General features: G+C 62.7%; 101 protein-coding genes, 1 tRNA gene and 1 riboswitch (1 of these 103 running past the window's edge). Of the genes, 64 read left to right on the plus strand and 38 right to left on the minus strand.

The genetic code is table 11. The features are described from left to right. The first annotated feature begins 199 nt into the window (after positions 1-199). The 3 genes from LBW87_RS18310 to LBW87_RS18320 all read left to right on the plus strand — a co-directional run bounded on the left by LBW87_RS18310 (position 200) and on the right by LBW87_RS18320 (position 3928). Positions 200-595 (plus strand): HEAT repeat domain-containing protein, encoded by a 396-nt coding sequence (locus tag LBW87_RS18310; RefSeq protein ID WP_225202902.1) that lies wholly within the window; start codon positions 200-202, stop codon positions 593-595. 430 nt (positions 596-1025) lie between these two features. After that, positions 1026-1583, plus strand: a complete 558-nt coding sequence (locus LBW87_RS18315) for a hypothetical protein (protein ID WP_225202903.1) — start codon at positions 1026-1028, stop codon at positions 1581-1583. A 176-nt stretch (positions 1584-1759) separates the two neighbouring features. Next, positions 1760-3928, plus strand: coding sequence for a TonB-dependent siderophore receptor (locus LBW87_RS18320; RefSeq protein WP_225202904.1), 2169 nt, complete (start codon positions 1760-1762; stop codon positions 3926-3928). Positions 3929-3998: 70 nt separating this feature from the next. Here the strand turns inward: LBW87_RS18320 and LBW87_RS18325 are convergent, their stop codons facing one another. After that, on the minus strand, positions 3999-5546 hold the full coding sequence (locus LBW87_RS18325; protein WP_225202905.1) for a methyl-accepting chemotaxis protein: 1548 nt from the start codon (positions 5544-5546) through the stop codon (positions 3999-4001). A gap of 200 nt (positions 5547-5746) precedes the next feature. Between LBW87_RS18325 and LBW87_RS18330 the strand changes: the two genes are divergently transcribed. Then, positions 5747-6196: a GNAT family N-acetyltransferase gene (locus LBW87_RS18330; protein WP_225202906.1), complete on the plus strand. Its 450-nt coding sequence runs from the start codon at positions 5747-5749 to the stop codon at positions 6194-6196. 122 nt (positions 6197-6318) lie between these two features. Here the strand turns inward: LBW87_RS18330 and LBW87_RS18335 are convergent, their stop codons facing one another. Beyond that, complete coding sequence (locus LBW87_RS18335; protein ID WP_225202907.1) at positions 6319-7800, minus strand: amidase; 1482 nt, start codon at positions 7798-7800, stop codon at positions 6319-6321. Between the two features lie 12 nt (positions 7801-7812). Beyond that, complete coding sequence (locus LBW87_RS18340) at positions 7813-9408, minus strand: ABC transporter substrate-binding protein (protein ID WP_413927661.1); 1596 nt, start codon at positions 9406-9408, stop codon at positions 7813-7815. Positions 9409-9632: 224 nt separating this feature from the next. Between LBW87_RS18340 and LBW87_RS18345 the strand changes: the two genes are divergently transcribed. The 21 genes from LBW87_RS18345 to LBW87_RS18445 all read left to right on the plus strand — a co-directional run bounded on the left by LBW87_RS18345 (position 9633) and on the right by LBW87_RS18445 (position 34585). Next, positions 9633-10610: an ABC transporter permease gene (locus LBW87_RS18345; RefSeq protein WP_225202908.1), complete on the plus strand. Its 978-nt coding sequence runs from the start codon at positions 9633-9635 to the stop codon at positions 10608-10610. A gap of 23 nt (positions 10611-10633) precedes the next feature. Continuing rightward, positions 10634-11533, plus strand: coding sequence for an ABC transporter permease (locus tag LBW87_RS18350; RefSeq protein WP_225202909.1), 900 nt, complete (start codon positions 10634-10636; stop codon positions 11531-11533). Beyond that, a complete protein-coding gene (locus tag LBW87_RS18355; RefSeq protein WP_225202910.1) occupies positions 11530-13245 on the plus strand; it encodes an ABC transporter ATP-binding protein in 1716 nt (571 codons plus the stop codon). The genes LBW87_RS18350 and LBW87_RS18355 overlap by 4 nt, the downstream gene beginning before the upstream one ends. Positions 13246-13378: 133 nt before the next feature. After that, positions 13379-14242, plus strand: a complete 864-nt coding sequence (locus LBW87_RS18360; protein ID WP_225202911.1) for a VOC family protein — start codon at positions 13379-13381, stop codon at positions 14240-14242. Next, positions 14239-15345 (plus strand): M14 family metallopeptidase, encoded by a 1107-nt coding sequence (locus LBW87_RS18365; protein ID WP_225202912.1) that lies wholly within the window; start codon positions 14239-14241, stop codon positions 15343-15345. The genes LBW87_RS18360 and LBW87_RS18365 overlap by 4 nt, the downstream gene beginning before the upstream one ends. A 36-nt stretch (positions 15346-15381) precedes the next feature. Then, positions 15382-16395 carry a zinc-binding dehydrogenase gene (locus LBW87_RS18370; protein WP_225202913.1) on the plus strand — a complete coding sequence of 338 codons (1014 nt, stop codon included), beginning with the start codon at positions 15382-15384 and terminating at the stop codon, positions 16393-16395. After that, the gene (locus LBW87_RS18375) at positions 16392-16829 is read left to right on the plus strand and encodes a PaaI family thioesterase (RefSeq protein ID WP_225202914.1); all 438 of its coding nucleotides are present in this window, start codon (positions 16392-16394) and stop codon (positions 16827-16829) included. Before LBW87_RS18370 ends, LBW87_RS18375 begins: the two co-directional genes overlap by 4 nt. 11 nt (positions 16830-16840) lie before the next feature. Next, positions 16841-18460 carry an ABC transporter substrate-binding protein gene (locus LBW87_RS18380; protein WP_225202915.1) on the plus strand — a complete coding sequence of 540 codons (1620 nt, stop codon included), beginning with the start codon at positions 16841-16843 and terminating at the stop codon, positions 18458-18460. A gap of 12 nt (positions 18461-18472) precedes the next feature. Next, positions 18473-19441 (plus strand): ABC transporter permease, encoded by a 969-nt coding sequence (locus LBW87_RS18385; protein WP_225202916.1) that lies wholly within the window; start codon positions 18473-18475, stop codon positions 19439-19441. Between the two features lies 1 nt (position 19442). Further along, on the plus strand, positions 19443-20327 hold the full coding sequence (locus LBW87_RS18390; protein ID WP_225202917.1) for an ABC transporter permease: 885 nt from the start codon (positions 19443-19445) through the stop codon (positions 20325-20327). 13 nt (positions 20328-20340) lie between these two features. Further along, complete coding sequence (locus LBW87_RS18395) at positions 20341-21891, plus strand: class I adenylate-forming enzyme family protein (RefSeq protein ID WP_225202918.1); 1551 nt, start codon at positions 20341-20343, stop codon at positions 21889-21891. After that, the gene (locus LBW87_RS18400) at positions 21878-22642 is read left to right on the plus strand and encodes a glucose 1-dehydrogenase (RefSeq protein ID WP_225202919.1); all 765 of its coding nucleotides are present in this window, start codon (positions 21878-21880) and stop codon (positions 22640-22642) included. Before LBW87_RS18395 ends, LBW87_RS18400 begins: the two co-directional genes overlap by 14 nt. A 21-nt stretch (positions 22643-22663) precedes the next feature. Beyond that, the gene (locus tag LBW87_RS18405; RefSeq protein WP_225202920.1) at positions 22664-24301 is read left to right on the plus strand and encodes an ABC transporter ATP-binding protein; all 1638 of its coding nucleotides are present in this window, start codon (positions 22664-22666) and stop codon (positions 24299-24301) included. 227 nt (positions 24302-24528) lie between these two features. Then, entirely contained in the window at positions 24529-25044 is a 516-nt protein-coding gene (locus LBW87_RS18410) for a sigma-70 family RNA polymerase sigma factor (RefSeq protein WP_225202921.1), read from the plus strand. After that, a complete protein-coding gene (locus tag LBW87_RS18415; RefSeq protein ID WP_225202922.1) occupies positions 25041-26018 on the plus strand; it encodes a FecR domain-containing protein in 978 nt (325 codons plus the stop codon). The genes LBW87_RS18410 and LBW87_RS18415 overlap by 4 nt, the downstream gene beginning before the upstream one ends. Before the next feature lie 95 nt (positions 26019-26113). After that, positions 26114-28621, plus strand: coding sequence for a TonB-dependent siderophore receptor (locus LBW87_RS18420; protein WP_225202923.1), 2508 nt, complete (start codon positions 26114-26116; stop codon positions 28619-28621). Between the two features lie 26 nt (positions 28622-28647). Then, positions 28648-30159, plus strand: coding sequence for a PepSY-associated TM helix domain-containing protein (locus LBW87_RS18425; protein WP_225202924.1), 1512 nt, complete (start codon positions 28648-28650; stop codon positions 30157-30159). Continuing rightward, positions 30156-30446 carry a hypothetical protein gene (locus LBW87_RS18430; protein ID WP_225202925.1) on the plus strand — a complete coding sequence of 97 codons (291 nt, stop codon included), beginning with the start codon at positions 30156-30158 and terminating at the stop codon, positions 30444-30446. Before LBW87_RS18425 ends, LBW87_RS18430 begins: the two co-directional genes overlap by 4 nt. A 191-nt stretch (positions 30447-30637) precedes the next feature. Continuing rightward, complete coding sequence (locus tag LBW87_RS18435; protein WP_225202926.1) at positions 30638-31123, plus strand: sigma-70 family RNA polymerase sigma factor; 486 nt, start codon at positions 30638-30640, stop codon at positions 31121-31123. An 11-nt stretch (positions 31124-31134) separates the two neighbouring features. Beyond that, complete coding sequence (locus tag LBW87_RS18440; protein WP_225202927.1) at positions 31135-32100, plus strand: FecR family protein; 966 nt, start codon at positions 31135-31137, stop codon at positions 32098-32100. A 76-nt stretch (positions 32101-32176) separates the two neighbouring features. Next, positions 32177-34585 carry a TonB-dependent siderophore receptor gene (locus tag LBW87_RS18445; protein WP_225202928.1) on the plus strand — a complete coding sequence of 803 codons (2409 nt, stop codon included), beginning with the start codon at positions 32177-32179 and terminating at the stop codon, positions 34583-34585. A 9-nt stretch (positions 34586-34594) separates the two neighbouring features. Here the strand turns inward: LBW87_RS18445 and LBW87_RS18450 are convergent, their stop codons facing one another. Further along, entirely contained in the window at positions 34595-35965 is a 1371-nt protein-coding gene (locus tag LBW87_RS18450; protein WP_225202929.1) for a diguanylate cyclase, read from the minus strand. Between the two features lie 343 nt (positions 35966-36308). On the opposite strand from LBW87_RS18450, the gene LBW87_RS18455 reads away from it, so the two are divergent. Continuing rightward, on the plus strand, positions 36309-38087 hold the full coding sequence (locus LBW87_RS18455; RefSeq protein WP_225202930.1) for a sensor domain-containing phosphodiesterase: 1779 nt from the start codon (positions 36309-36311) through the stop codon (positions 38085-38087). 48 nt (positions 38088-38135) lie between these two features. On the opposite strand, the gene LBW87_RS18460 is transcribed toward LBW87_RS18455, so the two are convergent. Next, positions 38136-38885 (minus strand): SDR family NAD(P)-dependent oxidoreductase, encoded by a 750-nt coding sequence (locus LBW87_RS18460; protein ID WP_225202931.1) that lies wholly within the window; start codon positions 38883-38885, stop codon positions 38136-38138. A gap of 181 nt (positions 38886-39066) precedes the next feature. Between LBW87_RS18460 and LBW87_RS18465 the strand changes: the two genes are divergently transcribed. Next, on the plus strand, positions 39067-39972 hold the full coding sequence (locus tag LBW87_RS18465; RefSeq protein WP_225202932.1) for a LysR family transcriptional regulator: 906 nt from the start codon (positions 39067-39069) through the stop codon (positions 39970-39972). Positions 39973-39995: 23 nt separating this feature from the next. On the opposite strand, the gene LBW87_RS18470 is transcribed toward LBW87_RS18465, so the two are convergent. Then, complete coding sequence (locus tag LBW87_RS18470) at positions 39996-41225, minus strand: multidrug effflux MFS transporter (RefSeq protein WP_225202933.1); 1230 nt, start codon at positions 41223-41225, stop codon at positions 39996-39998. A 240-nt stretch (positions 41226-41465) separates the two neighbouring features. Then, positions 41466-43742: a dermonecrotic toxin domain-containing protein gene (locus LBW87_RS18475; RefSeq protein WP_225202934.1), complete on the minus strand. Its 2277-nt coding sequence runs from the start codon at positions 43740-43742 to the stop codon at positions 41466-41468. 331 nt (positions 43743-44073) lie between these two features. On the opposite strand from LBW87_RS18475, the gene LBW87_RS18480 reads away from it, so the two are divergent. After that, positions 44074-44484, plus strand: a complete 411-nt coding sequence (locus LBW87_RS18480) for a response regulator (protein WP_225202935.1) — start codon at positions 44074-44076, stop codon at positions 44482-44484. Positions 44485-44506: 22 nt separating this feature from the next. Here LBW87_RS18480 and LBW87_RS18485 read toward each other — a convergent pair whose 3' ends face one another. From LBW87_RS18485 to LBW87_RS18495, 3 genes are all read right to left on the minus strand, one after another. Next, a complete protein-coding gene (locus LBW87_RS18485) occupies positions 44507-46147 on the minus strand; it encodes a hypothetical protein (RefSeq protein WP_225202936.1) in 1641 nt (546 codons plus the stop codon). Positions 46148-46350: 203 nt separating this feature from the next. Beyond that, entirely contained in the window at positions 46351-48753 is a 2403-nt protein-coding gene (locus tag LBW87_RS18490) for a dermonecrotic toxin domain-containing protein (protein ID WP_225202937.1), read from the minus strand. 131 nt (positions 48754-48884) lie between these two features. Then, positions 48885-49793 carry a cation diffusion facilitator family transporter gene (locus LBW87_RS18495; RefSeq protein WP_225202938.1) on the minus strand — a complete coding sequence of 303 codons (909 nt, stop codon included), beginning with the start codon at positions 49791-49793 and terminating at the stop codon, positions 48885-48887. Between the two features lie 171 nt (positions 49794-49964). Here LBW87_RS18495 and LBW87_RS18500 point away from each other — a divergent pair, with 171 nt between their 5' ends. Both LBW87_RS18500 and LBW87_RS18505 read left to right on the plus strand, forming a co-directional pair. After that, positions 49965-51602, plus strand: a complete 1638-nt coding sequence (locus LBW87_RS18500) for a DUF342 domain-containing protein (protein WP_225202939.1) — start codon at positions 49965-49967, stop codon at positions 51600-51602. Beyond that, the gene (locus tag LBW87_RS18505) at positions 51599-51994 is read left to right on the plus strand and encodes a hypothetical protein (protein ID WP_225202940.1); all 396 of its coding nucleotides are present in this window, start codon (positions 51599-51601) and stop codon (positions 51992-51994) included. The genes LBW87_RS18500 and LBW87_RS18505 overlap by 4 nt, the downstream gene beginning before the upstream one ends. 12 nt (positions 51995-52006) lie before the next feature. Here the strand turns inward: LBW87_RS18505 and LBW87_RS18510 are convergent, their stop codons facing one another. Continuing rightward, positions 52007-52855, minus strand: a complete 849-nt coding sequence (locus LBW87_RS18510) for a LysR family transcriptional regulator (RefSeq protein ID WP_225202941.1) — start codon at positions 52853-52855, stop codon at positions 52007-52009. Between the two features lie 110 nt (positions 52856-52965). Between LBW87_RS18510 and LBW87_RS18515 the strand changes: the two genes are divergently transcribed. The 3 genes from LBW87_RS18515 to LBW87_RS18525 all read left to right on the plus strand — a co-directional run bounded on the left by LBW87_RS18515 (position 52966) and on the right by LBW87_RS18525 (position 55112). After that, complete coding sequence (locus tag LBW87_RS18515) at positions 52966-53964, plus strand: bile acid:sodium symporter family protein (protein WP_225202942.1); 999 nt, start codon at positions 52966-52968, stop codon at positions 53962-53964. Positions 53965-54063: 99 nt separating this feature from the next. Beyond that, positions 54064-54501 carry a DUF2325 domain-containing protein gene (locus tag LBW87_RS18520; protein WP_225202943.1) on the plus strand — a complete coding sequence of 146 codons (438 nt, stop codon included), beginning with the start codon at positions 54064-54066 and terminating at the stop codon, positions 54499-54501. Positions 54502-54614: 113 nt separating this feature from the next. Then, the gene (locus tag LBW87_RS18525; RefSeq protein ID WP_225202944.1) at positions 54615-55112 is read left to right on the plus strand and encodes a hypothetical protein; all 498 of its coding nucleotides are present in this window, start codon (positions 54615-54617) and stop codon (positions 55110-55112) included. 44 nt (positions 55113-55156) lie between these two features. Here LBW87_RS18525 and metF read toward each other — a convergent pair whose 3' ends face one another. The 4 genes from metF to metK all read right to left on the minus strand — a co-directional run bounded on the left by metF (position 55157) and on the right by metK (position 59319). Further along, positions 55157-56002 carry a methylenetetrahydrofolate reductase [NAD(P)H] gene (gene metF, locus LBW87_RS18530; RefSeq protein WP_225203071.1) on the minus strand — a complete coding sequence of 282 codons (846 nt, stop codon included), beginning with the start codon at positions 56000-56002 and terminating at the stop codon, positions 55157-55159. Further along, complete coding sequence (locus LBW87_RS18535) at positions 56002-56352, minus strand: phage holin family protein (protein WP_225203072.1); 351 nt, start codon at positions 56350-56352, stop codon at positions 56002-56004. The genes metF and LBW87_RS18535 overlap by 1 nt, the downstream gene beginning before the upstream one ends. An 88-nt stretch (positions 56353-56440) precedes the next feature. After that, entirely contained in the window at positions 56441-57871 is a 1431-nt protein-coding gene (ahcY, locus tag LBW87_RS18540; protein WP_225202945.1) for an adenosylhomocysteinase, read from the minus strand. 28 nt (positions 57872-57899) lie between these two features. Further along, a riboswitch (S-adenosyl-L-homocysteine riboswitch) is annotated at positions 57900-57999 on the minus strand. A gap of 156 nt (positions 58000-58155) precedes the next feature. Beyond that, a complete protein-coding gene (gene metK, locus LBW87_RS18545) occupies positions 58156-59319 on the minus strand; it encodes a methionine adenosyltransferase (protein ID WP_225202946.1) in 1164 nt (387 codons plus the stop codon). Positions 59320-59466: 147 nt separating this feature from the next. On the opposite strand from metK, the gene LBW87_RS18550 reads away from it, so the two are divergent. From LBW87_RS18550 to dapF, 3 genes are read left to right on the plus strand one after another with little or no spacing between them, the layout of a single operon-like run. Then, positions 59467-60360 carry a lysophospholipid acyltransferase family protein gene (locus tag LBW87_RS18550; protein WP_320442741.1) on the plus strand — a complete coding sequence of 298 codons (894 nt, stop codon included), beginning with the start codon at positions 59467-59469 and terminating at the stop codon, positions 60358-60360. Next, on the plus strand, positions 60357-61244 hold the full coding sequence (locus LBW87_RS18555) for a lipid A biosynthesis acyltransferase (protein WP_225202948.1): 888 nt from the start codon (positions 60357-60359) through the stop codon (positions 61242-61244). The genes LBW87_RS18550 and LBW87_RS18555 overlap by 4 nt, the downstream gene beginning before the upstream one ends. Before the next feature lie 42 nt (positions 61245-61286). After that, on the plus strand, positions 61287-62144 hold the full coding sequence (gene dapF / locus LBW87_RS18560; protein WP_225202949.1) for a diaminopimelate epimerase: 858 nt from the start codon (positions 61287-61289) through the stop codon (positions 62142-62144). 73 nt (positions 62145-62217) lie between these two features. Here the strand turns inward: dapF and LBW87_RS18565 are convergent, their stop codons facing one another. Both LBW87_RS18565 and LBW87_RS18570 read right to left on the minus strand, forming a co-directional pair. Continuing rightward, the gene (locus tag LBW87_RS18565; protein WP_225202950.1) at positions 62218-63801 is read right to left on the minus strand and encodes a tetratricopeptide repeat protein; all 1584 of its coding nucleotides are present in this window, start codon (positions 63799-63801) and stop codon (positions 62218-62220) included. Continuing rightward, positions 63801-64166 (minus strand): hypothetical protein, encoded by a 366-nt coding sequence (locus tag LBW87_RS18570; protein ID WP_225202951.1) that lies wholly within the window; start codon positions 64164-64166, stop codon positions 63801-63803. Before LBW87_RS18570 ends, LBW87_RS18565 begins: the two co-directional genes overlap by 1 nt. Between LBW87_RS18570 and LBW87_RS18575 the strand changes: the two genes are divergently transcribed. From LBW87_RS18575 to LBW87_RS18590, 4 genes are all read left to right on the plus strand, one after another. After that, entirely contained in the window at positions 64167-65318 is a 1152-nt protein-coding gene (locus LBW87_RS18575; RefSeq protein WP_225202952.1) for a porin, read from the plus strand. A gap of 223 nt (positions 65319-65541) precedes the next feature. Further along, on the plus strand, positions 65542-66210 hold the full coding sequence (locus tag LBW87_RS18580; RefSeq protein ID WP_225202953.1) for a DUF484 family protein: 669 nt from the start codon (positions 65542-65544) through the stop codon (positions 66208-66210). A 17-nt stretch (positions 66211-66227) separates the two neighbouring features. Then, positions 66228-67208, plus strand: a complete 981-nt coding sequence (gene xerC, locus LBW87_RS18585; protein WP_225202954.1) for a tyrosine recombinase XerC — start codon at positions 66228-66230, stop codon at positions 67206-67208. An 89-nt stretch (positions 67209-67297) separates the two neighbouring features. Then, positions 67298-67873: a Fur family transcriptional regulator gene (locus LBW87_RS18590; RefSeq protein WP_225202955.1), complete on the plus strand. Its 576-nt coding sequence runs from the start codon at positions 67298-67300 to the stop codon at positions 67871-67873. Positions 67874-67885: 12 nt separating this feature from the next. Here LBW87_RS18590 and LBW87_RS18595 read toward each other — a convergent pair whose 3' ends face one another. Continuing rightward, positions 67886-68626: an HAD-IA family hydrolase gene (locus LBW87_RS18595; protein WP_225202956.1), complete on the minus strand. Its 741-nt coding sequence runs from the start codon at positions 68624-68626 to the stop codon at positions 67886-67888. Positions 68627-68712: 86 nt separating this feature from the next. Here LBW87_RS18595 and LBW87_RS18600 point away from each other — a divergent pair, with 86 nt between their 5' ends. Beyond that, positions 68713-69621: a TraB/GumN family protein gene (locus LBW87_RS18600; protein ID WP_225202957.1), complete on the plus strand. Its 909-nt coding sequence runs from the start codon at positions 68713-68715 to the stop codon at positions 69619-69621. Between the two features lie 89 nt (positions 69622-69710). Here the strand turns inward: LBW87_RS18600 and argB are convergent, their stop codons facing one another. From argB to LBW87_RS18620, 4 genes are all read right to left on the minus strand, one after another. Continuing rightward, positions 69711-70604: an acetylglutamate kinase gene (gene argB / locus LBW87_RS18605; RefSeq protein ID WP_008115425.1), complete on the minus strand. Its 894-nt coding sequence runs from the start codon at positions 70602-70604 to the stop codon at positions 69711-69713. Positions 70605-70724: 120 nt separating this feature from the next. Further along, the gene (locus LBW87_RS18610) at positions 70725-71507 is read right to left on the minus strand and encodes a hypothetical protein (RefSeq protein WP_225202958.1); all 783 of its coding nucleotides are present in this window, start codon (positions 71505-71507) and stop codon (positions 70725-70727) included. A 14-nt stretch (positions 71508-71521) separates the two neighbouring features. Beyond that, complete coding sequence (locus LBW87_RS18615; RefSeq protein ID WP_225202959.1) at positions 71522-72301, minus strand: type III pantothenate kinase; 780 nt, start codon at positions 72299-72301, stop codon at positions 71522-71524. Then, positions 72298-73152 carry a biotin--[acetyl-CoA-carboxylase] ligase gene (locus LBW87_RS18620; RefSeq protein ID WP_225202960.1) on the minus strand — a complete coding sequence of 285 codons (855 nt, stop codon included), beginning with the start codon at positions 73150-73152 and terminating at the stop codon, positions 72298-72300. The genes LBW87_RS18615 and LBW87_RS18620 overlap by 4 nt, the downstream gene beginning before the upstream one ends. 65 nt (positions 73153-73217) lie before the next feature. Between LBW87_RS18620 and LBW87_RS18625 the strand changes: the two genes are divergently transcribed. The 4 genes from LBW87_RS18625 (at position 73218) to LBW87_RS18640 (ending at position 76767) form a co-directional block, all read left to right on the plus strand. Beyond that, a complete protein-coding gene (locus LBW87_RS18625; protein WP_225202961.1) occupies positions 73218-74366 on the plus strand; it encodes a VanZ family protein in 1149 nt (382 codons plus the stop codon). Positions 74367-74431: 65 nt separating this feature from the next. Beyond that, entirely contained in the window at positions 74432-74752 is a 321-nt protein-coding gene (locus tag LBW87_RS18630) for a (2Fe-2S) ferredoxin domain-containing protein (protein WP_225202962.1), read from the plus strand. Between the two features lie 8 nt (positions 74753-74760). After that, entirely contained in the window at positions 74761-75423 is a 663-nt protein-coding gene (locus LBW87_RS18635; protein ID WP_225202963.1) for an alpha/beta hydrolase, read from the plus strand. Positions 75424-75612: 189 nt separating this feature from the next. Then, entirely contained in the window at positions 75613-76767 is a 1155-nt protein-coding gene (locus LBW87_RS18640) for a D-alanyl-D-alanine carboxypeptidase family protein (protein ID WP_225202964.1), read from the plus strand. Positions 76768-77073: 306 nt separating this feature from the next. Here LBW87_RS18640 and ahpF read toward each other — a convergent pair whose 3' ends face one another. From ahpF to LBW87_RS18655, 3 genes are all read right to left on the minus strand, one after another. After that, positions 77074-78672 carry an alkyl hydroperoxide reductase subunit F gene (ahpF, locus tag LBW87_RS18645; RefSeq protein WP_225202965.1) on the minus strand — a complete coding sequence of 533 codons (1599 nt, stop codon included), beginning with the start codon at positions 78670-78672 and terminating at the stop codon, positions 77074-77076. A gap of 125 nt (positions 78673-78797) precedes the next feature. Next, positions 78798-79361, minus strand: coding sequence for an alkyl hydroperoxide reductase subunit C (ahpC, locus tag LBW87_RS18650; protein WP_225202966.1), 564 nt, complete (start codon positions 79359-79361; stop codon positions 78798-78800). A gap of 326 nt (positions 79362-79687) precedes the next feature. Then, complete coding sequence (locus tag LBW87_RS18655) at positions 79688-81556, minus strand: phosphoenolpyruvate carboxykinase (GTP) (protein ID WP_225202967.1); 1869 nt, start codon at positions 81554-81556, stop codon at positions 79688-79690. Positions 81557-82146: 590 nt separating this feature from the next. Between LBW87_RS18655 and LBW87_RS18660 the strand changes: the two genes are divergently transcribed. After that, positions 82147-83151: a D-2-hydroxyacid dehydrogenase family protein gene (locus LBW87_RS18660; RefSeq protein WP_225202968.1), complete on the plus strand. Its 1005-nt coding sequence runs from the start codon at positions 82147-82149 to the stop codon at positions 83149-83151. On the opposite strand, the gene LBW87_RS18665 is transcribed toward LBW87_RS18660, so the two are convergent. Beyond that, positions 83135-83893, minus strand: coding sequence for an L-asparaginase (locus LBW87_RS18665; RefSeq protein WP_225202969.1), 759 nt, complete (start codon positions 83891-83893; stop codon positions 83135-83137). The two genes, LBW87_RS18660 and LBW87_RS18665, sit on opposite strands and share 17 nt — an antisense overlap. A 116-nt stretch (positions 83894-84009) precedes the next feature. On the opposite strand from LBW87_RS18665, the gene LBW87_RS18670 reads away from it, so the two are divergent. The 4 genes from LBW87_RS18670 to LBW87_RS18685 all read left to right on the plus strand — a co-directional run bounded on the left by LBW87_RS18670 (position 84010) and on the right by LBW87_RS18685 (position 88584). Further along, on the plus strand, positions 84010-84495 hold the full coding sequence (locus LBW87_RS18670; protein ID WP_225202970.1) for an asparaginase domain-containing protein: 486 nt from the start codon (positions 84010-84012) through the stop codon (positions 84493-84495). Between the two features lie 79 nt (positions 84496-84574). Continuing rightward, on the plus strand, positions 84575-85093 hold the full coding sequence (locus LBW87_RS18675) for a sigma-70 family RNA polymerase sigma factor (protein ID WP_225203073.1): 519 nt from the start codon (positions 84575-84577) through the stop codon (positions 85091-85093). Then, complete coding sequence (locus LBW87_RS18680) at positions 85090-86103, plus strand: FecR domain-containing protein (protein WP_225202971.1); 1014 nt, start codon at positions 85090-85092, stop codon at positions 86101-86103. Before LBW87_RS18675 ends, LBW87_RS18680 begins: the two co-directional genes overlap by 4 nt. An 81-nt stretch (positions 86104-86184) precedes the next feature. Next, positions 86185-88584, plus strand: coding sequence for a TonB-dependent siderophore receptor (locus LBW87_RS18685; RefSeq protein ID WP_225202972.1), 2400 nt, complete (start codon positions 86185-86187; stop codon positions 88582-88584). A gap of 10 nt (positions 88585-88594) precedes the next feature. On the opposite strand, the gene LBW87_RS18690 is transcribed toward LBW87_RS18685, so the two are convergent. Then, positions 88595-89497 carry a LysR family transcriptional regulator gene (locus LBW87_RS18690; protein WP_225202973.1) on the minus strand — a complete coding sequence of 301 codons (903 nt, stop codon included), beginning with the start codon at positions 89495-89497 and terminating at the stop codon, positions 88595-88597. 139 nt (positions 89498-89636) lie between these two features. Between LBW87_RS18690 and LBW87_RS18695 the strand changes: the two genes are divergently transcribed. Then, entirely contained in the window at positions 89637-90686 is a 1050-nt protein-coding gene (locus LBW87_RS18695) for a YeiH family protein (protein WP_225202974.1), read from the plus strand. Between the two features lie 192 nt (positions 90687-90878). On the opposite strand, the gene LBW87_RS18700 is transcribed toward LBW87_RS18695, so the two are convergent. Next, the gene (locus LBW87_RS18700; protein WP_225202975.1) at positions 90879-91349 is read right to left on the minus strand and encodes an SRPBCC family protein; all 471 of its coding nucleotides are present in this window, start codon (positions 91347-91349) and stop codon (positions 90879-90881) included. Between the two features lie 143 nt (positions 91350-91492). On the opposite strand from LBW87_RS18700, the gene LBW87_RS18705 reads away from it, so the two are divergent. From LBW87_RS18705 to LBW87_RS18735, 7 genes are all read left to right on the plus strand, one after another. Then, positions 91493-93565 carry a UvrD-helicase domain-containing protein gene (locus LBW87_RS18705; protein ID WP_225202976.1) on the plus strand — a complete coding sequence of 691 codons (2073 nt, stop codon included), beginning with the start codon at positions 91493-91495 and terminating at the stop codon, positions 93563-93565. A gap of 174 nt (positions 93566-93739) precedes the next feature. Beyond that, positions 93740-94546 (plus strand): basic amino acid ABC transporter substrate-binding protein, encoded by an 807-nt coding sequence (locus LBW87_RS18710; protein WP_225202977.1) that lies wholly within the window; start codon positions 93740-93742, stop codon positions 94544-94546. Between the two features lie 53 nt (positions 94547-94599). Continuing rightward, positions 94600-95343: an amino acid ABC transporter permease gene (locus tag LBW87_RS18715; RefSeq protein ID WP_225202978.1), complete on the plus strand. Its 744-nt coding sequence runs from the start codon at positions 94600-94602 to the stop codon at positions 95341-95343. A gap of 34 nt (positions 95344-95377) precedes the next feature. After that, positions 95378-96661 (plus strand): TIGR03862 family flavoprotein, encoded by a 1284-nt coding sequence (locus tag LBW87_RS18720; protein WP_225202979.1) that lies wholly within the window; start codon positions 95378-95380, stop codon positions 96659-96661. After that, complete coding sequence (locus LBW87_RS18725; protein WP_225202980.1) at positions 96658-96867, plus strand: SlyX family protein; 210 nt, start codon at positions 96658-96660, stop codon at positions 96865-96867. Before LBW87_RS18720 ends, LBW87_RS18725 begins: the two co-directional genes overlap by 4 nt. A gap of 6 nt (positions 96868-96873) precedes the next feature. Further along, positions 96874-98043 carry a DNA polymerase IV gene (dinB, locus tag LBW87_RS18730; protein WP_225202981.1) on the plus strand — a complete coding sequence of 390 codons (1170 nt, stop codon included), beginning with the start codon at positions 96874-96876 and terminating at the stop codon, positions 98041-98043. Between the two features lie 43 nt (positions 98044-98086). Beyond that, positions 98087-99013, plus strand: a complete 927-nt coding sequence (locus LBW87_RS18735; RefSeq protein WP_225202982.1) for a recombination-associated protein RdgC — start codon at positions 98087-98089, stop codon at positions 99011-99013. A 138-nt stretch (positions 99014-99151) separates the two neighbouring features. On the opposite strand, the gene LBW87_RS18740 is transcribed toward LBW87_RS18735, so the two are convergent. Next, on the minus strand, positions 99152-99784 hold the full coding sequence (locus LBW87_RS18740) for a TetR/AcrR family transcriptional regulator (RefSeq protein WP_225202983.1): 633 nt from the start codon (positions 99782-99784) through the stop codon (positions 99152-99154). 204 nt (positions 99785-99988) lie between these two features. Between LBW87_RS18740 and fusA the strand changes: the two genes are divergently transcribed. After that, on the plus strand, positions 99989-102091 hold the full coding sequence (gene fusA / locus LBW87_RS18745) for an elongation factor G (RefSeq protein ID WP_225202984.1): 2103 nt from the start codon (positions 99989-99991) through the stop codon (positions 102089-102091). Between the two features lie 150 nt (positions 102092-102241). On the opposite strand, the gene LBW87_RS18750 is transcribed toward fusA, so the two are convergent. The 7 genes from LBW87_RS18750 to rpmH form a co-directional block, all read right to left on the minus strand. After that, positions 102242-102318 (minus strand) — tRNA-Asp (locus LBW87_RS18750). A 98-nt stretch (positions 102319-102416) separates the two neighbouring features. Further along, complete coding sequence (locus LBW87_RS18755) at positions 102417-103010, minus strand: nitroreductase family protein (RefSeq protein WP_225202985.1); 594 nt, start codon at positions 103008-103010, stop codon at positions 102417-102419. Positions 103011-103485: 475 nt separating this feature from the next. Continuing rightward, positions 103486-104886, minus strand: a complete 1401-nt coding sequence (gene mnmE, locus LBW87_RS18760; protein ID WP_225202986.1) for a tRNA uridine-5-carboxymethylaminomethyl(34) synthesis GTPase MnmE — start codon at positions 104884-104886, stop codon at positions 103486-103488. 168 nt (positions 104887-105054) lie between these two features. Next, entirely contained in the window at positions 105055-106752 is a 1698-nt protein-coding gene (gene yidC / locus LBW87_RS18765; RefSeq protein ID WP_225202987.1) for a membrane protein insertase YidC, read from the minus strand. Positions 106753-106768: 16 nt separating this feature from the next. After that, on the minus strand, positions 106769-107104 hold the full coding sequence (gene yidD / locus LBW87_RS18770) for a membrane protein insertion efficiency factor YidD (protein ID WP_225202988.1): 336 nt from the start codon (positions 107102-107104) through the stop codon (positions 106769-106771). Between the two features lie 6 nt (positions 107105-107110). Further along, entirely contained in the window at positions 107111-107503 is a 393-nt protein-coding gene (gene rnpA, locus LBW87_RS18775) for a ribonuclease P protein component (RefSeq protein ID WP_225202989.1), read from the minus strand. Between the two features lie 26 nt (positions 107504-107529). Further along, entirely contained in the window at positions 107530-107667 is a 138-nt protein-coding gene (rpmH, locus tag LBW87_RS18780; RefSeq protein WP_081496388.1) for a 50S ribosomal protein L34, read from the minus strand. 334 nt (positions 107668-108001) lie between these two features. Here rpmH and LBW87_RS18785 point away from each other — a divergent pair, with 334 nt between their 5' ends. From LBW87_RS18785 to LBW87_RS18805, 5 genes are all read left to right on the plus strand, one after another. Further along, entirely contained in the window at positions 108002-108307 is a 306-nt protein-coding gene (locus tag LBW87_RS18785) for a hypothetical protein (protein WP_225202990.1), read from the plus strand. Positions 108308-108658: 351 nt separating this feature from the next. Beyond that, positions 108659-110581, plus strand: a complete 1923-nt coding sequence (locus tag LBW87_RS18790) for a PrkA family serine protein kinase (RefSeq protein WP_225202991.1) — start codon at positions 108659-108661, stop codon at positions 110579-110581. 136 nt (positions 110582-110717) lie between these two features. After that, positions 110718-111986: a YeaH/YhbH family protein gene (locus LBW87_RS18795; RefSeq protein WP_225202992.1), complete on the plus strand. Its 1269-nt coding sequence runs from the start codon at positions 110718-110720 to the stop codon at positions 111984-111986. Further along, a complete protein-coding gene (locus LBW87_RS18800; protein WP_225202993.1) occupies positions 111983-113512 on the plus strand; it encodes a SpoVR family protein in 1530 nt (509 codons plus the stop codon). The genes LBW87_RS18795 and LBW87_RS18800 overlap by 4 nt, the downstream gene beginning before the upstream one ends. A gap of 5 nt (positions 113513-113517) precedes the next feature. Continuing rightward, complete coding sequence (locus tag LBW87_RS18805) at positions 113518-114171, plus strand: LON peptidase substrate-binding domain-containing protein (protein ID WP_225202994.1); 654 nt, start codon at positions 113518-113520, stop codon at positions 114169-114171. Between the two features lie 12 nt (positions 114172-114183). On the opposite strand, the gene LBW87_RS18810 is transcribed toward LBW87_RS18805, so the two are convergent. Together LBW87_RS18810 and LBW87_RS18815 are read right to left on the minus strand one after the other, a co-directional pair. Continuing rightward, positions 114184-114876, minus strand: a complete 693-nt coding sequence (locus LBW87_RS18810) for a MarC family protein (RefSeq protein WP_225202995.1) — start codon at positions 114874-114876, stop codon at positions 114184-114186. A 128-nt stretch (positions 114877-115004) separates the two neighbouring features. Further along, on the minus strand, positions 115005-115343 hold the 3' portion of the coding sequence (locus LBW87_RS18815) for an MFS transporter (protein WP_225203074.1). It continues 843 nt past the right edge of the window; only the last 339 of its 1182 coding nucleotides appear in the window; its start codon lies off the right edge, out of view; its stop codon occupies positions 115005-115007.

The raw sequence follows: 115343 nt of genomic DNA on the forward strand, positions 1-115343 counted from the left end.
AAACGGATCATTTCCCGTTAGGAGAGACTCGCCAGCATTGGAATAGGCAGTCGCTCGAACGACTTCAACCAGAAATTCAGTTGGCAGAGGAGTGGGCACGAGGATTTGGTTCGCCGGCATGTTCCTCCTTGCTGAAGCGCTTCGGCGAATGACGATTCACGTCCGCAATCGGCCAGAAACAGACATGTGGGGATTTAGTATGAGCAACTCAGAACGTCTCGCTGCAACTTTCGCAGCGCTGGACTCTTTGCCTGAAAGTGATAAATCTCGGGTGCCCCTCTTGATCGAGCTAATGGCGATGGATGACCATGATCGTCATGAAGACATAGTTTTTGACCTTGGTCTTTTTGGTGACCCTACCGCCATTGCTACGCTGGCCAAAGCAGCTAAAGAGCCTCCTCAATATATTGTGGGTCAAGATGAATGGGGAAATCTTCACGAGTTTCAACGCAAGTGTGCATACGCCTTGGCCAGAATCTGCACAGTGGAATCTCGTCAGGTTCTTGAGCATCTATCCCAGCATGCAGATCCCTACTTGCGGAAATATGGCGAAGAAGGCTTAAACCATTGGCCGATGCCTTACGTTTGGCCTTGAGTGTGCAGATAGCAAGCCGAATTGAGCCATCAGGCTCTTGATACGATGTCTGTTTTCGGCCAGGAGCAGCCTAGTTTTTTAATTCAAATTGAGACTTGCGATGCAAAACACCTGCGGTATGTGCCAACGAAAGTTGAGTCAGAGCGATGAGCCGCTCTCAGCCGATTGTGGCGGTGACTGCTGGGGATGTATTGGCGAAATCGAGGCTGAAATGGGGGATGCCGTTGCGTTGGAGAAGGTAAGACGGGAATTTTTGCTTGGCCTCCGACCGGGATGGGAAGAATCGAAGATTCGAAAAGTCCGCTCTTGACGAGGTCCGCAATCGGCCATGACCGAATATTGAAGTCACCCACATTTCCACAGGGAAATTTCCGTTACACTTGCGATCAAATTCTCGGACGAACGTCAAATCTCCCTCCTTCGAATATCCATGATCAAGACCAAGACCAAGACCAGCATCGCACTACTGATCTCAACCCTTGCACTGCTTGCCGGCTGCTCGACGCTCGACAGAATGACCGAGCTACAACACAACTACACTGACGGCTCTTCCGGGCCAGGTGGCTTGAGCCGCAAGGCTGTCATGCTCGGTTACGGCGGACCGGTCAAGCCGTGGAACGAACTGGCGATCGTCACCACCGACAGCACATTGGTTGTCGAGGCCATTGATGGCGTGCCAGCTTCGTCATTCAGGCTGTGGAAAAACAAGAGTCTGGCAGCAACTGGGCGCTTTCAGCTGCATTTGCCACCTGGCGAGCACGTTCTGACAATGAGCTTTAGCGACAACCGCAGCTCACGCATCCGTAGCTGGTCTCAGTTCAACCAGGATTTCGCCGTCAATCTGGTCGCAGGTCAGGTTCTGCACCTGGAGAAACGAACCGATGGCAATACCTGGGGCGTCAGCCGATACGACGGTTCCCGCGCGAAAGCCGTTATCCAGATCGACTTCTACAATTTGGAACGCGCCAATCAGGCAGAAGCGTATTGACGTCAAGGGTAGCGTCGGATGCCCTAACGTCGGCCCCCTGCCAATTGCGGCCCACTTGGAGGCCAGCGTCGACCTGTAATAAAAAACCGGGAAAGAAAATTTCACGAAAGTGATCACTTTCGGATGCCTCGCGTTACCTCCTCTTCAGACATCACCAACTGAAGGGATTAAACGATATGCATCCGCGCCTGCTCACCCAACCCCGCGCACTTGTGACGGCCGTCGCGGCCGCCTGCGCGGTCCTGGCCGCTTTTCCGGCTACCGCCCAGACCACGTCGGCGCAGCCGGACAACTCGGCAGCCGACGCCCAGGCCAGCCTGCCGGTGGTGACCGTGACGGCCGGCCAGGGGCAGGCCGTCACCGAAGGATCGGATACCTATACCGTGCGCGAAAGCAGTAGCGCCACCCGCTTCGCGCTGTCGCCGCGCGAGACGCCGCAGGGTCTCACGGTGACCACCCGCGCCAAGATGGATGACTTCAAACTCAATACCGTCAATGATGTGCTGGCCAATACCGCAGGCCTGACGGTCGACAAGTCAGAGACCGATCGCACCTACTTCAGCGCGCGCGGCTTTGACGTGACCAACTTCATGTTCGATGGCGTGGGCGTCCCACTGACTTATAGCGCGCAGGCCGGCGACCTCGATACCGCCTTGTTCGACCGCGTCGAAGTGCTGTCCGGCGCCAATGGCTTGAGCGCATCCACCGGCAACCCGTCGGCCACGATCAATTTCGTGCGCAAGCGTCCGACCCCGGTATTCCAGGCATCCGCCGGCCTGACCTTGAGTTCCTGGAACACCAAGCGCCTGGATGCGGATATCTCGACGCCCATCAACGAAGCCGGCACCGTCTCGGCACGCCTGGTGGCAGCCCACCAGGAAGGCAACTCCTACCTCGACCGCTATCAGCCCACCAAGGACCTGATCTATGGCGTGGTGCAGGCCGACCTCAGCAGCTCGACTGTGGCCACCCTCGGCTACAGCTACCAGAAGGTGCACTCGAAGGGTGCGATGTGGGGCGCCCTGCCGCTGACCAATGCCGACGGCACCTGGGCGCAATACGGCGTGGGTGCCAGCACTTCGGCCGACTGGGCCTATTACGATACGAAAGAGCAGCGCACGTTTGCCGAGCTGAACCAGAAGCTCGGTGAAGGCTGGCAATGGAAGACTTCGCTGAACTACGACGTGATCGATAGCGACAGTTCGCTGTTCTATGTCGCCGGCGCCTACGATGCCGCGACCGGCACCGGCCTGATGGGTTTCCCCTCGACCACTACCAGCAGCAACAAGCGCACCTTCGTGGACAGCAACGTGGGCGGTAAATTCAGCCTGTTCGGGCGCGAGCATGACCTCAACGTCGGACTGAGCTGGTCGCGTTCGAAGCAGACACAGCTTAGCCGCAACACCGACTCCGGCGCCGGTGGCTATTACCTGGATATTCCCTTGTCGCAGGCCTTCGGCGGCGCTTTTCCGGTGCCGGTCTATAACGGCGACATGACCACCCAGGCCTATTCCGATACCCGCAAGACCCTCTACGCCGCTACCCGCCTGAACCTGCACGACCGCGTCAAGCTGCTGCTCGGCGCCAACTATACCCAGGCCGACTCCAGCGGTTATTCGGAGAGCGATGCGCACGTGCTGAGCCAGTCCGCAGTGTCGCCCTACGCAGGCCTGGTGGTCGACCTGAGCCGGAACATCTCGGCCTTCGGCAACTACTCGAAGATCTTCAATCCGCAATCCCAGGTCGACCTCAACCACGCCACGCTGGCCGCTGCCAAGGGCGACAGCTATGAGCTGGGCCTGAAGGGGGAATTCTTCGAGCGCCGACTCAATACCTCGGCCTCGATATTCCGCGTCAAGCAATCCGGACTGGCTGACTACGCAGGATCGTTCGCCGACCTTTCCTATTACTACAAGGGCATCAACGCCCGCTCGGAAGGCGCCGAATTCAACCTGAACGGTGAGCTGGCACGCAACTGGCAGGCCGGGCTGGGATTCGTGACCATGCGCATCACCGACGACGAGGGCGTCTCGGTGCGCAGCTTCGTGCCGCGCCGACAGCTGCGCATGTCGACCACCTACCGCTTGCCGCAGCTGGAACAGTTCAAGGTCGGCGCCAGCCTGCTCTACCAGGGCAAAACCAGTTCCGACGCTACCAACTCGGCCTATCAGGGCGGTTATTCGGTGCTGAACCTGATGTCCAGCTATGAGATCAACAAGAACCTGAGCGTGTCGTTCAACCTGAACAACGTGTTCAACAAGAAGTATTTCTATAGCGTGAAGCAGGGATCGGGTTATTACGCACCACCGATCAACGGCAGCCTGGCGATCAACTGGAAGTATTGAGGTAACAAAGGCGGCGGGATCAGGACCGGCAGGTCGACGATCCCGTCCGCCGTGGCAGGGCAGGAATTGGTTAATCCAGCTTGAAGCGGCCGACCACCAGCGCCAGGTTACTGGCCTGTCCCTTCAATGAATCGGCGGCTGCGGCAGCCTGCTCGACCAGGGCGGCATTTTGCTGGGTGGTCTCATCCATCTGGGTGATGGCCTGGTTGATTTCGTTAAGCCCACCGCTTTGCTCATTAGTGGCCGCCGTAATCTCTGCCACGATATCGGTCACGCGCTTGACGCTGGCCACCACCTCGGTCATGGTCGATCCGGCACGTTCGACCAGTTCGCTGCCGGCGCTGACCTTCTCCACCGAGTCGTCGATCAACTCCTTGATTTCCTTGGCGGCAGCGGCCGAACGCTGCGCCAGCGAGCGCACCTCCGACGCGACCACGGCAAAGCCGCGCCCCTGCTCGCCCGCGCGGGCGGCTTCGACGGCGGCATTGAGCGCCAGAATATTAGTCTGGAAGGCGATGCCGTCGATGACGCTGATGATGTCGGCGATCCTGCGTGAACTCTCGGTGATGCCTTCCATGGTCTGCACCACCCGGCTCACCACCTCGCCGCCCTGACTGGCAATCTCGGAGGCCGACACCGCCAGTTGATTGGCCTGGCGCGCATTGTCGGCGCTCTGCTTGACGGTCGATGTGAGTTGTTCCATCGCCGACGCGGTTTCTTCGAGCGAACCTGCCTGCCGCTCGGTACGCGACGACAGATCGAGATTGCCGCTGGCGATCTCGGTGGAGGCAGTGCCGATGGTGTCGGTGCCGTAGCGCACCTCGCTGACGATATTGCGCAGGCTCTCGTTCATCGCTCGCAGCGCTTCCATCAGGCGGCCGGTCTCGTCGCGGCTGGTGGCCCGGATATGCACCGTCAGATCGCCCTGGGCCACGCGTTGCGCAATTTCTACCGCATCCTTCAATGGCCGCGACACATTGCGCCCGACCACCAGCGCCAGCCCGAATGCGATCAGCACCGCCACCGCCAGCAAGGCGAAGATCCCGATTGCCGCCACGTGATACACCCGATAAGCGTCCTGGTCGGCCTGGGCGCTGCCGGCGCCGTTGATCTTTACGATAGCGTCAAGATTGGCGACCATGCTGCGAAAGAGCTTGCCGGAGTCGCCATTGAACAGGGCACGCGTCTCGTCGTATTGCTGGTTGGCGGCCATCTCGGCCAACTGCTTGTCCATCTCGATGTAGGCAGCCAGGCTTTTGCTGAATTGGGCGTATTGCTCTTTTTCTTCAGGTTGCGATAGTCGCTGTTCATACGTTGCGCGCTGCCTGGCAAGCAATGCCAGCCGTGCCGCAATGGCCTTGTTGGCCGCGTCGCGCTCGGTCGGCTGTACTGCCGTCACCAGTTCCAGTTCTGAAATGCGCAATAGCGGCAACGAGCCCTGTATCTCTCTTGCCGCCTCGATCGAAGGCATCCATTTGCTGACGATCTCGGTCGACGCCTTGTTGACTTCCCTGAGCTGGCTCACGGAGAACAGGCCGAGGATCACTGTCAATGCGATCAACACCGTAAAAGACAAGGCAAGCTTCCTTGCGATGTTCAGATGGTGAAACCAGTTCATGTCTACCTCAAGTTTCTCGTTATTTGTCTGCGCGCATGTCTGAACAGGTCCGGATAATAAATAGTCGAGCGATGTCTTTCCAATGAATTAAATCGCAGGCCCCATGCGCTAATTGATATCAGTTGGCATTGCGGCCACGACGTTTGCTGGCGCAAGGTTATGATTTGAGGCCATATCCCCGTCAATGAGAGGAACCCTGCGTGCATATTCGCCAGATCGCCAAAGATGATTTACCCGCCCTGCTTCTTCTCTATCGCTACCTGCACGAAGAAGAACACACGCCAGCTGACGACAGGACGGCAGAACTGGTCTGGGACGAGATCAACCGCAATCCGCGCTATCGCTATATCGGCGCCTATGTCGACGCTCAGTTAGTTGCCACGTGCACGATCGCGGTCATTCCTAACCTGACACGAGGCTGTCGACCTTACGGACTGATCGAGAACGTGGTCACGCACGGCGATCATCGTGGCAAGGGATATGGCAAGGCCGTTGTCAAAAACGCCATGGAACATGCCTGGGAACAGGACTGCTACAAGGTCATGTTGCTGACCGGAAGACTGGACGAGAAGATTTTCCGCTTTTATGAATCGGTCGGATTCGACCGCCATGGCAAGCAGGCCTTTGTTGCACGGGCGGAAGGCATGTAGTCTCGCAACGAAACCGTTACGGCAGGATGAAAGACGCTGGGCCCTGACTTTCGTCAGGGCGACGAAAATCGGTTTAGATGTCAGCCGTCGTACCGGCGCATGCCGGTACCCGGCGACGTCTACTAAGTAAAGCCGGAGGGCGCAATGAAGCCACCCTGGCCCGCCGTGAACAATTGGGCAAACCGGATCGGCGTCAGGTCTTCGAGATAGGGGCCGACGGCCTGTGCGCCTACCGGCAACCCGGCCTCATCCAGTCCGATCGGGAAACTGGTCGCAGGCAAACCAGGCAGCACCGGCAGCCCTGACCAGTCGAACAGGTCGGCAAACTTCAGTTCCTTTACCTCGCCGTCGAAGGCCACCGGAAAGATGCGCTCATCCTTGGGTTCCGTATGGTCATGCACGAATGGTCCGCTGACAAACACGGGGCTCAGCACCAGATCAATACGTTCGAACAACCGCTCCCATTGCGCACGCAGTTGAAAGCGTTGTTCATTGTTCTGCAGCCAGTCGCCATGCGAGATGCGTTCGGCACGTTTGCGCACGTCGGTACTGACCGGTTCTGCCGCTTCGGCCACTGCCGTGGCTCTCGCGCTGGACGGGATGGCCAGCGATGCGCCCAGCAAGGTGCGGTAGAGGACATGCGCAGCCTCGAGATCGGGCAGCAGGTCTGCCACGGCGTCGGGCGCCACCACCTGCACGCCGGCTGCCTGCAATCCCTGCTTCAGGCGCGACTCCACCAGTTTTTCAGAAGCGGACTGCTTGCGACCGGGCCATCTGGTGAGTAACAGGACGCGGAATTGATCAAGGCTGCCGTGGCGCGCCGGAGGCAGTTCCGCGCGCCATGCCTTGCTGGCAAGCGGGTCCCGGTTCAGCAGGATCTTCAATGCCAGTTCAAGGTCTTCGGCACTGCGCGCCAGCGGGCCCGCCACCGTCAGGTCGCGCAACGCCAGCTTGCCGGCAGGTGCGCCGGTGCCGCCGTTGTACACCAGGCCGAAGGTGGGCTTGTGTCCGTAGATGCCCGTGAAATGGGCCGGCACGCGAATCGATCCGCCGATATCGGTGCCCAGCTCCAGGGCGCTCAAGCCAGCAGCGATGGCCACTGCCGATCCGCCCGACGAACCGCCAGGCGTGCGGTCAAGGTCCCAGGGATTGCGGGTGACGCCATACACGTTGTTATAGGTCTGCAGGTCCGCCAGCGCCAGCGGCACATTGGTCTTGCCCACGATCACGGCGCCGGCCTCGCGCAGCGCTGTCACCGCCGGCGCGTCCTGGGGCGAGACGTTGCCAGCGAATTCGGTGTTGCCCACGCTGGTGACCAGGCCGGCGACGTGAAAGTTTTCCTTGACCGTCACCGGCACACCCAGCAACGGACGACGCTCGCCGCGCGCCAGCGCTTCGTCGGCCAGCGTGGCCGCCTTGCGCGCGGCGGCGTCGTCCCGGGCGATCACGGCGTTCAGTTCGGGATTGTGGCGATCGATGCGCGCCAGGATATGTTCCAGCAAATCGGTGGCACTGACTTCGCCAGCCGCCAATGCCCGCGCCTGCTCGTGCGCCGGTGCATAGACCAGCGCATCCAGTGTGGTCTTGTCCGCTTGATTGCTCATGTGCTTGGCCTCTTACTGTTCGATCCATGTGTCCGAGAAATCACCGGCGGTGAGATCGATGCTGTTATTCAAGTTGTGCACGCGCTTCTGATAGACCTGCAAGGCCGATGGCACCGTCACCAGCGGCAGCGTCGGCAGATCGCGGCCTACGATGCCCTGGATTTCCTTGAACCCGGTGGCACGCCTGGCGTCGTCGGTTTCGACCGCCGCCGCGCGGAACAGGTCGTCCACCCGGGGATTGTTATAGTGCGGCGCATTGACGAATGGCAGCGTGTTCTTGATGCCGTCGGACCAATAGAATCGCTGCACGCCTACCGTTGGATCGAACAGCCGGCCCAGGCCATTCACGCTGAGATCGAACCCGCGTTCCTTGTAGACGCGGTTGATGAAGGTCGGCAGGTCGCCGTCGATGATCTCGACCTTCACGCCGACCTTGTTGAGCGCCGCCCGCACATATTCGGCGGTGCGCTTGAAGTCCGCCGAAGGCATGAACGCCAGCTTCAGCGAGAAGCGGCCGTCACTGCCCTTGCGCGGATAACCGGCCTCGTCCAGCAGCGCATTGGCGCGTGCCACGTCAAACGGATAGTGGAAGGCGCTCGGATCGTAGTAGTTGCTCAATACCGCCGGGATCGGCGAATTGACCACCTGGGCTCGCTTGTAATAGACGGTGTTGGCGATGAAGTTGCGATCGACCGCCAGCGCCAGCGCATGCCGGACCTTCACGTTGGCCAGAATCTGGTTCTCGAGGTTGAATTCGAGGAACAGGACATTGCTCAGGAATTCGTCATAGGAGTCGTCCACGGCCAGCCTGGGGTTCTTCGACAGGCGGTCGAGGTCGGAGATGGCGACATTGATGGCGGCGTTGGCTTCGCCCGCTTCCAGCGCGGCCGAGATCGATGCCGGATTCTTGATGAAACGGTAGATCACCCGGTCCAGGTAGGGTTGGCCGTTTTTCCAGTAGCCGGGATTTTTTTCCAGCACGACGTAGCTGCCCTTGACCCATTCCTTGAACCTGAACGGACCGGTGCCGATCGGATGGCTGCTGTTTTCATTAGTCAATGGATCGCTGTCACCGTAGCGTCGCTGCGGCACGATCGGGGTCTCGGCCGATGACAATGCGCGCAGCAGATAAGGCGCAGGCTTCGACAGCACGATGACGGCGGTGTGGGCGTCCGGCGTTTGCACGTCCTTGACGTTGGCGAAGGTGATGCGGCCGCGTGGACCGATCTCGCGCTGGGTCAGGATCGAATACTTGACGTCGGCGGCGGTGAAGTCGCTGCCATCGTGGAACTTCACGCCGCGGCGCAACTTGAAGGTGTAGCGCAGGCCATCGTCGCTCACCTTCCATTCGGTGGCCAGCAGCGGCTGCGGCTTGAACGAACGGTCGTAGCGCAGCAGCCCTTCGGTGACCTTGGCGCTGACGTTGCGGTTTTCGACCTTGGGATTGAAGAGCGAGATCAGCGCGGTGGGTTCTTGCGCCATCAGGTAGGTAAGCGTTCCGCCAGACTGTGGTGTCGGCTGCGGCTGGGCCTGTGCGTGGGCCGCAGTGGCGGCGACCATCCATGCCACTGTTTGCGCCAGACGACGCAGAAGCTTGTTTGCTTGCATACCTACCCCTTCCGTGAAAAGGAGAGCGAGTCTAAACCGCGACCGGCGCACCGACAAAGATCGATAACGCATTTACTAACTCGACAATCTTCGTTGACCCGATCATCGGTTCCGACCAAGACTCTTGACCCTTCTTGTCGAAATGACGTGCTCATCTTCCCGCCTCGGTACAGGCTGGCCGGGCCGGGCCGCGACGCACAATGCGCAAACTCCATGGTGAATAATTGTCCAGACTGATTCCGATCCTCCGCAGAAACCTGCTGCAGGCCGTACCTACCGTGCTGGGCATCGTCATCCTTAACTTCCTGCTGCTGGAATGGGTGCCCGGCAATGCCGCCGATGTCGTCGCCGCCGAGTCCGGTGGCGCCACCGCCGAAAGCCTGGCGCACCTGCAGCGCCACTTCGGCCTCGACCTGCCCTTGATCGACCGCCTCGCCAGCTATCTGCTGCACATCGTGCAGTTCGATCTTGGCATCTCGCCACGCCATAACCTGCCGGTGCTCACGCTGATCTTCGATCGCCTGGGCAACTCGCTGCTGCTGATGGGATCGGCGCTGCTGGTGGCGACCGTGACAGGCGTGATCCTGGGCACACTGATGGCGACCCACGTGGGTCGCTGGCAAGACCGCGTCATCTCGGTCGTGGTGCTGTTGCTGTATTCGGTGCCGACCTTCTGGATCGGCCTGATGGCGATCGTGCTGTTTTCGGTCAAGCTGGGCTGGCTGCCCACCAGCGGCAGCCATACCATCGGTGCGTCGCTGACCGGCTGGGCGGCGCTGGCCGACCGCTTCTCGCACCTGTTGCTGCCAATGCTGACCACCGCCGCCTTCTACATCGCCATCTTTTCGCGGCTCACCCGCGCGGCGATGCTGGAGGTGAGCAAGCAGGATTTCGTGCGCACCGCCAATGCCAAGGGACTGACGCCATTTGCGGTCACCGTGCACCACGTATTGCGCAATGCGCTCATCCCGGTGACCACGCTGGTAGGCGTGCACTTCGGCGCCCTGCTGGGCGGCGCCACGGTAATCGAAACGGTCTTCAACTGGCCGGGCATGGGCAGCCTGGTGCTCGAATCGATCCTGGCGCGCGACTATCCGGTGCTGCTGGGGGTGCTGTTCTGCTCTTCGCTGCTGGTGATCCAGGTCAACCTGCTGGTGGATCTGCTGCACGCCGCGCTCGACCCACGCATTCGCCTGCGCTGACGTCCAATCCAGGGATCCATGACATGACAGACATCACCAATTCGCCGGCCGCAACGCTGGTTCAGGACAATGCCCCCCGCAGCCATCGCCACGGGCCGGTGCGCACCCTGCTGAAGAACCCGGCGGCCTTGCTGGGCCTGACGATACTGCTGCTGGTGACGCTGATGGCGCTGCTCGCTTCCACCGTCTACCCGGGCGATCCGCAGGATATCGTCGGACCTGCGCTGTTATGGCCGGGCGACGATGCGCAATTCTTGCTGGGCACCGATTCGCTGGGACGCGATGTGGCCGCCGGCGTCATGTACGGTGCGCGCGTGTCGCTCACCACCGGCGCGGTGGCGGCGGCCATCAGCCTGAGCATCGGCCTGTTGGTGGGCGCGCTGTCGGGTTACTTCGATGGCTGGATAGATGACGTGCTGGTACGCCTGACGGAACTGATACAGACCGTGCCGACCTTCCTGTTCGTGATCGTGGTGGTGACCATCGGCCGACCTTCGGCGCCGCTGATCATCTGCGCCATCGGCGCGGCCTGCTGGCCAGTCACCGCGCGCCTGGTGCGCGCCGAGTTTCGCACCTTGCGGGAAGCGGAATATGTGGTTGCGGCGCGCAGTCAGGGTTTTGGCAGCGCCTGGATCATCTTCCGCGAAATCCTGCCCAACGCCCTGCCCCCGGTCATCGTCAGCACCTCGGTGCTGGTGGCCAATGCGATCCTGATCGAATCGGGCCTGTCGTTCCTGGGCCTGGGCGACCCCAACGCGATGTCCTGGGGCAGCATGATCGGCGAAGGCCGGGAGATGCTGCGCACCGGCTGGTATCTCTCGGCGGTGCCGGGCGTCGCCATCGTGCTGACCATCCTCGCCTTGAACCTGGTGGGCGACGCCATCAACGATACCTATAACCCACGCCTGGCAGGTCGCGCATGAATGCATCCAGCTTGAACCATGGCACGACGCTGTTGCAGGTCGAGCATCTTGATATCCACTTTCGTCATGCCCGGCAGCACGCGGTAAAGGACCTGTCGTTCTCGCTGGTCCAGGGTGAGACGCTGGCCATCGTGGGCGAATCGGGCTGCGGCAAGTCGACCACGGCGCTGGCGCTGCTCGGCCTGCTGGGGCCGGAAGCCGATGTCAGCGGCCGCATCCTGCTGGCCGGACGCGACATCGTCAGCTTGCCGCCAGCGACCGTGCGCAGCCTCCGGGGTCGCGAGATATCAATGATCTTCCAGGAGCCGATGACTTCGCTCAACCCGGTCCACAGCATCGGCGCGCAGATCGCCGAAGTGCTGCGGCTGCATCAGGGACTGACAGCAGCACAGGCCCGCCAGCGCGTCATCGAACTGCTGGAGCTGGTACGGATTACGGAGCCGCAGCGACGAGTCGACGACTTCCCGCATCATCTCTCGGGCGGCCAGCGCCAGCGGGTCATGATTGCCATGGCGGTGGCCTGCCAGCCGCGCCTGCTCATCGCCGATGAACCCACCACCGCGCTCGATGTCACGGTGCAGGCGCATATCCTGGAACTGCTGCACCAGCTGCGGCGCGAGCTGTCGATGGGGCTGGTGCTGATCACCCATGACCTGGCGGTCGTGTCGCAGTGGGCCGACCGGGTGCTGGTGATGCTGGATGGTAGAAGCGTCGAACAAGGCCCGGTCAGGCAATTGTTCCGGCAGCCTTCCCATGCCTACACCGCCGGCCTGCTCGGCGCCTCGCTGCACAGTGACCAGGAACGCCACTACACGCATGCGCGCCTGGCGGAGATCCGTCACACGGTCGACCGCAGCGGCACGCACCGGGGCGTCGAACTGGTGACGCCGACGCTCCCCACGCCACGCGCCGACAGCGCAACACAAGCGGTCAGGGCGCCGCTGTTGTCGGTGCAAGCGCTGCGCACCTCTTACCAGAAGCGCGATGGCAGCATCTTCCATGCGGTCGACGATGTCTCGTTTTCGATCAACGCCGGCCAGACCATCGGCCTGGTGGGCGAATCGGGCTGCGGCAAGTCGTCCTTGTCGCGCACCCTGCTGCGGCTGGTGGCGCCTGCGGCCGGGCGGATCGAATTCGATGGTGTCGACCTCGCAGCGCTCAGCGAGAAACAGATGTCGCCCTGGCGCCGTCGCATGCAGATGGTCTTCCAGGACCCTTACGCGTCACTCAATCCACGTCGCAAGGTGGTCGATATTCTCGATGCGGTGCTGGCGCTGCACGGCGTCACCGACAAACGGGAGCGCGGCCAGCGCATCGCCACCATGATCGATCGGGTCGGACTGGCGCGCTCCGCCCTGCAACGCTACCCGCACGAGTTCTCGGGCGGCCAGCGCCAACGCATCGGCATCGCCCGCGCGCTGGTGCTGCGACCGTCGCTGCTGGTGCTGGACGAGCCGGTGTCGGCGCTGGACGTGTCGATCCAGGCGCAGATTCTCAATCTGCTTTCCGAATTGAAGGAGGAGTTCGGCCTGACCTACCTGTTCATCTCGCATGACCTGTCGGTGGTGCGCTATATCGCCGATCACATCCTGGTCATGAAGAATGGCAAGATCGTCGAAAGCGGCGATCACCGGCAAATCTGGCAGTCGCCCCGACACGCTTACACGCAAACCCTGCTGGCGGCATCACCGGCCCTGCACTTGCAGCAGTGAAGTCGCGATATCCAGACTCGCTTTCGGTGCGGGCCGCGCAGCCCTGAGCGCATATAAATATTCGAAATACTTCGTTCACCGATGCAAGTTTCACATGCAACCTTGCACCTCCCCAATGTGCAAGGAGCATGCGATGTCGCTGCCATCCGTGACCGGACTGGATCATTACATCATCCGCGTCAACGATCTGGAGTCTGCCACCAAGCAATACCAGAAACTCGGTTTTTCACTCGCGCCGCAAGGTCGCCATCACACCGGAACCCGCAACCAGACGCTGGTGCTCGATTCCAACTACCTCGAGTTACTGTACTTCCCGGCAGAGCTGCGGGCGACCTCGCGCTTCAAGCACTATCCCGAACAATACGAAGGGCCGGTGGCGGTCGCCCTGCAGACCACCGACAGTGCCGCCGTGCAGCGCGAACTGGCCAGCGTGGGCATCAAGACCGAAGCGCTGGTCAGCGGCGGACGCCCGGTCCATCTGGCGCACGGCGCCGAAGATGCCGCCTGGCTGAACCTGAACTTTCCGCAAGGCGTCTTCGGCGTGCCGGACTACTTCACTTGCGGCCACCAGACGCGTCACCTGGTGTTTCGTCCCGAATGGCAGGAGCACCAGAACACGGCGCGTCGCATCAAGACGCTGGTCGCCGTACACCCCGATCCGCGCAGCCTGCGCGAGAAGTACCAGCAGGCCTTCGGCGCTATCTCGATCGGCGCCGCCAACGAGCAGGGCTGGCTGCTGCGTCGCGATTCGCTGCGGGTGCAGTTCCTGACGCCGGCCGCTTTCGCGGCACGCTATCCGGGCATCAGGATCCCTGCCGGTCTGGACGACGCGTGGTTCGCCGGGTCGGTGATCGAAGTACGCGATCTGGCGACTGCACGCCAGGTCCTCGAGGCCAACGCGGTGCCGTTCCGGGAAGGACCGGACAATGAGATCGTGGTCGATCCTGCGCACACCGCCGGCGCCCTGCAGGTCTTCATCCAGGAAGACCAGTCATGAGCCGACACCTCGAAAACTGGCAGGTCTTCGCGCGTGACTATGCCGATGGCCGCGCCCGCTTCACGGCGCAGGCGCAAGCCGTCGGCGGCGCGGTGCAGCGCTATACCCATCCGCACCAGCAAGGTCCCGATGGCCAGACGTTGAGCGTGGATGTGGCGCGCCTCGGGCCAGAGAAAGCCTCGCGCACCCTGTTGCTGATCAGCGGCACCCATGGTCTTGAAGGCGCGGCCGGATCGGCTGCGCAAGTGGCGTGGCTGGCGACCGATGCCGCCACCGCCCTGCCCGCCGACACCAACGTGGTGCTGGTGCATGCCATCAATCCCTATGGCTGGGCGCACCAGACGCGCACCACCGAAAACAATGTCGACCTGAATCGCAACTTCATCGACTTCAGCCATGCGCCGCCGGCCAACGCGCCTTACGATGCGCTGCATCCGCACCTGCTGCCGCCCGAATGGACCGATGCCGGACAAGCCGCGGTCAGGCAGGCCATCGAAGACTTCCGCAGCATCCATGGCGACGATGCCACCTTCAACGCCACCGCCAGCGGGCAGTACAACCATCCGGACGGGCTGGTCTACGGCGGCCAGCAACGCGAGTGGTCCAACCTGACGCTGGAATCGATCCTGGGGGACTACCTGGGCCACAGCGAGAAAGTGGCGTTGATCGATTGGCATACCGGCATTGGCGAATATGGCGAGCCGTTCTTTTTGTGCTTCAACGAAGAAGGCAGCCAGGAGCAGCAGCAGGCTGCCGCCTGGTGGGGCAGCGAGCGGGTGCTGGACCAGCGCCCGCATGGCCTGGCGCGCCCGAACTACCAGGGCCTGGTGTTTCGCGGGGTAGAGCGCTTCCTGCCGGGACGCCGGATCGCCGGCGCGGTGGTCGAGTTCGGCACCCGCGGACGCCATATGCGCGAAGCGCTGCGGCTGGACCAGTGGCTGCGCTTTCATGCGGCGAAGCATCCGGATGCCACGCGCGACCACAACCTGCGGCTCGACCTGATCGATGCCTTCGTTCCCTATTCCGGCGTCTGGCGCCAATCCGTGACCCGTCACGGCGTACAGATCACTGACCAGGCCCTGCATGGCCTGGCCGCCTGGTAACCCGCAATAACTTTATTACCTAGACTTAGAGATTCCATGAAAGCTATCGTCCTGCATGAGCACGGCGGCAACGAGAAGTTGACGCTGGACACCGATTTCCCCGATCCCCAGGCCGGCCCCGACGACGTCGTGGTGCGCGTGAGGGCATCGTCGCTGAACTATCACGATGTCTTCACGCGCCGTGGCATGCCCGGCATTCGCCTCAACTTCCCCATCATCATCGGCCTGGACGTGGCCGGTGAAGTGGCCGAGGTCGGCGCCAACGTCAAGGACTGGAAGCCCGGCGACCGGGTTCTGGTCGATCCCATCGACCGCGTCAACGGCGGGCTGGTCGGCGAGACCATCCACGGCGGACTGGCCGAGCTGTGCCGGGTCGGCGCCCATCAATTGATCAGGCTGCCGGAGCAGGTCAGCTTCGCCGAAGCCGCTGCGCTGCCGGTAGCTTACGGCACGGCGCTGCGCATGATCGAGACCATCGGCCGCATCAAGGCCGGCGAGAAGGTCTTGATTCTCGGCGCCAGTGGCGGCGTCGGCGTCGGCGCGGTGCAACTGGCCAAGCTGGCGGGAGCGACCGTGATTGCCGCCGCCGGCTCCCAGGCCAAGGCCGACCGCCTGCGCGAGCTGGGTGCGGACGATGTCATCCTCTATAACGAAGAAGACTTCGTCAAGGCGATCTACAGTCGTTACGGCAAGCCAGGTCGTCGCCGCAACGGTCCGCCCGGTGGCGTCGATGTGGTGGTCAACTTCACCGGCGGCGATACCTGGGTCAAGTCGCTGCGCTGCCTGCGAGTCGGCGGCCGGGTGCTCACCTGCGGCGCGACCGCCGGTTTCGATCCGAAGGAAGACCTGCGCTTCATCTGGACCTTCGAGTTGCAGATCCTGGGTTCCAACGGTTGGGAACGCGACGACCTGCACCGCTTGCTGAGCCTGGTCCAGGAGCAGAAATTGAAGGTGCTGATCGATCGCCAGTGGCCGCTCGAAGAAGGTGCGCAGGCATTGGCCTCGATCGAAGCACGCAATGTCTTCGGCAAGGTATTGGTGGGCGCATGAGTACGTCAACGCAAACCCCGACGCGCCTCGACGCGACCGCCATCCAGGGCTATTTCGACCGCTCGCCGTTCATCGCTTCGCTGGCGCTGGAAGTACGCGAGGTGGATCACGAACGTGGCCAGCTGACCGTGGCCGCGCCGTTTCGCCCCGAGTTCGAACGCGGTGCGCAAACCCGGCAATGGCACGGTGGCCCGCTGGCCGCCATCATCGACACGGTCGGCGATTTCGCCGTCGGCATGCAGTTGGGCCGTGGCCTGCCGACCATCAATTTCCGGGTCGACTATCTACGTCCGGCGATCGACACCGACCTGCTGGCGGTGGCGGTAGTGCGCCGCGCCGGTAAATCGGTGGGCACGACGGACGTCGACCTGTTCAACGACCAAGGGGTGCTGGTGGCCATCGGCCGCGCTACCTACTCCACGCTTTCAGTCTGAAGGGACGCATCATGAGCAAGCAGGGCCTGTCACGCCGCAATTTCATCATTCGCACCGCTTCCGGCGTGGCCGTCGCGGCCAGCACCGGCTGGTCGCTGCCCGCCGCTGCGCAAGCTGCCGGACCCAGGCGCGGCGGCACGCTGGTGGCCAGCTGGGGCGGCCTGGAACCGCAGGCGCTGTTCGTGCCTGGCGGTGGTGGATCGAGTCCTTTCCAGACCTCCACCAAGATCCTCGAACGCCTGCTGAAACTGGATGAAAAACTCGAGTTCCAGCCGGTGCTGGCCGAGACCATCACACCATCGGCCGACTTCAAGCAATACACGATCAAGTTGCGCCAGGGCGTCAAATGGCATGATGGCGCCGACTTCGATGCGAAGGACGTGGTCTTCAACTTCATCCACCACTGGAAGCCGATCTCGGCCGGCATCGCCCTCAAGACCCTGAGCCGGGTCGAGGCCAGCGATGCCCATACGGTGGTGCTGAGCTTCGACCAGCCGACGCCCGAATTCTTCCTCAAGTCGATCCTGGCCGGGCAGTACCAACTGCTGGTGCCGCGTCATCTCTATGAGGGCCGCGACCTGATCACCAATCCGCTCAACAACACGCCGGTCGGCACCGGCCCCTGGAAGTATGGCCAGTGGGTGCGCGGCAGCCATGTGCAATATGTGCGCAACCAGAACTACTGGCGCGGCGGCCGTCCTTACCTGGACAAGCTGATCATCCGCTGGTGGGGCGATCCGGCCTCGCGCGCGGCCGCGCTGGAAACCGGCGAGCTGTCGGTGGCCTATTCGAGCCCGGTGCCGGCGCGCGATATCGATCGCCTGCTCAAGACCGGCCGTGTGGTGGTCGACACCCGTGGCTATGAAAACTCGGCCTGGACGTCCACGGTGGAATTCAACCAGCGTCGCGAGCACGTCAAGCGACGCGAGGTGCGCCAGGCGATCCTGTATGCGATCAATCGCCAGTTCATCGTCGACACGATTTACTACGGTCGTGGCAAGCCCGCGATTTCGCCGATCTTCAGCAGCAACACGCAGTTCTTCACCGAGGACGTGCCGCGCTATCCGTTCGATCCCAAGAAAGCCGCCGCGCTGCTGGATGCAGCTGGCCTGCCGGTCAAGGATGGCAAACGTTTTACGGTCAACCTGGTGGCGGCCGCCTGGTTCGAAGAGAATGCCAAGCTGGGCCAGTATCTCAAGCAGGCGCTGGAAGACGTCGGCATCGCCGTCAAGCTCGATTCGGTCGACCGGGCCACGGCCTTGAAACGGATCTATGGCGATTACGACTACGACATCGCGATCTCCAACTTCACCGCGCCGCTTGAGCCGGTGCCGATCGTGACCCAGTTTTTCACCACCGATGGCATCGTCAAGGGCGCGGCCTTCCGCAATGCGACCGGTTATTCCAGCAGCGAAATGGATGCCCTGGTGGCGCGCCTGATGGTCGAGACCAACCCGGCAGCGCGCAAGAAACTGGCAGCGGCCTTTGCCAAGCTGGCATCGACCGAGGTGCCGATCGTGCCGCTGGTGGAGATCCAGGCGTTCACGCTGGCCAACAAGAAAGTGCGCAACGCCACCACCGGCGCCAATGCCCAGGGCGAATCGCTGGACGATGCCTGGCTCGACAGCTGAGGACCAGCGACGATGTTCTCCCTTATCCTGCGGCGCCTGGTGCAGGCCATCCCGTTGTTGCTTGGCGTGGTGATCCTCAACTTCACCCTGATCCAGATGGTGCCCGGCACCTTCCTGGATGTGATGACGGCCGAGCAGCAGGTGACCGATCCGGCCATGATCGAGCGCCTGCGGGTGACCTATGGCATGGATCAGCCGCCATCGATCCAGCTGCTCAAGTACATCGGCTCGGTGGCGCGGCTGGACCTGGGCTATTCGTATCGTCACAACCTGCCGGTGATCGATGTGCTGCTGGCGCACCTGCCGGCGACCTTGCTGCTGATGCTGGCGGCGTTGCTCGTTGCGGTGCTGGTCGGCTCGGCGGCCGGCATCGTCTCGGCGCTCAAGGTCAATACCTGGTGGGATACCGCTGTGTCGGTATTCGCCGTGCTGTGCTTTGCCGCGCCCAGCTTCTGGCTGGGCATCATGCTGATCATCCTGTTCTGCGTGAAGCTGGGCTGGTTCCCGGTGGGCGGCATGCTCACCATCGGGTTGGACGATGGCTTCTGGATCCAGGCGCTCGACATCGCGCATCACCTGGTCTTGCCGGCGCTGACGCTGGGCCTCTTCTACAGCGCCAACTATGCGCGGGTGATGCGGGCCTCGATGCTGGAAGTCAGCCACATGGATCACGTGCGCACCGCGCATGCCAAGGGCTTGAAACGGCACACGGTGGTGCTGCATCACATGGCGCGCAATGCGTTGCTGCCGGTGGTGACGCTGTTCGGCCTGCAACTGGGCGCGGTGCTGGGCGGCAGCATCGTGGTCGAGGCGGTCTTCAGCTGGCCCGGCATCGGCGGCGTGCTGTTCGATAGCGTGATGAGCCGCAACTATCCGGTGGTACTGGGCATCCTGGTGCTGAGTTCGGTGGTGGTGATCCTGGCCAATATCGCCGTCGATCTACTCTATACGCGCCTCGATCCGCGCATCAAGGCCAACTGACATGACTTCATCCTCATCCACGATCGTGACCAGCATTGCCCGTCGGCCTCGCACCGACAGCTTCATTGCCCGCTTCGCGCGTCACCGGGGTGCACTGCTGGGGGCGGCGCTGCTGCTGGCGGTCATCCTGCTGGCGCTGGGCGCGGGGCTGCTGTATCCGGGCAACCCCTTGCGCATCGTCGCCACCCCTGAAATCTGGCCCTTCAGCGATACAGCTTATCCCTTGGGCACCGATGCGATGGGGCGCGATATCGCCGCGATGATTGCCCATGGCGCGCGCGCCACGTTGTTGATCGGCCTGGTGGCGGCGGCCGCCGCCACTGCCATCGGCGTGACCGTCGGCGCGTTGGCGGCCTGGATGGGCGGCTGGGTCGAGGAGGTGCTGATGCGCCTGACCGAATTGTTCCAGATCATTCCCAACGTGGTCTTCGTGCTGACCGTGGTGTCGGTGCTGGGACCGCATATCGAGAACATCACCCTGGCGGTGGGCCTGGTGTCGTGGCCACCCATTGCGCGCCTGACGCGGGCCGAGTTCCTGTCGCTCAAGGAACGCGAATTCGTCCAGGCCTGCCGCGCCGTGGCACTCAATCCGCTGCGCATCATCTTCGGCGAGATCCTGCCCAACGCCCTGCCGCCGGTGATCGTCATGGCGTCGCTGGTGGTGGCCGGCGCCATTCTGTATGAATCGGTGGTGTCCTTCCTCGGACTGGGCGACCCCAACATCGCCAGCTGGGGCCGCATGGTCGGCGAGGGGCGCAGCCTGATCCGCTCTTCGTGGTACCTGAGCGCCGTGCCGGGCGTAGCCATCATGCTGGTGGTGCTGGCGCTGAACCTGGTCGGCGATGGCCTCAACGATGCCCTGAACCCTAAATTGCGCAAACGCTGACGCTAACAAAATCATGACTGACTTCCTGCACAATCTTGGCGATCTGAACGATCCCGAACTTTCCCTTGATGCCCCGGCGATCGTCGACCTGTCCGACGCCGGCCATCCCCGGCACTTCAGCCATGCGGCGGTACGCTCGCTGGCCGGTGGCGTGGCGCAGTGGCTGCAGAATCGGGGCCTGCCGCGCGGCGCCCGCATCGCCATTGCCGCCAGCAACCGGGCCGAATATCTGATCAGTTACTTCGGCATCATGCGCGGCGGCTATATCGCCGTCCCCGTCAACATCAAGCAGCCCCGGGAAACCCTGGAGTACGTGCTGCAGGACGCCGAGATCGCGCTGGCCTTCACCGATGGCTTGCGGCGCGACCTGCTGGCGGCGCATGTGCCAGTGGTGGATTTCGACGATGCCGGTCCACAGGGCTTCGCGGCGCAGATCATCCCCGCGGATTTCGGCAGCGTGCGGCCCGGCCCGGATGAAGTGGGACAGATGCTCTATACCTCGGGCTCGACCGGCAAGCCCAAGGGCGTGCCCTTAAGCCATGCTGGCCAATTGTGGGCGCTGCGCACGACCGCCGCCCCACGCAACGCTGACGAACAGCAGCGCTACCTGCTGGCGCAACCGCTGTTTCACATGAACGGCCTGTTCATGGCCAAGCGAGCCTTTTCGATCCACGCCCAGCTGGTGATCCTGCCCGGCTTCGACGTCGACAGCTATCTCGATGCGCTGGAACGCTATCGCATCACCATCCTGACCGCCGTGCCGACCATGTTCGCCCGGCTGATCAAGGACCCTGCCCGTCTGCAGGGCCGTGATTTCTCCGCCCTCAAGCGCGTCATGCTGGGTTCGGCGCCCATGACGCTGGACCTGCTGCAACGGCTCAAGCAGGCCTTCCCGGCCACCCAATTCAGCCATGGCTATGGCACCACCGAAGCCGGTCCGGCCGTGTTTGGCCCGCATCCCGACGGCATTCCCACGCCAGGCCTGGGGCTGGGTTATCCGCTCGACCCGCAGCAGGTGCGCCTGGTCGACGGCGTTGACGACAATCAGGGGGTGCTGCTGATGCGCAATCCGGCGGTGCTGTCCGGCTACCACAAGCTGCCAGCCAAGAGCGCGCAGGTGATCCAGGATGGCTGGTACTACAGCGGCGACGTGATGCGCCGCGACGAGCAGGGATTCTTTTACTTTGTCGGGCGCGCCGACGACATGTTTGTCTGCGCCGGCGAGAACATCTATCCGGTGGAAGTCGAGAAATTGCTGGAGCGCCACCCCGCTGTGGCCCAGGTCAGCGTGGTACCGCTGCCCGACGAAGAACGCGCGCACGTTCCGGTGGCCTTCGTGGTGCGCCGTGCCGGCAGCGAGCTCGACGTCGACACCCTCAAGCGCTTTGCGCTGGAACATGGTCCCGCCTACCAGCATCCGCGCCGGATCCGCTTCGTGGCAGAGCTGCCGTGGGCCGGCACCAACAAGGTCGACCGCAACGCATTGATTCACCTGGCGCGCGATCTTGAAGCCGGCCAGGCGTGGAACATCAACCAGGAGGAGGTGCAGCATGAGCCGATTTGATCTCACCGGAAAAATCGCCCTGGTCACCGGCGCCAGCCGTGGCATCGGTCGCGCCATCGCCTGGTCGCTGGCCGAACAGGGCGCCAGCGTCATCGTGCATTACAAGCAGGCGCAGGACGCCGCCGACGCGCTGGTGGCCGAGATTCGTCAACGAGGCGGGCAGGCGTGGACGGCAGCGGCGGACCTGGCCGCACCGCACGGTTATGCCGGGTTGGTAACCGCGGTAAAGGGCATCGTGCAGGAATCGGGCGCGCAGCGACTCGATATCCTGGTCAACAACGCCGGCATCAGCCTGCGGGCGCGGATTGCCGACATCAAGCCGGACGACTTCGACCGGGTGCTGCAGGTGAACCTGAAGACGCCGTTCTTCCTGATCCAGCAGTTGCTGCCGCTGTTGCGCGATGGCGGTCGCATCATCAACGTGTCATCCATGGGCACCCGCGCGGCCTATCCGGAGATGAGCGTCTATGCGCCCGCCAAGGCCGGGCTCGAAGCGCTCACGCTGCTGCTGGCGGCCGAGCTCGGACCACGCAACATCACCGTCAATGCGGTGCTGCCCGGCGCCACCGCGACCGACCTCAATGAGCGCGCCCGCAATCCCGAGATCGCCCGTGTGATTGCGCAGACGATCGCCCTGGGACGGGTCGGCCAACCGGACGATATCGCCGGCATCGTCGCCTTCCTCGCCAGCGATGCGGCGCGCTGGGTGACCGGCCAGCGCATCGATGCCACCGGCGGCCAACGCATCTGAACAACTATTCCATTGCCTGCCATGACTGCCCTGCTTTCCCTCCACAATCTCACCATCGACCTGCCGGCCGGCGGCGACCGCGTTCATGCACTGGCCGGCGTCAATCTTGAGGTGCGTCCGGGGGAGGTGCTGTGCGTGGTGGGCGAAAGCGGTTCCGGCAAGTCGCTGACGGCCGCCGCCGTGCTGGGCCTGCTTCCGGATGGGGTCGGGGTGGCCGGCGGGCGCATCGACTGGAACGGCGAAGACCTGCTGGCAGCCAGCCCCGAGCGGCTGCGCAAGTTGCGCGGCAAGGAGATCGGCATGATCTTCCAGGAACCGATGACGGCATTGAACCCGCTGCACACCATCGGCGACCAGATTGGCGAGTTATTGCGCGCCCACACCCGGCTTGGCCGTCGCGACATCCAGGAAAAGACTATTGCGCTGCTGGCGTCGGTGCATATCGCCTCGCCGGCTGCAGCCGCGCGCGCCTATCCACACCAGCTTTCGGGTGGCCAGCGACAACGCGCCATGATCGCCATGGCGCTGGCCCTCGAACCACGGTTGTTGATTGCGGATGAACCGACCACTGCACTGGACGTGACCACCCAGGCCCAGATCCTGCAACTGATCCACGACCTGCAGCGGCGTCGCGGCACGGCGGTATTGTTCATCACCCATGATTTCGGGGTGGTGGCCGATATTGCCGACCGTGTGGCGGTGATGCAAAAGGGCGTGCTGGTCGAGACCGGACCGGCGGCGACCGTGCTCAATCATCCGCGTCACGCTTATACCCGGGCCCTGATTGCGGCGGTTCCGCCGCTGCAGCCGGCGTCGCGCAAGCGTACCGCAGACCAGCCGGCGGCGCTGACGATCACGGGCTTGTCCAAGACTTACGGCAAGCGCAGCTGGCTCAAGCCCGACGCCCGCGTGACGCATGCGGTCAACAATGTGTCACTAAGCCTGCCCGCTGGCAGCACCCTGGGTATCGTCGGCGAAAGCGGCTCGGGAAAATCGACGCTGGCGCGCAATGTGCTGGGCCTGCTGCTACCGGATGCAGGCGAGATCACGGTCTTTGGCGAGCCGGTCGACCTGAAGACGGCTGCCGGGCGACGACGGCATGCGGCCCAGGTACAGATGGTGTTTCAGGACCCATATGGATCGCTGAACCCGAGGCGGCGAGTTGGCGATATCGTCACCCAGGGGCCCATCGCGCATGGCCAGCCCCGCGCGGCAGCGTGGCAGAAAGCGCGCGAGCTGTTCGACCTGGTCGGCCTGGCGCCGGATGCGCTGGAGCGTTATCCGCACGAATTTTCTGGTGGCCAGCGGCAGCGGATCGGCCTGGCGCGAGCGCTGGCGATGGATCCGAAGATACTGGTGGCCGACGAACCGGTCTCGGCGCTGGATGTGTCGGTCCAGGCGCAGGTGCTTGCGTTGCTGGCGCGGCTGCAGGATCAGCTGCAACTGACCATCCTGTTCATCACCCACGACTTGCGGGTGGCGGCGCAGGTATGCGACCAGATTGCGGTGATGAAATCAGGCCAGGTGGTCGAGATGGGCGATAGCAGCGAGGTCTTCAATCACGCCGCACATCCCTATACCCAGGCGCTGCTGGCGGCGGTGCCGGGTCGGCACTGGACGCCCGAGGCGGTCGAGCGGGAGCTTGTGGTGAATTCCTGAGGCGGCCCGGCGGAGCGTTTCTAACTTGAACCCGTCGCCCTGACGAAAGTCAGGGTCCAGCGTCTTTGCCGGTCATCAACCTGCCCTGCCTCGGCGCACCGCGCCACACCTCAGTACGTTGCAAACCCGCCACCATGACGGCGCTGAAATTGCGTCGGGTTTATCTTAGAACATATAATGAGAACCATTCTCAATGTTGTCAGATAGCAAACCCGCCCCTCGTCGTCATGTCCACAGCCAACGCCCCTGGCGAGCCCATCGAAGTCCTCTATCGGGAACACAGCAGCTGGTTGCGCAATTGGTTGCGCGCCAAGTTAGGCAATGCCTGGGATGCTGCCGACCTGGCGCACGACACCTACCTGCGCCTGCTCAATAACGGCACCCAGCCGGCGGCGGCCGATTCGCGCCGCTACCTGACCCAGGTGGCTAACGGATTGGTGATCGACCTGTTCCGCCGACGCGGCATCGAGAGCGCCTATCTCGACGCGCTGGCGCTGTTGCCGCAAGCGCAGGTGCCTTCCGAAGAAGCGCGCGCCCAGGCCATCGAGGCGCTGATGGAACTGGACCGCATCCTGGGCGACCTGCCACCCAAGGTACGCCGCGCCTTCCTGATGTGCAAGATGGATGAAATGAGCTACCGCGATATCGCCCAGGCGCTCGCGGTGTCGGTGTCGTCGGTCGAAAAATACATCGCCACCGCACTCGGCGCCTGCTATCTGGCGCTGTACGACCAACCGCTATGAGCAATCGTGTCTCGGGGGCCGGCAGCGACCAGGATATCGTGCATCAGGCCGCCTGCTGGATGGCGCGCCTGTGGTCCGACAACGCCAGCGCCGCCGACCGGATCGCTTGCGACCATTGGCGCGGCCAGCGGCCCGAGCATGAACGGGCCTGGCAGCGGCTGCAGCTGATGGAGCAGAAATTCTCGGCCATGCCCGATCCGGCCGCCCGGCAGGCATTGCACACCACTGCGGGTAAATCACCGATCAATCGACGCAAGGCCTTGCAGGCACTAGGCCTGGTGGTGGCCGTGGGTGGCGCGGCCCAGTTGATCCGCCGCAGCGATACCTGGCGCTCGCTGTCGTCCGACTACGCCAGCGCGGTCGGCGAGATCCGTGAACTGACGCTGCCCGATGGCACCCAGGTCGTGCTCAATACCAACAGCGCCATCGATATCGACTACAGCGCCGACCAGCGTCGCATCCTGCTGCGGGCGGGCGAGATCCTGGTCACGACGGCGCCCGACAATGCACCACGACATCGCCCGCTGTCGGTCATCGGCCGCGACGGCGCAGTGCGTGCGCTAGGCACCCGTTTTACCGTGCGCCAGGACGATCGGCAGTCCAGCGTAGCGGTCATGCAGGGTGCAGTCGAGATTCATCCGCGCCATTCCGGCCATGTGGTCCACATCGATGCCGGCTACCGGTCGGCCTTCTCGGCTAGCCAGGTCGACGACATCGAGACGCTGCAGGAAAACGCCGCCAGTTGGTCGCGCGGGGTGCTGGTGGCCGAGCAACTGCCGATCCGCGATTTTCTGTCGGAACTGGGCCGCTACCGGCCGGGCGTGCTGCGCTGCGCCTCCGATGTGGGCGACTTGCGGGTCAGCGGCGTGTTCTCGCTGCGCGACACCGACCGCTCGCTGTCGAACCTGACGCTGGCCCTGCCGCTGCAGGTGAGTTACCGCACGCGCTACTGGGTTACCGTGTTTCCCCTTTGAAATAAAAATATTTTTTGTCCCGGCATTGAGGGTTTTGCGATCTCGTTCGGAAACAACGAATACGCAAACATCCGCAACCGAAAGGACAAGACAACATGGGGCAGGACAAAAAACAGGCGCGCCGCCAGCGGCCAGCCATCAGCACCAATCAACCACGCGCCATCGCCATTGCCGCCCGCACCCTGCTGTGCCTGGGCCTGGCCGCCGGCGTGGCAAGCACCCTGGCGGTGCAGGACGTCTATGCCCAGACTGCGGCCGCGGCCACCCGGCATGAACTGCAACTGCCGCCGGGCTCGCTGGACCAGACCCTGAACCGCTTCGCCGGCGCCACCGGCATCGAACTGTCGGTGGATGGCGCGCTGACTGCCGGCAAGACCAGCGCCGGGCTCAGGGGCAGCTTCAGCGTCGACGAAGGATTTGCCGAGATTCTCAAGGGACAAGGGCTGGCGGCGGTGCGCGGCAGCAATGGCGCTTATTCGCTGCGCCGCGCGCAAGCGGCCGCGCCGGAATCGGCCCAGGCGCTGCCGACGGTGAGCGTCACCGGCGAGACCGAACGCAGCGCCACCACCGACCAGAGCGGTTCCTATACCACCCGTGCGCTGAGCATGGGCAAGATGAACCAGTCGATCCGCGAAACGCCGCAGTCGGTCACGGTCGTCACGCGCCAGCAGATGGATGACCAGAACCTGGTGCAACTGGATCAGGTGCTGGCCCAGGCCACCGGCTTTACCCGTTCGCAGCGCAACTTCGGCTCGCACACCTTCGTGGTGCGCGGATTTGCCATGGACAACTACCTGGTCGACGGCGTGGCCGGCGCCGCCTACGATCCGACCGGCTGGTTTCCGATGGATATGGCGGTCTATGACCGGGTGGAAATCCTGCGTGGCGCGGCCGGCATGGTGGTGGGCGCGGCCGACCCCAGCGGCGCCGTCAACCTGGTGCGCAAGCGCCCCCGCGCCGAAGGCCATTTCGATGTGACGGCGAGCATTGGCTCATTCAATAACACCCGTACCGAAATCGATGCCGGCGGCGCCCTCAATAACGAAGGCACGGTGCGCGCGCGCCTGGTGGCGGCCTATCAGGATCGCCAGTACTTCTACGATGTGACGCAGTCGCGCGAACCGATGCTCTACGGCGTGGTGGAAGCCGACCTGAGTCGCGACACCAAGCTTGCCGTCGGTTTCCGGCACCAGGAAAACACCATCAACGGCCTGTGGCTGTTCGGCCTGCCACGCTACAGCAACGGCAGTGCGCTGGATGTGTCGCGCTCGACCTCGCTGGTGCAGAACTGGAACCTGCAGACCACCAACGTCAACGAGTTCTTCGCCGACGCCGAACACAAACTGGGCGGCGACTGGAAAGCCAAGCTGACCTTCAACCACTCCGAAGGCAGCCTGAACCAGCGACTGGCGATCCCGCGCGGCGCGGTCAACCCAGCCACGCTGGCCGGCTCGCGCTTCTATACGCTGTACTACAAGCAACTGACGCTGATCAACGATGGCGTCGACGCCAACCTCAGTGGCAGCTTCCAGGCGCTGGGCGGCACCCATCAGTTGATGATCGGCGCCAATGCCTCACGGATTCGCACCAACGGCAAGACCGCCTCGACCAGCAGCGGCAGCAGCAGCGCGATCAATGTCTTCAATAACAATCCGTATGCCATCGCAGAACCGGCCACCGCGCCGGCCTGGACCGATGACCAGGACACCCGGGATGAACGCACCGGCGTCTATGCCAGCACCCGACTGCAACTGGCCGAACCGTTGCACCTGCTGCTGGGCGGGCGCCTGAGCTGGACCAAGTACCAGGCCGTCAGCCGCCTCACCGGCAGGAAGACCAGCGACTACCAGCAGGACAGCGAATTCACGCCCTATGCCGGACTGGTGTTCGACCTGAACCGCCAATGGTCGCTGTATGCCAGCTATACCGATACGTTCCAGCCACAGAGTTCGTATCAGACCGCATCGGGCGCGGCACTCAAGCCGGCTGTCGGCACCAATTACGAAGCCGGCATCAAGGGTGAGCTCGACCAGGGCCGCCTGAACTTCTCGGCCGCCGTCTTCAGCGTGCGCAAGGACAATATCGCCGTGGTCGACAATGCCAACCTGGGCAACTGCCCCAGCTCGCTGGCATCCACCGATTGTTATATCAACGGCAGCACCTACCGCAGTCGCGGCTTCGAGACCGAGATCAGCGGCGAACTGGCACGCGGCTGGAACGTGGCCGCCGGCTATACCTTCGTCATCAGCCATAACGACCGCGGCCAGAGCATCAGCGCCGAGACGCCGCACCACCTGCTGCGCCTGTCGACCAACTACAAGCTGCAGGGTGAGCTCAGTGGCTGGTCGGTCGGCGGCGGCGTGACCGCTCAGACCGGTTACGCCTTCCCGGCCGACGACGATCCGACCGTGACCATGGGTGAAGGGGGGCGCGCGGTATGGGACCTCAATACGTCCTATCGCATCAACCGCCACTGGACCGCTGCACTGAACATCACCAACCTGTTCGACAAGCGTTATTACTCGATGGTGGGGACGCTGGCGCGCGGCAACTACTATGGCGAACCTCGGGCGGCCACGCTGATCTTGCGCGGTAACTTCTAAGCATGAAGGATGGCTTTCGGCAAAGCATGTCGTGGCTGCACACCTGGTGCGGCCTGACATGCGGCTGGCTGTTATGCGCCATCTTCGTGGCCGGCACGCTGAGCGTGTTTCGCGAGCCGATCACGCGCTGGATGGAGGCGCGACCTGCGCTCGACGCCACCGGCGCCGACGCGCCTGCGCTGGTGGCAACCGCCGTGCGCTACCTGGGCACGAACGCTGCCGATGCCCGTTCATGGATCATCACGCTGCCCGAACAATCGGGGGACGCCCTGCTGCTTTCATGGCGCACCAAGGTCGGCCCGCAACAGGCTGCGCTCGATCCGGCCGATGGCGCCGTATTGCCGACGCCGTGGGGCCGCGCCACCGAGGGCGGGCGTCATTTCATGGCCTTCCACTACATGCTGCATGCCGGCATCCCGGGCTTCTGGGTGGTCGGCTGGATCGCCATGTGCGCGCTGGTGGCGCTGATCTCGGGAGTGGTGGTGCACAAGCGCATCTTCAGCGACTTCTTCACCTTTCGCCCCGGCAAGGGGCAACGCTCATGGCTGGACGCGCATAACGTCAGCGCGGTGCTGGCGTTGCCGTTCCTGTTCATGATCGTCTATACCGGCCTGACTTATTTCTACAGCAGTTACCTGCCGCTGCCATTGCAGGTCGTCTACGGCCGCGACGCCAAGGCCTACCAGCGCTTCGAGGCCGACCTGGCACGGGCTGCAATGGCGCCCGACGCGACGCCCCGCATCAAGGATGCGGCAGCGCCCATCCCCGACCTGCTGCAGCAGGCGATCGCATTGACTGGCGCCGACGTCCAGCGCATCGTCGTCGAGCGCCCCTTGCAGGAAAACATGGTGGTACGCCTGCTGGGCGCCAAACAGGAGCATGACCCGGAGGCGATTCTGGCGCTGTCCGGCATGCTGGTCTATGACCACGCCGGCGGAAAATTCCGGCAGGTCACCCGGGCTGGCGCACCGGCGCATTTTGGCGCGGAGCACGTCCACGGCGTGCTGGAACGGTTGCATGTGGCCGGCTTTGGCGGCTGGGGCATCAAATGGCTGTACTTCATCTGCGGCTTGATGGGGTGCGTGATGATCGCCACCGGCACGCTGCTGTTCTCGGTCAAGCGACAGAAGAAAAGCATGATGGAATTCGGCCGTTGCACGGCAGTCGTCTATCGCTGCGTGGAGGTATTGAATGTGACCGCAGTGATGGGCATCTGCGTGGCGTGCATCGGCTTCCTCTACGCGAACCGACTGATTCCGGCCGACTTCGTGGGCCGCCAGTTGCTGGAGATACAAGCCTTTTTCGCGATCTGGATGGCCTGCCTGCTGCACGCCGCGTGGCGACCGGCGTCGCGTGCCTGGAACGAACAACTGGTGGCGGCAGGCCTGCTGTGCCTGGGATTGCCGCTGCTGAACTGGGCCAGCACCGGCCAGCATCTGCTGCATTACGCGCAACGTGGCGACTGGCAACGGGGTGGGGTCGAACTGACCTCGCTGCTGCTGGGCTGCCTGTTCATCCTGATCTGGCGCAAGCGATGATTAAACACAAGCCTGGCTGGCCGTACCGCCTCGAAGTCACCTGGCGCCTGCTGGCCGCCAGCGTCGGTGGCTATCAGGTGACATCGGCGGCATGCGCCCTGATGGCGCTGGCAATTGCTGCGGTCACGCCGCTGACGCAAGCCGAGGCGGTGCTGCTGGCCACGCTGCTCGGTTTCCTGTTCTACGCACTATTTGCGATCTGGATGTTCAGCAGCCGCAGCATGCTGCGGGTATGGTCGAGCCTGCTCCTGGCCCTGCTCATTTCTGCTTGGCAGCTACTTTATTAGTCCTGGCCAGAGGCGCGCATATCGGCTTGCCGGGCTTGCCGGGCTGGCCTGCGGCTACAGTATAATTAAATGAGAACCATTCCAAATTATAATTAATCTCGCCCAACCTGCCGCAGCATGCGTTCCAACAAGCATGTTTGCCATCAGGAAACCTCAATGGGCGCGATAGCCCCCCAAGGGAAGAGGCGAGCGTGATCCTGCATCACTACAACGAACTGGTTGGATTTTTCTCCCGCGCGGTGTCTGACCGTCACACGGCCTCCGACATCGTCCAGGAGTGTTATGCGCGGTTATTGGCCATGGAGGCCCGCACCGCCCTCAACGACCCGCGCGCCCTGCTCTATCGCACCGGCAAGAATATCGTCACCGACGGCGCTCGCCGCAAGCTGGCCGAAGCCCGCATGCTCGAAACGCTGGCGCTGATCATGCCTGACGAAGCCCCCTGCGTAGAACGCCAGGTCTGCGCGCGCCAGCAACTCGATCGCCTGTTGTCACGCCTGCAGGCAATGCCGCGCAAACGGCGCGAGGCATTCATCCTTGTGCGCCTGTACGGCTTGACGCATGCCCAGGCGGCCAAGCAGATGCAATGCAGCGAAGCGGCCATCGAGAAGCACATCGTGCGCGGCGTCATCGATTGCATCGATCTGGCGCGTCTGTTTGCCGATGCCCGTCCCTGAGTAGCGCCCCCATGTCCCCACGCCAGTCATTCGAACACGCCCTGCTGCTGATCGCTCGCCAACATGGCGGCAGCCCCGCCGCCGCACTCGCCGCCGACCAGGAACTGGCGCGCTGGCGCGAGCAGGGGGCCGACCACGACACCATCTATCGACTGGCGCTGGACGCCTGGCAGGCCTCCAATCCGGGTGGTTTGCAGGATAGGCTTGCGCGTCCGCCACCCAGCATCCGGCGGCGCAAGATCGTGGCGGCGCTGGCGGTGTTGGGCGTGTCTGGCCTCACCGGCGCAATGGCGCGCTGGTGGTGGTTGCAACCGCTCGAGATCGCTACCCTCGAGACCGGACGTGCGCAGTCGCAGACGCTGCGCATGGGCGATGGCAGCGAGCTGCATCTGGCGGCGCGCTCCAGCGCTGGCGTGGCCTATTTCCGCAATCGTCGCGAAGTGACGCTGGCGGCCGGTGAAATCCTGTTGCAAGTGGCCAGCGACCGCTCTCGCCCCTTTACCGTGCGCACCCGCTGGGGCAAGGTCGAGGTGCTCGGCACCACCTTTACCGTCGCCGTGCGCGACGACGCCATGGCGGTCGAGGTGGCGCAGGGTCGGGTCGCGGTGTGGCGCGCCGGCGACCAGGCCAGACCAGCGTCAGCCGCGCCCGACTTCGACCTGCATCCGGGCGACGCGGTGCGCATCGATCGCGATGGCAAGGCCGAGCAGAGTCGGCTTGCCGTCACCAATGTCGGCGCCTGGAAGGATGGCTGGATGGTGTTCGATCGCACCCCGCTGGCTGACGCCGTGCTGCGCTGGAACGATTACCTGGCGCGGCCACTGGTGCTGGGCGCCGACAAGTCACTGGATGGACTCAGGCTCACGGGCAGCTTCCGCCTGGCCGAACCGGAGCTGTTCCTGCAGGCGCTGCCGAAAGTGTTGCCGGTGAAGCTGGTGCAACGCCAGGAGGGGCCGATGATGATCCTGGCGCGCTAGGGCCTTGAAGATTTTTGTCCGGTAACGGGTGCGTTGTTCGTCTTCAACGGGAAAACCACCCCACAAGGACATCACCATGCATCGCTCCCGCAGCAAATCCCGCTCCCACCCTATCGGCGTCATGGCCGGCCCGCAAGCGGCCCTGTCTGCGGCACTGCTGGCCACGCTCGCCGTGCTTGCCGATCCGCCGGTGGCGCATGCTCAGGGCAGCCTGCCGGCAGCGACCGCCGCCGACAAGCAGTTTTCGCTGCCGGCCCAATCCCTTGGCCTGACCATCAATGCGCTGGCACGGCAGTCCGGCACCACCATCTCGGTCAATGCCGCCCTGGTCGAGGGCAGGATCGCTCCCGCCATCCAGGGCGCCATGAGCCTGCAGCAAGCGCTGGAGACGGCGCTGGCCGGCAGTGGCCTGGCCGCGATCAACAGCGGCGCGGCAATTGTCATCGTGCCCGGCAACCCGGGCGCCGGCCAGGCGCTGCCAGCCGTGACCATCCAGGGCGAACGCGAAACTGCCGATGGCGCGGTGCCCGGCTATGTGGCACGGCGTAGTCGCAGCGCGACCAAGACCGACACGCCGCTGCTTGAGATCCCGCAGTCGATCTCGGTGATCGGCCGGGCCGAGATGGAAGCGCGTGGCGCGCAGGACGTGATGGACATCGTGGCCCAGACCCCGGGCATCTCGGTCAATACCTATGGTCCCGACAACCGGGGCTGGGAATACATTTCGCTGCGCGGCTTCAGCGGCAACAGCGGCAATTTCCGCGATGGCCTGGCGCAGACGCCATTCAGCATCGTCTACGCCATCACCGAGCCCTACCTGCTTGAACGGGTCGAGGTATTGCGCGGCCCGGCCTCGGTCATGTTCGGCCAGGCCGATGCCGGCGGCATCATCAATCGGGTCAGCAAACAGGCCAACGGCGAACGGGTGCGCGAAATCGAGGCGCAGGTCGGCAGCTTCAACCGCCGCCAGGTCGGCATCGACCTGGGTGACCGCTTCAGTCCTGACAGCGATCTGAGCTACCGCCTGGTCGGCGTCGCGCTCGACAGCGACGATCAGGATCGCTATCCCAACGGCCAACGTATCAACCGCCAGCGCCAGACACTGGCGCCCTCGCTGCGCTGGGCGCCCAATGCCGTGACTTCATTGACGGTGTCGGCCGAACTGCTGCATAACGAATCGGGGGAAGACCCGTACTACGCCATCGCCGCCGATCGCAGCCTGACGCGGATCAAGATGGGCGACCCGTCGTTCAGCCGCATCAAGCAGGATCAGACGGCGATCGGCTATCGCTTCGAACATGCCTTCAACGACGAATGGAGCGTGCGCCAGAACCTGCGCTACAGCGACACCCAGCTGAAGCGCCGTGCAGTATGGGTCGATGAGCTCCAGCCCGACCAGCACACCTACTCGCGACTGGCACGCACCTGGGACGATACCCTCCAGCGCACCGTGGTCGACACCCAGCTGCTGGGGCAGCTGCGCGGCAACAACATCAGCCACACGCTGCTGTTCGGCCTCGACTGGAGCCGCTCGCACGGTGACGAGCGCCGCTTCATGGGCCCAGCGCCAGACCTGGACCTGCTCAACCCGATCTATAACCAGGCCATCGCCACGCCGACCACGCCCACGTCAAACTACCGCCAGAGCATCGAGCAGACCGGGTTGTATGGGCAAGACCAGATCAAGCTCTTCGAGCGCTGGGTGCTGACCCTCGGTGGCCGCCAGGACTTCGTGCGCAGCGTCACCGACAACCGGCTGCGCGCCACCAATGTGGGCCAGAGCGACAGCGTCTTCAGCGGTCGCGCCGGGCTGAATTACCTGTTCGGCGCTGGCTGGGCCGCCTATGCCGGCTATACCCAGTCGTTCCTGCCCAATAGCGGTGTCGATGCCAACAACGACCCGCTCAAACCCAGCCGTGGCAAGCAGGTCGAAACCGGCATCAAGTACCAGCCGGAGAATTCCCGGCTGTTCCTGTCGGCCGCGCTGTTCGACCTGAACAAGACCAATGTCGTGACCTACGATGATCTCAGCGGCGACACGCGCCAGATCGGTCGCGTGCGTTCGCGCGGCATCGAACTCGAAGCCAAGGCGGAACTGACGCGCGGGCTGAACCTGACGGCCTCGCTGACGAAGATGAAATTGAAAGTGCTGGAAAGCGCCGACCGCACCGAAGCCGGCAAGATCCCGGCCACCGTGCCGCAGCAGATGGCGTCGCTCTGGCTGGACTACAGCATGGCCAGCGGCTTCGGCATGGGGGCGGGCATCAATTACGTCGGCCCGCGCCAGAACGATGAAGCCAACACCACGGTGGAAGGCGGCTATTCGCTCTTCAGCGGCATGCTGAAATACGAAACCGGGCCGTGGCTGTTGCGGCTCAACGCCAGCAACCTGCTCAACAAACGCTATAACACCATCTGCTACCACGGCGAATGCTACCTGGGTGCCGAGCGGGCCGTGACGGCTACGCTGAAGTATCGGTTCTAGGGCCTGGCATCAATCGGCAGCGGTGACCCTGTCACGTCCGGCGCTCTTGGATCGGTACAGGGCTTCATCGGCGGCATTGATGACGTCTTCGATCCGCCGATGCCGGTCGCGCCGCAAACACGCCAGTCCGATGCTGGCGGTGACCACGCCCAGCGGACTGCGCTCATGCACAATGGCGCAAGCGTGAATCGCCGCACGAATGCGCTGCGCTACATGCAGCGCACCTTCCTGATCTGTATCGCCCAGCAGCACGATGAACTCCTCGCCGCCATAGCGCGCGGCGTGATCGCTGCTGCGCGCCAGGGCCCCGGCCGCACTTTGGGCCACTGCGCGCAATGCGGCATCGCCGGCCTTGTGGCCGTAGGTATCGTTGTATAGCTTGAAGTAATCGATGTCGATGAACAGGATGCAAAAACCACCCGCCGGGTGTTGCTGATGCCGTCCCCAGGCCGCACCCAACAGTTCATCGATCGCCCTGCGGTTGAGCAGGCCGGTCAACGTATCCGTACGTGCCAGCTGGGTCAGTTGTCGTTCGATGGCGGCGCGCGCGTGAAACTCTTGCCGCAGGCGCTTGTACAAGACCGCACATACGCAGCCAAAGGCGGCCAGCACGAACAATGTGCTATAGAAGCTCTCGTACCACTCCTTGTAGATGGCAGCGTCGGCGTTGCCGACGAAGACCATCAACTGGGTGTGGGGAACGCGGGTAAAGGTATAGAGACGCTGCACCCCGTCTTGCCGGGAGCGCGCAAGGAAACTGCCCTGATGCGCAGCAAAGTGCGCCCTGGTACGCTGAAAGTCAGAAGTTACGCCAAGGTCACTGCCGATGACCGCGTCCTTGTATGGCATGCGCATGTAGACCACGCCCTGGTCGGAATAGAGCGACATCACCCCTTCAGGCCCCAGCGCAAGATTGGCGAACAGGTCGCGAAAATAAGCCAGGTCCAATGCCATCAGCACCACGCCGTCGAAACTGCCATCTGCTTTTTGCAGCCGCTTGGACAAGACGATGATGGGCAATTCGTTACCCAGTGAGGCACGTATCGGCTGCGAGATGAAAAGCCCGAGATCGGGTGAATCGCGGTGTGCGGTGAAATACGGTCGGTCGGCGTAGGTTCGCGTGAACTGGTTGCTACGGGTCAAGGAACTGGCCCGGGGCTTGCCGTCGGCGCCCAGCACCGCCATTACCACGATGTGAGAAACCGATGGTGCGCTCTCGAACAGGAACACCCTGCGCTGGTCCTCGGACAGGCGGTGATTCAGGGGCTCGCGATAGCGGTAGGCCAGCGTGTCGAGCGACAGCGAAAGGATTTCCAGGTTGCGCGATATGGCCCGTTGCGCAATCACGGTCACGTTCTGCGCATTCTCCGTCGCCGCCACGCGGGTCTGTTCATGACTCTGATATAAAGCGCTGCCACAGACCGCAACGACCGCCAGCACCGAAGCACTTACTGTTAGTGCTATCTGCCTTTTCAACTTCTTGATTTTGTATCCCCGTAATCACCCACGGCGCTATTAACTCACGAATTAAAAATCAAGGCCATGTTGACAACCGGAAACGTAACTGACCAACAACGATGTCATGCCGGCGTCATGTCCGTTGATTAGCGGCGTCGCACAATTGCGACATTGCGCATGGCGCGCTAAGGTAAGCTTCGATATCGAGGAGAGACAGGCATCGTCCCGAATCCGTATTGATACCCGAAAGCCCGGCGAGAGATTTATGATTGAAGGTGATATTTTTTCCACCATGACCGAGGCGCGACGCCTCGAAACGCTAAATTCCTATTGTTTGCTGGATACGCCGCCCGATCCACTTTGCGATCTGGTCACCGGACTGGCGATCAACCTGTTTGCAGCCGATATCGCGTTGATATCGCTGGTCGACAAGGAGCGCCAGTGGTTCAAGTCGGCCAAAGGACTGGCCGCCAGACAGACTCCACGTTCGGATTCGTTTTGCGCCCACGCCATCGTGCAGGACAAGACGATGGTGGTGCTCGACGCGTGCGCCGACGAACGCTTTCGCCACAATGCGCTGGTCACCGGTGAACCTGGCATCCGCTTTTACGCCGGTGCGCCGCTCATCACGTCCGAGGGCGCCCGTCTCGGCACCTTGTGCGTCATCGGCAAGACAACCCGCGACGCATTCACGGCCGACCAGGCAAGCAAGCTCGAACAGTTGGCCAGCATCGTCATGGCGCGCCTGGAGTTGCTGCGCTCGTCCGACTACCTGGACAAGCTGACGGCCCTGCCGAATCGCAGCAGGTTGATCGAAGACCTCCGCTGCTCGCCCGCGATGGCCCACCGACACGACAATCCGGTCACGACGGTGGCGGTGGATGTCTGCGACCGGACTTACCTGTTCGACATGGTCAAGGCACTGGGGTGGGATTACGCCGAGGGCTTTCTGGTCGCCGCCATGCAGCGCTTGCGCGATTGCGCCCCGCCCGTGGTGCTGTACCGGATCGGCACCACCACATTTGCCTATGTGGCGCATGGCGAAGCCGCGCAGATTCAGGCTCAGGTCGACCATATCTCGCACTGCTTCAATGACGCCGTCGATCACCAGGGGATTCCGCACCGCCTTGAAATCGCCATCGGCATTGTGGCAACCAGCCAGTGTTCGGACACCGAAGACCTGGTTCGCGCGCTGATGACGGCCACCGACCTGGCGCGAGAAAATGGCACGACGCAGCGAGTTTTCGAGAAATCGCAGGGCGAGCGGCAGAAGTATTCGTTCGAGCTGCTGTCGGCCTTGCCCGGCGCGCTCGCCGCCGAGGGCGAACTGTCGCTGCATTACCAGCCGAAGATATCGCTGCTGACCGGTCGCTGCACCGGGGTCGAAGCACTTATCCGCTGGCGCCACCCGATTCACGGCGATGTGTCGCCGGCGCTCTTCATTCCCCTGACCGAAAAGACGGCCCTGATCCGCCACGTGACCTGCTGGGCCTTGCGCGAAGGCATCCGGCAGGCCGCAGCGTGGGTGCAGCGGGGTCGCCCGGTACGGGTCGCCATCAATGTCTCGGCGCGCGACTTCGAAAACGATGATCTTATAAATCACCTCAGGACCTTGCTGGCGCAGCACCGGATACCGGCCGGCCTGATCGAGATCGAATTTACGGAAAGCGCCATCAGCAAGGATCCTCAGAACCTGCGCGAAAAGATCCTCGAGATCAAGAAGCTCGGGGTAGAAGTCGCCATTGACGACTTCGGTTCCGGCTTTAGCAACCTGTCCTATCTGAAGCAGATACCGGCCGACTATATGAAGATCGACCAATCCTTCATCAGGAACCTCGAAACCGACCATGCCGACCAGATGATCGTGCCGTCCATCATCAACCTTGGTCAAAAACTCGGATTCACCATCATCGCAGAAGGTATCGAGACCGAGAGGACCTGCAAGCTCCTGAAGCACCTCGGATGCGACCAGGGCCAAGGGTACGCCATCGCCCGCCCGATGACAGCGCAGGACTTCGACACCTGGCTGGATCGCAACGGCTGAGCCGCAGCGCCGCCGGCACCGCGCCAGGGTTCGCCGCGGCCATTGGCGTTACACCTGGGCCATGCCGCCGTCGACGAACAGCTCGATGCCGTTGACGAAGCTGGCAGCGTCGGAGGCCAGGAACGCCACCGCACGACCGATCTCTTGCGGCTCGCCCAGACGACCCAGCGGCACCTGCGCGGCCAGGAAGTCATACAGGCCCTGGCGATGTTCGTCCGGCACCAGCCCCCCCAGGCCGGGCGTGCGCACCGGGCCGGGGCTGACCACGTTGACGCGAATGGCGCGCTCCTTCAGGTCGAGGGCCCATGAGCGGGCGAAGTTGCGCACGGCGGCCTTGCTGGCGCTGTAGACGCTGAAGTTGGCAGTGCCCTGGATCGACACGGTCGAGGCGGTCAGGATCACCGAGGCGCCATCCACCAACAGCGGCAGGGCCTTTTGCACGGTGAACAACACGCCGCGCACATTGGTGTCGAAGATGCGGTCGAAGTGCTCTTCGGTGATCGCGCCCAGCGGCATCATGTCGCCACCGCCGGCGTTGGCAAACAGGATGTCGAGACGACCGGCGCTCTTGGCGATCTGGCCGTACACGGCATCGAGCTCGGCCAGCACCGAGGCGTCGGCACGGATGCCGGTCGCGGCCGGGCCGATGGCGGCGACGGCGGCGTCCAGTTCGGCCTGGCGGCGGCCGGTGATGAAGACTTGTGCGCCCTGCGCCACCAGTTCCTGCGCGGTTGCCAGGCCAATGCCTGTAGTGCCGCCGGTTACCAGTGCGATCTTGCCGTTGAGTTGCTTGTTCATGATTGACTCCTTCAAATGAGATAAGGGGAATTTCCTGCCCGCCGTCTGCGCCGGTTTGCGCTGACTTGTGTGCCTGGCATGGAACGAACTTTATGCCTTGATCATTTTTCGAAAAAGTAGCTAAAATCGAAATTACTATCCATGTAGATGGATAATCGACTTATTCGATGGAGGCCATTGCATGGATCAGTTACAGGCAATCCGGGGTTTTGCGCGGGTGGTGGAGGCCGGCAATTTCACGCGGGCGGCGGATTCGCTGGAGATGCCCAACGCCACGCTGAGCAAACTGGTGCAGGACCTGGAGGCCCATCTCGGCGTGCGCCTGCTGCAGCGGACCACGCGTCGGGTGACGGTCACGCCGGAGGGGCGCGACTACTATGACAAGGCCATGCGCCTGCTGCGCGACCTGGAAGATATCGATAGCTCGTTCAATCTCGCCCATGGCAAGCCACGCGGCCATCTGCGCATCGACGTCGGTGGCTCGACCGCCAGCGCCGTGCTGATCCCGGCCTTGCCCGACTTCGTTGCGCGCTTCCCGGATATCCGGCTCGACCTGGGGGTGTCGGACCGTTCGGTCGACCTGATCGGCGACAACGTCGATTGCGTCGTCCGTGGCGGACCGCTGAACAATTCGTCGCTGGTGGCGCGCCATCTCGGGCAAGCCACGATGGTGACCTGCGCCACGCCGGGCTACTTGAAGGCGTTTGGCGTGCCGGCCTATCCCGAGGAGCTCAAGAACGGCCACCGTCTGGTCAGTTATGTGTCGGCACAGAACGGTCGGGCGGTGCCGTTCCGCTTCGAGCACAAGGGTGAAAAGAGCGAGATCAAGATCGAGCAACGCATGGGCGTCAATGAAAGCAATGCCCACCTGGCGGCGGCACTGGCAGGGCTGGGCATCATCCAGACCTTTCGCTATGCGGCCGGCCCGGCGCTGGCAGAGGGATCACTGGTGGAGATCCTCCAGAAATGGCGGCCAGCGCCCTACCCGTTCCATGTGGTGTACCCGCAGAACCGCCATGTCACGCATCGCCTGCGGGTATTCATCGACTGGCTGGTCGAGAGCTTTCCGGCACGCGTGGGCGCCTGATCCCGGCGCCGCCGGCGTCAGTGTTACTCAGCCACCTGCGGCTTGTTGAAGGCGACCACGGGAGCGGGGTGCTTCAGGTGAAACAGCAGCTTGCGGACCATGGCGATGACCACCAGGCCGACGATGACGTAGAACACGGCCAGCGGCGTGAGGCTGGTGATCGAGACGAAACCGGCCAGCCCCATCATGGCCGACGACACCATCACCAGGGCGAAACCGAGGATGGCGCTGGTCAGGCCTGCGATGTGCGGGAAGATGGAGTTGCCCTTGGCCATCAGCGTGGGGTACATGGCGCCGGCGCAGAAACCCATGAACAGCACCGGTGCAGTCAGCGTCCAGATCTGCAAGCCGACCGTCAGCGCCAGCAGCAGCATCACCACGGCGGCTGCGGTCATGGCATAGGCGCCGATGCGCAATCGCTGCTCGGGCGTGGGCAGGCGCGGATGGTGGATGCGGTTAGAAATACCGCCGAGGAAGTACATCAGGCCGATCGCCAGCGCCTGGTAGCCGAAATAGGTCGGCGGCTTGTGCAGCGTGCTCTGCACCATGAAAGGACCGACGATGTTGAACACCAGCAGGATCGCATAGCACAGGCCCTGCGCCAGGAAACAGCTCTGGAATACCGGACTGGCGAGCACCAGGCGCGCATTGCGCAACAGCGTGCGCGGGTTGAGGTGCACCGGCTGCTTGAGGGTCTCGCGATAGCGCCACAGCAGCGCCCACATCAGCAACGAATAGAGCAGCAGGAAGGTCAGGCACGAGCGCCAGCCGAATGCGGTCTGCAGGTGGGCGCCGATGACGGGGGCCAGGATCGGCCCCAGCCCCCAGGCGATCGACATGTAGGTAAAGGCATGCATCAGCGCCATGCCCGAGAACGAATCGGTGATGATGGCCTTGGCCAGCAAATTGGTGGTGGCGATGCCGAAGCCTTGCAGGCAGCGGGCCAGCACGAAGGTTTCAAGATCGGACGCGGTCAGCGTCAGCACGCAACCCAGCGTGAACATCAACATGCCGAGCGCCAGGATGGGCTTGCGACCATAGGCATCGGCCAGCGGACCAAATACCAGTTGCCCCACCGCGTAGGCGGCCATGTAGCCGGTCACGGTCCATTGGATCGCATGCGGGGTCGATGCGAAGTATTGCGCCATGGCTGGCAGGGCCGGCACGTAGATATCAATGGCCATCTGCCCGGCAGAGGCGAAAGCGCAGATGAGGAACAGCAGAAAACGGGGATGGTTGGCGGCGATGGTCATGACGGGTCGGATGCGGGGCGCAGCCCCGGTACAGCGCCAGGGAAATGGCGAAACCCCGTATTTTGACGGTTTGCGACGATGTTTGCCGAAGGCCGCCCGATTTGCCATCGACTGCGCCGAAACGTTCGTCCTTTCGCCAGCTAGGGTGACGGGTGCCGCAGCGCAGTGGCTGCAGCCGCCCGGGCATTCAGGCATCACCGTACACCGCGCCCGCACACTGGCGCCGGCAAGCCTGATCGGTCAGTGACGCGTGTCCTGCCTGCGAAGGAACCGGACACGCTCTCGATCCAGACACTCCGTGGATAGATGAACCTCTTGCTCGGCATCACGCTGCAACTGGTTGCGCACCGCCGCCCGCTGCTGCGGTTGCGTAATATGGTCAGCCGCCTGGGTCAATTGCAATCTCAGCGATTCGAACAGTGGATTGTTGAGCCGGTTATCCTGGAACGAGACCGCGCGCAGTCCATCGGCACGGATGTGATAGACCCGATAGTTCTGCAACCCGGCGCGCTGTGCTGCCTCTTGCGCGGCTTCGACGGTGTTGAAGGTGCGCAGCATGTCGCCTTCGATCATCTGCGCGACTCCACCCGAATTCCGGTTCAATTCAAGACCGGCCACCGTGCGCGACAAACGCATGCCGCCGAACGACTGGAAGCCATAGAGATCCCGGAAGTCGTAGCGCTCCCTGAAACCAAGCACATTGATCTGTGCCGACGTCACCGGATCCAGACGCTGCGCCGGATCCATTTCTGCAGATGCCTCCGCCCGAGACGGTTCTTCGGGCGACGGCCGGGCGGCAGGATTGCTGAGATCAAGCGGTTCATTCGCCGCCCCGTCGGCGCCCTCGCGCGGGGCAATATCGGCCCGCGGCGCGGCGAGCCCCCCCTGGGGTTCGCGATAACGATGCAGCGTACGGTCTCGACTCAGATCAAGTGGCTGGTCTTGCCATGGATGGTCGATGTGCAGTCCGTTCCTGCGATACGCCTCACCTGCCAGTGAGCGGGTCCGCTGGTCCGGCATACCCGGCCGGCCTGCACCTTCCGGCAGTCGGGGGGCATCAATCGGTCCAAGCGGATACCCCACCCGGCCATCCGGCAGGCGCGTTGGCGGCTTGAAGTACACATTGGGCTCAGGCAGCCCCACTTTGCCCAGGCGCCGCCCGGCGCCGTCCAGCAGGATCATGATCGCCGCCCCCAGGCCGGCGACCCAGGCCTTGGATGCCGCATCGCGACGGTCTTCCAGAAGCCCTTCAGTGCGCGCCGCATAGAGGCCGTAACCAGCTTCGACCAGCTGCGTGGCTGCACTCCCCATGATGTCATTGAAGGCGCGCAGGGCTTGCAGCATCTCTTGCTTGCCGATATCCGAATTGGACCGCACCAGGCGCGATACGTCGTCCAGCGAAGCATCCCTTGAACGCCTCGCCATGTCGGCGAAAAGCTTGCCCGTGACGGGCTTGGGCCGCATCGCTATGCGCTCGTCGTAGCCGCCGGTGGCGATATCGCCCAACCACTTATCAACCCCTTGATAGGTAACGCCATCCTGCTGGTTATAGATCGAGAAACCGCGCAGGATTTCGTCGCGCCCCGCATCGGTGCGCGCCAGGTCGGCAATGCCTTGGCGCATTTCAGCCACGCCGGCGTACTCGCGCACGGGCTTGGCGCCATGCGGGGTCAACAGCACCACCCGGCCATCGGCGGCCTGCAGCCAGGTCATATCCTTGGAGGGGTAGCTGTTGATGTCGAATGCATACGCACGCCAGGTCGGACTGGCGGCTTCGCTATATCCCGCCGCCTGCGCCAGCAGCGTACGGGCCTGGCTCGACAGGCCACTGTCTTGCGAATGTTCCAACGCCAGCGCTTCGTAATGCAACGCCACGGCGTTCTCGTTGCGCTGCCAGTATTGCACCAGCTTGCTGCGATAGGCCGACTGGAAATCGTTGCCTCGAATGGCTGCCTTCACATCGCTCGACAGCAGGCGCACTTCGTTGCTGCTATCGAAACACGCCGCTGCGGCGCCGTCGCGATACACCCCGCTATTGGCATTGAGCCCGTTCGGGTCTTCGCCGAAATCGGCCGGAAAGTTCTGTAGCTGGAGGTCGGTCAGGCTGATCGACAGCAGCGGCTTGCCGATGTGTTGCCAACCGTTGTAACTGCGCGAACTGCTGGCTGCGCCCGCGAAGCTGTTGAGCCAGGTGTGATCGGCATCGACCTCGACGCCATAGTCATTGCGCAAGCGCGCCTCGATGGCTTGCCGGGCCTCCTGCCGCAGATCGGGATAGTCGTCCTTCAAGCGCTGCCTGAGCTGCGACAGCATGTCTGGCGACGTGGCAGGCGTGGCGTCGGCGACTACGCCATCTGCGCCGTAGAGCGAGGGCATTCCGGCAGTCGAGCGCAGGGTGACGACGCTGGCCTCCTGTCCGATGCTGCGCGGGGAGCGCTGGTGGTTGGCTGGAATCATTTCCGGCGCAGAAATGCTATTGCCTGGTTGGCAATGCTCGAGTCGATTGAAGATTTTCATGCGCGTCCATTCCCTCAGATTCCGGTTCACATTTCCGATGCAATGCTTACGCCGTGGCGCCGAAAATGATCGGTCGGCTACGTCGATGCCCTGTCACCACGACAGGGCATCGATTCTGTTGTCACACGGGAGGTGAATGGATCTTCAGGGCATGGAATGCAGGCACTTATTCAAAAGCTTTGAGAAAGCACCGCCGCCTGCGGTGCTCACGCAGTCATACCAACGTATGATTTTTCTTGGTCGCAGTGGCTTGTATGCTTCTTCCCATTCCGACGGCAAGACTGCGGGCGCGTCCGTGGTTTAGCGCTCGATCAAGAAAGGATCCGACATCATGCCAGCCTCCGAAACCCACTTTCTCATCGTCGACGACTTCGCCCCCATGCGGCGCATCGTGGCAGGCCTGCTCAAGGAATTGGGCTACTCGCGCCAGACCGAAGCCGACGACGGCGCATCAGCGTGGAAGATCCTGGAGAGCGGCACGAGCAACGTGGAGTTCGTCGTCACCGACTGGAACATGCCCGTCATGGATGGCATCGAGCTGCTTCGGAAAATTCGGGCGAATCCGGCCATGCGGCACCTGCCGGTACTGATCGTCACCGCCGAGACCCGCAAGGAAAACATCATGCTGGCTGCCCAGTGCGGCGCCGATGGCTATATCGTCAAGCCCTTCAACACCGGCACCCTGGAACGCAAGATACGGCACATCATGGGACGCCGGACGCCCTTGCTGAGCGCGGCCTGATCGCGGTGACCAAGGCTGTGCGTCAGGCGCTCGCCAATTGCGCCTGGCGCGACGGTAACCGGGTCGGGTCCGACACCAGCAGCGCGAGCGACGAGAGGCGTTGCAAGCGCTCGCTCCATGCCGGCTGCAGCGGCTCGCTGCGAACATCATTGCGGGCGGCGTCAGCTTGCAATTGCGCGGTGAGGTCTTGCACGATGCTCGCCTGCAATGGGGTGTTGTCGTAGCGCACGCGCTGCCCCAGAACATACTTGCTCACGGTCGTGTTCTGGCTGGCAGATTGCTGCAACGTCGCCCGCGTAAGCAAGCCACCCTGATAGCCCAGATGCAAGGCGCTGGAAGCCTTGTCCTCGATCTGGTGATAGGTGTAGTTCTGCGATTCGCGGTCGGTGCCCAGCTTCAGTGGAAGATCGGGCTGCAACGCTTCGTGATAGGCGGCGCTGAGATGGCTTTCCTGTCGCTGGTCAATCGCACGATCGGCCTGGCGCCGTCCGCCGATGGTGGTGTGCTGCGACACCGTGTAGGAAAAACTGTCGGTTTCGTTCTTGTTGAGTGGATTGGGGCTGTCGATGGCCTGGGTCACCGATGCCGTGAAATCCTGCAATCCGCTCAGGATGCCGCGATCGGTGACGCTGGCAAACAAGGCCGGCGCGCGTCCAAGGGGTTGTGACGTCGCTGCCTGGCTGGCGACGCCATTGAGTTGCGCAAAACCCTGCTTGAACATGGCCATCAATCCGGCGTCGCCATGACCGCGCCGGGTGGCTTCATCGAATTGGCCAAGATAGCTGGCGACGGCGCCTTGACGCTGCTGTGCGCTACCAATCAGCCGACCATTGGACAAGTCGACCGACAGCTTGATGTTGCCGCTGTTGCCGGTGGTGCTGAGTTCGCGCTTGTCGGCATCGACATGCAGGTCGATTTTCTGGGCATCGCCACCGAGCGTGGCATGCAGATCGAAGGCGGCGAACAAGGATGACTGTTTCTGCCTTGCCTGCATCAGCGCGTCCAGGTCCAGTTGCGGTGGCTGCTGCGCCAGGCCATCGATGGCGCTTTGGAGCGCATCGCCCAGGTCGGCCAGTCCGGCGCGCTCTTCGTCGCTCAGCGCCCCCTGGCTGACCGAGAATGCCAGCGCCACGCCATTGGCATCGGACGACAGCTTCACCTCTACCTTGGCACCGCTGGCCGTAACGATCGACAGACTGATGGCATCGGCCGCAAAGTCGTGCAGTTGCAGACGCTGCACGGCCTGCACCTCCGCGCTCGACTGCATTGCCTGCGCTGACGACAGCAACGATTGCGAATAGCCGCCACCGCCCTGCCCGGCCTGTTTCAACAAGGCGCGTCCCAGGCCACTGAATCGCCCAGCCAGATCCGCGCCCGCTGCATTGCGGGCCAGGAGCGCATCGAGCTCGCCGCCGGGGGTACGCTCCCATGACGGCGTACCGCTGCCGTCGATGACGGTGGCTTGCCCGGCATTCGCGCTGATTCCGGAAGACGAATAAAGCGCACTTTCAAGGCCCCTCGTCTGCGACAGCGTCACCCGTGACGAGGCGCCGCTGCTGCTACCCGTTGATGCACTGCGTGCTGCATCGGTGACGGGCACGGCAGTGCTCGAGCTTGAGCGCAGGGTTGCGGAAGACACCGAAATCGATGCAATGGAGTTCATGTCGCCAATCCATACTGGTGATCTGCAACGACGACATGTCGCGGCAGAAAATGACCGGGGCGAAGCCACCGTTTGCAGCACTAACGGCATCGCCCTGAAAACCTTGAGCTTCGCGCAACCTGTTGGAACGCAACGTTCCGACACATACCGTCTTGCTTCAAACCATGGCGTCTTGCCATCGGCAACAATGCTCGTCCTCCCGCTCACATCACGCGGTGGATCTGGTTTGCGTGAACTGCACTGCCGTCGATGAAGACGTGGCCACGCTCATAGATCTCGATGTCGTCGGCACCGAGCGGCTCATAGCCCTCCGGCACCGCTCCCGGCGCCGGAGGATTCGCATGGACGTAGCTGGAGAGCCATGGCATATCCGGCGTCACCGGATGCCCCGCCTCGCGTGCGGCAGCTACCGGTCGCGCCGCACTCCACATGTCGTAGTTGATGTTGAGTCGATACGGCATGGCCGGCACGCCATCGGCATCGATCCGGAAAACGGCGAAATTTCCGGCACCGTAGGTAACGTTGCCGAAGTCGATGGCGCCCTCCTGCGTCTCCAGCGCCAACAGGTATCGATCTTCGATGACGGTGCCATCCTCCCCGGTCACCGTCATGTCTGGGACGAACCCCTCGATCTCGGGCGAATGTTCGGCCAGCACCTCGAACGGCACGGCACGGAAGACCTGCTGCATGTCGCGCCGTTCGATCCACCCCAGCGCATTGAAATAAGGCATGCCCTCATGATTGCCGATGGTCCCGAATCCGGGCAATGGCGTGATCGGCGATGAGGGTGGCGCCGGGACGCCAGGAGGCTCGCTCGATACCCGCTCCTGCCCTGGCGCCCATGACCCACGATGCGGCCCAAAAGAGGAAGCCGATGAGCGCCCCGATGCCGGCGAGGCGCGTCCACTTTCGGAGGCCGTCTCGGTCGAGGGCGAGTGCGATCGTGACGGCGTGGGAGAAAGCGTGAAGGATTCGTCATCCCAGTCGATGGTCATGTCATTGGCAGCGGTCGCCTCATTGGCCTGATCCAGCATGTCGTCGAAGATCGATGGCGGACGCGGCGCCTCCGATGGCCCCAGCAGATAACCGATGCGCCCGCCACCCACGCGGCCGGGTGGATTGAAGTAGGCGCTGCGTTCACCTGCGCCTGCCGCCGCCGTACCGGACCGGCGAATCGGCGTGGCCAGCGCCCCCAGCGCCGCCGCCACGGCCAGGTTGATGCCTGCATTGATGGCCTCGTGCGCCGCCCGCTGGCGATCTTCCGATGCGCCAGCGGCGACTGCCTGGTGCACCTCCAGCGCCAACTCGGTCGCCTTGGCCGGGAGGAAGAATTCGGGAAACAGCTGACCCAGCACGCGCACGAACTGGGTACTTTCTTCTTCGATGACCTCGCTGTTGCTCTTGACCAGCCGCTTGATGTCGTCCAGCTCGGCGGCCCTGGTGCGCGCGGCCTGGTCACGGAAGAGATTGCCGTCAATCCGTTGGGGCGCATAGGCGATGCGTGCCCGGTAACCACCGCCGGCGATGTCGCCCAGCCACTTCTCGACGCCCTGATAGGTCGCACCATCCTTGCGGTTGTACAGCGAGAAATGGCTCGCCAGTTCGGCCCTGCCCTGCTGCGTCTTCGTCATCTCCTCTATCGCTTTGCGCATGCCGTCGACGTTGCGGTATTCGCGCAGCGGTTGCGCATTGCCGGGCATGATCAGCACCACTCGGCCGCCGGGGTCCTTGAGCCAGGCCATGTCCTTGGAGGGATAACTATTGATGTCGAAGACCTGCGCCGTGACATTGCCTTTGACCGACTTGCCGTCGGCGGCCCGCAGCACTTCGCGCAGCATCGTGCAGGCCTCTTGCGAGAGCCCGCCGTGCCGTCGCCACTTGCGCACCTGCGCCTGGTAGAGCGTGGCCACGGCCTGTTCGTTGCGATTCCACCAGGTCTTGAGCTTCTCACGATAGGTGCCGCCGACATCATTGGCGCGCACCGCACGCTTGAGGTCGGTCGACAGCAGGCGGACTTCATTGCCGGTGCCGAACGATTTGCCGCTGCTGCCCTCGGTGTAGACCCCGCTGTTGGCGTTGAGGCCATTGGGGTCTTCGCCAAGATCGGCGGGAAAGTTTCGCATCTGCAGCTCGGTCAGCGACAAGGAAATGACGGGCGCCTCCTCGTGCGCCCAACCGTTGTAGGTCTCGCTGCTGCTATGTGCGCCGAGGAAGGTATTGAAATAGATATGGTCGGCATCGAGGTGAAGACCGTGGTCATGCAGCAGCCGCGCCTCGATCGCCAACCGTGATTCATCACGCAGGTCCGGATGCTCTTTCAGCAAGCGCCTCTGCAGGCTGAGGATATGACCGGGATTTCCGCTGGCTGGCGCTGCGCCAGTCGGGCCGGTGTTTTTCCGGATACTGCGTTGCGCCGGTTCGAGGTAGGCCTCATCCGCGCGGGAGATCGACTTGCGGCTGGCCTCGAGGCCATTCTGCGAGAGACTCACTCGCGCCGCCGGCTGCTGGACCGTAGCGGGTGAGCGCGAGTCGTTGGCGCCGGATCGCGCCGCTTGCCGATTGGGTGGAGTAGCGTTGCCGGGGGATACGTTGAAGGGAATGCGCATGGTCACCTGTCCTGTCGGTTAAAAGGTCAGGCAACAGATATAGAGATGATCCGCAGCACCAGCTATTCAAGGAATTCGATTTCCCCCGCCAACACTTTTTCAACGGCGCCTGGCGCCCAGACTGATGCCGGCTAAACCGGATCGACGTGCACCATCACGTCCAGCACATGATGCCGGGCCAGCACGCTGGCGCGGGCAGCCGCCGCGATGGCATGGCCTTCGGTGACGCTCAAGGTGCCATCGATCTCCAGGTGCACGTCGACCTGGGCAAAATCGCCCATGCGGCGAGTGCGCAAATCGTGGATGCCGAGCACGCCAGGGGTATCGCTCAAGGTACTGCGGATGGCCTGCATCTCTTCCATCGATACCGCCCGATCCATCAGGTCATTGAGCGCGGCCCAGAAAAAGCGCCACCCCATGCGCAACACCAGCAGGCCGACGACAGCGGCGGCAACCGGGTCGAGCAGCGTGTATCCAAACAGGCTGCCGACGATGCCTACCGCAACCACCAGCGACGAGGCAGCATCCGAACGGGCGTGCCACGCGTTGGCTATCAACATGCTCGAGCGTACCGTCTGGGCCACCCGCAGCATGTATCGAAACAGCAATTCCTTGGCCAGCAATGCCGATAGCGCCACCCAGAGCGCACCGATGTGTACCGGGGCCGGATGGTCGTGCACCTGTATCTTGTGGGCCGCCGATATCAACATGCCAACACCGACTGCCAGCAGCAAGCCGCCCAGCGCCAGCGAGGCGGCGTTTTCATAGCGCTGGTGCCCGTACTGGTGGTCGGCATCGGCTTTCTTGCGGCTTTGGCGCGCCGCCACCAGCACCACCAGATCGGCAATCAGGTCCGACAGCGAATGCACGCCGTCGGCCAGCAACGCCTGGGAACCGGTGATGAGGCCGGCGGCAACCTGTAACGAAGTCAGCCCGACATTGACTGCCACACTGACCCGGGTGCTGGACCGTCCTGCCTCGTAGCGCGCCATTTCGCGGGCCTGTTCGTCGTCTGGCTGGTTCAAATCAACGATTGACATTACGACAACTACCTCCCCCCGATTTAGAGACAGAACTTGTGCTGCAGGTCAAATTGCTGGATCATCTTGCCACAATACAATGGCAGTCGCCGGCGCGAGGGAGCGACGGCAGGTCCGTCGGTGTTACCGATACGCGACCCCCAATATCAGCAGCAACCTCCGAGGAACAGCATGGAACAGGCAACACCGCAACCACTGTCGTTCGCGTTCGACAGGGCCAGCGGAGAATTGAGCGCAACGTTTACTCCAACGCCCGGATTCCCGCCGTTGACGCTGGCTTTCCTGAAGCAGGCGATGGCCGATAACGGCCTCACCAAACTGTTCCATCAGGATTCGGTGCTGAACGCTTTCGTGCGCAAGCTGGAAGACAGCAAGGAGCCCGTGACCCAGGTGATCGCGCAGCGGCGCGATGGCGAATTCGTGCTCGAGGTCGAGGATGACCTGATGACGGCGTCGCTGACGCTGGTGGCGCCCTTCGGTGGTCGCGCCAAGAGCGTCGACGTGGTCAATGCGATCCGCGCCCAGGGCATCACCTACGGCATCCTGCATGAACAATTGCGCGGTGCGCTGTCGACCGGGCACTGCAACAAGCTGGTGATTGCACAAGGACTGATGGCGACGCCGGCCGAACCGGCGCGCTTCGAGAGCCTGCTGGAAGAAAAGCAGGAAGAGCTCTCCGAGATCGACGAAGACGCCGTGGTGTCGTATGCCGACATGGGCTACCTGCTGCTGGTGTCGGCGGGCGATCCGCTGATGCGACGCATCCCGCCGGTTCCCGGCCAGGACGGCATCGATATCAAGGGCGGCAAGGTGCCGGCGCGTCCGATTGCCGATATCCAGTTCGCCAAGGAATCGATCGGCGCCGAGCCCTCGGCCGATGATCCGGACCTGCTGGTGGCGATGGTGCCGGGCCAGCCGACGGTGATCAAGAATGGCGTCAAGATCAATCCCATCATCGACGTCGAGAACGTCGACCTGTCGACCGGCAACTTGACCTTCGAAGGCACCGTGCGGGTCAAGGGCGATGTGATGACCGGCATGAAGCTGCACGTCGGTGGCGATGTGATCGTCAACGGCACGGTCGAAGCGGCCGAAATCGTGGCCGGCGGCAATGTCGTCGTCAAGGGTGGCGTCATCGGCCATAGCGAAGGCGTCGCCGCCTCTGCGGGCACCACCGCGATTGCCTCGCGCATCAGCGCGCAGGGTTCGGTGCAGGTGATGTTTGCCGAGAGCGCCCACATCGAAGCGGCTGAAAATATCCTGGTATTGGGCAACGCCCGCCAGTGCGAACTGCTGGCGGGCAACGAGATCACGGTGGGCAAGGGCAATCCGCGCACCGGCCAGATCATCGGCGGCCGGATCGAAGCGACCAATATCATCCGCGCCAACACCATCGGCGCATCGACCGGCAACTTCACACGCGTTCAGGTCGGACTCGATCCCTACCTGGAAGAAAAGATCGCCATCAAGGAACAGGAATACTCGCGCAAGGTGGCCGAGCTCGACCGCACCATCAAGCAGCAGGGGTACTACAAGCTGAACCCGGACAAGGCCACGCCCGAGATCCTGTTCGAGACCAGCGACAAGCGCAAGACGCTGGCCTACGAAGTCAAGGTGCTGCTGGAAGACGTGGCGCAGATGAAGGGCGGCATGGTGGCCGCCGAAGACGCGCGCATCATCGTCGCCAAGGCCGTCTATGAAGGCGTGGAGCTGCGCATCGGGCATGAGGTATGGCCGGTGCACTCCAATCTGACCGGCGGCACTGCGCAACTGTTTGAAGGCGACATCCGCTACAACCCGAAGAAATGAGCGATCTCCCCAAGCTCGACGACGAGCAGTTGCGCCAGCTGGCGCAACAAAGTCGTGCCATCGGCGAGGACTGCAACTGCATCACCGCTGATGCGTCCGGCTGGATCAGCTTGCCGCTGTCGCTGCCCGAGCAGCAATTGCAGGATATCGGCACCCTGCTGCAAGACCCGTACGTCGAACCGACCTTCGCCGAATACCATCCCGCCGCCACCCGCTACGAATCGGCGCAGGCGCCGGTGGCGCCGCGTCACTTCCCCTATAACCGCTGCAACGCCGCGCGCTGCGCGCAATGCGGCCGACTCTATCTGCGCTATACCGAAGCCGGCGGCTATTTCGTCGACCGCCGCATTCGTGCCCTCAACGACCCCGAGCTGGTGCGCGACCCGACCTGAATCCCGGGCCGCTCAGTTGCGGCGCAACCTGCTGTCCATCAGGATCTGGAACAAGGTGTCGGCCGGTCGCGACAGGCGACGTGCGGTCAGGGCCACGTATTCGATATCGGGCAGCGCCGGCAGACTGGCATGATTGGTCGGCTCGCACAGATCGCGCGACGCCAGGTGCTGCGGCAACACCGATAATCCCAAGCCCCCCCTGGCAGCGGCCATGCACCCGGCATGGCTGCCGCTGGTGCACACGATGCGCCAGTGATGCCCGCTGCGTCCCAGCGTCTGCAAGGTGGCCGCGCGCGTGATGCTGGGTTCGGGCAACAGGATCAACGGCAACGGCTGGCTCAGGTCGACCTGCGTCTCGGGCCGGGTGAGCCACAGCATCGGGGTGGAGAACATGCTGTGCCCGCGCGCCTCGCCACTACGCCGCTTGCCCACCAGCAAATCCAGCTTACCCTGGTCCAGCAGCGCATACAGCTCGCTGGTGAGGCCGATGGTGATCTCGAGTTCGACCTCCGGATGCTGGCTGCGAAACGCGGCCAGCATGTCCGGCAGCGGCCCCATGGCGAGATCGTCGGAGGTGCCGAATCGCACCCGCCCGCGCAATCGCGTGCCGCTGAACTGGGCCTCGGCACGGGCGTGCGCCTCCAGTATCAGACGGGCATGCACCAGCAAGCCTTCGCCGTCCGGCGTCAGCGCCAGCGAGTGGGTGTCGCGCACGAACAGGCGACGCCCCACGGTTTGCTCCAGGCGCCGGATATGGTCGCTCACGCTCGATTGCGTCAGCCCGAGCTGGCGCCCCGCTTCGGTAAAACTGCTGGAAGCGGCGGCCATGGTGAAGGTCTGGAGCCAGACGGGATTGAGCATGCGCCATTATCATCGGCAATTCCGTTGACAGTCAACGCTATCAAAGGGGTTCCCGATTACCGTTTGATTTTTTATCATGTGAGCATCTCATCCTTCTGTCTGCCTTCGTCATGAAACGCTTCCTGCCCGACCGCTTTACGCAACTGCTGATCTGTACCGTGCTGTTGGCCACCTTCCTGCCCGCGACCGGCCGCTTCGAGAACTTCATGCACGTGGCCAGCAATGTGGCCATCTCGCTGCTGTTCTTTCTGCATGGCGCCAAGCTGTCGCGCGAGGCGGCCCTGGCCGGCGCCAAGCAACCCAGGCTGCACCTGCTGACGCTGAGCTCGACCTTCATCCTGTTTCCGCTGCTCGGACTGGCGCTCAAGGCCGCCGTGCCGGATCTGCTGACGCCACAGTTGTGGATGGGTGTGTTGTTCGTCTGCACCCTGTCGTCGACGGTGCAGTCATCGATCGGCTTCACCTCGATTGCGCGTGGCAACGTGCCGGCGGCGATCTGCGGCGCGACGGCCTCCAACCTGCTGGGGATCGTGGTCACACCGCTGCTGGTGACGCTGCTGCTGCATCGTCACCATGAAGGCAACGGCCTGCAGCAAGTCTTCAGCATCCTGCTGCAGTTGTTGCTGCCGTTCGTGGCGGGTAACCTGATGCGGCCGTGGATCGGTGGCTGGATCGGGCGGCACAAGGTGATCGTCAACGTGGTCGACCGCGGCGGCATCCTGCTGTCGGTCTATGCCGCTTTCAGTGCGGCGGTGGCACAGGGCGTCTGGCACCTGTTCCCGCCCGGCCAGCTGGCGCTGCTGGTGCTGGTCAATGCGGTGCTGCTGGGTTGCGTGCTGTTGATCACGACCTATGGCGCGCGCGCCCTGAAAATGCCACGCGGCGACGAGATCGTGCTGGTGTTCTGTGGCTCCAAGAAGTCGCTGGCGTCGGGCATTCCGATTGCCTCGGTGCTGTTCGCCGGCAGCGGCGCGGCCATCGTGCTGTTGCCGATCATGCTGTTCCACCAGATGCAGCTGATGCTGTGTGCGGTGTTGGCGCGTCGTTACGCCGAGCAGCAGGAGCGCGTCGAGGCCCAGCCAGAGCCGGCCCTGGCGTCGCAGCCATAGCGCGTCATCAAAAAGTGCATATCCAGATGATGATTCATTCGTTCGCGCCACGCGCCGCTGGGTTTAGGCTTGACTCGTCCAAGCCAACAGGCCATGCCCATGCACAAGCCATCCGCCCGTCCGACGGCAGTCGCCGTCCCTCCCGTCGCTGCTGCTGCAGCGTCGTCGTTCTCGCTGGATGACCGCTGCGTGCTCTGCGTGGGCGGCCTGACGGGCGCGCGCAACCATTATCGGGCCGAGATCGAAACCCGTTCCGGCCGCTTCATCCACCACGATGGCGGCCGCGAGGACAATCTGCACCGGCTGACCCCGATGCTGGCAGCAGCCGACATCGTGATCTGTGCCTCCGGCAACATCAGCCACAATGCCTACCACCTGGTCAAGACCACCTGCAAGAAGCTGGGCAAGCCCTGCGTCCTGGTCAAAGGCACCGGCATCGCCTCGTTCGTGGATGGCCTGGGCAGCCTGGCGCGACGGGCAACGCCGGCCGTCGGCCCCTCGCAGCGGGGTGACCGTATGCTCAGGAGCGGCCGCTAAGCGTTTATGGCGATTGGAAAAATCACCAAAGCGACCTACAATCGACTCCCATCAGCGCCGCTGCGGCGCAACACCGGCAAGCTGACTGGCCGGCATCAAATTTGGGAGTTCGTTTGCACATCGTAAGTCGTCTGGCCGGCAGTTTGCTGGCATCGGTCCTGATCCTGGCCACGCCCGTGGCGCAGGCCGCGCCGCAACCGACCTTCGGCTCGGAAGTGGGCAACGCTTTGTTGTGCCTGAACCAGCTCAACAGCAAGTATTTCTTCGATTACCTGTACGAAGCCTTCGGCCCGCCCTACAAGACCGAAGGCGGGGCCTACTGGTTCAAGGCCACCAATGTCAACCTGTGGGGCGTGCCGGTGACGGACGTGCTGGTCAACGATGGCAGCAGCCCGGCCGACTTCATCGGCGCCTTCTTCAATACCACGCCGGTCAAGGTGGTCGAAGCCATCAGCGGCGCGGTCGGCATCCGCTTTACCCCCGAGGACAACACGCAATACCCGATGCGCCAGTCGCAGGCCGGCAGCAAGATCGTCTACAACGATGTCAATGCCAAGATGTACTGTGCCAAGTCGAAGTATCTGGTGCCCGGCACGCCGCCAGCGCAATAAAAAACCGCGCCATGAGCGCGGTTTTTTGCAGGCCCGGTCAACAGTCAGGACTTGACCAGCCGACGCCAGATCGCCTCGGTCGGCCCCGCCTGATTGAGACTGTAGAAATGCAGGCCAGGCGCGCCGCCTTGCAACAGACGCTCGCCCAACTGGGTCACCACGTCCAGCCCGAAAGCGCGGATCGATTCGACGTCGTCGCCGTAGCTGGCCAGCTTGAGCCGGACCCAGCGCGGGATTTCGGTGCCGCACATGTCCGAAAACCGCATCAGCTGCGAATAATTGGTGATCGGCATGATGCCGGCGATCACCGGCACCTGCACACCCAGCCTGGCCGCATCGTCGATGAACCGGAAGTAGGCATCGGCGTTATAGAAATACTGGGTAATGGCCGAATTGGCGCCGGCCTTGACCTTGCGCACGAAGTTCTGCACGTCATCCTGGGGCGACTTGGCCTGCGGATGCATCTCGGGATAGGCAGCCACCTCGATATTGAACCAGTCGCCGGTCTCGGCGCGCACGAATTCAACCAGCTCGTTGGCATAGCGAAACTCGCTGGAGGCCTGGTCCATGGCGCCATATCCGCTGGGCAGATCGCCCCGCAAAGCGACCAGGCGCGACACGCCATTGGCCTTGTAATCCTGCAGAATAGCCTTGAGGCTCTCGCGCGAACTGCCGATGCATGACAAGTGCGGCGCGGCTTCAAAGCCCTCGCCGATGATTTCCAGCACCGTGTCGCGGGTGCCCTGCTGGGTCGACCCGCCGGCGCCGAAGGTGACCGAGAAATACTTGGGCTGCAGCTCGGCCAGCCTGGCGCGGGTCACGCGCAGCTTTTCGGTGCCTTCCGCCGTCTTGGGCGGGAAGAATTCGATACTGAAGTTATGCGGCTTCATCATTTACGTCCGGATTTCAGCAACAGCGTCGACAAGGCCCACGAGACGATGCTGTACAACAGCGCGCCACCGACTGCCGACCAGAAGCCGCCGACATGGAAACCGCCCACCAGTTGCGCCACCACCCAGAACATCAGGCCGTTGATGACCAGGATGAACAGGCCCAGCGTCAGCACCGTCACCGGCAGTGTCAGCACCACCAGCACGGGACGCACGATGGTATTGACGAAACCGAGGATCAGCGCGGCAATCAACGCCGCGCCGAAGGTGTCGACTTGCACCGAATGCAGAAGGTAAGGGACGGCCAGCAGGGCCACGGCGTTGATCAGCCAGGTCAGTAACAACATCAGCATGGCAATTCCTTTTTTCCTTTAGGCTTGTCGAGGGGATGACACACGATCATCCGGCAGCAGCCGGATGATCGAAGACTACTTACCATCAATAACGGTAGTGATCGGCCTTGTACGGGCCTTCCAGCTTCACGCCGATATAGGCGGCCTGCTCATCGGTCAAGGTGCTCAGTTGTGCATTGAGCTTCTTGAGTTGCAGGCGCGCGACCTTCTCGTCGAGATGCTTGGGCAGCGTGTACACGCCCACCGGATAGTTCTTGGTGTTGACGAACAATTCGATCTGCGCAATGGTCTGGTTGGCAAAGGACGAGCTCATCACATACGACGGGTGACCGGTGGCGCAACCCAGGTTGACCAGGCGGCCTTCGGCCAGCAGGATGATGCGCTTGCCGTCCGGGAAGATCACGTGATCGACCTGTGGCTTGATGTTTTCCCAGGTGTACTGCTTCAGGGCGGCGACTTCGATTTCGTTGTCGAAGTGACCGATGTTGCAGACAATGGCCTGGTCCTTCATCTTCTTCATGTGCTCATGGGTGATCACATGATAGTTGCCGGTGCAGGTGACGAAGATGTCGCCGTGTTCAGCGGCGTAATCCATGGTCACCACGCGGTAGCCTTCCATCGCCGCCTGCAGGGCACAGATCGGATCGATCTCGGTCACCCACACTTGCGCCGACAACGCGCGCAACGCCTGGGCCGAGCCCTTGCCGACGTCACCGTAACCGGCCACGATGGCGACCTTGCCGGCGATCATCACGTCAGTGGCGCGCTTGATGCCGTCGACCAGCGATTCGCGGCAACCGTAGAGGTTGTCGAACTTGGACTTGGTCACCGAATCGTTGACGTTGATGGCCGGGAAGGCCAGCTTGCCTTCCTTGTGCATCTGATACAGGCGATGCACGCCGGTGGTGGTCTCTTCGGTGACGCCCTTGATTTCCTTGAGACGCTTCGAATACCAGGTGGCATCCTTGGCCAGGTAGCGCTTGATCGAGTTGAACAGGCAGATCGCTTCTTCGGAATCCGGCTTGTCCAGCACCGAGATGTCCTTCTCGGCGCGCGAACCCAGGTGCAGCAGCACGGTGGCGTCGCCGCCGTCATCCAGGATCATGTTCGAATAGCCGCCATCGGCCCATTCGAAGATGCGGTGGGTGTAATCCCAGTATTCGTCCAGGTTTTCACCCTTGACGGCGAACACCGGCGTGCCGCCTGCAGCGATGGCGGCAGCGGCGTGGTCCTGGGTCGAATAGATGTTGCAGGAAGCCCAACGCACCTTGGCGCCCAGCGCTTCGAGCGTCTGGATCAGCACGGCGGTCTGGATGGTCATGTGCAGCGAACCGGTGATGCGTGCGCCCTTGAGCGGCTGGGCTGCGGCGAACTCGTCGCGGATCGCCATCAGGCCCGGCATTTCGGTTTCGGCGATGCGGATTTCCTTGCGGCCCCAGTCGGCCAGGCCGATGTCGGCAATGATGTAATCCTGGAATGGTGCGGGTGTATTAGACATGGCAACGGCGTTATTCACGCCCTCCTTTCGTGTAAACAGAAAAAAAGTAACGTGAGCGCGGTTGCAAGGAACCTCGTATGAACGAAGCCCTGCTCGTCGCAGCAAGCCTGGCAGGGTGACACCCTGTCGCAACGCTCCTTGCTGAGGCGAGGCATTGTGGGAAAAACTTAACCATTGCATGCAATGCCGACATGCAACGCCCGCGAACATCGTCCGGGGGGAGCTGAATTCTAGCGCGGGCAGGGCGAATGTGAAACCCTTGAAGCACTCACATTCGCCCCTGCGGGCATTTATTTATTCAGTTACAGACCGGCGGATGCGCGCAGTGCTGCGACCTTGTCGGTGCGCTCCCAGGTGAACTCGGGCTCTTCGCGACCGAAGTGGCCGTAGGCGGCGGTCTTGGCATAGATCGGGCGCAGCAGGTCCAGCATCTGCACGATGCCCTTGGGGCGCAGGTCGAAGTGTTCACGGACCAGCTCACCCAGCTTCTCGTCGCTGATCTTGCCGGTGCCGAAAGTGGTGACCATGACCGAGGTCGGTTCGGCCACGCCGATGGCGTACGAGACCTGGATCTGGCAACGCTCGGCCAGGCCGGCGGCCACGATGTTCTTGGCCACGTAACGACCGGCATAGGCAGCCGAGCGGTCGACCTTGGACGGATCCTTGCCGGAGAACGCGCCCCCACCGTGGGGCGCCGCGCCACCGTAGGTGTCGACAATAATCTTGCGACCGGTCAGGCCGCAATCGCCTTGTGGGCCGCCAATGACGAAACGGCCAGTGGGGTTGATCAGGTAACGGGTATTCTTGATCCATTCGGCCGGCACCACCGGACGGATGATTTCCTCGATGGCCGCCTCTTCGATGGTCTTGTGTTCGATCTCGGGCGAATGCTGGGTCGACAGCACGATGGTATCGATGGCGACCGGCTTGCCGTCGACGTACTTGAGCGTCACCTGCGACTTGGCATCCGGACGCAGCCACGGCAGGCGGCCATCCTTGCGCAGCTGCGACTGGCGCTCGACGATGCGGTGCGCGTAGTAGATCGCGGCCGGCATCAGCTCAGGCGTTTCATTGCAGGCGTAGCCGAACATCAGGCCCTGGTCACCGGCGCCCTGATTCAGATCGATGCCGCGGCCTTCGTCAACGCCCTGGGCGATGTCGGGCGATTGCTTGTCATAGGCGACCAGCACTGCACAGCTCTTGTAGTCGATACCGAAATCGGCATTGTCGTAACCGATGCGCTTGATGGTCTCGCGGGCGACTTCGATGTAATCGACATTGGCGCGCGTGGTGATTTCACCGGCCAGCACCACCAGGCCGGTGTTGCACAGTGTCTCTGCAGCAACGCGGGATTGTGGGTCCTGGGTGAAAACAGCGTCCAGGATGGCGTCGGAAATCTGGTCGGCCACCTTGTCGGGATGGCCTTCGGAGACGGATTCGGAGGTGAAGAGGAAATCGTTGGACATGCGAGCCCCAGACTTAAATGATTTACAGATGTCGCGGCCAATCATCTAGTCGAGCCTGCGACGCTTTAGCGATATTTATACCCCGTCTCGCAAGTTGTCATTAACTCGACGGCTTGTGCTATTTTACGCGTCTTGCATTTTTCTGCAATTCGGCGGTGGTTCTTTCGCCCCACACTACGTACGTTATCGGCAAGTATGCTCGTTTCTTTATTCCGCCTGCTGTCATTTCTTCCGCTGCCCGTGCTGCATCTGATCGGCATCGCAATGGGATGGCTGGTTTTCCTGGCGTCGCCCTCTTATCGCCGTCGCCTGATCGACAACATCGGTCGCGCCGGCCACCGTCACTATTTATATAAAGCAATCGGCGAAGCCGGCAAGGGCATCTTCGAATTACCCTTCATCTGGTGTGCCAGCCCGCAACGGGTATTGCGTACCGCACGCATCGAGGGCTGGGAACTGGTGCACCAGGCCATGGAAGGTGGGCGGGGCGTGATCCTGCTCACCCCCCACCTGGGATGCTTTGAGATCACGGCCCAGGCGGTGGCCAGCCAGACCGCATTGAGTGCGCTCTACCGCCCGCCCCGCAAGGCCGCGCTGAAACCGCTGATAGAAGGCGCCCGGGCGCGCGCCAACCTGAAGCTGGCGCCGGCCAACCTGGCCGGCGTGCGCATCCTTCTCAAGGCGCTCAAGAATGGGGAGGCCATCGGCCTGTTGCCAGACCAGGTGCCGCAGAACGGCGAGGGCGTGTGGGCCGATTTCTTCGGCAAACCGGCCTACACCATGACCTTGCCCGCCAAGCTGCACCAGATGAGCGGCGCGCCGCTGATCCTGGTCTACGCCGAGCGACTGTCGTGGGGCCGGGGATTTGCCACGCGCTTCGTTGCCTTCGATCAAGCATTGGGCGATACGCCACAGCAACAGGCGCGCGCCATCAATGCGGCCATGGAACAACTGGTGGCCCGCTGCCCCGCGCAGTACATCTGGAGCTATAACCGCTACAAGACGCCGCCGGGCGTGACGCCACCGGAGGCGCAGCCATGAGGGTGCTGTTGTTCGTGATGTGGCTGTTGCACTGGCTGCCGCTACCGGTGCTGGGACGCATCGGGGTCGGCCTGGGGTCGTTGCTCTATATGTATATGCGCCCGCGCCGCCGGATTGCCCTGATCAACTTGCGGCTGTGCTTTCCCGAGAAGACCGAAGCCGAGCGCCGCGTCATCGCCCGCGGCCACTTCCAGGCCTATGCCCGCAGCGCGCTGGAACGCGGCATTCTCTGGTGGGCCTCGGAGGCCCGCCTGAAGCGCCTGATCAAGGTCGAACCCGGGGTTCCCTTCGAGACCATGGATGCCGGCCCGGTCATCATGCTGTGCCCGCATTTCGTCTGCCTGGAGATCCCTGGCATCGCCCTGGTGCTCAATTCGCCCTATTCGGTCTGTACCGTCTATGCGCGCCAGCAGAACGAGATCGTCGACCAGGCCCTGTTGCGCGGACGGTCGCGCTTCCGTCCGGTGACCCTGCTGTCGCGTGAAAAGGGCATCAAGCCTATCCTGCGGGCCATGCGCGAAGGCAAGCCGTTCATCATGCTGCCCGACATGGATTTCGGCCTGAAGGATGCCGAGTTCGTGCCCTTCTTCGGCGTGCCTGCCGCCACCCTCACCGCGACGGCGCGCATTGCGGCCGCCACCGGCGCCAAGGTAGTCCCGGCCATCACCACCTTCCTGCCCGGCTACCAGGGCTGGAAGACCACCTTCTACCCGGCCTGGGACGACTATCCCGGCGACGACATCAGCCTCGCCACGCGCCGCATGAACGCCTTCATCGAAGACCGCGTGCGCGAAGCCCCCGAGCAATACTTCTGGGCGCACAAGCGTTTCAAGACCCGTCCCGAGGGCGCGCCGGATGTCTACGCCCGGCCACCCAAGGCGTGATCGACGGCGCCTGCGATTGTGCAGTCCTTCTATAATGAAGTCATGAAGATCAAATTCACCAAGATGCACGGCGCCGGCAACGACTTTGTCGTGCTCGACGCCACCCGCACGCCGATGACACTGTCCCCGGCGCAATGGAAGTTCATTGCCGATCGCCATTTCGGCATCGGCGCCGACCAGATGCTGGTGGTGGAACGTGCCCAGCACGAGGGCATCGATTTTCGTTATCGCATCTACAACGCCGACGGCGGCGAAGTCGAGCAATGCGGCAACGGCGCGCGCGCCTTCGTCAAGTACGTCACCGACAAAGGCCTGACCGACAAGCGGGCGATCCGCGTCGAGACCATGTCGGGCGTGATCGAACCGCGCCTGGAAGACGATGGCCGCATCACGGTCGACATGGGCACGCCGATCCTGGAACCGCAACAGGTGCCGTTCGACAACACCGGCCTGGCGGGGCGCAGCGAGGGCGTCGACACCCTGTGGCCGTTGGATGTGGGCGACGACAGCATCTTGATCTCGGTGGTCTCGATGGGCAATCCGCATGCGGTGCAAGTGGTCGCCGACAGCGAAGCCGCCCCGGTGCTCACGCAAGGACCGCTGATCGAGCACCATCCGCGCTTTCCCAAGCGGGTCAACGCCGGCTTCATGCAGGTGGTCGACCGTCATCATGTGAACCTGCGGGTATTCGAACGGGGCGCCGGCGAGACCTTGGCCTGCGGCACCGGCGCCTGCGCGGCGGTGGTCGCTGGGATCCGGCGCGGCCTGCTGGATTCGCCCGTGGCGGTGCAAACCCATGGCGGCGTGCTCAGCATTGCCTGGAACGGCGCCGGCCAACCGGTACTGATGACGGGCCCCGCGGTATCGGTGTTCGAGGGCGAGATCGAATTGCCGGACTGAACACCATACCTGGCGCAGTCGCCAAACAGGAAGGGCTCACCAACTGCTTGGTGAGCCCTTCTTGTTTGCGGCATCAGGCTGCGGCTGCCTGATCCTCGCTCTCTTCGACGGCGGCATCCGGCAACACCGTCTTGAGTCGGTACAGCCGCTGCCGGTAATTGCCTTCGGGGCCGCTGGGGCTGCAATCGACATCTTCGAACAGGCGCGCAATGCGGTTGAGCACGCCGCGCTGCTCACCGGTCTCGACCACGATCAGGCGTCGCTTGCTGCGGGCGTAATGGGGACGGATATCGACCATCAGGCAATGCCCGAAGTCGGCCTGCTTCAAGTCGATCAGCAGCGCTTCGGGCCGGGTCAGCCCGAACAGCGCGGCCAGTTCGATGCGCGCCACCAAAAACGGGTAGGCATTGCTCAACTCCCGCGTGAGCTGACTGCGCGCCTGCAGTGCCCAGGGCGCTGGCGTGGGCAGGTCGCCCACCTTCACCAATAGTGACTGCGCCTGCTCAATGCCCTGGCTGGCCGCCTTTTGCAGCCAGTACAGCGCCCGTACGTCATTGGCCGCGTCATCGCGGCGATTGCGCCAGGCCGTCACGCCACATTCCAGCTGGGCGGCGCCATGCCCCATTTCGGCCGCACGCTCCAGGTGGTGCTGCACATCCGCCAGGTTGCGCTGCGAGAACTCCGGTTTCAGGTAGATCCGCGACAACGCATACCAGGCGCTGGCCAGGCCCTGGTCGCCGGCCAGCGTCAGCCAGCGTACCGCCTTCTTGTAGTTGGCCGAACCCTGGCCGGGGAAGCTGCGCGCGCCCTCGGCATCCATGCGGGCATACAGCAACCCCAGCGCCAATTGCGCGTCGCGGTCGCCGGCCAGCGCCGCCAGTTCCAGCAATTGCTGCACGGAACCGAGGTCCGGGCGCTTATCGTCCAGCTGCAATTGCGCCAGCCGCACCAGCAAGCGGATGTTCTTCGGCCCGAGGCTGGACGCCAGCATGTCGGCCGGCGCATTGAGCTGCCTCAGCAAGGCGTCGTACTGACGCAGCAAGGCATCGGCCAATGGCTGCGCGCGCAGGCGGAATCCGGAAAAATCCGATTGCCGCCAGGCCGCATCGGCCAAAGCATGTTGCGCCTGCTCCACGCCGGCATCGGCAGCGCGCCGGGTCCATTGCTGGGTTTCTTCGGATGTGGTGGACGCTGACGCCGAGGCCGTGGCGCCATCGGCATCTGCCGCCTCCGGCTGCGACTGCTGCGCCAACAACCACTGGGCATCGGCATTGCCTTCGCGCGCCACCGCCTCGAGCGCACCGATCGCCTTGTTCTTCAGTTCGGCGCTGATATGCGCCACGTTGCCCAGGACCAGGCGCGCAAACACCAGACCGGCCTTGGACAAGCCGGCGTCGAATGCGCGCTCATACCAGAGCGCGGCCTCGTGTGGCGGGGATAACGGCACTACCACTTCATAAGGAATATGTTGTGCAATCAGCATCCAGGCGTCGGCCAGGCCTTGCCGGGCGGCGCGCTCGAGCCAGTGGAATGCGGTGCCCAGGCTCTGCGGCAAACCGTTGCCACCGAACAGGTAGCGCTTGCCCAAGGTCAGCTGCGCCTCGGCTTGGCCGGCACGTGCGGCCCGGATGATTGCCAGATCTTCTCTATTCGCCATCAACCTTCCAGATAGACCAGAAAACCAAAATTATGCCCCACAAACCAGATTTTTTTAAAATCGATCTTGAATGCCGGGAAATGAATCGTTTTAACAACATTACCTGAGCCATATGCCCAGCCTTCAAGTTGCAGGCCGAGAGGCCGATAACATGGAGGCCAGGTAAACAAAAAAGTGCCTTTCGAGCACTCCCTCGATCGAAAGCGTTTGCAAAAAACAACACTCAACCGGTTGTTTGACGCTTTCAACCAAAATTCCAGCCGCCAAACGACCAATCTGCGGCCACGCCAAATGAGAACCCTTAATGTCTCACCATCCGACAAGAAGTACGGATCCTCAAGACTATTTTTATAGAAGGATGTCAAATGAAAAAATCTCTGCTGGCACTGGCCGTCCTCGGCGCGTTCGCAGGTGCTGCTCAAGCACAAAGCTCCGTTACTATCTACGGTATCGTTGATACTGGCGTTGTCTACTCCAGCAAGGTCGCCACTGGCGTCGGCGCAAACACTGGCAGCAAGTTCGAACTGAAGTCGGGCGTTGTCCAAGGTTCGCGTATCGGTTTCAAGGGCGTTGAAGATCTGGGCGGCGGTCTGTCGGCTGTGTTCAACCTGGAAACTGGCTTCGCGAACGACACCGGTGCTCTGGACGGCGATGCCAACAACCTGTTCCGTCGTAAGTCGGTGGTCGGTCTGGCCGGTGGCTTCGGTACCGTGCTGCTGGGTCGTCAAACCGACTTCGCTGACACCATCTCCGCTTACACTTCGGTTGCCGATTTCGGCGGCGTCGTGTCGAACGCTGGTTCGGGCCTGAGCCGTCTGCAAGGCACCCGTACCAACAACTCGGTTGCCTACACCACCACTAACCTGGGTGGCTTCACCGGTAACCTGATCTACGGTTTCGGCGAAACAGCTGGCAAGACCACTGCTGGTCAATCCTTCGGTCTGGGCGCTAAGTACGAAAACGGTCCTCTGGGCCTGGGCGCCAACTACTACCAATCGAAGGCTGGCGCAACTCCTGCTGACACTGGCGCAACTGGCTTGAACATCGCTGGTCAAGAAGGCAACACCAACGCCAAGATCTGGAACCTGGTTGCTTCGTACCAGTTCGGTCCTGCACGCGTCTACGGTAACTGGTCGCGCGTCAAGCAAAGCCTGCGTACCCAAACTCTGCTGGGCGCCGCTACTCCGCTGACCACCCTGACCAACCGTACACTGAACAACAGCAACAAGGCCAACATGTACGAACTGGGTACAGCCTTCGCACTGAGCCCATCGCTGAAGCTGCTGGCATCGGTGCAACACACCCGTGCTGACTTCGACGGCGTGAGCAACAAGGGCAAGCTGACCCAGTACAACATCGGCGCCGACTACTGGCTGTCGAAGCGTACCGACGTGTATGCGTTCCTGTCGAACCTGCGCGCCAAGGATATGGCTAACCCAGGCGTCATCAGCACCAACGCTGTTGGTTCGGATTCGTCGCAAACAGCTCTGGCTGTTGGTATCCGCCACAAGTTCTAATTTAAGGATTTGAAGTCCGGCATGCAAATGACGGACATCAAGACTTGAGTTAAAGCTGAAACGGGCCTGCATGAGAAATCATGCAGGCCCGTTTCGTTTATAAGGGCGCTTTGCGCGCCAGCAATTGTCAGCATCTCCTTAAGCGAGGATAATCTCGCCATATTTCCGGCATGGCCCTGGCAGCTGCCGCCATGCAGATTCACACACCTAGAACAAAATTGCGATGACCACCCCATTGGACTCAGGACTGATTGCCGAATACCTGCTCGACCACCCTCACTTCTTCGAGGAACATGCGGAGCTGCTTTCGACCGTCAAGTTGACCAGTCCGGTCATGGGCCGCGCCGTGTCGCTGCAGGAGCGCCAGATGGAAATCCTGCGCGAGAAGATCAAGGTGCAGGAGCTGCACATGGCCGACCTGATGCGCATCGCCCAGGAAAACGACGAAATCACCAGCAAGTTCCAGGCATGGACCCGCGCCCTGCTGCTGGCACGCGACGAAGCCGACCTGCCGCGCGTGCTGTGCGAACGGCTGCAAGAGATTTTCCATGTGCCACAAGTCACGCTGCGCCTGTGGAACCTGGCCGAAGCCCGCGACGAGGCCTGGTTCGTCCAGTCGGTCTCGGATGATGCCCGCATCTTCGCCAAGGGCTTGACCGCCCCCTTCTGCGGCGCCAACAAGGAATTCGAAGCCGCCGGCTGGCTGGAAGATGCCGCCTCGGTCAAGTCGGTCGCGATCCTGCCGCTGCGCGGTGGCGCCTCGCCGGACGCGTTCGGCCTGCTGGTACTGGGCTCGGCCGATCCGGGCCGCTTCACCGCCGACATGGGCACCGACTTCCTGACCCGCATCGCCGAGACTGCCAGCGCCGCACTGGCTTGCCTGCTGCGCTGAACGACGAGGGCGCCCGAGTGCAGACCGAACCGCAATCGCCAGCGCCCCTCCAGCAGTACCTGAGCGTGCTGCGCACCCAGCGCAAGCTGTCCCCCCATACCATCGACAACTACAGCCGCGACCTGCTCGAATTGCAGACCCTGCTCGGCGCGGCCGGCTCCGAGGCGCCCGACTGGCAGGCCATCAACCAGTTCCAGATTCGCAAATGCGCGGCCCAGTTGCATGCGCGTGGCCTCAATGCGCGCTCGATCTCGCGCAAGCTGTCGGCCTGGCGCGGCTTCTTCGGCTGGTTGTCGACCGAGCACGAACTGGCCAGCAACCCGGTCGATGGCGTCAAACCACCCAAGAAAAGCAAACCCCTGCCCAAGGCGCTGGGCGCCGATGATGCGATCCACCTGGTGTCGCACCACGATCCGGCCAAGCCCGATGATTCCACGCTCGCGGCCTGCAACCACGCCATGTTCGAACTGCTGTACTCGAGCGGCCTGCGGGTGTCGGAACTGGCCAGCCTGGATCTGGCCGACGTCCGCGACGGCGGTTATGAATCGGCCAGCTGGATCGATCTCGGCGAAGCCGAAGTGACAGTCACCGGCAAGGGCGGCAAGCAACGCCGGGTACCGGTCGGACGCGCCGCCCTGCAGGCCATCAACGACTGGCTGCCGTTGCGCGCCAGACTGGTCAGGGCCGACGGCGGGCCCGATGGCCATGCCGTGTTCCTCACCGAACGCGGCACTCGCATGTCGCCGCGCGTCATCCAGCTGCGGTTGAAGGCGCATGGGCGTACCGCCGGCATGGCCAGCGATGTCCATCCACACATGTTGCGGCACTCGTTCGCCTCGCATGTACTGCAGAGTTCGGGCGACCTGCGCGCCGTGCAGGAGATGCTGGGCCACGCCTCGATCAGTGCGACCCAGGTCTATACCGCACTCGATTTCCAGCGCCTGGCCCAGGTCTACGACCAGGCCCACCCCCGCGCGCGCAAGACCGGCGGCAAATAAAGGCGAGGCAGGCCAGGGATCGATGCATCGGCTAGAATAGGGCCTGTCGTAGTACGGCCAGTCCCGGCCAGCCCTGCCATTTCCCGCACATGAAAGCCAAAGCCATCACGCACCCTGCCAGCCATGACCACAGCGCCGCCTCGACCCAGGCATTGGCCCAGGCGCAGTTGCGCGACGCCGGCGTGCGAGTGACCCAGGCCCGCGTCAATGTGCTGGGCGCCTTACTGGAAACCCGTAGCGCAGCTTCGCACCAGGACATCCAGGACCGCTTTGCCGACATGGACCGGGTGACCCTCTACCGGGCGCTGGACTGCCTCACCGAAGCGGGCCTGGCCCACAAGATCTCGAGCGACGACCGCATCTTCCGCTACAGCGTCGGCGCCGACCACGGCGAGCATGGTCATCACGACCACGCGCACGGCAAGCAGCATCAGCATGGGCACTTCAAGTGCACCCGCTGCGCCCGCGTGTTCTGCCTGGATGGCAGCGACGGCTCTGAATTCCTCAATACGGTACTGGCCGTGGCCGATGACGGCCGCCAGCGCTCGCCGGCGGCGCAGTTGCAGAATGCCTTGCGCAAGACCCTTGGTCGCGGCTTCCAGAGCCATGAGGTCGAACTGACCATCAAGGGCTGGTGCGCCGATTGCGCCGATTGCGCCGACTGAGCCGACTGAGCCCTATTTTTTCCTGAGCGCGCCCAGCGCCGCTAGGCGGCGCGGCAACTGCCGCACCGAACTCACCTTCACATCGACATAGGCAGGATGGCGATCACGGATACGGCGCGCGCTCATGTGCGCCAGGTGCGGATCGCCGATCATGTATTGCGTCACCCAGGCGGTGCGCACCCCCAGTTCGCGCGCCGTCTTGAGATTGGCCACCGTGTCTTCCACCAGGATGCAATCGCGCGGCTTCACCTTTTCCCGTGCCAGCAACCTGCGCAACATCAGGCGCGACGGCTTGGGGCGCAATTGCCGGTGGACCTGCATCGATTCGATCGAGATATGCTGCGAGAAATGGCGGTGCAGCCCCAGGTGTCGCACCAGTTGCCGCGAATACCGCTGCGGCGCGTTGGTCAGCAATATCTTGCGCCCCGGCAACTGGCGCAACCAGCGTCCGATGCCGCGTTCGGCGCGGACCATGTTGGGCAGATCGTCGAAGCGGTGCGCCTCATGCAGAAAGTCATCGATGCGCACGCCGTGATGACGCACCATCCCCAGCAACGTGGCGCCGTACAGCCGCCAGTAATGCCGCCGCAGGAAGTTGACCGTGGCTTCGTCCGATGGATGACCGCCTTGCGCAAACACCTGCGTCATGTAGCGATTCATGTTGGCATTGATGGCCGGAAAGATCGCGTGCGAAGCGTTGTGCAGGGTGTTGTCGAGATCGAACAGCCAGAGCGGTGTAGTATTGGACGCCATAGATCGGGAGCATGCGCCGCACGGGCGCACAACCACAAATAACAAGGATAGAAGCAGTGAATGGACTTGCAGGACGAGTGATTATAGTGACATTGGCCTGCCTGTCCTGGCTTTATGCGCCAACCGTACAAAGTGCATCAGCCCCATCGTCGACCCATACGGCCACACCTGCGCCCCAGCAGGGCGCGCTCTACCGCGTTTCCGATGGCGCCCGATCGATCTATCTGTTTGGCACCATCCATGTCGGCCAGCCTGATTTCTACCCGCTCGAACCGCGCATCATGCGCGCGCTTGAAGCAGCACCGGCGCTGGCACTGGAACTCGACCCCGAACGCCAGGGCGTGATGCAGGTGGCGGTGCAGCGCCATGGCCTGCTGCCTGGCGGCCAGCGCTTCACCGACATCCTGCCGCCGGCGCTGGCGCAGCGCACCGAGGCGGCCTTGCGTCAGGCTGGCCTGCCGCTGGACCCACTCCAGCATTTCCGGCCGTGGATGCTGGCCATCACGCTCACCGTGCAAGCCTACGAAGCCGCCGGCTTCCAGACCGCGCTGGCAGTGGACAACCATCTGGCTGGCGTCATGCGCCGCCGTGGTCGCCCGGTGATCGAACTGGAAAGCGCCGAGCAGCAACTGGCGCTGCTGGGCGGGCTGAACCAGGCCGATGAACAGCAGTTCCTGGCCGACACCGTCGATGACCTGGACGACGCCGAAGGCAACCGCAAGCTCAAGGAACTGGTCGGCGCCTGGCGTCATGCGGATCAGGCGGCGTTGCAACGCGCTCTCGACGAAATGCGCCAGGAAGATTCGTTCGCCAACCGCTTCGCCCTCAAGGTGCTGCTGGAGGGCCGCAATCCGGGCCTGGCCGATGGCATTGCCAAACTGCTCGGACAGCACGACAAGGCGGTGGCGGCAGTTGGCATCCTGCACCTGATCGGGCCACAGGGTATCCCGGCGCTGTTGCGCCAGAAGGGGCTGGTGGTCGAGCAGATCTATTGAGGCCGCCCGGTTGCGCCAGGCTGGACGCGGAATAAAAAAAGGGATGAGCCAGGCTCATCCCTTTTTGCTTGATGCGCGGCGCGCCAGAATCAGTGCGACCGGATCATGGTGCCGAAGGCCTGCTCGGTCAGCACTTCCAGCAGCAGCGAGTGCTCGATGCGGCCGTCGATAATGTGCACCGTGTTCACGCCCGACTTGGCCGCGTCCAGGGCCGACGAGATCTTGGGCAGCATGCCGCCCGAGATGGTGCCGTCGGCAAACATCTCGTCGATCTCGCGCGCCGACAGGTCGGTCAGCAACTTGCCGCTCTTGTCTTGCACGCCTGCAATGTTGGTCATCATGATCAGCTTCTCGGCGTGCAGGATCTCGGCGATCTTGCCTGCCACGACGTCGGCATTGATGTTGTAGGCCTGGCCGTCGTCGCCGAAACCGATCGGCGAGATGATCGGAATGAACGCATCGTCCTGCAGGGCCTTGACCACCGCCGGGTTGATCGCCTCGATCTCGCCCACGAAACCGATATCCAGGAATTCGCCCGGCTTTTCCTTGTCCGGCATCTTCATGCGGCGCGCCCGGATCAGGCCACCATCCTTACCCGTCAGGCCCACTGCCTGTCCACCGTAGTGGTTGATCAGCATCACGATGTCTTGCTGGACTTCACCGCCCAGCACCCATTCGACCACTTCCATGGTTTCTTCATCGGTGATGCGCATGCCTTGCACGAAGGTGCCCTGCTTGCCGATCTTCTTCAGGGCCGCATCGATCTGGGGACCGCCACCGTGCACCACCACCGGGTTCATCCCCACCAGCTTGAGCAGGATCACGTCGCGCGCGAAGCCATGCTTGAGGCTTTCTTCGGTCATGGCGTTGCCACCGTACTTGACCACGATGGTCTTGCCGTGGAACTTGCGGATATAAGGCAGCGCCTCAGCCAGGATTTCGGCTTTGATCTGGGGTGCTACCTTGCTGAGGTCGGTGGTCATGGCGGTGTCCTGTGGTTGCCGGGTTCTTAAGAATGCGCGATTTTACATGGAAAGATCGCGGGATTTGTCATGCTTTGTATGCCTGTGCGGTATCGGCAACGGTTCGCGGCATTGGTTCGCTCAGGCGGTGCAGCCGCGGATTTCCTGTTCCGGGAAATCCGCCTTGATGCGGTTGAGGGCGCTGCGCGCATCCGGGCTCAGGTCGCGTAGCTGGAACACCTGCTTGCCCGCCCCCGAACGCCGCGCAATGATGCGCGCACTGCGCAGCCCCTTGGCAATGAGTTGGCCAATATAGGCCTTGGCCGCCTCTTCGGTGCGGAAGATGCCCAGCGAGATGCCGGACCGCAGCGCCGGATTGGGAAAGCTGTCGGGAATCACATAGAAGTCGCCCACGCCCAGTCGACGCAACTCGGCAGTACGGCGTTCCGCGCCCTCGCGACCATCCTGCGGGGGAATATAGACCATATGGCTGGTGACATCCTGGCTCAGCTTTTGCGCCACCTTGTCACCCAGGTTGAGGCTGGCCAACTGCCGCGAGAAGCGTTGCGCATCGGCCGCACTGAAGCTGCCCACCTCCGTGCAGGACGGGACAACCGGCGCGGCGGCGAGCGCCACTGGCGGCACTGCCGCAGGGGTGGCGGCCGGGGCAGTCGGGGCAGTCGGGGCAGTCGGGCCGATTGCGGCCGGCTCCGGCTGGGCTGCGGGTGGCTCCTGCACGCGCACCGGCGCCACCAGCTTTTCGCTATTGGCCGGCAGCAGCGCCAGCGATTCGGGGCGCAATTGCTGGGTCAGGCGTTGCGGTTCGCGCCGCTCGGCGGCAGTCGCGCCCAGATAGCCGCGCTGCAGGCCGAACAGCACGCAGTTACCTGCCAGCAGCAACCAGAAGAACAGTTTTAGCTTCATCCTTGCATTCGTCGTCAGAGGTCTTGATCGGCGGCCAGGGCCGCCTGCAATCCGATCAGCACCAGATTATCCACCTTTTCCAGCATGGCATCGCCCAGCGCCAGATGCGGCACCAGCAGTTGCCCGGCACCGCCGGCCAGCACGCAGCGCAGGGGCGCCACGCCGGCCTGCCGGCGCTGGCGCAGTGCATGTTCGATGGCGCCGGCCTGGGCTGCGATACAGCCGGCGATGATGGCGTCGCCAGTGTTGTCGGCAAAGGGGCCCACCGAGGTGCTGATGCCTCCGATCTGCGGCAGCTGCGCGGTATTGGCAGCCAGTGAAGTGGTCATCATGGCTAGCCCCGGCAAGATCATGCCACCGAGGAAGACGCCATCGGCGCTCACCGCATCGACCGTCGTGGCGGTGCCGCAGGTGGCCACCACCAATTCCTGCGCCGGAAACAATGCCCGTGCACCGATGGCAGCGGCAAAGCGGTCACAACCGAGTTGCCCGGGGGTGCGATAGCCGTTGCGTACACCCGCGCGTTGCGGCAGCGAGGCAAACCATTCGATCTCCAGCGCCGCGCCGAACACCGCATGCAACACCTGCGCCAACTCTGCCTGCAACGCCGCGCCGGCCACATTCGAGATGCAGACCCGCCCGACCTCGCCTGTCAGGGGCTGCCAGGCCTGCGCCAATTGCATGACCTGCCCACGCTCCACGGCGCCCTCGACCAACCAGCGCCCCAGGCCATGCGCCAGCGGCACGCCCCATTTGATCCGCGTATTGCCGGCGTCGATGAGCAGTGGAGTCATTGCGCCAACCGTAACGACACGTCACCCGCCATCACCGCCACCCGGCCCTGTTGGGTATCGATCAACAAGCGCCCCACGGCATCGATGCCGGCGGCCACGCCCTCCTGCACCACCGTCCCGTGATCGATGATCCGGACTGCCTGGCCCACATAGGCGTGACAGGCTTGCCAGCGTGCCATGAAGGCCGCGAGGCCGCCGCGCTCGAATTCGTCGAGCGCACTTGCCAGCGCGCTGGCAATCACCGCCAACACCGTCTCGCGCGGTTGCCGGCGCAATTCATGGGCCGCGCCAATACTGCGATCAAGCTCCTGCTCCAGGCCGGGCGGCACGTCCAGGTTCAAGCCAATGCCGACCACTGCCCAGGTGACCTGCGGTTGGGCCACATCGGCGGCGGTCTCGATGAGAATGCCGGCCAGCTTGGCGCCATCGCGCAATACGTCATTGGGCCATTTCAGTTGCGCCTGGATGCCGAACACCTGCAACGCCTCGACCAGCGCCACGCCGACCGCCAGCGGCAAGCCGAGCAAGGCGTGCAGCGGACGCTCGAAGCGCCACGCCAGGGAAAAAGTCAGCGTCGCGGCGGGGTCGCTGCGCCATGGCCTACCGGCTCGCCCGCGACCGGCCGACTGGCGGTCGGCCACGCGCAAAAGAGGGTGCGCCAGGCTTGACAGGCGCAGCATCAGATCGACATTGGTGGACCCGGTCTGCGCCACCGCCTCGACCGCCAGAGTGCGCACCGGCGCATGCTCGGAGGCGCCCAGTTGCGCCGCCAGCTTGCCGGCATCGACCAACGGCAAGTCGTCTGCCGGCGGCGGCGTCGGGGTCCACGGCAAAGGTGAATTGTTGTTCATAGCGCGCATTGTAACGGCAGACGCCGGCGCTGCATCCGGCGCCGAAATCGGGTACCCTCAGGCGCATGAAAGCCGAGCCCACCTCGTCCATCGTAGCCACACCCGACACCGCCGCGACAGCGGCGTCTTCATTTGCGCGCGTGAGCCTGCTGATCTACGCGGTACTGATCGTATACGCCAGCTGGTATCCCTTTTCGGGCTGGCGCGACATGGGCCTGGGCCCCTTCGACTACCTGACGGCGCACCTGCCGTATTACTGGACCGGCTTCGATATCTGGACCAACATCGCCGGCTATGCGCCGCTGGGCGCGCTGCTGGTATTTGCCATGCATCCCAGGCTGCGCCCGCGGTGGGCGGTGCTGCCCGCGACGCTGGCCGGTATGCTGCTGTCGGCCGGCATGGAAGCCGGCCAGACCTGGCTGCCCACCCGCGTGCCGTCCAACCTCGACCTGATCACCAACACCATCGGCGCCTTCACCGGCGCCGTGCTGGGCGCGCTCAGCAGTCGTTATTTCCTGCTCGAAAGCCGCATGCTGGCGGTACGCCGGCGCTGGTTCTCGGGCGAAGCCAGCCGCGGGCTGGTGGTGGCCGGCCTGTGGCCACTGGCCTTGATGTACCCGCAAAACCACCTGTTCGGGCTAGGTCACCTGGTGCCGCCGCTGTCGGCCATCTTCTCGGACCTGGTCGATACCCCGCTCGACCTGGCGACCACCTGGATCAACAACGCCCAGTTGAGCGCCGAGCAATACTGGCTGGCCGACGTCATCGTCTCGGCCTGCGGCCTGAGCGGCGCGGCGCTGCTGTTGCTGCTGCTGTTGCGCAAGCAGGCACCGCGCCGCGCCATCGTGCTGGTGTACCTGCTGGCCTGCATTGCCATCAAGTCGCTCGCCAGCGCCTTGTTCTTCGCGCCGCAAAATGCCTTCGTCTGGGTCTCGCCCAGCGCGGTCGGCGGCATCCTGCTCGGCGCCATGATGGTAGCCGGACTGACCTTCGCCCCGCCCACCGCGCAACGGCGACTGGCGGCGCTGGCGCTGATCCTCAGCCTCCTGGTGACCAATGCGGTACCGGCCAATCCGTACTACATCTCGACGCTGGAAACCTGGGTGCAGGGCAAGTTTCTCAACTTCGATGGCGCCGCGCAGTTCCTGTCGGTGCTGTGGCCGTTCCTGGCGATCTGGTTCCTCTATCACCCGGTGCACCGCAAACATCGGTGAGCCGGGTTATCATTGGCCCCTGCCCTCCCCCCACCCAACGCGACTTCGCACAGTCATCTTCGATCATGAGCGACCAGCCATTCTACGAACACCACGTCTTCTTCTGCCTCAACCAGCGCAAGCCGGGCGAACGCACCTGCTGTGCCGACAAGGGCGCCCAGGCCGCCCAGGAACACGCAAAGAAACGCATCAAGCAACTCGGCCTGGCCGGTGACGGCCGCGTGCGCATCAACAAGGCCGGTTGCCTTGAGCGCTGCGAAGAAGGGCCAGTCGTCGTGATCTACCCGCAAGGCACCTGGTACACCTTTGTCGATAACGAAGACATCGACGAAATTATCGATAGCCATATCGTCGGCGGCAAGATCGTCGACCGTCTCAAGATCTGAATGCCAGCATGAACGCCCATACCCAGAATTTCCTGATTCCCGGCGCCGTCGGCCAACTCGAGTGCGCGCTCGACCTGCCCGATGCCGAGCTGTTTGCCACGCCGGTCGGCCTGGCCCTGGTGGCCCATCCCCATCCGCTGTTTGGCGGCACCATGGACAACAAGGTGGCGCAAACCCTGGCCCGCACTTTCCTGGCGCTGGGTTATGTCGCGGTGCGGATGAATTTTCGCGGCGTGGGCAAGTCCGAAGGCGTGCATGACCACGGCCAGGGCGAAACCGACGACATGGCGCTGCTGCTGCAGCATATGCGGGGTCAGTATCCCGACCTGCCGCTGGCGTTGGGCGGCTTTTCGTTCGGCACCTTCGTCCAGGCCCAGCTGCAACAGCGGCTGTCGCAGAACGACCCGGCGCAAGCCGCCGAGCGCCTGGCGCTGGTGGGCACAGCGGCCGGCAAGTGGCCGATGCCGACGGTGCCGGCCAACACCATCCTGATCCACGGCGAGCAGGACGACACCATCCCGCTGTCGGCTGTGCTCGACTGGGCCCGTCCACAGGAGTTGCCGGTGGTCGTGATTCCCGGCTCGGATCACTTTTTTCACCGCAAGCTGCAACATATCAAGAACGTCGTGGTCGAAAGCTGGCATCGCCGTCCGGCAAGTTTGCCGGGCTGACGAGTCGATGTCGGGTGTGCGGGATTTCCTTGGGGGTGTCCGCCACTGACGTTTATAATGCCCGGCGTGCCATTGGTCCTCACGCTGCAGGCCAAGGGGGCTTGCACTGCAGCGGCGGTCCGCCGATTCCACACATTTCAACACTTCAGCAACGATGTTTCTCCTGCTGGCATCCATTCTTTCGCACCGATGAAAAAACTATTCGCGGCGCTTGCCGCCACCGTCCTTTCCATTTCCGCCCTGTCCGCCTCCGCACAGTCCCTGCCGCCGCCGACCATCGCTGCCAAGTCGTGGCTGCTGCTGGACGCCTCGGCCAACCAGGTCATCGCATCGAGCGACCCCGACATGCGTGTCGAGCCGGCCTCGCTGACCAAGCTGATGACGGCCTACCTGGCCTTCGCCGCCTTGCGCGACAAGCGCCTCAACGCCGAACAGGAAGTCAATGTCTCGGTCAATGCCTGGAAGGTCGATCCCAGCAGCTCGAAGATGTTCATCGAGCCCAACAAGCCGGTCTCGATCAACAACCTGCTGTTCGGCCTGATCTCGGTCTCGGGTAACGATGCCGCCGTGGCGGTGGCCGAAGCCGTCTCGGGTACCGAAGACGCCTTCGTGCAGCTGATGAACCGCGAAGCGCAACGCCAGGGCCTGACCAACACCCGCTTTTCGAATCCGCATGGCCTGCCCAGCCCGGACACTTACACCACCGCGCGCGACCTGGCCATCCTGTGCCGCAACCTGATCAATGACTTCCCCGAGTATTACAAGACGTATTATTCGGTCAAGAAATTCACCTATAACAACATCACCCAGCCCAACCGCAACCGCCTGCTGTGGCTCGATCCGACAGTCGACGGCATGAAGACCGGCCACACCTCCAGCGCCGGTTATTCGCTGATCACTTCGGCGCACCGTCCGGTGCCCAACGGCGAACGCCGCCTGATCTCGGTGGTGATCGGCACCGTCTCCGACCAGGTGCGCACGCAAGAGAGCCAGAAGGTGCTCAACTGGGGCTTCCAGAACTTCGACGCCGTCAAGCTGTATGCCAAGGGCCAGCCGGTCGATACCCCTGATGTATGGAAGGGTTCGCAAGGCAAGATCAAGGTCGGCTTCAAGAACGATGTCTACATCACCATCCCCAAGGGGACAGCCGACAAGGTCAAGACCCATCTTGACCGCAACGATCCGTTGATCGCACCGATCTCCGAGAATGCCAAGGTCGGCACCTTGAAGGTCACCATCGACGACAAGCTGGTCACCGAGTTGCCGGTGGTGGCACTGGAATCGGTGGGCCCTGCCGGTTTCATCGGCCGCGCCTGGGATTCGCTGCGCCTGATGTTCAAGTAAGACCAGCCGTTTCAAATGAAAACGCCACCGCACTCGGTGGCGTTTTTTTATGCGGGTGCGGTTCGACGATATGAGCAATGACCAATTGCCCGCCGTCGTCCTGACGCCAGTCAGCACCCAGCGTCTCCACGCTCGTCGATGCGCAACAAAAGCCGCTGGATCCCCGGCCTGCGCCGGGACGACGGCGTCTTTTTTACGCCGCCCTTCTTTCCAGCACCTGCGTCTTTCTTTACCGCAGAATGATGCGCCCAAACAAAAACGCCACCGGTTTCCCGATGGCGTTTTGCATGAAGACCGACCCGCAGCTCAGGCCGTCACGGCTTCCTGCTTGGCCGCAACCGGCTCGTCGTCCACCGACGAACGGATCAGGTGGTCGAAGGCCGACAGCGAAGCCTTGGCGCCCTCGCCCACGGCGATCACGATCTGCTTGTACGGCACCGTGGTCACATCGCCGGCGGCGAACACGCCCGGAATCGAGGTCTGGCCCTTGGCATCGACTTCGATCTCGCCGTGCTTCGACAACGCCACGGTTCCCTTGAGCCATTCGGTGTTGGGCACCAGCCCGATCTGGACGAACACGCCTTCCAGTTCGATGTGGCGCACTTCGCCGGTGGCGCGTTCCTTGTAGCCGATACCGTTGACCTTCTTGCCGTCACCGGTGATCTCGGTGGTTTGGGCCGAGGTGATCACGGTCACGTTGGGCAGGCTCTTGAGCTTCTTGACCAGCACGGCGTCAGCCTTCAGATCAGCAGCAAATTCGAGCAGCGTGACATGCTTGACCAGACCCGCCAGGTCGATCGCCGCTTCCACGCCGGAGTTGCCGCCGCCGATCACCGACACGCGCTTGCCCTTGAACAGCGGGCCGTCGCAGTGCGGGCAGTAGGCCACGCCATGGTTGCGGTATTCGCGCTCACCCGGCACGTTGACTTCACGCCAGCGGGCGCCGGTCGACAGGATCACCGTCTTGCCCTTCAACACGCCGCCATTGGCCAGCTTGACTTCGATCAGCTTGTCGCCAGCCACCAGCGCTTCGGCGCGCTGCACATTCATGATGTCCACGTCGTACGCCTTGACGTGCTGTTCCAGCGCGGTCGCAAAGTGCGGACCTTCGGTCTCTTTCACCGAGACGAAGTTCTCGATGGCCAGCGTGTCGAGCACCTGGCCGCCGAAACGCTCGGCGACGACACCGGTACGAATACCCTTACGCGCTGCATAGATTGCAGCGGCCGCTCCAGCGGGACCACCGCCGACGATCAGCACGTCGTACGGCTCACGGGTGCTCAGTTCTTCACCCTTGCGGGCGGCTGCGCCGGTATCGAGCTTGGCGAGGATTTCTTCGACGCCGGTACGACCCTGGCCAAACACTTCGCCATTCATGTAGATAGTCGGCACGGCCATGATCTGGCGTTGCTCGACTTCAGCCTGGAACAGGCCGCCATCGATCGTCACCGAGCGAATACGCGGGTTGATGATCGACATCACGTTGAGCGCCTGCACCACTTCCGGGCAGTTCTGGCAAGTCAGCGAGACATAGGTCTCGAAGCTGTAGTCGCCATCAAGATTCTTGATCTGCTCGATGACCTTGTCGTCGAGCTTGATCGGGTGGCCACCGACTTGCAGCAGCGCCAGCACCAGCGAGGTAAATTCGTGGCCCATCGGGATCGCGGCGAATTCGACGCTGATATCGGTCCCGGGGCGGTTCAGCTTGAACGACGGCGAGCGTCCGTTCGAAGCGTCGCGATGCTCGACCAGCGTGATGCGGTCCGAGAGCAGCACGATTTCTTGCAGCAGTTCCTGCATCTCGCGGGACTTGGCGCCATCATCGAGCGACGCGACGATCTCGATAGGCTGGGTCACCTTTTCCAGATAAGCCTTCAATTGGGTCTTGAGATTGGCATCAAGCATGATGATTTCACTTTCCTCTGAGAGAGATTCAGTCGTCCGGGCCGAAGCCCGGACGGGTAATGCGATTTACTGCCGTGGCCCGACGATCGGGCCGACTGGCAGCCCGATCAACGGTCCAGTCAAACTTAGATCTTGCCAACCAGGTCCAGCGATGGAGTCAGGGTAGCCGAGCCTTCTTCCCACTTGGCTGGGCAGACTTCACCTGGGTGCGATGCCACGTACTGGGCTGCCTTGACCTTGCGCAGCAGTTCCGAAGCGTCACGGCCGATGCCGTTGTCGTGCACTTCCAGCACCTTGATCTGGCCTTCAGGATTGATCACGAAGGTACCGCGCAGTGCCAGGCCTTCTTCTTCGATCAGTACTTCGAAGTTGCGTGCCAGGGTGGCAGTCGGATCGCCCACCAGTGGGTATTGCACCTTCTTGATCGCGTCCGATGTGTCGTGCCATGCCTTGTGAGCGAAGTGGGTATCGGTCGAGATACCGTAGACTTCGACGCCCAGCTTCTTGAACTCGGCATAGTTGTCAGCCAGATCTTCCAGTTCGGTCGGGCAGACGAATGTGAAGTCAGCCGGATAGAACACGAACACGGACCATTTGCCCTTCAGGGTAGCTTCGGTGATGTCGACGAACTTGCCGTCATGGTATGCAGTTGCCTTGAATGGTTTGATAGTGGTGTTGATCAGGGACATTTCTATTTCCTTTTAAGGGAGGGGTTGTTTTGAAGCAGTGGAAGAAGTGTAAGACGCCGAATCAAATAGATCAATTTTATTTAATTAATGTTTTTGATTGGATTTAACTATCGATGCCGGGCATCAGGCTATCGCCTGGCCTGGCACCCGATCGACCTCGCCATGCAATGACAGAATATGGCGTCGACCGGGGCCGATACAAGCGCGACACCAGCGAGATGTCGGCGGGGCTCATGTTACTGCATGGCAGCAAAGCGCGCCAAACGCCCATAAAAAAGCCTGCCGCATCGCTGCGGCAGGCTGTTGGACAACGCTAGACGCTGGCGTCAGAGCGCCAGTTGCTTTTCCAGCTTGCCCTTGACGCCGACCAGCTCACCCGGCAGCTTGTGCTTGAGCTTGTCGAACAGCTCGGCATGCAGTTCGAGTTCCTGGCGCCAGGCGGCCTTGTCGATCGAAGTAATGGTCGAGTATTGCTCGGCAGTAAAGTCGATGCCTTCCCATTGCAGGTCTTCGAAGCGTGGGGTGAAGCCGAACAGATGCTCGGTCGCCCCGGTGCGCACACCCTTGGTATCTTCGATGCGGTCCAGCATCCACTTCAGCACGCGCATGTTGTCGCCGAAGCCAGGCCACACGAACTTGCCGTCGGCATCGGTACGGAACCAGTTGACGCAGTAGATCTTCGGCAGCTCGGCTGGCGAAGCGGCGATCTTCTTGCCGATATCGAGCCAGTGCTGGAAGTATTCGCTCATGTTGTAGCCGGCGAACGGCAGCATGGCGAATGGATCGCGACGCACCACACCCTGCTGGCCGACGGCCGCAGCGGTGGTTTCGGAACCCATGGTGGCGGCCATGTAGACACCTTCCACCCAGTTGCGGGCTTCGGTCACCAGCGGGACGGTAGTCGAACGGCGGCCGCCGAAGATGAAGGCCGAGATCGGCACGCCGGCCGGATCATCCCAGGCCGGATCGATCACCGGGTTTTGCGTGGCGGCGACGGTAAAGCGCGCATTCGGGTGCGCCGCCTTGCGGCCGGTTTCCTTGGCGATCTCTGGCGTCCAGTCCTTGCCCTGCCAGTCGATCAGGTGCGCCGGCGCTTCCTTGGTCATGCCTTCCCACCAGACGTCGCCATCATCGGTCAGCGCCACGTTGGTGAAGATGGTGTTGGCGGCCAGCGAAGCCATGCAGTTGTAGTTGGTCTTTTCGTTGGTGCCGGGGGCCACGCCGAAATAGCCCGCTTCCGGGTTGATCGCATACAGGCGGCCATCGGCGCCCGGCTTGATCCACGCGATGTCGTCGCCGATGGTGGTGACCTTCCAGCCGCCGAATGCCTTGGGCGGGATCAGCATGGCGAAGTTGGTCTTGCCGCATGCCGACGGGAAAGCCGCCGCCACGTAATGCTTCTTGCCCTCGGGCGACTCGACGCCCAGGATCAGCATGTGCTCGGCCAGCCAGCCTTGCGCGCGTCCCATGGTCGAGGCGATACGCAGTGCGAAGCACTTCTTGCCCAGCAGTGCATTGCCGCCGTAGCCCGAACCATAGGACCAGATTTCGCGGGTATCGGGATAGTGAACGATGTACTTGGTGGCATTGCACGGCCACGCCACGTCCTGCTGACCGGCCGCCAGCGGCGCGCCCACGGTATGCACGCAGGGAACGTAGTCGCCATCGGCGCCCAGCACGTCATACACGGCACGGCCCATGCGGGTCATGATGCGCATGTTCACGGCGACATAGGGCGAATCGGACAACTCGACGCCGATATGGGCAATGGGCGAGCCCAGCGGGCCCATCGAGAACGGCACCACATACAGGGTGCGGCCGGCCATGCAGCCGTCGAACAGGCCATTGAGGGTCTGGCGCATTTCGGCCGGGTCGGTCCAGTTATTGGTCGGGCCGGCTTCTTCCTTCGTCTTCGAGCAGATGAAGGTGCGATCTTCGACGCGCGCCACATCCGACGGATCCGAGCACGCCAGGTAGCTGTTGGGACGCTTCTCGTGATTGAGTTTCTTCATGGTGCCGGCGGCGACCATTTCGGCGCACAAGCGATCGTATTCCTCTTGCGATCCGTCGCACCAGTAAATGCGAGCCGGCTTGGTCAGCGCAGCAATCTCGCTAACCCAGTTGATCAGCTTCTGATGTTTGACGAATGCGGGTGCGTTCACTGCGGGAACGCCTGCCATGAGCGGTTGGTTCATGAGTATTACCTCCAATGCCACAAAGTTAAAGAATTCGTGTTGGCACGGCAGGATCGTCGTTGCCAGCGGCGGAGGCTCCACGCCTGCAGGCAGATCGGCGGTCTTGTCGATGGCGGCCAGTGTCTGGCCACGTTGCCTGAAACCGGGATCCGGACCAGGCTGCGGTCACCCTTCGACAGTGAAAAGTGAGAAAAGGTGGCGAGGATTGTACCTCGACATAAAATAATTTACTGAAATTTGTAGCGATAAATACCCGACTAATGTAGTAGGAAAATACAAACTGAAAAAAATCTGTTTTTTCATTACCATGGCGCATAACATGATTTCTCCTGAAAACCAGTCATAGCCTGGTTGTTAGCGGGATTGCCGCCGATTCATCATTCATGCTGTGAATATCACGCGAGCCTATCGGACAATTTCTTTCATCCGCCCCTTCGCTGCGACAAATTGCTTCGTTCCAATGCGCCATCAGGCCAATATGCGAGCAATGGCCCGTTTCAGGGTGCATATATGCATAATCGCCACGATCGCCTTATGATGCTTGGCAGCGCTCGCCCCGGGCGCCCATCCAGTCCCCCGGAGACCAAAAAATGAAAATCGCCATTCTCGATGATTACCAGGACGCGGTACGCCACCTGGATTGCTTCTCACTGCTGGACGGCCACGACGTCAAGATCTTCAACAACACCATCCGCGGCACCGGCCAGTTGGCCGCCCGCCTGGCGCCATTCGATGCGGTGGTGCTGATTCGCGAACGCACCGAACTGAGTCGTCCGTTGCTCGACAAGCTGCCGCTGCTGCGCCTGATCTCGCAGACCGGCAAGGTCAGCGGCCATGTCGATGTGGAGGCCGCCACCGCGCGCGGTATCGCCATCGTCGAGGGCGTGGGCGACCCGACGGCGCCGGCCGAACTGACCTGGGCGCTGATCATGGCGGCGGCGCGGCGCGTGCCCCAATACTGCGCCAACCTGCGCATCGGCGCCTGGCAGCAGGTGTCGGCCACGCCGCATCACAACCTGATCGGCACCGCGCTCAAGGGACGCACGCTGGGCATCTGGGGCTATGGCAAGATCGGGCGCATGGTGGCCGGCTATGGCCGCGCGTTCGGGATGAAGGTATTGGTCTGGGGCCGAGCGCCCAGCCTGGAGCAGGCACAAAAGGACGGTTTCGAGGCAGCGCCTGATCGCGCTGCGTTCTTTTCGCAGGCCGATGTACTGAGCCTGCACCTGCGCTTGAACGACGCGACCCGCGGCGGCGTCACCGCAGCCGACCTGGCGCTGATGAAACCCACCGCCTGCCTGGTCAATACCAGCCGCGCCGAGCTGGTCGAGGCCGGCGCACTGGAAACCGCACTCGAACAGGGCCGCCCCGGCCTGGCCGCGCTCGATGTGTTCGAGCGCGAACCGCTGCCGGTGGATTCACCGCTGCTGCGCATGGACAACGTGGTGGCTTCGCCGCATCTGGGCTATGTCGAAAAGGATGGCTATGAGTTGTATTTCCGGGCGGCCTTCCAGAACATCGTCAACTTTGCCGCCGGCACCCCCAGCAACGTGCTCAACCCGCAGGCGCTGAACGCCGTCAAAGCTCCGGAGTAATCCTCAGGGGGCCGGGCGTGGGCGGCTGATAGCGTAGCAGCGGCGACTGCCCCGACTTCTTCCACAGGTGATGCCACCCGGGCGGCCACGGCAGCGGCGGCCCGGCGTAGTCGGGCACGTTGCGCCGCACGCCGATGATGGGCAAGGTCTCGGGCATGCCGGTGTGATAGTCCCATCCCAGGCTGTAGGCATAGTCCGGCGCCAGCGTGGCGCAGACCTGCTCGAACCAGGCGGCATGTTCTTCGTCTTCACCCAGTGCCTGCGCCAGCCCTTGCGGATCGAACTGCGCCAGCGCGCGTGCCAGTTCTTCGGCGCTGGCGCCAGGATTATCGCCCCAGCCCATGATCGGATTGAAGTTATAGTCGGCCCCAGAGCCATACCAGCCCTCGCGCCACGGGCGTTCGATCCATTGCCGGGGCCCGGCAAACAGATGCCAGCGCCAATGCAGTCCGGACGCCTTGGGCCAGCTGTAAAGATAGAGTCGCTGATAGCCGGCCCGGTGCAGCAGGCGCACCATCGCCATCAGCCGCACATGCGGCATGCGATCCGGCGGCGCGCGACGGAACATGATGGGCGTGCCATCGGCGTGCTGCACTTCGTCGGACGAAAGATTAAGGTCCAGCGTCCGCACCTCACTACCGAAGCGCGCAGAAATCCAGCCCGTCATCAGGTTGACGAGCACGATCACGCCATAGCCGCGATGACGATGAAAGATGACGGTGCCGGGTGCCAGTGGTTTCATATGCGGTCCATTATAAGACCCATTTGCAGCAGCTTCAGGACGCCGCCATGGGCAAGAAATGTGCGTGTAAGATACCGGACGGCGCCTACGGCCATTTCACCCTGCACAGGAAAATCATGAGTCTTCGCATCATCGCCACCGGCGGCACCTTCGACAAACACTACGACGAAATCGCCGGCCAGCTTGGCTTCGGCGCCAGTCATCTGCCGCAGGTCATCGCCCGCGCGCGCATCACCGCCGACGTCGTACTGGAAGAACTGCCGCTGCTGGACTCGCTGGAAATGCAGGACGCCGACCGCCAGCGGGTGCTCGTCTCGTGCCGCAGCGCGACCCAGCGCGGCATCGTCATCGTGCACGGCACCGACACCATGCAGTTGACGGCGCAAGTGCTCGGCCAGGCCGCGCTGGCGTCCACGGTGGTGTTGACCGGCGCCATGATTCCTTATGAAATCGCCAACTCCGACGCCCTGTTCAATTTCGGCTTTGCCTGCGGCGTGGCGCAAGTGCTGCCGCCGGGCGTCTATGTCGCCATGAACGGCCAGGTCTTTGCCTGGAACAAGGTCGCCAAGAACCGCAGCGCAGGCGTGTTCGAACAGGTCTGATCCCTACGCGCCGGCATTGGCGCGGCACGCAAAGGCCTTTACAATGAGAAGCATTCTCATTCTATTGGACAACTGCGCCATGCGCGACGCCGCCCGCCTTTCTAACGAAGACATCGCCGGATTGTATGGCGGCCATCATCGCTGGCTGCTGGGCTGGGTCCGTCGGCGCACCGACAATGCCGAACTGGCCGCCGATCTGGTGCAGGACACGTTCGTGCGCGTCATCACCGCCCGGCGCGATTTCTATCTGGATCAGGCGCGGGCCTTGCTGACCACCATCGCGCGTGGGCTGGTCATCGATCACTTCCGGCGTTGCGCGCTGGAGGCCGCCTTCCTGGACGCACTGGCGCAGTTGCCGCAAGAACAGGCGCCCTCGCCCGAGGCGCGCCAGATCGTGCTGGAGACGCTCAACCAGGTCGACGCCATGCTGGCGTCACTCCCTCCGAAGGTGCGCACGGCCTTTCTGCTATCGCAGCTCGATGGCATGAGTTATGCCGATATCGCGCGCCAACTCGAGGTTTCACTCAGTTCGGTGCAGCAATACATGACCCGCGCCTTCGCGACCTGCTACCGCGTGCAATACGGCGACCCGGCATGAACACCGTGGCCGGCACGACGCCTTGCGATGCCGACATCATCGCCGCCAAACCCGGGCCGGGTATCGTGGCCGCAGCCATCGAATGGATGGTGCGTCTGCAATCGGGCAGCGCCACGGCGGCCGACCACGAAGCCTGTCGCTGCTGGCGCGCCGAGGACCCGACCCACGAGCTGGCATGGTCGCGCCTCGAGGTCTTGCGCGACGGCGTGGCGACACTGCCGCCGGCCCTGGCCCATGCCACCGTGGGCGACAGTGCGGCGCGCCGCAAGCATGCCCGACGTTTCGCGCTCAAGGCCTTGAGCGTCATCCTGGTCACGGGTGTGGCCGGCGGCCTCGCCAGTCACGCGCCCTGGGAGCCGCTGCTGGCGCAATACAGCACGCGCAACGGCCAACGGCGCCGGGTGGTGCTGGCCGATGGCACCATCCTGGAACTCAATACCGCCACCGCCGTCGATATCAGCTACGACGGCAAGACGCGCCTGGTGCAACTTCACTGCGGCGAAATCCTGATCACCACCGCTCCCGACAATGCCGCGCAGCACCGTCCGTTCATCGTACAGACGCGACAAGGCACGGCACGCGCGCTGGGCACCCGTTTTCGCCTGCATGATCGCGATGGGACGGTGCTGGTCGCCGTGTTCGAAGGGGCGGTCGAATTCAGCGGCAAGCGCGCAGGCAACCCCACCCGGATCGATGCCGGCCATCAAGGCCTGTTCGACGCCGACGGCCCGCATGGCGCACAGCAGCGGGCCGACGATGACGCCGTGGCATGGAAGGACGGCATGATCGTGGCGGAGCGCATGCCATTGGGCCAGTTGGTGGCTGAACTGAGCCGCTATCGTTCGGGCTGGCTGCGCTGCGACGAAGCGGTCGCCAGCCTGCCCATTTCGGGGGTATTCCCGATCGACCAGCCGGCCCGCATACTGGCCGCCGTGGTCCGCACCCTGCCGGTGCAGGTGGATGCCTTCACGTCGTACTGGATCACCTTGCGCCCCAAGAATCCGGCGTGATTTATTTTCAGTTCTTTCTGCAGGTTTTCGCGACTCGTCCGGTTTACCTGGTAGCACCATTGCCAATCAATCAGACCGATCATGAAAACCCCGTTCAATCTACGTGCATTTGCCCTTCGTCCCCGGCCGCTGAGCGGCCTGTCCATCCTGGCCGCCCTGCTGGTGCCGGGCGCTACCCTGCACGCCCAGGCGCTCGACACCACGCGCCTGGCCTTCGATATCCCCGCCGGCCCGCTTGACCGCGCCCTCAACAGTTTTGCGCGGCGCGCAGGCATCTTGCTGTCGTTCTCGCCGCAGGCTACCCAGGAGCGCCAGAGCGCAGGCCTGTCCGGCCGCTACACGGTGGACGAAGGCTTTGCCGCGCTGCTGGCCGGCAGCGGCCTGCAGGCGCTGCGCCAGCAGGACGGCGCCTATGCCATCGGTGCCACCGGCGCCAATGCCGGCCCGTTGCCGCAGGTCACCGTAGCCGCTCAGCAGGAGAGCGCCACCGGCCAGTTGACCGGACTGGTGGCGCGCCGTGCCGGCTCTGCCCTGAAGACCGACACCCCCATCCTCGAAACGCCGCAGTCGGTATCGGTGGCCACCGCCGACCAGATCGAAGCGACCAAGGCGATGTCGCTCGCCGAGGCGCTCGACTACACGCCCGGCGTGATCAGCCAGGCGTCGTCCTTCAACCGCATGGTGGACGATGTGCGCGTGCGCGGTTTCAACCTGGCCAATGCCAACACCGGCATGCTGCGCGATGGCATGAAATACCAGCCCAGCGTATATGACAGTTCGCAGGAACCGTATGGCCTGGAACGACTGGAAGTGCTGCGCGGTGCGGCATCGGTCCTGTACGGGCAGCTCAGCCCGGGCGGCGTCATCAACGCCGTCAGCAAACGCCCCACCGCCGAGCCGTACCACGAACTGAGCGCCGACATCGGCAACAACCGGCGCCGACAGGTCACCGGGGACTTCGCCGGCCCGCTCTCGGACGACGGCGTCTGGAGCTATCGCCTGACCGCCCTGTTGCGCCAGGCCGACACCGGCATCAACCACATCGACGACAACAAGACCTATATTGCCCCGGCGCTGACCTGGCGGCCGTCGGCGCGCACCTCGCTCACGCTGCTGGGCAGCTACCAGCACATGCGCACCCGCTTCGTGGCGCCGGCGTCGGCCGCGCTGACCGTCAACGGCACGATCCCGCGCAGCTTCTTCATTGGCGAACCCGGCTACGACCGCTACGACAGCGAGGTCTATTCGGGGGGCTATGTGTTCGAGCACGCCTTCAACGACGACATCAAGTTGCGCCACAACCTGCGCTACTTCAGCGGCGACGCCGTCTTCAACTACCTCTCCTATGGCACGCTCAATTCCGCCACCGGCCTGTACTCGCGCGGGGTAGTCAACCGCACCGAAAAATCCGAGGGCCTGACCACCGACACATCGCTGGAAATGAATCTCGGCGGTCCGGCCTTGCGCCACAAGATACTGGCCGGCTTCGATTACTTCGACAGCACCTATGACTCCAAGCGCTACGCCGGAACGGTGTCGGCCATCAACATGAACAATCCGGTCTACGGCGCCACGCCCGTCATCGGCACCACCAACAACGGCTCGCGCACCGAAAGCCAGCAGTTCGGCCTGTACCTGCAAGACCAGATGAAACTGGCCGACAAGCTGGTATGGCTGGTCGGCGCGCGCCAGGACTGGGTCGACAGCAGCGTGACCACCTACAGCAACAACCGACGCACGCCGGCCCGCGATTCGGCCCTGACCGGACGCACCGGCCTGGTCTACCTGGCCGACAATGGCCTGGCCCCCTACGCATCCTTCGGCCAGTCCTTTGCACCGCAAGCGGGGGTTGATCGCCTTGGCAACCGGTTCAAGCCCACCGAAAGCGACCAGTTCGAAGTCGGCATCCGCTATCAGCCACAAGGGGGGAAAACCCTGTTGAGCGCCGCCCTGTACCAGATCACCCAGACCAACGGACTGACGGTCGATCCGGTCGATGCCACCTATTCGGTGCAGACCGGCGAGTTGCGCTCGCGCGGCCTCGAACTGGAGGCCCGCTCGGCATTCGGCCGCCTGGAACTGATCGCCAACTATGCCTACACCGATGCTCGCACCACCAAGAGCAACCTGGCCACCGAAATAGGACAGCGGGTGTCAGGCGTGCCGTATCACGCAGCATCGACCTGGGCCCAATATGATTTCGGGGGCATCGGCCTGCCGGGCATGAAAGCCGGCGTCGGCGTGCGCTACCAGAGCGAAGCACCGGTGGCGGGATTGAACTACCAGATTGCCGGGCGCACCCTGGTCGATGCCATGCTGGCCTACGACCTCGAACAACTCAGTACTACCTTGCGTGGCCTGCAGCTGAAGATCAACGCCAAGAACCTGTTCAACCGCGACTACGTGCAATGCGTGGCGGCCACCGGCTGCCGCTACGGCGAAGAACGCAGTGTCATCGCCACCATTGCCTATCGCTGGTAAGGAGGAGCCATCATGCCGGCTGCTGCAGCCGCGCCCAGTACCGGCAGAACGCCAGCAATGCCGTCAGGCTGGGCGAGGCTGCCCGGTGGCTGCTGACCACCATGTAGAAATGCCGGCGCAGGGTCGGCAAGGCGGTGGGCAGTTCCAGCAGCTTGCCCGACTCGATCAGGTCCTGCACCACCGCACGCGACAGGCAAGAAATACCCAGCCCTTCGGCGGTGGCGCGCTTGATCGCCTCCGAGTTGCCGAATTCGAAGGACGACGGCAGGTGATGCAGATAGGGAATCAACGCATGCTCGACCGCCTCGCGGGTGCCCGACCCTGCTTCGCGCAATAGCCACTCGGCCTGGCGCAATTGCTTCAGGCTGATCTTGCGCCCATCGCCGACGATCGGATGATCGGGCGCGGCCACCACGATCAATTCGTCCGTCATCCACGGCTCGACCTCGACGTCGTCGGCATGGCAAGGCCCTTCGATCAATGCCGCATCCACCTCGAAATTGACCACCGCCGCGACGATGTCGGCCGTATTGGCCACCAGCGCTCTGACCCGCGCACCGGCATGCGCGCGCCGATACGCCGCGACCATCGCCGGCAGCATGTAGCTGCCGATGGTGGTGGACGCCCCGATATGCAGTTCGCTGCCGGCGTGCGGATCGACGAACTGCCGCTCTATCGTGTGGGCCAGGTCGAGCATGTGGCGCGCCTGCGGCAGCAAGCGGCGACCACTGTCATTCAACACCAGCCGCTTGCCGACACGATCAAACAACTGCACGCCCAGCAGATGCTCCAGTTCATTCAAGGCGGCGCTGGCGGCCGATTGCGACAACGCCACCAGTTCGGCCGCCGCCGTCGTCGAGCCGGCCTGCGCCACCGCCAGGAATATCTGTAACTGCCGCAAACTTATCTTCATGCTCCCGCCATCCGAGAAAAACCAACCATCATTAAATCTACCTGTTTAACAGGTTGATATTAACAAGATAACGCGTTTTTCTTTTATATCCGTCTCACGTACAGTGCGTTGCATCACAAGAACATCCGTCGAGAACGCCATGCGCACCGCCAGCCACTCCCCCGCCATCAATCCGCTCAGCCCCTTCGTCCCCGGCCTGCTGCTGGCCGCTGCGGTAGCCTGGGCCTCGGTGCAACTGGGGGACATCGGCTGGCTTCAGGCGCATGGTTTCTCGGCGCTGACGGTGGCCATCGTGATCGGCATCCTGCTGGGCAACACGATCTATCCGCGCATGGCGCCCCGCTGCGGCGAAGGCGTGCGACTGTCCAAGCAGACGCTGCTGCGCGCCGGGATCATCCTGTATGGCTTTCGATTGACGCTGCAGGACATCGCCCATGTCGGCGTGGCCGGCGTGGTGATCGATGCCGCCATGCTGCTGTCGACCTTTGGCCTGGCCTGGGTGGTGGGCGTGAAACTGCTGCGACTCGAGCGTGATGCGGCCCTGTTGATCGGCGCCGGCAGCGCCATCTGCGGCGCCGCTGCGGTCATGGCGACCGAACCGGTGCTGCGGGCGCGCAGCGAGCAGGTGACGGTAGCCATCTCGACCGTGGTCATCTTCGGCTCGCTGGCGATCTTCCTCTATCCGCTGCTGCATGGCTTGCAGGCCGAACCGGCCTGGGGCCTGCGCCTGCCGGACTTCGGCATCTATATCGGCTCCACCGTGCATGAAGTGGCGCAGGTGCTGGCGGCGGCACGCTCGATCGACCAGCATACGGCCGACACGGCGGTCATCGCCAAGATGGTGCGCGTGATGATGCTGGCGCCGTTCCTGCTGATGCTGTCGATCAAGGCTGGCCCGGCGCCGGCCGGTGAACGCCGCAAGCTGTCGATCCCGTGGTTCGCGTTTGCGTTCATCGGCGTGGTGGTGCTCAACTCGGTCATGCCGCTGCCGGTCGCCTTGAACCGGCTGGTGATGCAGGTCGACACGCTGCTGCTGGCCATGGCCATGGCGGCGCTGGGCCTGACCACGCATCTGTCGGCGATCCGCAATGCCGGGCTCAAGCCGATCATTCTCGGTGCGGTGCTGTTCGCCTGGCTGGTGGTGGGCGGCGCGCTGGTCAACGGCGCCCTGGAAAGATTGCTCGGGTAAGCCCGGCATCAGAAGCTGTTAGGGCCTGCTCACATTAAATCTGCGAGATGCGTTGCCCCCAGGCGGCGTGCTGGCAAGCGTCGCCTGCCGTTGTTGCAGCTCCTTGCCGTAGTACCACTACGGCGCGTCGCTACGCCTAGCCAGACAACGCTTGCCGACCTCTCGCACTCGCAGATTTAATGTGAACAGGCCCTAGTGCAGCGAGCCCTTGATGCTCATCTCGCGAATGATGCGCACGGTATCGATATCGGCTTCCTGATAGGCCGAGCGCCGGAATTCGTTATAGAACGCTTCGCTGCTGTCGACATCGTCGGGCTGGCCGTCGTCGTACTCGAAACGCACGAACAACTGCTCCGGCTGCGGCTCTTCGATGGTCATGCTCATGCGCGAGGCGGCGATTTCGCCTTGCGTCGGGATTTCGTAGAGCACCTGGATCTGCGGCAGATAGGTCACCTTGTCGCGGATCACCAGCTCGCCATAACGCAATTCGCGGCGCACGCCATCCATGCTCTTGTCGCTGAGGCGGCAGTCATCCAGATGCGGCATGAACAGCTTGGGCAATTCGGCGCGCATCACCAGGCCTTGCCATAACTGTTCGCGGGTGAGCGGGTCGAGCAAGGGGTTGAGCGGATCGTTGATCTGGATCAGATGGTTGAATTTCATGGTGATGTCCGGCGGGTCCGGATGAACTGATTGACTGATTGATTCCTGCGCATTGTCCCACAATGGGAGCGCCGCCGACGCCGCTGCTACAATGGCGCGCCTAGCTGCATTTACCCTTCCTGCCTCTTCCCCGAGCCCCGCCTATGTCCGCCCCCGCCTTTGGCCTGAACAAACCCCAGAGCGAAGCCGTTCATTACATGACCGGCCCCTGCCTGGTGCTGGCCGGCGCCGGTTCGGGCAAGACCCGCGTGATCACGCAGAAGATCGCGCACCTGATCGAAAGCTGCGGCTACGAACCCAAGAACATCGCCGCGCTGACCTTCACCAACAAGGCCGCGCTGGAAATGCAGGAACGCATCGCCAAGCTGCTCAAGGAACCGAAGCAGGCCAAGCACCTGACGGTGTCGACCTTCCACTCGCTGGGGGTCAAGATATTGCGCCAGGAGTCGAAGCATCTGGGGTTGAAGGATCGCTTTTCAATCATGGACAGCGACGATTGTTTTTCCCTGGTGCAAGAGCTGGCGGTGACCACCGACAAGGGTCTCATTCGCGGCATCCAGAACAGCATCTCGCTCTGGAAGAACGGCCTGGTCGACCCCGACCTGGCCGAGAAGAACGCCCGCACCGAAGACGAAGCCCAGGCCGCGCGCATCTTCCGCAGCTACGTGGCCACGCTGAAGGCCTACCAGGCGGTCGACTTCGACGATCTGATCCGGCTGCCGGTGGAGCTGTTTCGCAGCAACGAGGAAGTGCGCGACCGCTGGCAGCGCCGGCTGCGCTACCTGCTCATCGACGAATACCAGGACACCAACACCTGCCAGTACGAACTGGTCAAGCTGCTGGTCACCGGGGTCGGCAAGAAGCCGATGTTTACCGCCGTGGGCGACGACGACCAGGCCATCTACGCCTGGCGTGGCGCCACCATCGAAAACCTCAAGCTGCTGGGGGTCGATTTTCCCAACCTGCACCTGATCAAGCTGGAACAGAACTACCGTTCCAGCACCCGCATCCTGCAGGCGGCCAACTCGGTCATCTCCAACAATCCGAAGCTGTTCGACAAGACGCTCTGGTCCGAGCATGGACTGGGCGACCCGATCAAGGTGATGGCGATGGACGACGAAGAAGCCGAGGCCGACCAGATTGCCATCACGCTGTCGGCGCATCGCTTCGAGCGCCATGCCAAGTTCTCGGACTACGCGATCCTGTATCGCGGCAACCACCAGGCGCGCATCTTCGAAAAGGCCCTGCGCCGCGAGCGGATTCCGTATGTGATGTCGGGCGGCCAGAGTTATTTCGACCGCGCCGAGATCAAGGACATCATTGCCTACCTGCGCCTGATCGCCAACCAGGACGACGATCCGGCCTTCATCCGTGCCGTCACCACGCCCCGCCGTGGCATCGGCCAGGCCACGCTGGAAGTGCTGGGCACGGTCGCCGGCCAGTGGCAATGTTCGCTGTTCGAAGCCGTCTACAAGGGCGGGCTCGAAGACAAGCTGGTCGACCGCCAGTTGTACCCGCTGCGCAAGTTCTGCGACTTCATCAATGCGCTGGAGTCGCGCGCCACCCGCCCCGGTCCCTCCGGCAGCGGTGAAAACGCCGGGCTGGTGCTGGACGACATGATGGAAGCGATCAACTACGAGTTCTATCTCTACGACACCAACGAAGAGCGCAGCGCGCAAAGCAAATGGCAGAACGTGGTCGACTTCACCAATTGGCTCAAGGAACGCGCCTGCGGCGGCCGCGATCGCGACGGTGACGAAAAGAACCTGCTCGAGATCACCCAGATGGTGGCCTTGATGAGCATGCTGGAAGGTCGCGACGAAGAACAGGACGCCGTGCGCATGTCGACCCTGCATGCGTCCAAGGGACTGGAGTTTCCGCACGTGTTCCTGGTGGGGGTGGAAGAAGGCATCCTGCCGCACCGGGGCGATCCCGACACCCCGGCAGAAGAGATGGCGGCCCGCATCGAAGAAGAGCGCCGCCTGATGTACGTGGGCATCACCCGCGCCCAGCGCTCGCTGCACATTTCGTGGTGCAAGCGCCGCAAGCGCGCGCGGGAAGTGGTCGAATGCCAGGTCTCGCGCTTCGTCAAGGAGATGCGCCTGGAGGAAGACACCGCGCCGCCCGAAGAAGCCGAGGCCATGACGCCGCAGGCCCGCCTGGCCAATCTGAAAGCCCTGCTGCAAAAGCCGAGGAACACGCCCGAGCCGGGCTGAACCCTGCCGGGCGTTTCCCTGGTAACAACATCGGACCCTGATCGTTATTTTTTAGCATCGCCTGGCGCGGCTTTTTGCATTGCCGATAGGGCCGAAGCGGCTGAGCAGTTTACAATTTCGCCTTTCCAAAAAAAACCGGCGCTGGCCGCAGCGCTCCGACGATAAGGTTTCACCATGAGCAACAACTTCTTCCGCCACGCCCGCGCCCTGGCGCTGACCGCCGGTTTCATCGGCATGCTGGGCCTGGCCGCCTGTAACAAGGAGCAACCGGCCGCACCGCAAGCCGCAGCGCCTGCCGCGGCCAAGGTCTACCTGGTGGGCGTCGAGTCGGCCTATGCGCCGTTCTCGGCGGAAAACGAACAGAAGCAAGTGGTCGGCTTTGATATCGACGTCATGAAGGCGCTGGCCAAGCGCATCGGCATCGAGGTCAAGTTCGTGCCGACGCCGTTCGAAGGCTTCTTCAACTTCCTGGCGCAAGGCGATCGCGACCTGCTCATCTCGGCCATCACCATCACCGACGAGCGCAAGAAATCGGTCAGCTTCTCTGAACCGTACTTCGTTGCCACCCAGACCATCGCCGTGCCGGCAGCCGACACCAAGGTCAGCAAGATGAACGACCTCAAGCCGCTGACCGTAGGCACCCAGAGCGCCACCTCGGGTGACGAACTGGTGCAGCAGGTATTGGGCAAGAACAACGCCAAGATCAAGCGCTTCGAATCGACCCCACTGGCCCTGAAGGAACTCGAAGGCGGCGGCGTCGACGCGGTGGTGGCCGATGAGCCGGTGGTGAAGAACTACATCGCCAACAATCCCAACAGCAAGTTGCGCACCGTCACCGACGACACCTTCCCCAAGGAAGACTACGGCATCGCCGTGCGCAAGGACGACCCGGAACTGCTGGCCAAGATCAACAAGGGCCTGGCCGACATGAAGGCCGATGGCAGCTTTGCGGCGATCAGCGCCCAGTATTTCGGCAAGTGATCGTGTCCCGCAAGTTACGCATGCCACCGCATTTCAACGTCACAGAGTAGGCCATGGATTTCCGCTGGAGCATCATCGAAGGCTATGCGCCGCTGTTCGCCCAGGGCATGCTGGTGACGTTGCAGGTGTCGGCCGTCAGTATCGTGGTCGGCACCGTGCTGGGCTTGCTGGTGGGCATGCTGCGCCTGGCCGAGGTCCATCGCGGCGCCTGGAAGTGGCCGGTACGCGCCGCCCGCTGGCTGGCGGCGCTGTATGTGGCATTCTTTCGCGGCACGCCCCTGTTCGTGCAGATCATGCTGGTGCACTTTGCGCTCATGCCGGCGCTGGTGCATCCCGAGCACGGCCTGTTGATCTCGGGCGAGCTGGCCCGCACCATCAAGCAGGACTACGGCGCCTTCCTGTCGGGCACGGTAGCGTTGTCGCTCAATGCGGGCGCTTATATTTCCGAAATCTTCCGGGCCGGCATCCAGTCGATCGAGCGCGGCCAGTCGTATGCCGCCGCCAGCCTCGGCATGAACTACCTGCTGACGATGCGCTACGTGGTGCTGCCACAGGCTTTTCGCCGTATGCTGCCGCCGCTGGGCAACGAAGCCATCACGCTGCTCAAGGATTCCTCGCTGGTGTCGGCCATCGGCTTGGCCGAACTGGCGTATGCTGCACGCACCGTCGCCGGCACTTATGCCCGCTACTGGGAACCCTACATCACCATTTCCGTGCTTTACTTCGGCATGACCATCATCCTGGCGCTGCTGGTCGCCCGCCTGGAACATCGCTACAGCGCGCCACACCGGCGCTGAGCCTGGCGGGCGCCAGCGGCCCTAACAGAATCGCATGCAAAACCTGTCTTCTCTTTCTCCTGGCCAGCACGTGGCCGTGATCGGCGCCGGCCCGGCCGGCCTGATGGCGGCCGAAGTGCTGTCCCGCCACGGCGCCAGCGTCGATGTCTACGATGCGATGCCCTCGGCCGGACGCAAGTTCCTGCTGGCCGGTCGCGGCGGCATGAACATCACCCACTCCGAGGCGCTGCCCGACTTCCTGCCGCGCTACGGCGGCCGGCGCGACGAACTGGCGCCGTTCATCCGGCGTTTCGACAACGAACAACTGCGAGCCTGGATTCATGGCCTCGGCATCGACACCTTCGTCGGCAGCTCGGGCCGGGTCTTCCCGCTCGAGATGAAGGCGGCGCCACTGCTGCGCGCCTGGCTGCATCGCCTGCGCGAATCGGGCGTGCGGTTTCACATGCGCCATCGCTGGCTGGGCTGGGACGAACACGGCGCGCTTCGCCTGGCCGGGCCCGACGGTGAGATAACGGTCACCGCCAATGCCACTCTCCTGGCACTGGGCGGCGCCAGCTGGCCGCGCCTGGGCTCGGACGGCGCCTGGGCGCCACTGCTGCAACAACGCCAGGTCGATGTGGCGGCCCTGCAGCCATCCAACTGCGGCTTCGAACTCGACTGGAGCGAACACTTCAGCACCCGTTTTGCGGGCGAGCCGGTCAAGCCCGTGGTCGCCAGCGTGGCACGCCCCAACGGCGGCATGCACAATCGCCGGGGCGAGTTCGTGGTGACGGCCAAGGGCGTCGAGGGCAGCCTGGTCTATGCGCTATCGGCGCCATTGCGCGACGCCATCAGCGCGCATGGCTCGGTGCGCCTGCACCTCGATCTGCTCCCCGACTGGACGCTGGAAAAAGTGCAGAGCGAGCTGGCGCATCCACGCGGCGCACGTTCGATGTCCAGCCACCTGCAGAGCCGGCTGCACCTCAAGGGCGTCAAGGCCGGCCTGTTGCGCGAAGTGGTCAGCAAGGAAGACTTTGCCGATCCCGCCAGACTGGCGCAGGCGATCAAGGCGCTGCCGCTGACGCTGTTGCGACCACGCCCGCTGGCCGAAGCCATCAGCACCGCCGGCGGCGTCAGTTTCGAAGCGCTCGACGACGGCCTGATGCTGCGCGCATTGCCGGGCGTGTTCTGCGCCGGCGAAATGCTGGACTGGGAAGCCCCCACCGGCGGCTACCTGTTGAGCGCCTGCTTTGCCACTGGCCATGGCGCCGCGGCAGGCGTACTGGATTGGCTGGGCACCAACCCCAGCCACGTAACGCGAGAGGAAGCACACAAGTGAGCAGCGAAGACCGCATCATCGAGATCGAAATGAAACTGTCGCACCAGGAACACCTGGTCGATGAGCTCAATCGCACCGTCTATCACCAGCAGCAAAAAATCGACGAGCTGGAGATGCTGCTGGGGGCCTTGGCCAAGCGCTTCAAGGAACTCGCCAACGCCAGCGATGACCGCGCACCGGCCAACGAGAGGCCGCCGCATTACTAAGCCGCCATGGCCGCTGATCAACGTCGCATCGCCCACATCGACATGGATGCCTTCTTTGCATCCTGCGAGTTGTCGCGCTATCCCGAGCTGAGAGGAAAGCCGGTGGTGGTGGCGGGCCGCCAGACCCATGCGCCGCGCGATCTGCCGGATGGCACCCGCGAATTCTCGCGCCTGAAAGACTATGTCGGCCGCGGCGTATTGACCACCGCCACCTATGAAGCGCGCGCCCTCGGCGTGCATTCGGCGATGCCCACCATGAAAGCCGCCCGGCTGGCGCCCGACGCCGTGCTGCTGCCGGTCAACTTCGACCTCTACCGGCAATACTCGCGCCAGTTCAAGGACGCCATCCGCTCGGTCAGCCCGACCATTGAAGACATCGGCATCGATGAGGTCTATGCCGACATTTCATTTCTCGAGGACGACTCGGAGACCATCGCCCGTCGCCTCAAGTCGGCCGTCTTCGAGGCCACGCAACTGACCTGCTCGGTCGGCATCGCCCCCAACAAGCTGCTGGCCAAGCTGTGCTCCGACATGCAGAAGCCCGATGGCATCACCATCGTCACGATGGACGACCTGCCGTCACGCATCTGGCCCATGGAGGTCAGGAAGATCAATGGCATCGGCCCGAAGTCGACCGCCAAGCTGGAGAGCCTGGGCGTCAAGAGCATCGGCGAACTGGCCGCCTGCACGCAGGATTGGCTACTCGAGCATTTCGGCCAAAGCTACGGCCAGTGGCTGCACCGGGTCTCTCACGGGCTCGACAACCGGCCCGTAGTCACCCACAGCGAACCGGTATCGATGAGCCGCGAAACCACCTTCGAGCGCGATCTGCACGCCGTGCGCGACCGCCAGCAGCTGGGCGAGGTATTTACCCGGCTGTGCACCCAGGTGGCGGCCGACCTGGAACGCAAGGGTTACGTCTGTCGCAAGATCGGCATCAAGCTGCGTTTCGATGATTTCGAGACGGTCACGCGCGATGTGAGTTTTTCCGAGCCGCTGGGCGATGCCAAGGCGATCCGGCATGCCGCCGGCACCTGCCTCAAACGCATCGAACTGGATCGCTCGATCCGCCTGCTGGGCGTCAAGGCCAGCGGCCTGCAACGCCCTGGCGCTGAGGCGACAGAAGAATCGCAACAGTTCAGCCTCGACTTCAGCGGCACACCGGATAGCGTCTAGCCACGGGCGGCGGTGTAAAATGGCCGCTTTTGCCCGGACTCCTATGTGGTTCAAGAATCTGCAGATCTATCGCCTGCCAGCCCCGTGGGCAGTCAACCCTGATGAGCTCGAAGCGCAACTCGCGCCACAGGCCTTTACCGCCTGCTCGAGCATCGAAATGCAAAGCCAGGGCTGGGTGTCGCCACGCGGCAACGAGCGGCTGGTGCACGTAGTCAATCGACAACTGTTGCTTCAGCTGTCGACCGAAAAGAAGTTGCTGCCGTCGTCCGTGATCAACCAGGTCACCAAGGCGCGCGCCGCCGAGCTGGAAGAACAGCAGGGCTTTCCGCCCGGACGCAAGCAAACCAAGGAATTGAAGGAACAGGTCACCGACGAGCTGTTGCCGCGCGCCTTCTCGGTCACGCGCAGCACCTTCGTCTGGATCGATCCGGTCAACGGCTGGTTGCTGGTCGATGCCGGCAGCCCGTCCAAGGCAGAGGAAGTGTTGAAGCTGTTGTTCAAGGCGATTCCCAAGTTCCCGCTGGAAACCTTGCGCACCGTCATGTCGCCGGGCGCGGCCATGACCGACTGGCTGGCCAGCGACGAAGCGCCGTTCGGCTTCACCGTCGACCAGGACACCGAGCTGCGCTCGACCGGCGAAGGCAAGGCCACCGTGCGCTATGTGCGCCACACGCTGGAAGCCGATGACGTGCGGCGCCATATCGAGTCCGGCAAGCAGTGCACCCGCCTGGCGCTGACCTGGTCCGACAAGGTCTCCTTCGTGCTGACCGAGAACCTGTCGGTCAAGCGCATTGCGGCACTGGATGTATTGAAGGAAGACAGCGATATCGGCGGCCGCGACGAAAACGAACGTCTCGATGGCGACTTCCTGCTGATGACCGGTGAATTGGCCAAGCTGCTGTCGTCGCTGGTGGAAGCGCTGGGCGGTCAGTTGAAGGAAAACGAAGGCCAGATGCCCAAGGCCGCCTGAGGCAGCAACGCAATGACACTGGGGTCCGGCCTTGGCCGGCACGACGGCTGACTACTGATCACTCTCGCACCGTCGCCCTGACGAAAGTCAGGGCCCAGTGACTGAAGACTTATAAGTCTTCAGACGCAAGGCCAAGGCCTACGCTGGCACCGCCAGTACACTCTCCAATGGCAACATCGCCGGCCCGATCGTGGCCGTCAGGCGCGCGCTGGACAAACCATCGCGTGCGCCCAGGGCCATGCCGTTAAGAAACCCCGTATAGAAGTCTCCCAGCGCCGTGATGTCGACATCGGCGCGAATCTCTCCGTCCCGCTGCGCCTGCAGCAGCCGGGCGCGAATCTCGTTGCGACGCTGGTGCCGGCGTTGCGACAGCGCATCACTGTGTTCGGCGTTCTCGGGAGCACAGTTGATGGCCGACACCACCACCATGCATCCCCGCCCCGCCGGCAGGCCCGATGCGCTACTCTTGCCTGCATTCATGCGCACGCTGGCGCGCAGCATCGCGTACAGGTCTTCGCGAATCCCGCGCCCGGCATGCAGCTCGCGCAGCGGGCCGGCGCTGACGGTGCGCGAATAGAACTCGACCGCTTCGCGAAACAGCGCGTTCTTGTCGCCGAAAGCTGCGTACAGGCTGGGCGCCTTGACGCCGATGGCGTCGGTCAGGTCGGCCATGGTGGTGCCTTCGTAACCCTTGTTCCAGAACACCTGCATGGCCTGTTGCAATGCCTGTTCACGATCGAAACTACGGGGTCGTCCTCGGGGTTTTATCATCGGCGCTCCTCGGTGTTGCCATCTGTGGGGGCAGTGTAGTTTATTTTAATCTGCATTACAAAAATATCTGCGATGGACTTGAATAAAGCGCAAGAGGCTCCTATTATCTAATCCTCGTTACATAAATCAGACGAGAATTGATCAACCAACCTGCAATCATCTTCGTTTCACCGAGCAGTGACGGCGCCATAGAAAGGACACATCATGAGCCGCAAGACCCGAATAGAAAACTACCGCAACATCGGTATCAGTGCGCACATCGATGCGGGCAAGACCACGACCACCGAGCGCATCCTTTTTTATACTGGCGTCAATCACAAGATCGGTGAAGTGCACAATGGCGCGGCCACCATGGACTGGATGGAGCAGGAGCAGGAACGCGGCATCACCATCACCTCGGCGGCCACCACCGCTTTCTGGAAAGGCATGGCCGGCAATTACCCCGAGCACCGCATCAACATCATCGATACCCCGGGCCACGTCGATTTCACCATCGAGGTCGAACGCTCCATGCGCGTGCTCGATGGCGCCGTGATGGTGTACGACTCGGTGGGCGGCGTGCAGCCGCAGTCGGAGACCGTCTGGCGCCAGGCCAACAAGTACAAGGTGCCGCGCATTGCCTTCGTCAACAAGATGGACCGCGTCGGCGCCGACTTCTTCCGGGTACAGAAACAGATCGAGGAACGGCTCAAGGGCCGCGCCGTGCCGATCCAGATCCCGGTGGGCGCAGAAGACCATTTCACCGGCGTGATCGACCTGGTCAAGATGAAGGCCATCATCTGGGATGAGGCCAGCCAGGGCGTCAGCTTCAAGTACGAAGAGATTCCGGCCGAGCTGGCGGACAGCGCTCGCCAATGGCGCGACAACATGATCGAACAGGCGGCCGAAGCCAATGAAGCCTTGCTCGACAAGTACCTGTCGGGCACGCCGCTGACCGAGGACGAGATCAAGCTGGGCCTGCGCCTGCGCACGGTGGCTAACGAAATCGTGCCGATGCTGGCCGGTAGCGCCTTCAAGAACAAGGGCGTGCAGGCGATGCTGGATGCGGTAATCGATTACCTGCCGTCGCCGGTCGACGTGCCGGCCATTGCCGGCCATGACGAGGACGACGGCGAGATCGAACGCCATCCGGCAGATGACGAGCCGTTCTCGGCGCTGGCCTTCAAGATCATGACCGACCCGTTCGTGGGCCAGTTGACCTTCTTCCGGGTGTATTCGGGCGTGGTCAATTCGGGCGACACCGTCTATAACCCGGTCAAGGGCCGCAAGGAACGACTGGGCCGGATCCTGCAGATGCACGCCAACGAACGCAAGGAGATCAAGGAAGTGTTCGCCGGTGACATTGCCGCTGCCGTGGGCCTGAAGGATGTGACGACCGGCGACACCCTGTCGGATCCGGAGCATCCGATCATCCTGGAGCGCATGGTGTTTCCGGAACCGGTGATTTCGCAGGCGGTAGAGCCGAAGACTAAGGCCGACCAGGAACGGATGGGCATTGCGCTGGGTCGCCTGGCGCAGGAAGACCCGTCGTTCCGGGTGCATACGGACGAAGAGTCGGGCCAGACCATCATGTCGGGCATGGGCGAACTGCACCTTGAGATCCTGGTGGACCGGATGAAGCGCGAGTTCAACGTCGAGGCGACGGTGGGCAAGCCGCAGGTGGCTTACCGCGAAGCGATTCGAAAGGCGGTCGAAGACGTCGAGGGCAAGTTCGTCAAGCAGTCCGGCGGACGCGGCCAGTATGGTCATGTGGTGCTGAAACTGGAACCGCAACCGGCTGGCAAGGGTTATGAATTCGTCGACGCGATCAAGGGCGGCGTGGTTCCGCGTGAATTCATCCCCGCAGTCGACAAGGGCATCCAGGAGTCGTTGCGCGCAGGCGTGCTGGCGGGTTATCCGGTGGTTGATGTCAAGGCCACGCTGACCTTCGGTTCGTACCACGACGTCGACTCCAACGAAAACGCCTTCCGCATGGCCGGCTCGATGGCCTTCAAGGAAGCGATGCGACGCGCAGGCCCGATCCTGCTGGAGCCGATGATGCAGGTCGAGGTGGAAACACCGGAAGACTTCATGGGCAACGTCATGGGCGACCTGTCGTCACGGCGCGGCATGGTGCAGGGTATGGAAGACATGATCGGCGGCGGCAAGCTGGTACGTGCCGAGGTGCCACTGTCGGAAATGTTTGGTTATTCGACGACACTGCGGTCGCTGTCGCAGGGACGGGCTACCTACTCGATGGAGTTCAAGCATTACGCCGAGGCCCCACGGCAGGTAGTGGAGGCTTTGTCGGGCAATAAAACCAAGTAAGCTCAAAGGGGCTCTAGCAGTACCCCTTGCAAGTCAAAATGCCCGCTTCGCAGCGGGCATTTTTCTTTGGACATCCCTGGAATTTGTTTCGCGTCCACAAAAAAAAATGGACGAAAAAAAGCCCCGCTCAAAGAGCAGGGCTTTTTTATCTGGCGGAGCGGACGGGGCTCGAACCCGCGACCCCCGGCGTGACAGGCCGGTATTCTAACCAACTGAACTACCACTCCAAAACCGTCTTCAGCTGTCGGTGCTTGCTGAAAGACCGCTATTCTATAAGAGCTCTTTTAGAAAAGCCAGCACTTTGTCATCAATTCGACAAAAAAATTCAGGCCTTGAATTTACCCTCGAATGCCAGCGCCGACAGCGGCTCGCGCGGGCTAGGCAATTCACGTGCTTGCAGGCCTTCCGGCAGGGTCGACTTGTCACCCAGCTTGCCGATGACCACGGCCGCTTCCACCGAGTATTCGGCCGGCACGTTCAGTTCGACGCGCGCCTTTTCCTTGTCGAAGCCGGCCATGCCGTGCGCATGCCAGCCGGAGATGCTGGCCTGCAGCGCCAGGTAGCCCCAGGCCGAACCAGTGTCGAACGAATGGGTGCCCGATGGCACGACTTCCTTGGCGCCTGGCGGCAGCATCACCGTCTTCGACAACACCACGATCAGGACCGAACCCTTCTCGGCCCAGCTGCGATTGAATTCATTGAGCAGGCCCAGCAGGCTTTGCCATGCCGGCGTGCCACGGCGCGCATAGACGAAACGCCAAGGCTGCGCGTTATAGGCCGACGGCGCCCAGCGCGCAGCTTCCAGGAAAGTCAGCACCGTCTCTTCCGAGATATCGGAGCCATCATAGGCGCGTGGCGACCAGCGGCTGATGAAATTGGGATCGATCGGATGGTCGGCAATACGCGGATTGGAAGACATGCAGGCTCCTGTGGATGAGTCGTAAAAAAGAGGCATCTTAGCAGCGCCGCATCTTTCCTGCTGACGCGTCCCGAAGCTCATCCTTGACGCGATCGAGCGGACGTAAAAAAGCCCGCACAGCGCGAGGCCGGCGGGCTAAATCCAATTCTCAGGGGTGATGAATTGGAGGGGGAGGAAGCTCAGAATAACCACCCCCCTCCAGTCGGACCAATCTTTTTACACGCTGTAACATCCACCACAGAATCTTGACGATCGCATCGGCACTTGCGGGTCGCCTGAAACTTCTTGTTACGTTCGTCAGCATCTCGAAGCACCGATTTCCCGGAAGGCAAGGGCGCCAATTGATGGAAAAAGGGCAGACGCGAAAATGACTTCGTCGTCCCGGCGCATGCCGGGACCCAGCGGCTTTCGTTGCGGATCGACGAGTGCCGTACGACGCTGGGTCCTGGCTTTCGCCAGGACGACGGCAGGCAACTCACTTTCCGATACAGAACCGCGAAAAGATCACTCCCAGCAAATCATCCGGCGTAAACCTGCCGGTGATGCTGGACAGGCTCTCCTGTGCCAGGCGCAGTTCTTCGGCGAACAGGTCCAGCGCATGATCTCCGCCTTCGCTATCGAGGCCGGCGTGGACGGCGGCGATCTCGAGATGGTCGCCCGCCACCTTCAACGCCAGCAGGTGACGCTCACGCGCCAGATAGCGCGACTCGACCGTCTGCTGCCAGCCTGCGATGCGTAGCAGCTCGCCACGCAGCAAGTCGATACCCTGCCCTTCGGCGGCCGACACATACACGTGCGTGGCGTCGGGCATGGTTTCTACCGCAGGCTTGTGGCCGGAGCGGTCGATCTTGTTCCAGATCCGCACGATCGGCACGCCGTCCGGGAAACGCGCGGTGATGTTTTCGTCTTCCAGCGTGGGGCCGCGGTCGGCGTCGAGCATGTGCAGGATCACGTCAGCCTTGGCCACCTCGACCCAGGTGCGTTCGATGCCGATCCGCTCGACTTCGTCCGGGCCGCTACCGTCGGCAGCATCTTCGCGGATGCCGGCAGTGTCGATGATGTTGAGCGGCATGCCTTCGATGAGGATGGTCTGGGTAACCTTGTCGCGCGTGGTACCGGCGATGGGCGTGACGATGGCCACGTCGGCGCCCGCCAGCACGTTGAGCAACGACGACTTGCCCACATTGGGCTTGCCGGCCAGCACGGCATTGAGGCCGTCGCGCAGCAGCGCGCCCTGGGCCGCATGGCGGAACACGTCTTCCAGCGTCGCGCGGATCGTCGACAGCTGGCCACGGGCGTCGGATTGCTTGAGGAAGTCGATCTCTTCTTCCGGAAAATCAAGGGTCGCCTCGACCAGCATGCGCAGGCTGGTGACCTGCTCGACCAGCTCGTGGATCACTTTCGAGAAGGCGCCGCTGAGCGATTCGGAGGCCGACTTGGCGGCGGCCTCGGTGGTGGCTTCGATCAGATCGGCCACGGCTTCGGCCTGGGCCAGGTCGATCTTGTCGTTGAGGAAGGCGCGTTGCGTGAATTCGCCCGGTTCGGCCAGACGCAGGCCGATCTCGGCGCCTGCTTCGATACAGCGCGCCAGCAACATCTGCATCACCACCGGTCCACCATGGCCCTGCAACTCCAGCACGTCTTCTCCGGTGTAGGAATGCGGGGCCGGGAAGTGAATCGCCAGCCCCTGGTCGATGGCGCTGCCATCGGCCCGGCAGAACGGCAGATAAGTGGCGTGGCGGGGTGCCAGTTGCTGGCGGCCGCACACGGCGGCAATCACGCCAGAGAGGTTTTTACCCGAAAGTCGGACTACGCCGATGCCGCCGCGACCGGGAGCAGTGGCGATGGCGGCAATGGGGGAAGAGTCGAAGGTCATCTTGCTGAAAAATTAGTGGTGGCGGTTGGTCTGGTCTTGATCGGCACTGCGTGCGCCAGCTGTAATGTTAATGCCTGTGAAGAATTTTTCGCGAAAAAAAACCCGTGTTGTTATCCACGGGTTCTTCAACTCGCCCGCCCGGCGATGCCGGGCGAGTGGGCAAAGCGCTTACTTGGTCTTGCCGCTTTCGATGTTCTTCGTGATCACCCATTGCTGCGCGATCGACAGCACGTTGTTGGTGACCCAGTACAGCACCAGGCCGGACGGGAAGAAGAAGAACATGAACGAGAACACCAGCGGCATGAACATCATGACCTTGGCCTGGACCGGGTCCGGTGGGGTCGGGTTCAGCTTGGTCTGCAGGAACATCGATGCCGCCATGATGATCGGCAGCAGGCCAACCGGCATGTTGAAGTAAGGGATGGTGCCGAACAGCGTATCCGGAGCGGTCAGGTCATGGATCCAGCCCAGCCACGGCGCGCCGCGCATTTCGACCGATGCCAGCAACACCCAGTACAGCGAGATGAACACCGGGATCTGGATCACGATCGGCAGACAGCCACCGAGCGGATTGATCTTCTCGGTCTTGTACATCGCCATCATCTCGCGGTTCATCGCCTGCGGATCGCCCTTGTGACGCTCGCGAATGGCTTGCATGCGCGGCGACACCGCCTTCATCTTGGCCATGCTGCGATAGCTGGCCGCCGACAACGGGAAGAACACCAGCTTGATCAGCACCGTCAGCAGGATGATGGTCCAGCCCCAGTTGCCGACGATGGCGTGGATGTGCGTCATCAGCCAGAAAATCGGCTTGGCGATCAGGGTCAGCCAGCCATAGTCCTTGACCAGTTCCAGGCCGGGAGCGACGGCCTCCAGCACCTTCGACTCTTGCGGGCCGGAGTACAGGTGGGCGTCCATCGTCACCGAGGCGCCAGGCGCCACGGAGCCCAGCGGCAGGATGGTGCCGACGGCGTACAGGTTGGTGGCGACCTTCTTGGCGAAGATGTCGCGCTGCACTTGCTGCGGCGGGATGAAGGCCGACACGAAATAGTGCTGCACCAGCGCCACCCAGCCGTTGTCGGCCTTGGTGGCGTGCTCGGCCTTGCCTTCTTCGATCTTCTCGAAGGTCATCTTCTCGAACTTGTGGGCGTCGGTGTAGACCGCCGGTCCGGTGAAGGTGCTGTAGAAATGCGACTCGCCGCCCGGCTTGTTGCCATCACGCAGCAACTGCAGGTACAGCGACGGGTTGATCGCCGCGCCCGTGTTGTTGGTCACGGTATGCTTGACGTCGATCAGGTAGCTGTCGCGCTTGAAGGTGAAGGTCTTGGTCAGCTTGACGCCACCCTGCTCTGCTTCCAGCACCAGTTGCACCTGATTGCCGTTGTCCAGCGAGCGCACGCCCGGCTGGGCGGAGAACAGCGACTTGTGGGTCGGGAAAGGACCACCGATCAGGCCGGTCTCGGCCAGGTAGGTGTGACCCGCGCCGGAATCGAACAGCACCAGGTTCTTGGTCGGATCGACCACGTCGCGCTGCTTGAGCAGCTCGAGGCGCTTGAGCTCGCCGCCCAGGGTGTCGATATCGGCCTTGACCACGTCGGTGGTGATGGTGATGGTTTCACCCTTGGCATTGGCCGGAGCCACATCGCCAGCCGGCACGCCGGCGGGTGCTGCCGTGCCAGCCTGGGGCACCGGTGAGCCGGTCGGGCTGGCGGTCGGCGTGACAGGGTTGGCGGCTGCCTGCTCCTGAGTCGGGTTGGCCGACGGGAAGAACATCGACTGGTGGCCGTTATGGCGCATCCAGCTGTCCCACAGCAGCAACAGTGAGAAGGAGAATACAACCCACAGGACGGTACGTTTGATATCCATATGCGTATTGGTTAGTTCAGGAGTGACTGCAACCATCTGCGGCCACAGCAGGGGGAACCCGCGCAGCAATGCGCTGGGACGAAGAATTCGGAACAGTTGAAGCCGGGTCGGCCTCTTGACGCAGGAGATCGGCCTCGACAGAACCGGGAACCGGATCGAGGCCGCCAGCGTGCCACGGATGGCATTTGCCGAGGCGGCGGGCCGCCAGCACACTGCCCTTGAATGCACCATGAATGCTCACGGCCTGGGCAGCGTAATCGGAACAGCTGGGATAGAAACGGCAATTCTGTCCCAGAAACGGACTCACTCCCAGCTTGTAGGCACGTAACAGCAGGAGCAGAGGCGTTTTCATCACTTCCTATTTCCCGGCAAAGGCCGGTGCGTCTCGCAAAAAAGCCAGCAACTGGGCCAGCTCGGTGCGCACCGCCGATTTCAGCGCAGCGTTGGTCGCCGGTCCCTGCCGGGTATTGACGGGGCGGGACAGACGCACGATGCAATCGAGCGCAGGCAGCGCGGACTGCCGGAACAACTCGCGCGTGGCGCGCTTGATGGTGTTGCGCGTCACCGCCCGAGGGGCAAAGCGCTTGCCGACCACCACGCCCAGACGGGCGCGCCCCAGGCTGTTGCCCCGCGCATACAGCACGAAATGCGCTGTGCGCTGGACAGGGCGCAAACGAAAAACGGATGAAAAATCATCCGTTTTGACGATTCGCCGATCGCGAGGGTAAAGCTGTGAACGTTCGTCCGTCACGCGAGGGCTCGGCGCACTGTCGCAGCTTAATCAGCAGCCAGACGCTTGCGGCCCTTGGCGCGGCGAGCGTTGATGACGGCACGGCCGCCACGGGTTGCCATACGAGCGCGGAAACCGTGGGTACGCTTGCGACGCACGACGGAAGGTTGATAAGTACGTTTCATGTTGGACTCGCTTGGTTGGGCTGCTTATCTTGCAAAACCGATTGGGCAAAGCTGCCAAAACGATGCCGCGAAAAATGAACAGCAAAAAAATAAATCGGAATTCTGGAACCGCTATCAATGTGCCGGTCCCGCATCAACAATGCCCTGTCGCCCGATAGCCCCGGCAACCCCTGCATCGCTGACACCTCTGGTTGGTCCGCTTTTTTCTGGTCTTTATACCGAGGTATTCCGACTAATCGAAAACTGCAAACTGCTGCAACGGCACCGTGCGCAATTCTTCAGATGGTGAACCCTGAATTAGACTGCATTTTCTATTTGCCTGTCAATGACTTAAGTGCTTTCCGGGCCATTCGCTGAAGCTTGCCACGAGATCAGCCCGCTCATCCGTGGCAGATTTGCAAAACTGGGCAGTCCGCAAGAACATAGTTATCAAGATAACAATTTCGATGTGCCACATCCGATCGAGATAGAATATTTCCGCATGGAAATTATTTATTCCGCCGCTCGGCTCCGCTGCGATCCCGAAAGCCGGCTTCGGCAGACGGCGCCGACGAAGAAAATCGACGGACATATCGAAAGACCGAAATATTCTAAAGAATTGTTCGGTGACCGCCCACCGCAGCGCCCTGCGCAAAAATAGCGCACGCACGTCAACCGCGACACGGGGATGCACATTGAAAGAGCATGCGGGAATGGGGACTGAGCCGGTGGGGACCCGGGTCGAACCACAAGCAACGCCACAAAATACATGGTGTTCTGCGCCAACCAAAAATAAATCGCGCCTATGCTGCAACAAAGAAGATGCGATTAGATCAGTAAGAGAGAAAAGGAATAGAATAAAAACGAAGCATCACTGCATTGCGCTGTAACGCTACGGCTTTCAAAGAACACTTCGGCAATGACCGCATTAGAGTCACCGACGTATTCTTCGATAACCGCAGATGGTAAATCTAGACACAAGTTTGTTTCATCATGAAGCGACGGAGGTGGTATGGATATTTACAGCAGCTTTGCAAGCCGGTTCGACAAGACAAGAGAAGAAGAACTTTCGCTCGAAGAGTATCTGAATCTTTGCAAGAGCGACCCAGCAGTATATGCATCTGCTGCAGAGCGGATGCTGATGGCCATCGGCGAGCCCGAAAAGGTCGACACCCGCGAAGACCCACGCCTTTCCCGCGTCTTCGCCAACAAGGTAATCAAGGTCTATCCCGCATTCAAGGAATTCTACGGCGCCGAGGAAGTCATCGAGCAGGTGGTTTCGTACTTCCGGCACGCCGCCCAGGGTCTCGAAGAAAAAAAGCAGATCCTCTATCTGTTAGGCCCCGTCGGCGGCGGCAAGTCGTCCATCGCCGAACGCCTCAAGCAGTTGATGGAAGCGGTTCCGTTCTATTCGATCAAGGGTTCCCCGGTCAACGAATCGCCGCTGGGCCTGTTCGACTATGAGGAAGACGGCCCCATCCTGGAGGAACAGTTCGGCATTCCGCGGCGCTACCTCAAACCTATCCTGAGCCCGTGGGCAGTCAAGCGGCTGCATGAATACAATGGCGACATCCGCCAGTTCCGGGTGGTCAAACGCTATCCATCGATCCTGCGCCAGATCGGCATTTCCAAGACCGAGCCGGGCGACGAGAACAACCAGGACATTTCTACCCTGGTGGGCAAGGTCGACATCCGCAAGCTCGAGCAGTATTCGCAGGATGACGCCGACGCCTACAGTTATTCGGGCGGGCTGTGCCTGTCCAACCAGGGCCTGCTCGAGTTCGTCGAAATGTTCAAGGCGCCGATCAAGGTGCTGCACCCCTTGTTGACCGCCACCCAGGAAGGCAACTTCAAGGGCACCGAAGGCTTTGGCGCGATCCCCTTCGACGGCGTGATCCTGGCCCACTCCAATGAATCCGAATGGAAGGCCTTCCGCAATAACAAGAACAACGAGGCATTGCTGGACCGTATCTTCATCGTCAAGGTGCCGTATTGCCTGCGCGTCTCCGAAGAAATCAAGATCTACGAAAAGCTGATCCGCAGTTCTTCGCTGGGACTGGCGACCTGCGCGCCTGGCACGCTGAAGATGATGGCGCAGTTCTCGGTGCTGACGCGCTTGAAGGAGCCCGAGAACTCGAGCCTGTTCTCGAAGATGCAGGTGTATGACGGCGAGAACCTGAAAGACACCGATCCCAAGGCCAAGTCATACCAGGAGTACCGCGACTACGGCGGCGTCGATGAAGGCATGAACGGGATTTCGACCCGCTTCGCCTTCAAGATTCTTTCCCGCGTGTTCAACTTCGACACCACCGAGGTCGCCGCCAATCCGGTGCACCTGATGTATGTGCTGGAGCAGCAGATCGAGCGCGAGCAGTTTCCCCAGGAAGCCGAGCAGAAGTACTTCTCGTTCGTCAAGGACACGCTGGCCTCGCGCTACGCCGAATTCATCGGCAAGGAAATCCAGACCGCCTATCTGGAGTCGTATTCCGAGTACGGCCAGAACGTGTTCGACCGTTACGTGACCTACGCCGACTTCTGGATCCAGGACCAGGAATACCGCGATCACGACACCGGCGAGAGCTTCGACCGCGCGGCCCTGAACGCGGAACTGGAAAAGATCGAGAAACCGGCCGGCATCAGCAACCCGAAGGATTTTCGCAACGAGATCGTCAACTTCGTCTTGCGGGCACGGGTCAACAACGGCGGCAAGAATCCGCTGTGGACCAGCTACGAAAAGCTGCGGGTGGTGATCGAGAAGAAGATGTTCTCCAACACCGAAGACCTGCTGCCGGTGATCTCCTTCAATGCCAAGGGCTCCAACGAAGAGATGCAGAAACACGAGGACTTCGTCAATCGCATGGTCAGCAAGGGTTATACGCCGAAGCAGGTGCGGCTGCTGTGCGAATGGTATCTGCGCGTGCGCAAGTCGTCGTAAGCCAGAAGACGGCCGGCCGCCATGACGGCGACCGGCCGGGCAGGAACCCCGGGGCTGCCCGTCAGCACGCCGACAGACAGCCACTCCGCCGCAACGCCGCTCGCCCGGTCGTGCGGCACCAGCAGGAGAACGGACAGTGCTACATCAGATTATCGACCGTAGACTAGCTGGCAAGAACAAGAGCATTGCCAATCGGGAGCGCTTCCTGCGCCGCTTTCGGGGCCATATTCAACGTTCAGTTGCGGACGCCATACGCGACCGCAGCATCACCGACCTCGATCAATCCAAGAGCATCAGCATTCCGCGCAAGGACGTCACCGAGCCGTTTTTCCACCACGGCAAGGGCGGTCGCCGGGAAGCGGTGCATCCCGGCAACTCGGACTACCTGCAAGGCGATCGCATCCAGCGCCAGAGCGGCGGCAGCGGTGGCGAAGGGGGCAGCAAGGCCAGCAATGAAGGCGAAGGACAGGACGACTTCACCTTTGAACTGACCCGCGAAGAATTCATGCAGTACTTCTTCGAAGACCTCGAATTGCCGCGCCTGGTCGAGACCAACCTGATGACGGTGCCGAACTGGAAGAACATGCGGGCCGGTTATTCGGTCGATGGTTCTCCGACCAACATCGATATCGTGCGCTCGCTGCGCAGTTCGCTGGGGCGCCGGATTGCCCTGGGCGCACCGCTGCAGCGGCAACTCGATGACGCCGAAGCGCAACTGCTCGAACTCAAGCGCAAACCCGAACAGCACCGTGCAGAAATCCATCTGCTGGAAGATGACATCAAGCAGCTCAAGGCGCGCATCCTGCGCATTCCGTTCATCGACCCGTTCGATCTGCGTTATGTGAACCGGGTGCGGCAACCGCAGCCGTCGTCACGTGCGGTGATGTTTTGCGTGATGGATGTCTCGGGCTCGATGGATGAGCAGCGCAAGGACCTGTCGAAGCGCTTCTTCATCCTGCTGTACCTGTTCCTGACGCGCAACTACGAACATATCGAAGTGGTGTTCATCCGCCACCATACGCGCGCCGACGAGGTCGACGAAAACACCTTCTTCCATTCGCAGGAAAGTGGCGGCACGGTGGTCTCGAGCGCGCTGGAGCTGATGCACGACATCATCACCAAGCGTTACTCGCCGAGCGAATGGAACATCTATGGCGCGCAGGCTTCCGACGGCGACAACTGGAATGACGACTCACCCAAGTGTCGCGAGATCCTCGAATCGAGCATCCTGCCGCTGACCCGCTACTTCGCCTACATCCAGGTGGCCGAGCCGGAACAGAACCTGTGGACCGAATACCTGCAACTGATCGATTCGCACCCGCACTTTGCGATGAAGAAGGTACAGTCGGCCACCGAGATCTACCCGGTGTTCCGCGAACTCTTTGAAAAACAGGTGCACGCATGAACAGCCGATTCAAGTACGATCCGCTGCCCTGCCCTTCGGACTGGAGCTTCGACCTGATCGAACGCTACAACCGGGAGATCGCCCGGGTAGCGAGCGACTACAAGCTCGACATCTACCCCATCCAGCTCGAGATCATCACCGCCGAGCAGATGATGGACGCCTACGCTTCGCACGGCATGCCGGTCAATTATCGCCACTGGTCGTACGGCAAGCATTTCATGCTGACCGAGCGCGACTACAAGCGCGGCCAGATGGGGCTGGCGTATGAGATCGTGATCAACTCCGATCCCTGCATCGCCTACCTGATGGAAGAAAACACGATGACCATGCAAGCCCTGGTCATCGCCCACGCGGCCTACGGTCACAACTCGTTCTTCAAGGGCAACTACCTGTTCGAGCTGTGGACCGATGCCAGCGCCATCATCGACTACCTGGTGTATGCGCGTAACTACATCGCCGAATGCGAAGAGCGTCATGGCTTCGAGCGGGTCGAGGAACTGCTCGATTCGTGCCATGCGCTGATGAGTTATGGCGTCGACCGCTACAAGCGGCCGCAGCGCATGTCGCTGGCGCAGGAGAAGGCGCGTCAACGCGAGCGCGAAGCCTACGCCCAGTCGCAGGTGAACGAGCTCTGGCGCACGCTGCCGGCCCGCAAGGAGACTGCCGCGGCGCAGGCCGAAGGGCGTTTTCCATCCGAGCCGCAAGAGAACCTGCTCTATTTCGCCGAAAAGAATGCGCCCCTGCTGGAGCCCTGGGAACGCGAAGTGGTGCGCATCGTGCGCAAGGTCGGTCAGTACTTCTATCCGCAGCGCCAGACCCAGGTCATGAATGAAGGCTGGGCCACCTTCTGGCACTACACCCTGCTCAACACCTTGTACGACCAGGGCCGCCTGACGGATGGCTTCATGATGGAATTCCTGCATTCGCACAGCAACGTGGTGTTCCAGCCGCCCATCACCAAGCAGTACTACAACGGCATCAATCCCTACGCGCTGGGCTTCTCGATGATGAGCGACATCCGCCGCATCTGCTCGAACCCGACCGCCGAGGATCGCGAATGGTTTCCCGATATCGCCGGCCGCGACTGGCTGGAGACCTTGCATCACGTGATGCGCAACTACAAGGACGAGAGTTTCGTCGCGCAATACCTGTCGCCCAAGCTGATGCGCGACATGCGCATGTTCGCCGTGCTCGACGACGATACCCGCAGCGAGATGGAAGTGTCGGCCATCCATAACGAACGCGGCTACCAGTATGTGCGGCAGGCGCTCTCGCGCCAGTACGACATCAACCACCGCGAACCCAACATCCAGGTCTGGTCGGTCAATACCCGCGGCAATCGCAGCCTGACGCTGCGCCACTTCCGCAGCGATGGCCGCTCGCTGGGCGATTCGACCAATGAAGTGCTGCGCCATATGGCGCGCCTGTGGCAGTTCGACGTCTACCTCGAGAGCGTGGACGACAGTGGCTATATCGTGCAACGCTACGAATGCGTCGCCGAAAACCGCTACGCGCTACGGACCTGAGGCACATGTCATCCCCCCCTGCCACGCCGCGCCTGCCGATCTCGGCGCAGACCATCCCGCTGTTTCCGCTGGGCAGTACGCTGTTTCCCGATGGTCGCCTGCCGCTGCAGATCTTCGAGGTACGCTATCTCGACATGATCGGCCGCTGCATCGCCGAAGGCAGCCATTTTGGCGTGGTCGCCCTGACGCAAGGCGCCGAGGTACGCCGTCCCGGCCAGTCCGAGCGCTTCGTCGGGGTCGGTACGGTGGCACGCATCAACGAATGGTCGACGCCCTCGGCGGGACTCATGCGTATCGGCTGCAGCGGCGCCGAGCGCTTTCGCATCCTGCAGGCCGAACAGCACAAGCATGGGCTGTGGACAGCCGAGGTCGAGCTGATCGAGTCCGACCGCACCATCCCGATTCCGGAAGAACTGGGCAACACCGCAACCGCCCTGGAACACCTGCTGCAATCCGTGATGCGCCAGGGACTGCCCGAGAGCGAGGTACCGATCGCCATGCCGTTCCGTCTTGATGATTGTGGCTGGGTGGCCAATCGCTGGGCCGAGATGATCCCGGTGCCGGTGGCGCAAAAGCAGACCCTGCTGGCGCTGGATAACCCCCTGGTGCGGCTGGAACTGGTGCAGGACGCGCTGGACGAACTGGGCTGGCTGAAATAAGCCCGGCGCGGCCTAGGGCGCTACGCCGGTAATGCCGGCCTCGGCCAGCAGCGCGGACAGACCCGACCAGAAGATCTGGATGCCGATGCACAGCAGGATGAAGGCCGACAGTCGCAGCACCACCATCGTGCCCAGCCGTCCCATCAGGTGCACCAGCTTGTGCGCATAGTTGTAGCAGAGGAAGATTGCGACCGCCGTCAACGCCGCGCCAAAGGCCGCGCTGCCGATCGAGATGACCCAGTCCAGCAATCGCGTGGGGGTATTGGCGCCCAGCGTGATCGAGGCGGCGATGGTGCCGGGGCCGACCGTCAGCGGAAAACTCATCGGATAGAAGCTGCGCGCCTTGATCTCGTCATCCGGCAGGTCTTCATCGTCATAGTTCTTGGCCACCTGCTTCGGAATGGCCGCGTCCTGGCTGTTGTCGCTGAGCAGCTTCCAGCCCGATACGGCCACCAGCAGGCCGCCGCCCACCCGTACGATCGGCAGCGAGATGCCGAAGAATCCCAGCACATGCGAACCGATGAAGATCGCCCCCACCAGCATGAACCAGCAATTGATGGCCACCTGGCGCGCGACGCGCTGCTCGGTCTTGCGGCTGACGTTGCCCAGCAGATTGGCGAACACCGGCGCGATGCCCAGCGGATTGAGGATGGGAAGCAAGGTGACCGGGATCAGGACGACCGCCTTGAGAAAAAGAATCAGCATACCGGGCTTGGTGGCAGGTTGAATGGGCTGGAAAAGGGCTGGTAAAGGGCTAATAAAGGGCAGCCGCCAGCGTAGCCGAAACGCCCGGCGCTGCCAACCGTACTGCGACGAGCTTTTGCGCGGCCGGGTCAGCTCACGGCTGGCTGCATGCGCCGCACCCGCAACAGCAAGGCCAGCACGATGGCAAAGTTGAGCAGGTTCCAGGCGATGCCGTTGATGAAGGCCGCATGATAAGAGCCGGTCAGGTCGAAAATACTACCCGACATCCAGCCTCCCAGCGCCATGCCCAGCATGGTGCTCATGATCACCGCACCGACCCGCTGCCCGGCCACCGCCGCCGGGAAATATTCGCGCACGATGATCGCATAGGCCGGCACGATGCCACCCTGGAACAACCCGAACAGGGCCGAAATCACGTACAGCGACGCCAGGCTGTCGAAGGGGATGAAGAGCAGCAGCGAGATGCC

Source organism: Herbaspirillum sp. alder98 (genome assembly GCF_020179755.1).
GTDB lineage: Bacteria > Pseudomonadota > Gammaproteobacteria > Burkholderiales > Burkholderiaceae_D > Herbaspirillum.

Excerpts from the sequence above, each read along its gene's own strand:
- LBW87_RS18670 (WP_225202970.1), top strand. The coding sequence starts at position 84,010 with ATGAGTCTTCGCATCATCGCCACCGGCGGCACCTTCGACAAACACTAC.
- LBW87_RS18580 (WP_225202953.1), top strand. The coding sequence starts at position 65,542 with ATGACCACCCCATTGGACTCAGGACTGATTGCCGAATACCTGCTCGAC.
- LBW87_RS18755 (WP_225202985.1), bottom strand. The coding sequence starts at position 103,010 with ATGTCTTCCAATCCGCGTATTGCCGACCATCCGATCGATCCCAATTTC.
- LBW87_RS18380 (WP_225202915.1), top strand. The coding sequence starts at position 16,841 with ATGAGCAAGCAGGGCCTGTCACGCCGCAATTTCATCATTCGCACCGCT.
- LBW87_RS18555 (WP_225202948.1), top strand. The coding sequence starts at position 60,357 with ATGAGGGTGCTGTTGTTCGTGATGTGGCTGTTGCACTGGCTGCCGCTA.
- LBW87_RS18715 (WP_225202978.1), top strand. The coding sequence starts at position 94,600 with ATGGATTTCCGCTGGAGCATCATCGAAGGCTATGCGCCGCTGTTCGCC.
- LBW87_RS18640 (WP_225202964.1), top strand. The coding sequence starts at position 75,613 with ATGAAAAAACTATTCGCGGCGCTTGCCGCCACCGTCCTTTCCATTTCC.
- rpmH (WP_081496388.1), bottom strand. The coding sequence starts at position 107,667 with ATGAAACGTACTTATCAACCTTCCGTCGTGCGTCGCAAGCGTACCCAC.
- LBW87_RS18360 (WP_225202911.1), top strand. The coding sequence starts at position 13,379 with ATGTCGCTGCCATCCGTGACCGGACTGGATCATTACATCATCCGCGTC.
- LBW87_RS18800 (WP_225202993.1), top strand. The coding sequence starts at position 111,983 with ATGAACAGCCGATTCAAGTACGATCCGCTGCCCTGCCCTTCGGACTGG.
- LBW87_RS18520 (WP_225202943.1), top strand. The coding sequence starts at position 54,064 with ATGCACAAGCCATCCGCCCGTCCGACGGCAGTCGCCGTCCCTCCCGTC.
- LBW87_RS18425 (WP_225202924.1), top strand. The coding sequence starts at position 28,648 with ATGTCGTGGCTGCACACCTGGTGCGGCCTGACATGCGGCTGGCTGTTA.
- yidC (WP_225202987.1), bottom strand. The coding sequence starts at position 106,752 with ATGGATATCAAACGTACCGTCCTGTGGGTTGTATTCTCCTTCTCACTG.
- LBW87_RS18490 (WP_225202937.1), bottom strand. The coding sequence starts at position 48,753 with ATGCGCATTCCCTTCAACGTATCCCCCGGCAACGCTACTCCACCCAAT.
- metF (WP_225203071.1), bottom strand. The coding sequence starts at position 56,002 with ATGAAGCCGCATAACTTCAGTATCGAATTCTTCCCGCCCAAGACGGCG.
- LBW87_RS18575 (WP_225202952.1), top strand. The coding sequence starts at position 64,167 with ATGAAAAAATCTCTGCTGGCACTGGCCGTCCTCGGCGCGTTCGCAGGT.
- LBW87_RS18465 (WP_225202932.1), top strand. The coding sequence starts at position 39,067 with ATGGATCAGTTACAGGCAATCCGGGGTTTTGCGCGGGTGGTGGAGGCC.
- LBW87_RS18740 (WP_225202983.1), bottom strand. The coding sequence starts at position 99,784 with ATGATAAAACCCCGAGGACGACCCCGTAGTTTCGATCGTGAACAGGCA.
- LBW87_RS18445 (WP_225202928.1), top strand. The coding sequence starts at position 32,177 with ATGCATCGCTCCCGCAGCAAATCCCGCTCCCACCCTATCGGCGTCATG.
- metK (WP_225202946.1), bottom strand. The coding sequence starts at position 59,319 with ATGTCCAACGATTTCCTCTTCACCTCCGAATCCGTCTCCGAAGGCCAT.
- argB (WP_008115425.1), bottom strand. The coding sequence starts at position 70,604 with ATGACCACCGACCTCAGCAAGGTAGCACCCCAGATCAAAGCCGAAATC.
- LBW87_RS18710 (WP_225202977.1), top strand. The coding sequence starts at position 93,740 with ATGAGCAACAACTTCTTCCGCCACGCCCGCGCCCTGGCGCTGACCGCC.
- LBW87_RS18480 (WP_225202935.1), top strand. The coding sequence starts at position 44,074 with ATGCCAGCCTCCGAAACCCACTTTCTCATCGTCGACGACTTCGCCCCC.
- LBW87_RS18610 (WP_225202958.1), bottom strand. The coding sequence starts at position 71,507 with ATGAAGCTAAAACTGTTCTTCTGGTTGCTGCTGGCAGGTAACTGCGTG.
- ahpC (WP_225202966.1), bottom strand. The coding sequence starts at position 79,361 with ATGTCCCTGATCAACACCACTATCAAACCATTCAAGGCAACTGCATAC.
- LBW87_RS18595 (WP_225202956.1), bottom strand. The coding sequence starts at position 68,626 with ATGGCGTCCAATACTACACCGCTCTGGCTGTTCGATCTCGACAACACC.
- yidD (WP_225202988.1), bottom strand. The coding sequence starts at position 107,104 with ATGAAAACGCCTCTGCTCCTGCTGTTACGTGCCTACAAGCTGGGAGTG.
- LBW87_RS18335 (WP_225202907.1), bottom strand. The coding sequence starts at position 7,800 with ATGAGCAATCAAGCGGACAAGACCACACTGGATGCGCTGGTCTATGCA.
- LBW87_RS18320 (WP_225202904.1), top strand. The coding sequence starts at position 1,760 with ATGCATCCGCGCCTGCTCACCCAACCCCGCGCACTTGTGACGGCCGTC.
- LBW87_RS18370 (WP_225202913.1), top strand. The coding sequence starts at position 15,382 with ATGAAAGCTATCGTCCTGCATGAGCACGGCGGCAACGAGAAGTTGACG.
- LBW87_RS18470 (WP_225202933.1), bottom strand. The coding sequence starts at position 41,225 with ATGACCATCGCCGCCAACCATCCCCGTTTTCTGCTGTTCCTCATCTGC.
- LBW87_RS18635 (WP_225202963.1), top strand. The coding sequence starts at position 74,761 with ATGAACGCCCATACCCAGAATTTCCTGATTCCCGGCGCCGTCGGCCAA.
- LBW87_RS18385 (WP_225202916.1), top strand. The coding sequence starts at position 18,473 with ATGTTCTCCCTTATCCTGCGGCGCCTGGTGCAGGCCATCCCGTTGTTG.
- LBW87_RS18565 (WP_225202950.1), bottom strand. The coding sequence starts at position 63,801 with ATGGCGAATAGAGAAGATCTGGCAATCATCCGGGCCGCACGTGCCGGC.
- LBW87_RS18325 (WP_225202905.1), bottom strand. The coding sequence starts at position 5,546 with ATGAACTGGTTTCACCATCTGAACATCGCAAGGAAGCTTGCCTTGTCT.
- LBW87_RS18310 (WP_225202902.1), top strand. The coding sequence starts at position 200 with ATGAGCAACTCAGAACGTCTCGCTGCAACTTTCGCAGCGCTGGACTCT.
- LBW87_RS18415 (WP_225202922.1), top strand. The coding sequence starts at position 25,041 with ATGAGCAATCGTGTCTCGGGGGCCGGCAGCGACCAGGATATCGTGCAT.
- LBW87_RS18500 (WP_225202939.1), top strand. The coding sequence starts at position 49,965 with ATGGAACAGGCAACACCGCAACCACTGTCGTTCGCGTTCGACAGGGCC.
- LBW87_RS18510 (WP_225202941.1), bottom strand. The coding sequence starts at position 52,855 with ATGCTCAATCCCGTCTGGCTCCAGACCTTCACCATGGCCGCCGCTTCC.
- LBW87_RS18395 (WP_225202918.1), top strand. The coding sequence starts at position 20,341 with ATGACTGACTTCCTGCACAATCTTGGCGATCTGAACGATCCCGAACTT.
- dapF (WP_225202949.1), top strand. The coding sequence starts at position 61,287 with ATGAAGATCAAATTCACCAAGATGCACGGCGCCGGCAACGACTTTGTC.
- LBW87_RS18625 (WP_225202961.1), top strand. The coding sequence starts at position 73,218 with ATGAAAGCCGAGCCCACCTCGTCCATCGTAGCCACACCCGACACCGCC.
- LBW87_RS18675 (WP_225203073.1), top strand. The coding sequence starts at position 84,575 with ATGCGCGACGCCGCCCGCCTTTCTAACGAAGACATCGCCGGATTGTAT.
- LBW87_RS18515 (WP_225202942.1), top strand. The coding sequence starts at position 52,966 with ATGAAACGCTTCCTGCCCGACCGCTTTACGCAACTGCTGATCTGTACC.
- LBW87_RS18695 (WP_225202974.1), top strand. The coding sequence starts at position 89,637 with ATGCGCACCGCCAGCCACTCCCCCGCCATCAATCCGCTCAGCCCCTTC.
- LBW87_RS18430 (WP_225202925.1), top strand. The coding sequence starts at position 30,156 with ATGATTAAACACAAGCCTGGCTGGCCGTACCGCCTCGAAGTCACCTGG.
- LBW87_RS18700 (WP_225202975.1), bottom strand. The coding sequence starts at position 91,349 with ATGAAATTCAACCATCTGATCCAGATCAACGATCCGCTCAACCCCTTG.
- LBW87_RS18505 (WP_225202940.1), top strand. The coding sequence starts at position 51,599 with ATGAGCGATCTCCCCAAGCTCGACGACGAGCAGTTGCGCCAGCTGGCG.
- LBW87_RS18475 (WP_225202934.1), bottom strand. The coding sequence starts at position 43,742 with ATGAAAATCTTCAATCGACTCGAGCATTGCCAACCAGGCAATAGCATT.
- LBW87_RS18720 (WP_225202979.1), top strand. The coding sequence starts at position 95,378 with ATGCAAAACCTGTCTTCTCTTTCTCCTGGCCAGCACGTGGCCGTGATC.
- LBW87_RS18350 (WP_225202909.1), top strand. The coding sequence starts at position 10,634 with ATGACAGACATCACCAATTCGCCGGCCGCAACGCTGGTTCAGGACAAT.
- LBW87_RS18405 (WP_225202920.1), top strand. The coding sequence starts at position 22,664 with ATGACTGCCCTGCTTTCCCTCCACAATCTCACCATCGACCTGCCGGCC.
- LBW87_RS18655 (WP_225202967.1), bottom strand. The coding sequence starts at position 81,556 with ATGAACCAACCGCTCATGGCAGGCGTTCCCGCAGTGAACGCACCCGCA.
- LBW87_RS18485 (WP_225202936.1), bottom strand. The coding sequence starts at position 46,147 with ATGAACTCCATTGCATCGATTTCGGTGTCTTCCGCAACCCTGCGCTCA.
- LBW87_RS18735 (WP_225202982.1), top strand. The coding sequence starts at position 98,087 with ATGTGGTTCAAGAATCTGCAGATCTATCGCCTGCCAGCCCCGTGGGCA.
- mnmE (WP_225202986.1), bottom strand. The coding sequence starts at position 104,886 with ATGACCTTCGACTCTTCCCCCATTGCCGCCATCGCCACTGCTCCCGGT.
- LBW87_RS18400 (WP_225202919.1), top strand. The coding sequence starts at position 21,878 with ATGAGCCGATTTGATCTCACCGGAAAAATCGCCCTGGTCACCGGCGCC.
- LBW87_RS18460 (WP_225202931.1), bottom strand. The coding sequence starts at position 38,885 with ATGAACAAGCAACTCAACGGCAAGATCGCACTGGTAACCGGCGGCACT.
- dinB (WP_225202981.1), top strand. The coding sequence starts at position 96,874 with ATGGCCGCTGATCAACGTCGCATCGCCCACATCGACATGGATGCCTTC.
- LBW87_RS18440 (WP_225202927.1), top strand. The coding sequence starts at position 31,135 with ATGTCCCCACGCCAGTCATTCGAACACGCCCTGCTGCTGATCGCTCGC.
- LBW87_RS18685 (WP_225202972.1), top strand. The coding sequence starts at position 86,185 with ATGAAAACCCCGTTCAATCTACGTGCATTTGCCCTTCGTCCCCGGCCG.
- ahpF (WP_225202965.1), bottom strand. The coding sequence starts at position 78,672 with ATGCTTGATGCCAATCTCAAGACCCAATTGAAGGCTTATCTGGAAAAG.
- fusA (WP_225202984.1), top strand. The coding sequence starts at position 99,989 with ATGAGCCGCAAGACCCGAATAGAAAACTACCGCAACATCGGTATCAGT.
- LBW87_RS18420 (WP_225202923.1), top strand. The coding sequence starts at position 26,114 with ATGGGGCAGGACAAAAAACAGGCGCGCCGCCAGCGGCCAGCCATCAGC.
- LBW87_RS18790 (WP_225202991.1), top strand. The coding sequence starts at position 108,659 with ATGGATATTTACAGCAGCTTTGCAAGCCGGTTCGACAAGACAAGAGAA.
- LBW87_RS18660 (WP_225202968.1), top strand. The coding sequence starts at position 82,147 with ATGAAAATCGCCATTCTCGATGATTACCAGGACGCGGTACGCCACCTG.
- LBW87_RS18810 (WP_225202995.1), bottom strand. The coding sequence starts at position 114,876 with ATGCTGATTCTTTTTCTCAAGGCGGTCGTCCTGATCCCGGTCACCTTG.
- LBW87_RS18690 (WP_225202973.1), bottom strand. The coding sequence starts at position 89,497 with ATGAAGATAAGTTTGCGGCAGTTACAGATATTCCTGGCGGTGGCGCAG.
- LBW87_RS18615 (WP_225202959.1), bottom strand. The coding sequence starts at position 72,301 with ATGACTCCACTGCTCATCGACGCCGGCAATACGCGGATCAAATGGGGC.
- LBW87_RS18315 (WP_225202903.1), top strand. The coding sequence starts at position 1,026 with ATGATCAAGACCAAGACCAAGACCAGCATCGCACTACTGATCTCAACC.
- LBW87_RS18680 (WP_225202971.1), top strand. The coding sequence starts at position 85,090 with ATGAACACCGTGGCCGGCACGACGCCTTGCGATGCCGACATCATCGCC.
- LBW87_RS18390 (WP_225202917.1), top strand. The coding sequence starts at position 19,443 with ATGACTTCATCCTCATCCACGATCGTGACCAGCATTGCCCGTCGGCCT.
- LBW87_RS18375 (WP_225202914.1), top strand. The coding sequence starts at position 16,392 with ATGAGTACGTCAACGCAAACCCCGACGCGCCTCGACGCGACCGCCATC.
- LBW87_RS18590 (WP_225202955.1), top strand. The coding sequence starts at position 67,298 with ATGAAAGCCAAAGCCATCACGCACCCTGCCAGCCATGACCACAGCGCC.
- LBW87_RS18630 (WP_225202962.1), top strand. The coding sequence starts at position 74,432 with ATGAGCGACCAGCCATTCTACGAACACCACGTCTTCTTCTGCCTCAAC.
- LBW87_RS18805 (WP_225202994.1), top strand. The coding sequence starts at position 113,518 with ATGTCATCCCCCCCTGCCACGCCGCGCCTGCCGATCTCGGCGCAGACC.
- LBW87_RS18365 (WP_225202912.1), top strand. The coding sequence starts at position 14,239 with ATGAGCCGACACCTCGAAAACTGGCAGGTCTTCGCGCGTGACTATGCC.
- LBW87_RS18495 (WP_225202938.1), bottom strand. The coding sequence starts at position 49,793 with ATGTCAATCGTTGATTTGAACCAGCCAGACGACGAACAGGCCCGCGAA.
- LBW87_RS18455 (WP_225202930.1), top strand. The coding sequence starts at position 36,309 with ATGATTGAAGGTGATATTTTTTCCACCATGACCGAGGCGCGACGCCTC.
- LBW87_RS18410 (WP_225202921.1), top strand. The coding sequence starts at position 24,529 with ATGTCCACAGCCAACGCCCCTGGCGAGCCCATCGAAGTCCTCTATCGG.
- LBW87_RS18620 (WP_225202960.1), bottom strand. The coding sequence starts at position 73,152 with ATGAACAACAATTCACCTTTGCCGTGGACCCCGACGCCGCCGCCGGCA.
- LBW87_RS18665 (WP_225202969.1), bottom strand. The coding sequence starts at position 83,893 with ATGAAACCACTGGCACCCGGCACCGTCATCTTTCATCGTCATCGCGGC.
- LBW87_RS18705 (WP_225202976.1), top strand. The coding sequence starts at position 91,493 with ATGTCCGCCCCCGCCTTTGGCCTGAACAAACCCCAGAGCGAAGCCGTT.
- LBW87_RS18340 (WP_413927661.1), bottom strand. The coding sequence starts at position 9,408 with ATGCAAGCAAACAAGCTTCTGCGTCGTCTGGCGCAAACAGTGGCATGG.
- LBW87_RS18355 (WP_225202910.1), top strand. The coding sequence starts at position 11,530 with ATGAATGCATCCAGCTTGAACCATGGCACGACGCTGTTGCAGGTCGAG.